Annotated in this window: 67 protein-coding genes and 4 pseudogenes; 42 read left to right on the forward strand and 29 right to left on the reverse strand. The window is 42.1% G+C overall.

The annotated features are described in order from the left end of the window. Nucleotides 1–94 precede the first annotated feature (94 nt). Nucleotides 95–1189, forward strand: a complete 1095-nt coding sequence (locus V7L07_RS04345) for a phosphotransacetylase family protein (RefSeq protein WP_335055410.1) — start codon at nt 95–97, stop codon at nt 1187–1189. Between the two features lie 550 nt (nt 1190–1739). On the opposite strand, the gene V7L07_RS04350 is transcribed toward V7L07_RS04345, so the two are convergent. Beyond that, nucleotides 1740–1895: a hypothetical protein gene (locus V7L07_RS04350; RefSeq protein ID WP_335055412.1), complete on the reverse strand. Its 156-nt coding sequence runs from the start codon at nt 1893–1895 to the stop codon at nt 1740–1742. A gap of 63 nt (nt 1896–1958) precedes the next feature. Between V7L07_RS04350 and V7L07_RS04355 the strand changes: the two are divergent. The 4 genes and pseudogenes from V7L07_RS04355 to V7L07_RS04370 all read left to right on the forward strand — a co-directional run. Further along, nucleotides 1959–2051: pseudogene (locus V7L07_RS04355) on the forward strand (PadR family transcriptional regulator); the annotation flags it as partial. Between the two features lie 84 nt (nt 2052–2135). Next, nucleotides 2136–2639: a hypothetical protein gene (locus tag V7L07_RS04360; protein ID WP_041565591.1), complete on the forward strand. Its 504-nt coding sequence runs from the start codon at nt 2136–2138 to the stop codon at nt 2637–2639. A gap of 87 nt (nt 2640–2726) precedes the next feature. Continuing rightward, nucleotides 2727–3149: pseudogene (locus tag V7L07_RS04365) on the forward strand (MAPEG family protein). Between the two features lie 113 nt (nt 3150–3262). Then, the gene (locus tag V7L07_RS04370) at nt 3263–3754 is read left to right on the forward strand and encodes a YajQ family cyclic di-GMP-binding protein (RefSeq protein ID WP_012411046.1); all 492 of its coding nucleotides are present in this window, start codon (nt 3263–3265) and stop codon (nt 3752–3754) included. 56 nt (nt 3755–3810) lie between these two features. Here V7L07_RS04370 and V7L07_RS04375 read toward each other — a convergent pair whose 3' ends face one another. Further along, the gene (locus tag V7L07_RS04375; RefSeq protein ID WP_335055414.1) at nt 3811–4368 is read right to left on the reverse strand and encodes a glutathione S-transferase family protein; all 558 of its coding nucleotides are present in this window, start codon (nt 4366–4368) and stop codon (nt 3811–3813) included. A gap of 6 nt (nt 4369–4374) precedes the next feature. Then, nucleotides 4375–4839 carry a hypothetical protein gene (locus V7L07_RS04380; RefSeq protein WP_335055416.1) on the reverse strand — a complete coding sequence of 155 codons (465 nt, stop codon included), beginning with the start codon at nt 4837–4839 and terminating at the stop codon, nt 4375–4377. A gap of 417 nt (nt 4840–5256) precedes the next feature. On the opposite strand from V7L07_RS04380, the gene V7L07_RS04385 reads away from it, so the two are divergent. Then, nucleotides 5257–5976 carry a tetratricopeptide repeat protein gene (locus tag V7L07_RS04385; protein ID WP_335055418.1) on the forward strand — a complete coding sequence of 240 codons (720 nt, stop codon included), beginning with the start codon at nt 5257–5259 and terminating at the stop codon, nt 5974–5976. 226 nt (nt 5977–6202) lie between these two features. Here V7L07_RS04385 and V7L07_RS04390 read toward each other — a convergent pair whose 3' ends face one another. Both V7L07_RS04390 and psaM read right to left on the reverse strand, forming a co-directional pair. Continuing rightward, entirely contained in the window at nt 6203–6613 is a 411-nt protein-coding gene (locus V7L07_RS04390; protein WP_335055420.1) for a hypothetical protein, read from the reverse strand. A 496-nt stretch (nt 6614–7109) separates the two neighbouring features. Further along, nucleotides 7110–7208 carry a photosystem I reaction center subunit XII gene (gene psaM, locus V7L07_RS04395; protein WP_334709783.1) on the reverse strand — a complete coding sequence of 33 codons (99 nt, stop codon included), beginning with the start codon at nt 7206–7208 and terminating at the stop codon, nt 7110–7112. A 190-nt stretch (nt 7209–7398) separates the two neighbouring features. Between psaM and V7L07_RS04400 the strand changes: the two genes are divergently transcribed. Continuing rightward, nucleotides 7399–8661 (forward strand): FGGY-family carbohydrate kinase, encoded by a 1263-nt coding sequence (locus tag V7L07_RS04400; protein WP_335055422.1) that lies wholly within the window; start codon nt 7399–7401, stop codon nt 8659–8661. A 162-nt stretch (nt 8662–8823) separates the two neighbouring features. On the opposite strand, the gene V7L07_RS04405 is transcribed toward V7L07_RS04400, so the two are convergent. Both V7L07_RS04405 and V7L07_RS04410 read right to left on the reverse strand, forming a co-directional pair. Continuing rightward, nucleotides 8824–10062, reverse strand: a complete 1239-nt coding sequence (locus V7L07_RS04405) for an McrC family protein (protein ID WP_335055424.1) — start codon at nt 10060–10062, stop codon at nt 8824–8826. Next, a complete protein-coding gene (locus V7L07_RS04410; RefSeq protein WP_335055426.1) occupies nt 10053–11480 on the reverse strand; it encodes an McrB family protein in 1428 nt (475 codons plus the stop codon). Before V7L07_RS04410 ends, V7L07_RS04405 begins: the two co-directional genes overlap by 10 nt. Nucleotides 11481–11822: 342 nt before the next feature. Between V7L07_RS04410 and V7L07_RS04415 the strand changes: the two genes are divergently transcribed. Then, a complete protein-coding gene (locus V7L07_RS04415) occupies nt 11823–12563 on the forward strand; it encodes a dienelactone hydrolase family protein (protein WP_335055428.1) in 741 nt (246 codons plus the stop codon). A gap of 26 nt (nt 12564–12589) precedes the next feature. Here V7L07_RS04415 and V7L07_RS04420 read toward each other — a convergent pair whose 3' ends face one another. Genes V7L07_RS04420 through V7L07_RS04430 form a run of 3 tightly spaced genes read right to left on the reverse strand, consistent with a single transcriptional unit; the run spans nt 12590 to nt 15298 of the window. Continuing rightward, nucleotides 12590–13549, reverse strand: coding sequence for an N-acetylglucosamine kinase (locus V7L07_RS04420; protein WP_335055430.1), 960 nt, complete (start codon nt 13547–13549; stop codon nt 12590–12592). Nucleotides 13550–13563: 14 nt separating this feature from the next. After that, the gene (locus tag V7L07_RS04425) at nt 13564–14829 is read right to left on the reverse strand and encodes an MFS transporter (RefSeq protein ID WP_335055432.1); all 1266 of its coding nucleotides are present in this window, start codon (nt 14827–14829) and stop codon (nt 13564–13566) included. A 46-nt stretch (nt 14830–14875) separates the two neighbouring features. Continuing rightward, on the reverse strand, nt 14876–15298 hold the full coding sequence (locus V7L07_RS04430) for a GxxExxY protein (protein WP_335055434.1): 423 nt from the start codon (nt 15296–15298) through the stop codon (nt 14876–14878). A 57-nt stretch (nt 15299–15355) separates the two neighbouring features. Here V7L07_RS04430 and V7L07_RS04435 point away from each other — a divergent pair, with 57 nt between their 5' ends. Continuing rightward, nucleotides 15356–18340: a valine--tRNA ligase gene (locus V7L07_RS04435; RefSeq protein ID WP_335055436.1), complete on the forward strand. Its 2985-nt coding sequence runs from the start codon at nt 15356–15358 to the stop codon at nt 18338–18340. A 173-nt stretch (nt 18341–18513) separates the two neighbouring features. Then, entirely contained in the window at nt 18514–18948 is a 435-nt protein-coding gene (locus V7L07_RS04440) for a hypothetical protein (RefSeq protein WP_334765813.1), read from the forward strand. Between the two features lie 309 nt (nt 18949–19257). On the opposite strand, the gene V7L07_RS04445 is transcribed toward V7L07_RS04440, so the two are convergent. Together V7L07_RS04445 and V7L07_RS04450 are read right to left on the reverse strand one after the other, a co-directional pair. Next, entirely contained in the window at nt 19258–23991 is a 4734-nt protein-coding gene (locus tag V7L07_RS04445; protein WP_335055441.1) for a beta strand repeat-containing protein, read from the reverse strand. A gap of 65 nt (nt 23992–24056) precedes the next feature. Next, entirely contained in the window at nt 24057–25160 is a 1104-nt protein-coding gene (locus V7L07_RS04450; RefSeq protein ID WP_335055443.1) for a TIGR03032 family protein, read from the reverse strand. An 863-nt stretch (nt 25161–26023) separates the two neighbouring features. Here V7L07_RS04450 and V7L07_RS04455 point away from each other — a divergent pair. Both V7L07_RS04455 and cysC read left to right on the forward strand, forming a co-directional pair. Continuing rightward, the gene (locus V7L07_RS04455; protein ID WP_335055445.1) at nt 26024–26155 is read left to right on the forward strand and encodes a hypothetical protein; all 132 of its coding nucleotides are present in this window, start codon (nt 26024–26026) and stop codon (nt 26153–26155) included. Nucleotides 26156–26290: 135 nt separating this feature from the next. After that, entirely contained in the window at nt 26291–26833 is a 543-nt protein-coding gene (cysC, locus tag V7L07_RS04460; protein WP_335055447.1) for an adenylyl-sulfate kinase, read from the forward strand. A gap of 278 nt (nt 26834–27111) precedes the next feature. Here cysC and V7L07_RS04465 read toward each other — a convergent pair whose 3' ends face one another. Then, nucleotides 27112–29124 carry an ABC1 kinase family protein gene (locus V7L07_RS04465; RefSeq protein WP_335055449.1) on the reverse strand — a complete coding sequence of 671 codons (2013 nt, stop codon included), beginning with the start codon at nt 29122–29124 and terminating at the stop codon, nt 27112–27114. A gap of 268 nt (nt 29125–29392) precedes the next feature. On the opposite strand from V7L07_RS04465, the gene recN reads away from it, so the two are divergent. From recN to V7L07_RS04485, 4 genes are all read left to right on the forward strand, one after another. Then, nucleotides 29393–31141: a DNA repair protein RecN gene (gene recN, locus V7L07_RS04470; RefSeq protein WP_335055451.1), complete on the forward strand. Its 1749-nt coding sequence runs from the start codon at nt 29393–29395 to the stop codon at nt 31139–31141. A 164-nt stretch (nt 31142–31305) separates the two neighbouring features. Then, nucleotides 31306–31446 carry a hypothetical protein gene (locus tag V7L07_RS04475; RefSeq protein WP_335055453.1) on the forward strand — a complete coding sequence of 47 codons (141 nt, stop codon included), beginning with the start codon at nt 31306–31308 and terminating at the stop codon, nt 31444–31446. A gap of 155 nt (nt 31447–31601) precedes the next feature. Continuing rightward, nucleotides 31602–32576, forward strand: a complete 975-nt coding sequence (locus tag V7L07_RS04480) for a DNA polymerase III subunit delta' (RefSeq protein ID WP_335055455.1) — start codon at nt 31602–31604, stop codon at nt 32574–32576. Nucleotides 32577–32737: 161 nt separating this feature from the next. Continuing rightward, nucleotides 32738–33931, forward strand: a complete 1194-nt coding sequence (locus V7L07_RS04485) for a Coenzyme F420 hydrogenase/dehydrogenase, beta subunit C-terminal domain (RefSeq protein ID WP_335055457.1) — start codon at nt 32738–32740, stop codon at nt 33929–33931. An 86-nt stretch (nt 33932–34017) separates the two neighbouring features. On the opposite strand, the gene V7L07_RS04490 is transcribed toward V7L07_RS04485, so the two are convergent. The 4 genes from V7L07_RS04490 to ldpA all read right to left on the reverse strand — a co-directional run bounded on the left by V7L07_RS04490 (nt 34018) and on the right by ldpA (nt 38234). Continuing rightward, nucleotides 34018–34191 (reverse strand): hypothetical protein, encoded by a 174-nt coding sequence (locus V7L07_RS04490; protein WP_335055459.1) that lies wholly within the window; start codon nt 34189–34191, stop codon nt 34018–34020. A gap of 141 nt (nt 34192–34332) precedes the next feature. Then, nucleotides 34333–34941 carry a hypothetical protein gene (locus V7L07_RS04495; RefSeq protein ID WP_335055461.1) on the reverse strand — a complete coding sequence of 203 codons (609 nt, stop codon included), beginning with the start codon at nt 34939–34941 and terminating at the stop codon, nt 34333–34335. A 294-nt stretch (nt 34942–35235) separates the two neighbouring features. Further along, the gene (locus V7L07_RS04500; RefSeq protein ID WP_335055539.1) at nt 35236–36969 is read right to left on the reverse strand and encodes a R3H domain-containing nucleic acid-binding protein; all 1734 of its coding nucleotides are present in this window, start codon (nt 36967–36969) and stop codon (nt 35236–35238) included. A gap of 83 nt (nt 36970–37052) precedes the next feature. After that, nucleotides 37053–38234 carry a circadian clock protein LdpA gene (ldpA, locus tag V7L07_RS04505; RefSeq protein WP_335055463.1) on the reverse strand — a complete coding sequence of 394 codons (1182 nt, stop codon included), beginning with the start codon at nt 38232–38234 and terminating at the stop codon, nt 37053–37055. Nucleotides 38235–38576: 342 nt separating this feature from the next. On the opposite strand from ldpA, the gene V7L07_RS04510 reads away from it, so the two are divergent. The 4 genes from V7L07_RS04510 to V7L07_RS04525 all read left to right on the forward strand — a co-directional run bounded on the left by V7L07_RS04510 (nt 38577) and on the right by V7L07_RS04525 (nt 47062). Beyond that, nucleotides 38577–43328, forward strand: coding sequence for a PAS domain S-box protein (locus V7L07_RS04510; RefSeq protein WP_335055465.1), 4752 nt, complete (start codon nt 38577–38579; stop codon nt 43326–43328). A 2-nt stretch (nt 43329–43330) separates the two neighbouring features. Then, entirely contained in the window at nt 43331–44950 is a 1620-nt protein-coding gene (locus V7L07_RS04515) for a hybrid sensor histidine kinase/response regulator (protein WP_335055467.1), read from the forward strand. Between the two features lie 180 nt (nt 44951–45130). Then, complete coding sequence (locus tag V7L07_RS04520) at nt 45131–45490, forward strand: VOC family protein (protein ID WP_335055541.1); 360 nt, start codon at nt 45131–45133, stop codon at nt 45488–45490. A 264-nt stretch (nt 45491–45754) separates the two neighbouring features. Beyond that, nucleotides 45755–47062, forward strand: coding sequence for a recombinase family protein (locus tag V7L07_RS04525; protein ID WP_335055469.1), 1308 nt, complete (start codon nt 45755–45757; stop codon nt 47060–47062). Nucleotides 47063–47122: 60 nt separating this feature from the next. Here V7L07_RS04525 and V7L07_RS04530 read toward each other — a convergent pair whose 3' ends face one another. Continuing rightward, nucleotides 47123–48283 (reverse strand): hypothetical protein, encoded by a 1161-nt coding sequence (locus V7L07_RS04530; protein ID WP_335055471.1) that lies wholly within the window; start codon nt 48281–48283, stop codon nt 47123–47125. A gap of 896 nt (nt 48284–49179) precedes the next feature. Here V7L07_RS04530 and V7L07_RS04535 point away from each other — a divergent pair. Then, complete coding sequence (locus tag V7L07_RS04535) at nt 49180–50799, forward strand: ArnT family glycosyltransferase (protein ID WP_335055473.1); 1620 nt, start codon at nt 49180–49182, stop codon at nt 50797–50799. 202 nt (nt 50800–51001) lie between these two features. Here the strand turns inward: V7L07_RS04535 and V7L07_RS04540 are convergent. Together V7L07_RS04540 and V7L07_RS04545 are read right to left on the reverse strand one after the other, a co-directional pair. Then, nucleotides 51002–53154 (reverse strand): annotated as a pseudogene (locus tag V7L07_RS04540) (cation-translocating P-type ATPase); the annotation flags it as partial. Nucleotides 53155–53342: 188 nt separating this feature from the next. Further along, nucleotides 53343–53774: a hypothetical protein gene (locus V7L07_RS04545; RefSeq protein WP_335055475.1), complete on the reverse strand. Its 432-nt coding sequence runs from the start codon at nt 53772–53774 to the stop codon at nt 53343–53345. Between the two features lie 291 nt (nt 53775–54065). On the opposite strand from V7L07_RS04545, the gene V7L07_RS04550 reads away from it, so the two are divergent. Together V7L07_RS04550 and V7L07_RS04555 are read left to right on the forward strand one after the other, a co-directional pair. Then, the gene (locus tag V7L07_RS04550) at nt 54066–54491 is read left to right on the forward strand and encodes a universal stress protein (protein WP_335055477.1); all 426 of its coding nucleotides are present in this window, start codon (nt 54066–54068) and stop codon (nt 54489–54491) included. Nucleotides 54492–54779: 288 nt separating this feature from the next. Then, nucleotides 54780–55262: an SRPBCC domain-containing protein gene (locus V7L07_RS04555; RefSeq protein ID WP_335055479.1), complete on the forward strand. Its 483-nt coding sequence runs from the start codon at nt 54780–54782 to the stop codon at nt 55260–55262. Between the two features lie 518 nt (nt 55263–55780). Here V7L07_RS04555 and V7L07_RS04560 read toward each other — a convergent pair. After that, complete coding sequence (locus V7L07_RS04560) at nt 55781–56092, reverse strand: hypothetical protein (protein ID WP_335055481.1); 312 nt, start codon at nt 56090–56092, stop codon at nt 55781–55783. A 104-nt stretch (nt 56093–56196) separates the two neighbouring features. Here V7L07_RS04560 and V7L07_RS04565 point away from each other — a divergent pair. After that, nucleotides 56197–56688, forward strand: a pseudogene (locus tag V7L07_RS04565) (response regulator transcription factor); the annotation flags it as partial. 404 nt (nt 56689–57092) lie between these two features. Here the strand turns inward: V7L07_RS04565 and V7L07_RS04570 are convergent. Beyond that, the gene (locus tag V7L07_RS04570; RefSeq protein WP_335055483.1) at nt 57093–57479 is read right to left on the reverse strand and encodes a hypothetical protein; all 387 of its coding nucleotides are present in this window, start codon (nt 57477–57479) and stop codon (nt 57093–57095) included. A 450-nt stretch (nt 57480–57929) separates the two neighbouring features. Here V7L07_RS04570 and V7L07_RS04575 point away from each other — a divergent pair, with 450 nt between their 5' ends. Beyond that, complete coding sequence (locus V7L07_RS04575; protein ID WP_335055485.1) at nt 57930–59834, forward strand: chloride channel protein; 1905 nt, start codon at nt 57930–57932, stop codon at nt 59832–59834. A 127-nt stretch (nt 59835–59961) separates the two neighbouring features. Here the strand turns inward: V7L07_RS04575 and V7L07_RS04580 are convergent, their stop codons facing one another. Continuing rightward, the gene (locus tag V7L07_RS04580) at nt 59962–60375 is read right to left on the reverse strand and encodes an AbrB family transcriptional regulator (protein WP_179068863.1); all 414 of its coding nucleotides are present in this window, start codon (nt 60373–60375) and stop codon (nt 59962–59964) included. Between the two features lie 456 nt (nt 60376–60831). Between V7L07_RS04580 and V7L07_RS04585 the strand changes: the two genes are divergently transcribed. From V7L07_RS04585 to V7L07_RS04605, 5 genes are all read left to right on the forward strand, one after another. Beyond that, nucleotides 60832–61272, forward strand: a complete 441-nt coding sequence (locus tag V7L07_RS04585; protein WP_292853777.1) for an Rrf2 family transcriptional regulator — start codon at nt 60832–60834, stop codon at nt 61270–61272. 255 nt (nt 61273–61527) lie between these two features. Beyond that, entirely contained in the window at nt 61528–62499 is a 972-nt protein-coding gene (gene cbiB, locus V7L07_RS04590) for an adenosylcobinamide-phosphate synthase CbiB (RefSeq protein ID WP_335055487.1), read from the forward strand. Between the two features lie 149 nt (nt 62500–62648). Continuing rightward, a complete protein-coding gene (gene pyrR / locus V7L07_RS04595) occupies nt 62649–63185 on the forward strand; it encodes a bifunctional pyr operon transcriptional regulator/uracil phosphoribosyltransferase PyrR (protein WP_335055489.1) in 537 nt (178 codons plus the stop codon). 562 nt (nt 63186–63747) lie between these two features. Then, nucleotides 63748–65019 (forward strand): DUF4912 domain-containing protein, encoded by a 1272-nt coding sequence (locus V7L07_RS04600; protein ID WP_335055492.1) that lies wholly within the window; start codon nt 63748–63750, stop codon nt 65017–65019. Between the two features lie 80 nt (nt 65020–65099). Continuing rightward, a complete protein-coding gene (locus V7L07_RS04605; RefSeq protein WP_335055494.1) occupies nt 65100–66026 on the forward strand; it encodes a phosphodiester glycosidase family protein in 927 nt (308 codons plus the stop codon). Between the two features lie 172 nt (nt 66027–66198). On the opposite strand, the gene V7L07_RS04610 is transcribed toward V7L07_RS04605, so the two are convergent. Beyond that, on the reverse strand, nt 66199–66513 hold the full coding sequence (locus tag V7L07_RS04610) for a hypothetical protein (RefSeq protein WP_335055496.1): 315 nt from the start codon (nt 66511–66513) through the stop codon (nt 66199–66201). A 321-nt stretch (nt 66514–66834) separates the two neighbouring features. Here V7L07_RS04610 and V7L07_RS04615 point away from each other — a divergent pair, with 321 nt between their 5' ends. The 6 genes from V7L07_RS04615 (at nt 66835) to V7L07_RS04640 (ending at nt 76806) form a co-directional block, all read left to right on the forward strand. Then, nucleotides 66835–67083, forward strand: coding sequence for a helix-turn-helix domain-containing protein (locus V7L07_RS04615; RefSeq protein WP_335055498.1), 249 nt, complete (start codon nt 66835–66837; stop codon nt 67081–67083). 282 nt (nt 67084–67365) lie between these two features. After that, entirely contained in the window at nt 67366–71664 is a 4299-nt protein-coding gene (locus tag V7L07_RS04620; protein ID WP_335055500.1) for an ATP-binding protein, read from the forward strand. 607 nt (nt 71665–72271) lie between these two features. Beyond that, the gene (locus tag V7L07_RS04625) at nt 72272–74482 is read left to right on the forward strand and encodes an EAL domain-containing protein (RefSeq protein ID WP_335055502.1); all 2211 of its coding nucleotides are present in this window, start codon (nt 72272–72274) and stop codon (nt 74480–74482) included. 89 nt (nt 74483–74571) lie between these two features. Continuing rightward, nucleotides 74572–74748 (forward strand): hypothetical protein, encoded by a 177-nt coding sequence (locus V7L07_RS04630; RefSeq protein ID WP_335055504.1) that lies wholly within the window; start codon nt 74572–74574, stop codon nt 74746–74748. Between the two features lie 3 nt (nt 74749–74751). Further along, on the forward strand, nt 74752–75129 hold the full coding sequence (locus tag V7L07_RS04635; RefSeq protein ID WP_335055506.1) for a hypothetical protein: 378 nt from the start codon (nt 74752–74754) through the stop codon (nt 75127–75129). A 21-nt stretch (nt 75130–75150) separates the two neighbouring features. Next, on the forward strand, nt 75151–76806 hold the full coding sequence (locus V7L07_RS04640) for a mechanosensitive ion channel family protein (RefSeq protein WP_335055508.1): 1656 nt from the start codon (nt 75151–75153) through the stop codon (nt 76804–76806). 307 nt (nt 76807–77113) lie between these two features. Here V7L07_RS04640 and V7L07_RS04645 read toward each other — a convergent pair whose 3' ends face one another. Further along, on the reverse strand, nt 77114–78055 hold the full coding sequence (locus tag V7L07_RS04645; RefSeq protein WP_335055510.1) for an N-acetylmuramoyl-L-alanine amidase: 942 nt from the start codon (nt 78053–78055) through the stop codon (nt 77114–77116). A 481-nt stretch (nt 78056–78536) separates the two neighbouring features. Between V7L07_RS04645 and V7L07_RS04650 the strand changes: the two genes are divergently transcribed. Together V7L07_RS04650 and V7L07_RS04655 are read left to right on the forward strand one after the other, a co-directional pair. Then, a complete protein-coding gene (locus V7L07_RS04650; protein WP_335055512.1) occupies nt 78537–78860 on the forward strand; it encodes a hypothetical protein in 324 nt (107 codons plus the stop codon). A gap of 447 nt (nt 78861–79307) precedes the next feature. Further along, entirely contained in the window at nt 79308–80546 is a 1239-nt protein-coding gene (locus V7L07_RS04655) for an acyl-CoA dehydrogenase family protein (RefSeq protein ID WP_335055514.1), read from the forward strand. A gap of 221 nt (nt 80547–80767) precedes the next feature. Here the strand turns inward: V7L07_RS04655 and V7L07_RS04660 are convergent, their stop codons facing one another. Beyond that, nucleotides 80768–83578, reverse strand: a complete 2811-nt coding sequence (locus V7L07_RS04660) for an ATP-binding protein (protein WP_335055516.1) — start codon at nt 83576–83578, stop codon at nt 80768–80770. A gap of 528 nt (nt 83579–84106) precedes the next feature. Between V7L07_RS04660 and V7L07_RS04665 the strand changes: the two genes are divergently transcribed. After that, complete coding sequence (locus V7L07_RS04665) at nt 84107–86743, forward strand: ATP-binding protein (RefSeq protein WP_335055518.1); 2637 nt, start codon at nt 84107–84109, stop codon at nt 86741–86743. 162 nt (nt 86744–86905) lie between these two features. Here the strand turns inward: V7L07_RS04665 and V7L07_RS04670 are convergent, their stop codons facing one another. Then, nucleotides 86906–87607, reverse strand: a complete 702-nt coding sequence (locus tag V7L07_RS04670; RefSeq protein WP_335055520.1) for a helix-hairpin-helix domain-containing protein — start codon at nt 87605–87607, stop codon at nt 86906–86908. A 24-nt stretch (nt 87608–87631) separates the two neighbouring features. Then, nucleotides 87632–87973, reverse strand: a complete 342-nt coding sequence (locus tag V7L07_RS04675; RefSeq protein WP_335055523.1) for an NINE protein — start codon at nt 87971–87973, stop codon at nt 87632–87634. A 383-nt stretch (nt 87974–88356) separates the two neighbouring features. On the opposite strand from V7L07_RS04675, the gene V7L07_RS04680 reads away from it, so the two are divergent. Further along, the gene (locus V7L07_RS04680) at nt 88357–88488 is read left to right on the forward strand and encodes a hypothetical protein (protein ID WP_335055524.1); all 132 of its coding nucleotides are present in this window, start codon (nt 88357–88359) and stop codon (nt 88486–88488) included. 148 nt (nt 88489–88636) lie between these two features. On the opposite strand, the gene V7L07_RS04685 is transcribed toward V7L07_RS04680, so the two are convergent. Next, nucleotides 88637–89032 (reverse strand): hypothetical protein, encoded by a 396-nt coding sequence (locus V7L07_RS04685; protein WP_335055525.1) that lies wholly within the window; start codon nt 89030–89032, stop codon nt 88637–88639. A 482-nt stretch (nt 89033–89514) separates the two neighbouring features. On the opposite strand from V7L07_RS04685, the gene V7L07_RS04690 reads away from it, so the two are divergent. Together V7L07_RS04690 and V7L07_RS04695 are read left to right on the forward strand one after the other, a co-directional pair. Next, nucleotides 89515–89949, forward strand: a complete 435-nt coding sequence (locus V7L07_RS04690; protein WP_335055527.1) for a hypothetical protein — start codon at nt 89515–89517, stop codon at nt 89947–89949. A 99-nt stretch (nt 89950–90048) separates the two neighbouring features. Continuing rightward, the coding region (locus V7L07_RS04695) for a tetratricopeptide repeat protein (protein WP_335055529.1) at nt 90049–92134 on the forward strand (2086 nt) is incomplete at its 3' end.

Raw genomic sequence — 92134 nt, forward strand, 5'->3', positions numbered from 1 at the left:
TAATTAGTGAGAGCGAGAGGCTTTTGCCAGAAGGAACTAGAATTAGGAAACACCTAGCTGGGTTCTTCTGACTTTTGAAATTAGGAGTGCATGTGTGCCAAAATCCCCTAAATATTTGCTGATTGGATCGACCGAGACTTACAGCGGTAAATCTGCAACTGTTCTGGGTTTGTCTCATCAGCTACAGCAAAAAGGTCTGGATATTACCTACGGTAAACCACTCGGTACGTGTTTTAATTCGTCTAGTGGAACCGTAATTGAAGAAGATGTCCAGTTCATCGCTCTTAGCCTCAATTTGCCGGAAAACCGCGTTGCACCTACAATGCTGGCTTTGGATGAACCAAATGTGCAAAAGCGCTTGCGAGGGGAAGACAAAACCGATTATCAGCAGTCCCTAATACAGCAATATTTACATAAATCTCAAGGAGATTTGGTGTTATTGGAGGGGCCTGGTGATTTATCCGAAGGCAATTTGTTTGACTTGTCTTTACTGCAAATGGCTGAAGTATTGGATGCTGCTGTGCTGTTAGTAACCCGCTATAAATCGTTGCTTTCGGTTGAGTCCCTATTGGCTGCAAAACAGCGTGTAGGCGATCGCTTGATTGGAGTTGTGATCAATGATATCCCTGTCACCCAACTAGAAGCGGTTGACACTCTCGTGCGCCCATTTTTGGAACAGCAGGGGATTCCGGTACTAGCAACGCTGCCAAACAGCGATTTGCTCCGTAGTGTGAGTGTTGGCGAACTAGTCAAGCAGTTAAAGGCTGATGTTCTCTGTCGCAACGATCGCATGGATTTGTTGGTAGAAAGTCTGGCAATTGGAGCGATGAATGTCAATTCAGCTGTGAAATATTTCCGCAAACGTCGGAATATGGCAGTGGTGACAGGAGGCGATCGGGTGGAAATTCAGCAAGCGGCTTTGGAAACTTCTACCCAATGTTTAATTCTCACCGGGCAACTACCACCCCCACCGTTCATTCTCAGTCGCGCTGAAGAACTAGAAATACCCATTTTGTCTGTTGACTTAGATACCCTAACTACTGTCGGAATTGTTGACCGCACTTTTGGTCAAGTCCGTGTCCACGAGCCGATTAAAGTTCAGTATATTCGTCAGTTGATGTCCGAGCATTTTGACATTGACCGCTTGTTATCCAAACTAGGTTTAACTCCCGCAGCGGCATTGTCTTAGATTCATCAACTCAAATTATTAAGAGCATCAATGCTCAGTTATCAGTTAGGAGGCTGTATTGCTAGGATACAGTTGGTTCGCCGTCACCTCCCAAGGGACGGCGTACTGTTTCCTTCCGTCCCATAACTGGGACGTGCTTAGTTGCAGCAGCTAATCCAAAGACAGGCATATTCCCATAAATCGCCTTATACAGCACTTCCAGCTATTATGCAATACAGACCGCTAGGGAATAGAATTCCCTGTCTAATGGTGCAAGTCCTCTAGAAGAGGACTAGAAAAACTTGGGTTAAAGCACTGACAGCTATTATGCAATACAATACAGTTTTTCTTCTTGCCCTTTCCTCTCATAGCTTTCAGCTTTGAGGATGTACCTCATAGCTGCCGGAAGCGCTGTATTTTCCCGGTTCGATTAAATAAGTTTCGTGCCAAATGCCAACACTGCCATCTGACTTTTCACGGCATTTGGAAAACCTCTCTTCTATTTCTCTCTCCTTTTAGGAGAGAGACTTTGAATTTTCCCCCTTCCCGCGACGAGTTGGGGGTTAGGGGGTTAGGTTTTTGGTGGACTTTTCCACATAACCTGAATTGTCAGCACTGCCGCACCAATACCTTGATTAAACGTTTCCCAAGCTTTTAGATGTGCATCAGATGGATTTCTGGCAAAACGCACCAAAAAGCCCATCAAAAAAAATTGTCTACGTACCATAACTTAGAACAACATTACTTTCAGAATCCGCAAGAACTGCCATAATCAGGCAAATTTCAGTATTTAACTCTCCTAAATGGCATTAGTTATGAAACACATTGGCTAGCCTGGTGTAACCAAGTAATGGAGTTACTGAACCAAAGAATCGAAAATTAGTTGCAATGTCTAACTTAAGTTTTCTTCGCATCTACACGCTGTTTGGTAAAATATCTGGGTCGTTTAGTCTGATTATCTCCATCTTTGAGCCAATCAACAGACCTTATTAACCTCGATACATTAGCCCAAGAACTGGCGACAATCCAGCAAACAGGTTCTAAAAGAATTGCCTTGCTAGGTTCTCGTCACGTCCCGATTACGCATCAGAATCTTATTGAAATGATGACTTATGCCCTAGTTTTATCGGGTAATCGAATCATTACTTCTGGTGCTACAGGTACAAATTCTGCGGCCATCAAGGGAGCAACCCGGGCTGATGCAAATTTGTTGACGGTGATTCTACCCCAAAGCCTGGAACGCCAGCCTTTAGAATCGCGCCAGCAACTAGAACAGGTGATGCATCTAGTCGAAAATCCCAGTAATGATAATTTGTCTCTGGCGGAAGCTAGTTATTTGTGCAACAAAGAGATTGTCTCCCGTTGCCAGCAACTAATCTGCTTTGCATTTCACGACAGTCGCACCCTGTTACAAACTTGTCAGGATGCAGAAGAACAAAGAAAAGTGGTGACGCTTTTCTACTTTGATTAGTCATTCGTCATTTGTCTTTTGTCATTTGTATTTGACTCATGACTAATGACTGATGACTGATGACTAATAACCAATGACTAATAAGTAATGATAATTTTTTTGTACTCGATCGCGGCTGCTGCCGTTCTCATTTATGTGCCATTTTTGCTAGTAGCTTATGCCCGTGTGCGTGTTGGGTCTGAAATGTTTTCTACTCCTCACGCCCTGTTTGATAAATTGCCACCTTATGCACAACGAGCTACTTGGGCACATCAGAACACCTTTGAAGCCTTTATGATATTTGCCGCAGCCGCATTGATGGCTTATGTAACTGGTGTAAATTCTTTTACAGCCCAAATAGCTGCGATCGCCTTTGTGGTAGCCCGTTTGCTATACTCGATTTTTTATATTTTGAATATACCCCTTTTGCGTTAGCGTAGCTCCTCTGAAAGAGGCTCGCTGATGTTTGGCATTGGCTCCATCGCCTCTGCCACTCTCATGTTTTTCAGCATCATCCAAGCTACTAGTTAATTGGGGCATGGGGAGTGGAGACTGGGGAAGAGTTTTCCCGATACTCAATACCCAATCCAAAATAGTTCGACTGAGCGAAGTCGAAGTCCAAAATCTAAAATCTAAAATGTTTTATGGCTTCTACTTTTTCCTTTGACATTGTGAGCGACTTTGACCGACAAGAGTTGGTTAACGCTGTCGATCAAGTTATACGAGACATCAAAGGTCGTTACGACCTCAAAGACACTGAAACTACTGTCGAGTTAGTGGAAGAAAGCATTAACGTTAGCACTGACAGTGAGTTTACCTTAGATTCTGTACACACCATTCTGCGAGAAAAAGCCGCCAAGCGTAACCTCTCCCAGAAAATCTTTGATTTTGGCAAGGTTGAATCAGCCAGTGGTAATCGCGTGCGTCAAGAAATCAAACTCAAAAAAGGCATCAGTCAGGAAATCGCCAAACAAATTTCCAAATTGATTCGGGACGAATTCAAAAAGGTACAAGCTTCAATTCAAGGTGATGCTGTGCGGGTTTCTGCCAAATCTAAAGATGACTTGCAAGTTGTCATGCAGCGACTAAAACAAGAAGACTACCCAGTTGCTTTACAATTTACAAATTATCGTTAACAGATTCGTAATTCGTAGTTACGCATTCAATTACGAATTACGAATTACGAATTATTTTAAGCCCGTCCGCCAATACTTCTTTGAAATGCCGGACGCTCAGATAACTGCTTCATATAGTTCAACACGGCTGGGTAGGGGCTGAGGTCTAGCTTCAGTATCATAGGAATATAATTCAGAATAGACCCCACTGCCACATCAGCAACAGTAAACTCATTGCCAAGTAAAAAAGGTTGCTTACCGAAAATTTCATTTAACGGAGTCAATAAGCGGGGCATTTCCCGTTCCCGATTCTCCTCTCCAAAAATTCCTGGAGCAAGGGTAGCATTAGCAAACAACACCCATTGAGAAAGTACAGCGCGTTCCTCTGGTGAAAGTGGAGTTTTACTGTACTTATCAGCAAGATACAACAAAATTGCCCCAGATTCCCAAAGCTGAAAATTTCCATCCACAATGGCTGGAACTTTACCAAATGGGTTAATTGCCAAATATTCAGGCTTGAGGTGTTCACCCGCCTGCATATCAAGCTTGATGAATTCGTAAGGAATTCCTAATTCTTCTAAATACCAGTGAACAATTGATGCTCGACTACGAGCGCCACCGTAAAGTTTTACCATAATTAATTAAAGAACTTTGTGAGTGTGAGAATGCTGTTTAACGTTATCTTCTTTGGTGACAACTCTAGCAGCGTTTAATACCCGCTTGCGCTCAATGGAATACTTGAAATCAGTGTAGTTTGTACCTAAGGGAATCAGAGATTTTGCGGATTCACGACGCTTGTAGGTACGAGCTGCTGCAAATGCTCGTGGCACAAATTCCTCTCCAAACTGAGCCGACTCTGGGAAACCATCTGGCAGCAGTTGTGAATCGCCATCCAGCACAGATCCCAAAGTTGTGGCATGAGCCAGCTTATAGGAGGTAGGAATGCCCTTTAACAATGCTTCTAAAGCCGCAGAAGGTATTGGTTCTATAACTTCGATTTGATAAACTTCTCCATCTTCTTTGACGAAGCAGGTTGCCAAACCGATAACAATGTAATCATCGGTTGCTAAATCAGGGGCATTGGAATAAAAAGTTGTGGTTGTCATCGGGAAATTTCTCAAAAAAATTGAATATGGGGATTATGGGATTAGGGATTGGGGATTGGGTATGGAGAGAGGGGGTAGTGAATTCTTTGCAGTTCCCAGTTCCCAGTCCCCAGTCCCCTCTTTAACGAACAGCTTGTTGGCATTCTACCAATTTGTCGCTCTCACTACTTGACTAGTCTTTGAGATTCACGTCTGCTATTTCTGGAATTCACCTTCGGGATCGAGTATCCATAATTAGGTTTGAGGAGCAATTGTTTATTTAGGGCGTAGATTTCTACTAGTGTGAGTAGTTAAGTTCAGTCTTGAGATGGCTTCCAAGTAACCATAAATACCTTAAGAATAGAGACAGTGGTAAAACCACTAGCAAGTAAAAATTAGACTTTTATTTCAAAAAGCAGGGCTTTAATGTAGGTAAAGATGAATATTCACTCATTTTTAGCTGACGATAACCAGCAAAGTAAGCAATATAAGTATGTTTTAGATACTACAAACAAACTTCAAGACCGGGAGACAAGCGATCGCAGCGAATCAATTTTTGAAGATAGCGATTTACGCTCTTGTGCTTTGAGGTTGGCTCAACAAGGAGATTATACCGAAGCGATCGCACTTTTAACCCAACTAATCTGCCGCCACCCTGAAAATGCCGTTGATTACAACAATCGGGGGCTGATTTATTTTCAAAGTGGCGAAAGGCAAAAAGCGCTTTACGACTATAACACCGCCCTTAAACTCGATCCCCATTTGGCTAGTGCTTATAATAACCGAGCAAATTACTATGCGACTTGTGGAGAATTAGCAGTAGCACTTGCCGACTACGATCAAGCGATTAATTTGAATCCTACCTATGTCCGAGCGCGGATTAACCGAGGCATTACCTGGCGTGATTTGGGGCAATACGAGGAGGCAATTGAGAATTTTGAGGTAGCACTGCTTTTCGGTCAACTAGAAAGTCATATCTGGGCTGAACGCGGCAAGACTTACCATCTTTGGGGCGACTGGAATTGTGCGATCGCAGATTATCGTCGCGCCCTCACTCAACTGCCCTCTCTCGACAGTAGTAAAGATATTACTGGTTATCGCTTGCGTTTACAACTCGAAAATCGGCTCAACGAGTTACTATCTGAATCAGCGTCCTAATTGGTAGATTAATCCTTCTGGGGGATTTAAAATTCAAAATAATTGATTAAATTTTGAATTAGAGTTTAGTGACGCTGTATCGCTAATGACTAATAGATGATAACTACATAGCTATTCAAAAATTAGCTATTAACCATTATTTATTAGCAATAATATAAATTAACACCCGGTTTATACATAGCCAGAATCAAAAGAAACCTAAATAATTCTAAATTCGCTATTTGTATTAGGGTGACGACTCTGTTTGTTCATATTCTTGGCGATCTTGATTCATCAACACCACCTGACGCTGGCTGGGATCAAATCGGTATCCTTGTTGCTGTCTAATACTTTTAGCTTGTTGCGGATCGAAGTTACGGCTAAATTCCACCTGTAAACTATTGACATGCCCTTCCATCTGCTTGACTTCAGTACTGATTTCTCGCAACTTTTCTTGCTGTGACCAATGATAAGGCAAAAGTTGTGCTAACGCAGATGCGGCAACGGCTGTAATGACGAAATTAACTGCTATTTTGGCTGTGCTTTCCAGTGCCATCACCTGGTAAGAACGTTGACGAAGATGCCGCTTTGGTCGAGGATTGACCCGGCGTTTTTGTATCGGTTGTGACGGTGGTCTGGACGGTTGAATTGCGTTCATGATGCTAAAAGATAACCTCGCTTAGTGAAGGGAAGCACTATGAAGAGTGCTGAGTTGTGAGTGCTGAGTGTTGAGTGAGATTTACAACTCAGCACGGGCTAAACGCCCCGCTACCGCTAACAGCACTCAGAGATCAGCACTCCTGAATGCTTGATTTAACGTGAGTTCGATAAACCTCTCCCTGCCTTGAACTAAAGTTCAAGTCTGTCCCTCTCCGAGTCGGAGAGGGACGGTTTTGCATAGTAAAACCTTCTTAGAGGTCTTTTTTACGGCTAATTTAGATGGACACTATTATGATTCGTCGAACTCACGTTGATTTAGCTGTCATATTACTTCATTTTTTTGAAATAGCTACAAGTGTCGCACTAGTTAAAAAATAACCTGGCTTACGTAAGTGCAAGGTTTCTAGGTACTTATGACATAAAGCCATAAAGTCTGGAAATTGCACCCCGTACTGCCAGGATTATTAGCTTTTTAACTGTGTCACATCGGAGCGTTATTTGTAAAGTTCTGTGGCTAATCGCCAAGCAAGAACTCCTGGAATCAGCGCCACAACTAGAGCGATGTAGACTTGAGTATCTGAGAGAGAAGATATCTGAGCAATGTACAGAGTATCTAAGATAGGCATGGCTAAAAACCTCCTAACCTGAATAGATTTTGAACAGTTCGTTTACTACTTTTCCTTGTTTTGCCAAGATTGTGGAATATCTTGTTACAAGATGCAACAAAAGCAGTTATTAGTCAGTAGTCCTTATTTATTTTCCATTAAAAAAATTTATAAAAATATGAATTTATATTTGGGTATCGACTTCGGCACATCTGGCGCGCGCGGCGTGGTGATTGACGAGGAAGCTTCTTGTATTCAAGCTGAGGTGCGATATCCTTTCCAGGACTCACCAGCCGCCGTTACGCCAAAAATTTGGCAAGAGGCTTTGTTTGTGCTGGTGGAACAAATACCTGACCAATTGCGGCGAAAAATTAAAGCGATCGCAATTAATGGTACTTCTTCCACTGTCTTGCTAGTCGATGCTGTTGGCAACCCTGTAGATGCACCACTTTTGTACAACGATGCACGGGGATCATTGGTGCTAGAGCATTTGAGGAGTATCGCACCCCCCAATCATACAGTGTTGAGTGCCACCTCCAGCCTCGCTAAACTTTTGTGGATGAGGCAACAACCCTCTTTTAGTGAAGCTAAATATTTCCTGCATCAAGCAGATTGGCTGGCGTTTCTCTTACATGGACAGTTGGGTATTAGCGATTACCATAATGCTTTAAAGCTGGGTTATGACGTAGAAGAGTTGAAATACCCAGAATGGCTAGAAAATTTGCAAATATCGATTCAGCTACCCAAAGTTTTACCACCTGGTACTCCCATTGGAGAATTGCGCCCTGAAATTGCGGATAAGTTCGGTTTCCGCCGTGATTGTCTGGTGTGTGCTGGTACAACCGATAGTATTGCCGCTTTTCTCGCCAGTGGGGCAAAATTACCTGGTGAAGGCGTGACTTCCCTTGGTTCAACATTGGTACTAAAGTTGTTAAGTCGTACCCGTGTAGAAGATGCCAGATATGGGATTTACAGCCATCGATTGGGTGATTTGTGGCTGACTGGGGGTGCTTCTAATACTGGAGGTGCAGTACTTAAGCAATTTTTCACAAACGCTGAGTTAGAAAGCCTTAGCGGTGAGATTGATGCTTCAATTGCCAGCGAGTTAGATTATTATCCATTGTTGAAGGTAGGCGATCGCTTTCCGATTAACGATCCTAATCTACCCCCACGCTTGGAACCACGCCCAGATAATCCAGTGGAATTTCTGCATGGGTTGTTAGAAAGCATTGCCCGCATAGAAGCGCGAGGGTATGAATTATTACAGACAATGGGAGCAAACAAATTGAGCCGTGTTTATACTGCTGGTGGTGGCGCAGCGAATCATACTTGGACTGCAATTAGAGCGCGTAATTTGCAGATTCCTGTAGTAGCGTCAGTTTATACAGAAGCAGCTTACGGGACAGCGCTGTTGGCGATGGGAGAGAGAAAAAGGGGTTAATCAACAGTGCATCTTTTGGTAGATATCTTTTAAATCAGTATCTATCCCAGTGACAATCGACATATCTCGGACGATACTTGGATGATTAGATACCGGACTATAGATTCCAGGTTCATCATCTGGGCAGCTATTCGGGGATGGGTGCTTCGCAGCAAGCGAATGTCATCTATCCCCTTTACTAATTATTGGTGTGGGTTCTGAAGGGATTAGGAGAAAAAGGTTTTTTAAGAAGGTTTGACCTGCGCGATCGAGATTATCATCTAGGGAAAAGGTGAGGCTGCGGACTTGGATTTGATCACTTTTAATATCTAGTGGCTGTGTCAAGTCTTTGGGGTATATCAAAAAGGCTTGCTTGCATTTTGTTGTGTTGGCGTAGCTGATCATTTGATGAATATCTGTATATCCTGCCAGTTCTGGGGCTTTATACTTTGTATCCAAAACTGCTATTGTTTTGCCAGTAGCAGCATCACACAGTAATATATCTATATTGAAGTGCCTATTTTGACTAATTTCTATTGGATGTTGCTGTTTGAAGAAATAGCTTTGTGGCGTGTTTTTCTTAAGCCATTCTGCAACAAAAAGTTCATATAAATGTGCCATATCGACGAGAAATGGTAGGGTTTTGTAATTTCCCCTCTCATGACTAGGGCTACTATTTTCTAAAAAGAATCGACATAAATTGTGTAATAGTTCATAGTCTGGATTGAGGCGATTGTAATGTCTGGCAATACAATCTTCTGCACTACAAGGTTGCAGCGTTACCAATCCTTGTAGAGCGTGATAAGCTTTTTGTACTTTTGTTGATACTCTTTCTGAACATAAACTGCTACGACCAATGATATAAAGTGTCCATGCTAAGATTTGATTTTCTTTAATATCAGCCGTATGTTCTTCATAATTGCATTTAAGTTTAACATTCCACGGCTTTTGAATTATCTGTTGCACATCTAGCCTTCCCCGCACATAAGAAAGCTGCTGTGTTTTAGGCAAGTAAGTACGATATAATCCTTTGCGGCATCGATCTAAAACTTTATGGGATAATATCTGAGCCAGATTATTATAAAATTCCTCTAGAGATTCACAGTCCATCATCCCTTCGAGAAAGCGAAAACCTTTGAAATTGTAGGCATATTCCAGCATTCCGAAGAGGTTTTGGATAGGCACTTTCGGATTTATTTTTAGATGCAATTCAGGAGTTACAGGAATGTAACCTACCCATCCTTTAGCTTTCAGTTTCCAATGTTCTCTCGTTTTATAGATAGGAAATTCTATATCTACTTGCGTTTTGTATTTTTCATATAACTCGACTGCGGCTGAATCAGGTATTTCATCACGCTGAAATGATTTATTTTCGTATTCTATAAGTTCAATAATTTTTGGTTGTACTGGGTTTATATCCATAGTTTATTTTTTATTTCATCCCAGCGAAACTGATCTACTTTTTCTAGCTGGTTAAAAAAGTATTCTTCTAAATATGGTTCAATTTCCATGCGCCAGATATCTTCTATATCTTCACGGAGGTTGTCTGTTAAAAAGAATGAAATACCAATTTCGTAGTTTTTATCTGCGATCGCCTGATTTAATTGCTGTAAAATCTTAATTAATTCCTCTACTGCGAAACCTGTTTTTAGGTGATAACTTCGCAGTACATCATAATTTGGGAGAAGTTCGATAAATGCAAAGCGGCGACATAGCGCATGATCTATATTGGCAATAGACCTATCTGCTGTATTCATTGTGCCAATAATGCGGACATTTTTTGGGATGCGAAACCTGTTACCGCCAGCTAATGGAATTTCTCTATCTCGGTACTCAAGTAAGTACATTAGTTCGCCAAAAACTTGAGCTAAATTTGCACGGTTTATTTCATCGATAATCAAAACACAAATATCTTTACGAGACTCAGCTTTTTTACAAAATTCTAAAAATCTTCCTGGAACAAGTGGATATGCTAATATTCCATTTTGGCTTTGAGGACGAATGCCTTGAATGAAATCTTCATAAGAGTATGCTGGATGAAATTGCACCAGTTCGGAAAAACCGTCACCACCAGCGATTAAGTGTTGAGCAAGTTTTTCAGCAAGATAGGTTTTTCCTGTTCCAGGTGAACCATATAAAACTGCTTGAAATTTACGATTAATCGTGCGTATCCAGTGTTCTATAACTAGTTGGGAAACTCCAGTATCTTCAGTACATTGGTCTAAGCTATATATAAATTGACTAACAGCAGCTATTGGCTTCTTAGATACTGCTTGTAAAAAGAAGGGAAGATAATATTGAAACCATTTTTTAAATTTATTAATTAGTTCTTCTTGGGAAGAATTTAATATTTCTTTTTGATTAAAATAACAACTATCACCATTATATGCAAAATCAAACGCTTTAACATTTTCCGCAATTATATTTGCTATCATTACAGGATTGTTTTCTCCAATATTTCTTGCTAAAAATTCCCCTGCACTATCTATAAATTTTATTCTTATACTTGTATCTATTAATTCTATATATAATAATGAAAATATATCTAAATACTTATGCAAACTGATTTTATAAGGGGATACTAATATAGTAAAATCTATCTCAATTAATTTATCTGATGTTATTTTATAAAAATTATTGGCAGCAATTTCACATGGGATTTCTTGATGTATAAAGTAACAAAAGTTAATAAAAGGCTGCTTTACTGTGTTTTGAAAATCTTTATATTCTTGAGAATTATAAATATTATTATCCTTACCCTTGTGCTTATTTTTGTATTGTTTAATTACTTCAAAGGGATTACAAGAAAAAATTGTCTTTAAATTTTGATTATTATTCATAAAAAATCCAAATATTAAAAATAAAAGTTTTTACCACTTTATCTCAGTAGTCATTTCATCGTACTGAGTTTGATAAATAAAATGCTAGTGTACAAACACGTAAAGATATGATATGTGGTTGCTTAGTAGTTAAAGGCGGGCAAAATACCCACCCTACAAGATTGAATAATTTATTTGTTAGAAGTCCTTTACTGTAGATGCAGCTTTTACTGGGTGTATTAAGGCGATCGCAACAAACTTTCACTGGGAAAAGAACGCCAAATTGTGGGTTGAAAGTAACCGGATGCTGCGGCGCTATAGTGTAGAAGCTAATGACAGCAAGCGTAACACGGAGACAAAAAAGTGCAAATCACTAAGCGCAATGTTGAATTAAGAGTAGATGGCAGCTTAATGCGTGTTTATGTTGCGGCTCCCAAAGCAGCAGGAAAATACCCTGGTATTATCTTCTACAGTGATATATATCAGTTAGGCGATCCAATGATTCGTCTAGCTAACTACTTAGCAGGATACGGCTATGTAGTAGCAGCACCAGAAATTTTTCACCGAATTGAGCCAGTTGGTTCAGTAATTGAGCCAGACGATCTGGGAAGGATGCGGGGTAATGACGATGCGCGTCGAACCTCCGTAGCTGATTATGATGCCGATTGCCTTGCTGTGATTGAATTTCTGAAAACAGAGAGTGCGGTTTCTCCAGATAAAATAGGCACTCTCGGCTTTTGTATTGGTGGACATTTAGCTTTTCGCGCCGCATTTCAAAGCGAAATTCGGGCTTGCGTTTGCTGTTACCCTACTGGTATTCCCAGTGGTAAACTTGGTAAAGAGGTAGCCGATACAATCCAGAGAGTAAGTGAAATCAAAGGTGAGATGCTAATGGTATTCGGTACTCTTGATCCTCATATACCAGATAGCGATCGCCAAACCATAATAAAAGCAATTGAAAATGCTAACATACCTCATCAAGTTTTCTTGTATGAAGCAGAACATACATTCATGCGCGACGACGGTTATCGTTATGATTCTAGTGCTACCACCGCAGCTTGGTCTGAAATAGTAACTTTTTTGGGGCGCATATTTGCAGATTGAAAACTTATATTATTGCTTTCTTCGCGTCAATTTTGAGTTGTCTGTAACGCTAACAAACCAGCACCATAAGCAGGCTCATACCTCGGAAAAATCACATTTACATTAGGAAACTTCTTAATAAGAGATGCAGAAAATCTCTCATGGATCTTGCATCTACCGCGCCACACACTTCCTGTTGTGACGACTTCTAAAGCTGAGTCAGCACTAAAAATTGCATCAATTACTGTAGATGTAGCTTTTACTAACTCTTTTACAGCATCATCAATTATGATATTCGCTACTATATCACCTGACGCTGCTGCAAAATCTACAACTAGTGCTAAAGCTGCTATCTGTTTAACTCTCCATTCTCCCCGATATATTACTTCTATTAAATCTTCTATATTTTCCAAACCAAGATGCTGTTTGAAAGCCTCTACTAAACTCGTTGACATTTCCCGTCCATCATAAGATTTTAATGCTGCGTTCATACCTGCGATCGCAATTTTATAGGCGCTACCTTCATCTCCTAAAATATACCCCCAGCCGCCGACTCGCTTAGTATCTCCCTGATGATTTCGTCCGAAAACTATCGAACCAGTACCGGCTGCAACCACAATTCCTACAGGCTGACCAATTCCACCAACTAAAGCAATAAAAGCGTCGTTACAAATGACAATATTCGCTGGCTGTAATGCCCAATTGATAAGCATATATTTGTTATTTTGTAACTTTTTTACTAAAACTTTTACTACTTCGATATCTGCGGCACGACCTACACCTGCTAAACCCATACATATCGCATCAATATTCACAGTATTTGTAATTATTGCTGCCTCAATCGCATTGTGAATTGCAGATTGAATAGATTGTAAAGTTGCTTCAATACCTATAGTCTGATAATTAGATGAGCCTGCTTCACCACGACCTAGCACTCGACGCAAATCATCCATCAAGACACAAACAGTCTTGCTACCACCGCCATCTATTCCCAAAACATAACTCATGAACTGTAATAATGTTAATTATTTTGAAGCTTAGGTTCTTCTTTTAAAGGTATAAAAAACAGAGCAATCATCCCAGGAATAGTTAACAAACAAACCAAGATAAAAAATAAAGGATAGCCAAAAGTTTTTTGCAGATAACCGCTAATTAAGCCTGGTAGCATCATCCCTAAAGCCATGATGCCAGTGGAGATAGCAAAATGAGAAGTTTTATATTCGCCCTGACAAATATACATTAAATAAACACTAAAAGCAGTAAATCCAAAACCATAGCCAAATTGCTCCAATGAAACTAAGGGATATACTAATGTTAGTGAAGGTTTAGTGTAAGCCATATATACATAGAATATATCAGGTAAATTCAAAGCCAAAGCCATAGGGAATAAACACTTTTTTAATCCATATTTGGAAATTAACAAACCTCCTAAAATTCCTCCGCAAATTAGGGAGATTACCCCAAATGTTCCGTAGACTAAGCCTACATCTGACGTTGATAGTCCCAAACCACCTACTTCTGGTTTATCCAATAAAAATAAAGAGGCTATTTTCACAAGCATTGCTTCGCCAAATCTGTAGAGTAAGATAAATGCTAAAATATTTATAATTTTATTCTGAGCAAAATATGAGCTAATAATTGACCAAAAGGGTATATTTCCCCTAGCTTGTATTTGTCGTTGATTATCTGATTCGGGTAAGGGTAAAATTAGGCGATGGTAAATAAATAAAATTGCTAAAATTAAAGCTGAGAAGCCAATAGCTATAGTCCAGCTTAAAGGAATATTATTGAGATATACTTCAAGCTGACCTGCTAAGACTACTAATATTCCAGAACCAAAAATGACAGCCATTCGATAAAATAGTGAACGAATGCCGACAAATAAGGCTTGTTGTTCTGGAGATAAAGCCAGCAGATAGAAGCCATCTGTGGCAATGTCATAAGTTGCAGAAATAAATGCTCCTATTGTTAATACTACAAGGGAGATGAAAAAGAAATTTGGCAGTTGTAACGAGAAGGCTATCAAACCCAAACAACCAAACATGGCAAATTGGGTATAAATTATCCATTTACGTTTGGTAGAGTAAATATCAACAATTGGGCCCCAAAACATTTTGATGACCCAAGGTAGATAGAGAAAGCTTGTCCAAAGGGCAATTTGGGTGTTATCGATTCCGAGTTTTTTGTAAAAGATTACGGAAACTGTGTTGATGATAATGTAAGGTATGCCGGAGGTGAAATATAGGGTGGGGATGAATGTCCAAGGGGAGGTTGTTTGGTGTTTCATGGGTTTAGGGGACGAACCGCAGAGGCGCAGAGGGCGCAGAGAGAGATTAAGAGAGGATGATGCGTTTGATGCCGTCTTTGAGGAGGGGGACGTTAAAGTTAATGAGAAGGGCTAAGGGGTAATTAGTCATTTTAAGGTATGAAAGGACTTGAGCTTCGTGGATTGGGGCTAAATTTTGGATAGCTTTTAATTCCACAATTAGACAATTGGCAACCAGAAAATCTAATCTACCCTTGCCTACTTCATGTCCTTTGTAATTTACTGTTACCCCCTTCTCAACCACATGAGGTATCCCACACCTGAAAAATTCTATAATTAGCGCTTCCTTATACACCTCCTCCAAAAATCCAGGCCCCAACACCCTATGCACCTCAATCGCCGCCCCAATCACCTCACCCGTAAGCCGATTCATATCCTCTCCTAACTCTCTTCCCTCCGCGTTCTCTGCGCCTCTGCGGTTCGTTTCCATCAATCCCTCTCCAACCCTATGGCAAAATTTATTAAAGTCCTTCCTTAGTTTTCCCGCATGACCGCAACCATTCCCAATCTCCCCAGTCTCTACGACCCCTTTTCCACTGAAGCCAAGTGGCAAAAATTCTGGGAAGACAACCAAGTTTACAAAGCTGACCCCAACAAAGGCGGCGAACCCTACTGCATCGTCATTCCCCCCCCCAATGTCACCGGTAACTTACACATAGGTCACGCCTTTGAAAGTGCCTTAATTGATACCCTCGTGCGCTACCACCGAATGCAGGGACGCAATACCCTATGGCTACCCGGAACTGACCACGCCAGCATCGCTGTGCATGGTATGCTGGAAAAGCAACTCAAAACAGAGGGTAAGACTCGCTACGAATTAGGGCGCGAGAAATTCCTAGAACGCGCTTGGCAATGGAAGGCGGAGTCTGAGGGAACGATTCTGAATCAGCTACGACGCTTAGGTGTCTCAGTGGACTGGTCACGGGAAAGGTTTACCCTCGATGAGGGTTTATCTAAAGCTGTTGTCGAGGCATTTACTCGCCTTTACGAGGAAGGTTTAATTTATCGTGGTGAATATTTAGTTAACTGGTGTCCCGCTTCTGGGTCGGCTGTGTCTGATGTGGAGGTGGAAAACCAAGAAGTGAATGGAAATCTCTGGCATTTCCGCTATCCCCTTACCGATGGTTCCGGTTTTGTGGAGGTGGCGACAACTCGACCAGAAACAATGCTGGGCGATACGGCTGTAGCAGTTAATCCCAATGACGATCGCTACAAACATCTCATTGGCAAAACTCTAACTCTGCCAATTCTACAACGAGAAATTCCCATCATTGGCGATGAATTCGTTGACCCCACTTTCGGCACAGGTTGCGTAAAGGTAACTCCAGCCCATGACCCGAACGATTTTGACATGGGTAAGCGTCACAATCTGCCGTTAATCAACATTATGAATAAAGACGGTACTCTCAACGCCAATGCTGGGGAGTTTCAAGGACAAGACCGCTTTGTTGCTAGAAAAAATGTGGTTTCTCGCCTAGAAGCAGATGGCTTTTTGGTGAAGATAGAAGATTATAAGCATACCGTTCCCTACAGCGATCGCGGTAAAGTACCTATTGAACCCCTCCTCTCAACTCAATGGTTTGTCAAAATTCGCCCTTTAGCTGACAACACTCTCGAATTCCTCGACCAGCAAACTTCCCCAGAATTTGTCCCCCAACGCTGGACAAAGGTCTATCGTGATTGGCTAGTAAAACTCACTGATTGGTGTATCTCTCGGCAATTATGGTGGGGACACCAAATTCCGGCTTGGTACGCTGTCAGTGAAACGGGTGGGCAAATTACCGATAACACGCCCTTTGTAGTGGCGAAATCGGAAACTGAAGCTTGGGAAAAAGCTAAATCACAATTTGGTGAAAATGTCAATCTAGAACAAGACCCAGATGTGCTAGATACTTGGTTTTCTTCTGGACTCTGGCCGTTTTCAACTTTGGGCTGGCCGGAACAAACTCAGGATTTAGCAACTTACTACCCGACTACTACTTTGGTGACAGGCTTTGACATCATCTTTTTCTGGGTAGCCAGAATGACTATGATGGCTGGGCATCTTACTGGGCAAATGCCTTTCCAAACAGTTTACATCCACGGATTGGTGCTGGATGAAAAAGGTCAGAAGATGTCTAAGACCAAAGGTAATGGCATTGACCCTCTGTTATTAATTGACAAATATGGTACTGATGCCCTGCGGTATACCCTAATTAGAGAAGTGGCTGGTGCGGGTCAAGATATCCGGTTGGAGTACGATCGCAAAAAAGATGAATCGGCATCAGTGGAAGCATCCCGCAACTTTGCAAACAAGTTGTGGAATGCTGCTCGGTTTGTGATGATGAATTTGGATGGACAAACGCCGCAACAATTGGGGAACCCAGTCGCAACCGAATTGAGCGATCGCTGGATCATCTCGCGGTATCATCAAGTTATCAAACAAACCACCAATTACATCGATAATTACGGTTTAGGGGAAGCAGCAAAAGGACTCTACGAATTTATCTGGGGTGATTTCTGCGATCAGTATATTGAACTGGTGAAATCCAGATTGCAAGCAGATGCCGATCCAGTATCGCGGCGGGTAGCACAGCAAACCCTCGGCTACATACTGGAAGGAATTTTAAAACTACTTCATCCCTTCATGCCTCATATTACCGAAGAAATTTGGCAAACTCTCACCCAACAACCAGCAGATTCCCCGCAAACTTTACCGTTACAAATATATCCCCAGATAGATGCAAATTTAATTGATTCAGCCTTAGAAGAACAGTTTGAATTGCTGATTGCTACTATCCGCACAATTCGGAATTTGCGCGCTGAAGCGGATATTAAGCCAGGGGTAAAAGTGACAGCGAATTTGCAAACTGAAAGTGAAAAGGAGCGGGAAATTCTCACTGCTGGACAGGATTATATTAAAGATTTGGCGAAGGTTGAGACTTTAACCATTACTGACAAACAAGAAAACCAAACTGTTGCAGCCAAAAAACCTCAAAGGGGTTTGAAGACAATTGGCTTAATTATTGTGGCCATTGTCTTTGGTAGATTGGGTTTAGCTGCGGGGTATGCGATTGATGACATTCCCATCATCGGAACTTTCTTTGAACTAGTTGGTTTTGGTTACACAGCTTGGTTTGTTAGCCAAAATTTACTAACTGCTCAAGCAAGACTTAGGTTATGGAGCCGATTTTTTCCGCAGAGAGAATTAGAACAATCACAAGAACCAGAAAATGCGATCGCAGGTGTAATTGGTACAATACAAGTGCTAATTCCTCTCAGCGGTGTGGTAGATATTGAAGTTGTGCGTGCCAAGCTAGAAAAAAGCTTGAGCAAAGCTGAAGCTGAAGTTCAATCCCTGAGTACCAGATTAAACAATCCTAGTTTCGTAGATAGAGCTAGGGCTGACGTGGTACAAGGAGCGCGGGAAGCCTTAGCAGAAGCACAAAAACAAGCAGAAATTTTGCGCATACGCCTGAAGGCGTTGCCGTAGCGATCGCCTGCATGACTTAGGATAACTGTAATGGGTAATATGAAGAGTTATTAATTCCCAATTACCCATTACCAATTAACAAAATCCAAATATAAATTCTGGCACTTATTTTTTATTAAATTTTTTTTAATTAATTTTGAATTTTGAATTTTGAATTGGAGCGAAGCGACTTCATGCTGTATCTAGCCCAGGTGCGTAAAAACGATTTTTTAGACCAGCACCAGTTACGCTTGTTGGCGCGTCAAGAAGCTGATAACTTGTGGGCGATAATTCCCGAAGAGGCTTTCATTCTTCTGGGAAAGGGAAAGATCATGAGTGAAAACTTGCTTGTCTTAGTGGAACTTTCCCCTACAGGCGATATTGAAAAAATAGAAGATGCCACGAACTGGGTACTCCATCTGGTACAAAGCTACCTCACCATCGGCATTACCCCGGAATTTTTGCAGCATGAAGCCGAGCGAGCAGAACACTGGCGACAATCCCTGACGTTGCAAAATCAAGACTTAGCGCGGCGTTCCTTGGAATTAGAAGCCAGACGTGAACAAATTCAAGCTTTAGAAGAAAGCCTCAAACGCGAGAAAAACGGTTATACCCAAGAGGAAAGTTAAAGGTTTGCAGTTGTGTTCCTTCCACAACACTTGTAGAGACGGCGATTTATCGCGTCTCAAAAACCCAAAATTGTTGCCAGTAGCCCTTAACCCAAACATATAGAGACGCGAAATTTCGCGTCTCTATATTAATGTGAGTTCGGCTGGTCATATCATCCACCCAAAAGACCTCTCCCTAGTTTTACTACGCAAAACCTATCCCTCTCCGACTCGGAGAGGGACAGACTTGAACTTTAGTTTAAGGCAGGGAGAGGTCTGTCGAACTCACGTTATATTAGGTTGATTCTAGGTTAATTGTCTGAGCTTTCGTTAGGCAATCACAGTAATATTTGCACTACTAAGCAGAGCATTATTCGAGAACTGGGCGATTTGAACTTGTGCAGCTTTACCAATCCCATCTGCATCAAAGAATAGGTTCCCCGTAGTTTGATTGTAGATAAAGCGATCGCCTGTTGTTGTGGCACTAGTACCAAGTCGGAACAAGCTAGGATTGAGCGTAGTATTTTGAGATTGGCCCAGTGCGAATTCTGTACTGGAAATGAAGATAGTATCTTCTCCAACAGTAAAATCAGTGATGATATCATAGCCTCCAGTGCGGCTACTAGCCAGGTTGAAGCTATCTTGCCCAGTTCCACCAGTCAATACGTCTCGACCAATTCCACCAATCAGTAGATCGTTACCTGCACCACCTAACAAGGTATCATTGCCTGAGTTACCATAGAGGGTATCGTTACCATCTCCTCCGCTCAAGGTATTAGCACCACCATTTCCTATCAGGGTGTTATTAAGGCTATTACCAGTACCATTGATTGCCCCGCTTCCAGTCAGGGTCAAGTTCTCTAGGTTATCTCCCAACACCCAACTCACCGAAGAGTTAACTAAATCTGTTCCTGCATTTAAGCCTTCAGTAATAATATCGCTAACGTTATCTACGGTGTAAATGTCATTGCCATCTCCACCAATGAGACTATCAATCCCTGTACCTCCATCTAAGGTATCATCGCCTGCACCACCCAACAATGTGTCATTACCTGAACTACCAAAGAGGCTGTCTTTGCCATCTCCTCCGCTCAAAAAGTTAGCGCCACCATTTCCTATCAGGATGTTATCAAGGCTATTACCAGTACCATTGATTGCCCCGCTTCCAGTCAGGGTCAAATTCTCCAGGTTATCTCCCAACACCCAACTCACCGAAGACTTGACTAAATCTATACCTGCATTTAAGCCTTCAGTAATAATATCGCTAACGTTGTCTACGGTGTAAATGTCATTGCCATCTCCACCAATGAGACTATCAATCCCTACACCTCCATCCAAGGTGTCATCGCCTGCACCGCCTAACAAAGTATCATTGCCTGTACCACCAATTAGGCTATCATTGCCATCTCCTCCGCTCAAAAAGTTAGCGCCAGTATTTCCTATCAGGATGTTATCAAGGCTGTTACCAGTACCATTGATTGCCCCGCTTCCAGTCAGGGTCAAATTCTCCAAGTTATCTGCCAACACAAAAGTCACCGAAGATTTGACTAAATCTATTCCTGCATTGGCAGATTCAGTAATAACATCGTTCGCGTTGTCTACGATGTAAGTGTCATTGCCGTCTCCACCAATGAGACTATCAATCCCTGCACCTCCATCCAAGGTGTCATTGCCGGAACCGCCCAACAAGGTGTCATTGCCGGAACCACCAATTAGGCTATCATTGCCATCTTCTCCGCTCAAGATGTTAGCGCCAGTATTTCCTGTCAGGATGTTCTTAAGGCTGTTACCAGTACCATTGATTGCGGCAGTTCCAGTCAGGGTCAAGTTCTCCAAGTTATCTGCCAACACGAAAGTTACTGAAGACTTAACTAAATCTGTGCCTGCGTTTAAGGCTTCGATAATAGTATCGTTTAGGTTGTCTACGATGTAAGTATCATTACCAAGTCCACCAATGAGACTGTCAGATCCTAAACCTCCATCTAAGGTGTCATTGCCGGAACCCCCCAACAAGGTGTCATTGCCGGAATCACCAAAGAGGTTATCGTTGCCACCTTCTCCACTCAAGCTGTTAGCGCCAGTATTCCCAATTAAGATGTTATTAAGGGTGTTACCAGTACCATTAATTGTGTCGCTTCCAGTCAGGGTTAAGTTTTCCAGGTTATTTCCCAACACCCAACTCACTGAAGACTTGACTAAATCTGTGCCTGCATTGGCGGCTTCAACAATAGTGTCACCAAGGCTGTCCACAACATAAGTGTCATTGCCTTTGCCACCGATAAGACTATCATCTCCTGTACCACCATCCAATAAATCATTCCCATCGCCGCCATTAAGGGTGTCATTATCACCTAATCCTTGGAGGGTGTCATTGCCCTGCAATCCTGAGATGATATCCATATTCACCGTACCAGTCAGGTTATCTGCACCTGAAGTGCCATTAATCGGAGGGGTGATTTGATTAATGGTCAAGTTTACGGTGGCAGTACTGCTGCCACCATGCCCATCATTTATAGTGTAAGTAAAGCTGTCGGAGCCATAATAGTTTTGGGAAGGGGTATAAGTGTAAGTACCGTTGCCATTGTCAATTACGCTTCCTTGACTAGGTTGAGTGAAGCCAGTAATGTTCAATACGTCATTTTCCGCATCTGTATCATTGCTCAACAGAGTAGTAGCGCTAATGATAATAGGTATGTTTTTGTTTGTGGTGATACTATCGTTAACACCAACAGGAGTATCATTCACCGCCGTAATATTAATATTGCGGGTAACGATAGTACTATTAGTACTCCCATCATTAACTACAAAGCTGACGGTGCGAGGTGTAGTAGTGGGATTATCACTACTGTTGGTATAAGTAACAGAACGCAGTACAGTTTGATAATTAGCAACGGTGGCACTGCCAGTTAAGGTTAAAACACCTGTGGTGCTGTTGTAGTTGCCCGTAATCCCATTCTGGCTAGTGAAGGCGAGGGTGTCTTGAGCCGAAATAAAGCCATTGCTAATTCTGATGGTGGCACTGGAGAGGTTAGCGGAGTCTACATCGCTGACTGTGATACCTGAATCGATGATTGTAGTAGCATTCTCGGTGTATGCCAGAGCAGTGTTAGTGGCAGTAACAATGGGCGCATTGTTTACTGCCGTAATATTGATATTACGGGTAACGGTAGTACTATTAGTACTCTCATCATTAACCACAAAGCTGATGGTACGAGGTGTAGTAGTGGGGTTATCACTACTGTTGGTATAAGTAACAGAACGCAGTACAGTTTGATAATTAGCAACGGTGGCACTGCCAGTTAAGGTTAAAACACCTGTGGTGCTGTTATAGCTGCCCGTAATTCCATTCTGGCTAGTGAAGGCGAGGATGTCTTGAGTAGAGGCGAAACCACTGGTAATGCTGACAGTAGCACTGGAGAGGTTAGCTGAGTCTACATCGCTGACTGTGATACCTGAGTCGATGATTGTAGTAGCATTCTCGGTGTATGCCAGAGCAGAGTTGGTAACAGTAGCAATGGGCGCATCATTAACCGCCGTAATATTAATATTGCGGGTAATGACGGTACTATTAGTACTCCCATCATTAACTATAAAGCTGATACTACGAGGTGTAGTACTGGGGTTGTCGCTACTGTTGGTATAAGTAATGGAACGCAGTGCGGCTTGATAATTCGCAACGGTGGAACTGCCAGTTAAGGTTAAAACACCTGTGCTGCTGTTGTAGCTGCCCGTAATCCCATTTTGAGTGTTGAAGGCGAGAGTGTCTTGAGCAGAAATAAAGCCACTGCTAATGCTGACAGTAGCACTAGCTAGGTTAGCGGAGTCTGCATCACTGACGGTGATGCCTGAATCGATGGCTGTAGTGGCATTCTCGATGTACGTCAGAGCAGAGGCAGAACCAGAGGTGACTATCGGGGGAGCCCCATTATTCTTGTATAGCTGGGCATATATCCCATTGTTATCCGTATCCTGGCCAAAGCTTTGCCAGGAAATGACAAAGTTCCCATCAGCAGCGATCGCTACTGATGGGTTATTTTGATTATCGGTGGTGGTGTCATTGACCAGAAATTCGCTCCCTTGAGCCACCCCAGAACTGTTGTAGCGTCGGGCATATATCCCATAGTTATCTCCGTCCTGACTATAGCTTTGCCATGAAATAACAAAATCCCCATTTGCATCCATCGCTACTGTGGGGTTCTTTTGATTGGATATGGTAGTGTTATTGACTTGGAATTCGTTCCCAATAGCCACCCCAGAACTGTTGTAGCGTCGAGCATATATTCCATAACCAGACCCATCCTGACCAAGGCTTTGCCAGGAAATAACAAAGTCCCCACTTGCATCCATCGCTATTGTGGGATTAAGTGGATAATTGCTGGTGGTGGTGGTGTTATTGACTTTAAATTCGCTCCCTTGAGCTACTCCAGCGCTGTTGTAGCGTTGGGCATATATCCCATAGTAATCCTCCCCATTCTGACCATAGCTAGTCCAGGAGATAACAAAGTCCCCATCTGCATCTACCGCTACTGTGGAGCTATTTTGATTACCGCCAGTGGTGCTATTGACTCTAAATTCGCTCCCTTGAGCTACCCCAGCACTGTTGTAGCGTTGGGCATATATCCCATTGCCATCCCCATCCTGACCAGTCCAGGAGATGACAAAATCCCCAACTGCATCTATGGCTATGGTGGAGTTATTTTGAGCGCCACTGGTGGTGCTATTGACTCTGAATTCGCTCCCTTGAGCTACTCCAGCGCTGTTGTAGCGTTGGGCATATATCCCATTGCCATCCCCATCCTGACCAGTCCAGGAGATGACAAAATCCCCATTTGCATCTATGGCTATTGTGGGGTTATTTTGATCGCCGCTAGTGGTGCTATTGACTCTGAATTCGCTCCCTTGAGCTACCCCAGTGCTGTTGTAGCGTTGGGCATATATCCCATTGACATCCCCATCCTGGCCAAAGCTTTGCCAGGAAATAACAAAATTCCCATTTGGATCTATCGCTACTGTGGAATTAGATTGACTATTGTTGATGTAACTATTGACTTTGAATTCAGTCATGAAAAAACCTCTCTTAAAAACTAAAAGTTTGATTTCAACAATTACGCACTGATTAAACAGATTCCCTAGTCATTAGGAATCACCGCACTCGGTCGCAACCAGTAGTTCAACTCTGGTGCTGTAAATGCTTGGCGGATTTCTTTTCGTTCCTGATTCAAAACCATCGGACGCTGTACACCAGCAAGAAACTGCACATCATAAAGTTCTTGACAACCAGTGGTGAACTTCAGCATCCCCACTTGCTGCCCATTTCGTAAATCTACGACTGCTACACCACAAAGTAACCGCTCAAACCGTTGGGTAATAGGCAACCCTCCGAAAATATGCCGTTCCCGAATTTGGCATAGTCCCACTAGGGCGTAATAGCCCACGCAGCACAACCCACGCAGAAATCCAGGCAGCACACAGACTACCTGTTTGTCTCCTGATTCTGGGTGAATACGCCATATTTCCCCTGCACCAGAGTTAAGCAGCCACAAAAATCCGTCATGCCAGATTGGGGAATGGGGCATTGATAATCCATCTACAATAATTTCATTACTCTCCACTTCCACCACGACCCCACCTTTGGCTTTACCTGGTCGCCACCCACCGACGCTATCTGTCGCACCAAGGGCAGTCACATATTTGGGTTTGCCATCCACCATCGCTAGCCCATTCAGGTGGCAACGGTCTTCTGGCACTACTTCAGAAATAAATTTGGGATGCCAGCGCGGTACAAAGCTAAAGTCTGGACTCAAGGTGGAAAGACACGAAAAACGGGTGTTGACAATCCACAGCCCTTCTCTGCCAAATTCCAGGTCGTGAATGTTCAGGTCGCCTGTAAAATATGTCATCCGTGGCAGATAAAGGGCATCATAGCGTCCGGGCTGGTCTTCTAAAAACTCATAAGCTAATGCGGGAGCATTGGCTAGTAAACAGACTTCATGCTGGCTAGCTAGTGCCAAACGTGAACCATGAACTGCTAACCCCATTGGTTTGGAAAATTGGCGTAACAGCATGGTTATCTGTTGACCATTCCAGCCCGCAACTGCCAGTTTTCCAGCTTGGTAGGTGGTGATGGCAACTGAGCCTCCAGCTTGACTCAGCCAGGAAATAAATCCCTGATCGGCATCACACTGAATTAAGTTATTCTCTTCTGGGGCAGTAGTGGTAGAGGTGGCTAACATAAATAAGTTGAATTAAATTTCAAATTTTGTTGGGGAAATTTGGACTTAGTTGAATACAAAAATAGTCAATGGCTTTAGCCTTGTTGAAATTGAACGATAAATCGCTCGCTACGAATCTCTCAGAATTAAGGACAAAGACGACCTGGCGTGCCATCATTGTCAATAAACAAACCTGCACCAGAGACAGAACCCAAAAGAGATCCTCCCTAGATAGCAGGTCATACCACGATAAAGCTGCACTGTATCTAACTTTGCAGACATTTTGAATTTAGTTTTTATAATTTCCTAGCCCTAAATTTGATTTTGTAAACTATTGTTATATTAAAAACTATTTATTCAAATAAAATCTGTATATATACTGAATATATGATTTGCTTAAAACTTTAATATTTTGCAAGCTGGATCAGTAGAATTTCTTTGCATAGAAGCGAATTTTGTCGTTACTTTTAAGAAAGTGCATAGGTGTGTAGCTCATCACAAACATTGCTGTTGAATGTATTAAATATTGAAGTAAAACAAAATGTAGTTACGTAGTTATTCACTTACAATGAGTCAAAGAGTGTTCCATGAAATAAATGATGTTGTGATTGCGAGCCAAGCCATTGATTTCAGGAGTGCTGAGTAACCCCATAGATAAATCTAGGGGATTGAAGTAAGGACGCATTAAATATGCGCCACGCATCTCGAAATAAATATCTATTTCTTTTTCCTTACCTAAAGGCAGGGGCTAGCCTTCGGCAACGCTGCGCGAACAGACCTTTTGTCCTGAGTGCGATTATTACTTTTTTTTACTCAGCACTCGTTACTCAGCACTGTTTCGGTCAACTTAATGTGAAAACAAGCCTAGAAACAGCTTTTAGATATTGTCTCGTTCCCAGTCTCCGACTGGGAATGCGATCTTAAAAGCTCCGCCTCCCTTGCTGGCAGCAGAACCGCCAGGAGCAGCATTTCCCGACTCTGGCTGGAAACGAGGTTTTAAAGGAGTTTCAACTTAAGTTGACACCATCTGTAAAGCAACGCCTGAAATTACTGCTAAAAAAGATTATAAAAATAAAATTGCTATCTGAATCTGAAAAATTACCTAAAAAGCTTTTTTGGGTGTGCCATTTTAAGTATAAAGCGGAGGTAAGATGATACAACAAGATTGTGGTGTGACGGTATGGTTCACTGGTTTGAGTGGTGCAGGTAAAACTACTATCTGTAAATTCGTGGAGAAGGAATTGCGGATACAGGGATACAGAGTTGAAGTTCTGGATGGCGATGCGGTACGTCAAAACCTATGCAAGGGGTTGGGTTTCAGTAAAGAGGATCGAGAGGAGAATATTCGGCGCATTGGCTTTGTAGCTCATCTTCTTACCAGAAATAATGTAATTGTATTGGTTTCGGCAATTTCACCGTACCGCGAAATTCGGGAAGAAGTGCGCCAAAGTATTCCATCTTTTGTTGAAGTTTACGTTAATGCATCATTAGAGGTTTGTGAACAGCGAGATGTAAAAGGGTTATATAAAAAAGCAAGAGCCGGGGAAATTAAGCACTTCACTGGTATAGATGATCCTTATGAAATACCGCTCTATCCTGAAGTCGAATGTCAAACTAACCAAGAAAGTGTTGTTGGAAGTGCAACTAAAGTATTAGAAAAGCTGCAAGAGTTGGGTTATGTAGTTGCTAAATGAAATGATTTATGAATTACAGCAGTTTTCATGTATTTGAACTACATCTGTCGTAAGGGCACAGCATTGCTCATTAGTGTCAACTTAAGCTAAAACCCTTTTCAAATCTCGTTTCTAGCCAGAGTCGGGAAATGCGGCTCCTAGCGGCTCTGCCGCCAGCAAGGGAGGCGGAGCCTCAACGACAGGCATTCCCAGTCGGAGACACAGTATTTCTGTGCCCCTACGGTATGGTCTATTTACCTGAAAATAGCTGTAAAGAAAGTTTTAACTCATAACTTTTACTACGATGCTAATAATTGTCGAATTAATCTAGCTACAGCCTTTTGCGTGAAGCGGTTGGCAATTTGTTGACCTAAACGTTGTACATCTGAATTTACCAATAACTGAGCAATTTGGGATGCTAGTTGAATTGGATCAAAGTCTTGTGTTTCTCGGAGAATACCTAATATACGTTTGATATGCTCTAAGGTTTGTTGTTGCTCAACTGTCGCTGCTGGAGTTTCATTAACTGCTGTCAACCCTACCCGTTCCCGCAACAAAGAGGTAAAGTTATGCAAAACATTTTTACTTAAAGCATCGAGTCCGTTAACAGATTCATCTACTAGTTTGTCACGAATGAAAGCACCGCGTTCAGATGACAGAAATTCTATCCCCTGATTCAGTACTAAGTTAAAGTCGTAGTCTTGACTGTTACGCGCATTTTTTAACAAGTTTTCTAAGCGATTCCAGCGAAATCTGCCATCTTTAAATAGCAAATCTTGCAATGATGCTCTTAATTGCGGTGCTGGATCTGTTAACAGGCGTTTAGAAACGTAGGGATAAGCTTCGCTGAGGACTTTAAAGTTAGGATCTATGAATATTGCAATACCTTCCAGCGTTACGAGGGAACGAATAATTAAGGCGTAGTAGGGTGGTACGCGGAAAGGATATTCGTACATCAAAGCCGATAGTTCATCGGTGATGCTTTTAATATTAAGATCGGCAACACTGGCTCCTTCGGCATCAGCAAAGACTCTCGCAAAAGCTGGGATAATTGGTGTTAAATCGGTTTCTGGTGATAAGAAATCTAATTTAACGTAGTCTTTTGCTAATCCTTCAAAGTCGCGGTTGACAACGTGGACGATCGCTTCAATTAAACCATAACGCTGTGGTGGCTTAATCTCGCTCATCATCCCAAAGTCGAGATAAGCTAGCTTACCATCTGGTGTTGCTAACAAATTACCAGGGTGGGGATCAGCATGAAAAAATCCGTGTTCTAGCAACTGACGCAGAGAACACTGCACTCCCACTTCAATGAGGTAACGAGCATTTATGCCTTGGGCACTAATTTCTGCTGTCTGGGTTAATTTTGTACCGTTAATCCACTCCATCGTCAAGACACGACGATTGGTATATTCCCAGTAAATTTTCGGTACGTATATGTCTTTTATGTGACCGTATAGCTCGAAGAATCGTTCAGCATTTTCACCTTCGTGGATGTAGTCCATCTCTTCAAAAATGCGATCGCCTAATTCATCGAGAATCCCAACTAAGTCACTTCTTACCCGTTTGACCTTTTTCTGCACCCAAGCAGCCAGGTTACGCAAAATATACAAGTCAATGGTGATTCGCTCTCTTAAATCGGGGCGTTGAATTTTAACGGCGACTTCTTCACCAGTTTTTAGCTTACCTTTATAGACTTGACCCAAGGAAGCCGCAGCAATTGGCTGGGCTGAGAGTTCGGCGTAAACATCTTCTGGAGGTGCGCCTAATTCTTCCTTGATAAACTGGTAGGCAATTTCGTTGGGAAAGGGTGGTAATTGGTCTTGTAGCTTAGTTAATTCTTCTAAGAAGACCGGAGGAACTAGATCCGGTCTGGTGGACAAAGCTTGCCCAATTTTGATGTAAGCAGGCCCCAATTGAGTCAGCAATACTCGTAGCTGAGTGGCTCGGCGGCGGTCATTTTTGACGACAATTCCCCGTTTACCATCCGACCACAACCCAAAAGCAAAGGATAGAGTCGGCCCCAACACAGCAAAAATTCGCTGTACAACTTGCAGCGGTCTGTTTTGGTAATGCGCCGCTATGGCCACGGGATCGTAAAGCGTCTCAGGTTCGGCTGTTGTCCTAACCTTTTGGGCACTTAAGAGTCTTGGTGATGTGCGCGACGAGTCTATCTGCGGCACAACCAAGCTTTGTCTACCATTTTTTTCTGGCACTATATCAATAACGTCCAGTTCACCCCGGCGATTGGTGCCGTTGTGACTGTCCTCCTGAATCGGTCGGGAACTAGGGGGAAGTGTCTTAACAATCATGAAAAAGGCCACCAGTCAGAACGATCACATTAAGTATTGTAACAATATGTTGGGGGAATGGGGAATTGGGGATTGGGGATTAGGTATTAAGGTTCAACTAATTTTTTTCTAGCCCCCAGTCCCCAGTCCCCAGTCCCCAGTCGTTTGTTACACTGAAATGGGCATACTAGTCCAATAGTAGTAGGTATTGCTAGTTGCTGAAAGATTATACTTATTGTCCTGTAAATTGGAAGTATCCGGCATCTGCCCTCATGGAGAATTTGGCTTGATGTTGCTCTGCCTACGAATTGAAAACTTTGCCCTAATTGACCAACTGGAATTAGAATTTGGCGCGGGACTAAATGTGTTGACAGGTGAAACCGGCGCGGGAAAATCGATTATCTTGGATGCCATTGATGCTGCTTTGGGCGGTAAAGTCTCTAGTCGAGTCATTCGCACGGGGACAAATCGGGCGATGGTAGAAGCGACTTTTACCTCAAATGCACCCCTAGCAGCTTGGTTGACTGAACAAGAAATAGATTTGCTTGATGAAAATTCCGTAGTCATTAGTCGAGAAATCACGGTGACTGCTAGTAATATCCGTAGTCGATCGCGGGTGAATGGTGTGTTGGTAAATCGGCAGATCATGGGAGGAATGCGCGATCGCTTGGTGGAAATCACAGCCCAAGGTCAAACTGTACAAGTGGGACAATCTGCCCAAGTCCGGGACTGGTTAGATTTATATGGCGGCGACTCCTTGATGCAGCAGCGTCATAAAGTCGCTACGAGTTTCAGTACTTATCAACAGGCGCATTTAGCCCTAGAAAAACGCCGGACATCAGAACGGGAAAGGTTGCAACAGCTAGATTTGCTGGCTTATCAAGTGCAAGAATTGGGAGCAGCTAATCTGGGCGAACCTAATGAATTGGAACAGTTGGGACAAGAACGGGAACGCCTGAATCATGTTGTCGAATTGCAGCAAATGAGTTACAAGGTTTATCAGGCTTTGTATCAAAACGATCATGAAACTCCCGCCGCCGGAGATTTATTGGGAGACAGTGAGGCGATATTAAATGACATGGTGGAATATGATACCCAACTACAACACCTGTTGGAATTGGTGCGAGACGCGCAAGCTGCGGTAATGGAAGTGGGAAGGCAAATTAATGCTTATGGAGACGGATTGGAAGCCGATCCGCAGCGGTTGGAAGAGGTGGAAGAACGGATTCAGGAATTAAAGCAAATTTGCCGCAAATATGGGCCGACACTGACAGAAGCGATCGCATATTACCAACGTATTCAAGGAGAATTAGCCCAACTTAACGATAGCGAACAATCTATCGAAAACTTGGAACAGCAAGAAAAGGCGTGTTTTGAAAAACTCACCCAAGCAACTAATCAGTTAACTCAATTGCGGAGTAAAGCGGCTGCTAATTTAGAGTCACGTTTGATCGCTGAACTCAAGCCCCTAGCGATGGAAAAGGTGAAGTTCTTGGTTGAAATATTACCAGCTTTCCCAACTGCGATGGGAGCAGATAAAATTACCTTTACATTTAGTTCTAACCCTGGAGAACCACTACAACCGTTAACGGAAGTTGCCTCTGGCGGGGAAATGAGTCGCTTTTTACTGGCGCTGAAAGCTTGTTTTTCTCAAGTTGATGTGGCTGGGACAATGGTTTTTGATGAAATTGATGTTGGGGTTTCGGGAAGGGTAGCCCAAGCGATCGCAGAAAAATTACACCAGCTAAGTCAACGCAATCAAGTATTATGTGTTACTCACCAACCTTTAGTTGCGGCAATGGCGGATCGACATTTCCGCGTAGATAAGCAAACTATTAATCAAGGCAAGGGTAAAAAAGCCAACAATATAAATGCTGAACAGCGTACCGTTGTCAGAGTTACTACTTTAGATAATTTAACCACACGCCGGGAAGAACTAGCGCAGTTAGCTGGTGGTAAATCTGCAAGTGACGCGATCGCTTTTGCCGAATCTCTGTTATTGCAAGCTGCTAACCACCGTCGTGGAGAGCATACTTGAGCAAAGAGCTAGGGGAGCAGAGGGATTCCCCAGCAATCAAGGGTTTCAGAACAACTAAATTTATGTATGGAGTTTACCTCCTGACTTGAAAGTGCTGAGTGCTGAGTAATGAGTGCTGAGTAATGAGTAATGAGTAATGAGTAATGAGTAATGAGTAATGAGTAATGAGTAAAAATACCAGTCCCCAGTCCCCAGTCCCCAGTTATTCTTTCATTCAAGGCTGTGAAACTTGTTTCATCGGGGATGCATTTATGGGTGGAGTAGCTGTTTCAAGCTTCCGCTTTGGAAAGGTAGCAGCTATTTAACGCTGTTTTTTTAGTTTTTAAAATTTTAAATAAAAGCTTTGACCGAACATGAAAAGGATACAGAGCAACTAAAATTTATTTATGGGGATTATTAATTTTGAATTTTTAATTTTGAATTCGGAGCGTTCGCCCTTGGCGTCTCGTAGAGAAGCGACGTGACTATTAACCCATTTGCGCCAGTTGTAGCACAACAGCAAGCTATAGAATTACTCACTCAAGCTGTCAAACAAAATCGGGTTCCTCCAGCTTACCTATTTGTGGGGCCAGATGGTGTAGGCAGGAGTTTAGCAGCCAGATGCTTTGTGGAATTGCTATTTTCTAGTGGGATGGAAGTTACTGCGTCTTTACAAAACCGTTTGCGTCAAGGCAATCACCCAGCTTTGTTGTGGGTGCAACCAACGTACCAACACCAAGGACAACGATTAACAGCAGCAGAAGCAGCCGAAAAAGGACTCAAGCGTAAAGCACCACCTATAATTCGACTAGAGCAAATTCGGGGAATTACTGAGTTTTTAGGTCGTCCGCCCTTAGAAGCGCCGAGGAATGTGGTAGTGCTAGAAGAAGCCCAAACAATGGCAGAAGCCGCAGCCAATGCTTTACTTAAAACCTTGGAAGAACCGGGACAGGCGACGTTAATTTTAATTGCACCTACACCTGAGTCTGTATTGCCGACTTTAGTATCACGCTGTCAACGCATTCCTTTTTATCGCTTAGATGCACAGTCTTTGGCTGTTGTACTCACACAAATAGGTCATCAGGAAATTTTGCAAAATCAGGCAGTATTGAGCATAGCAGCTGGTAGTGCGGGAAGTGCGATCGCATCTTATGAGCAATTACAAGCTATTCCTCCTGAGTTACTCGAAGACTTGAAAAAAGCGCCTAAATCTTACCGTAACGCCTTGGAGTTAGCCAAAAAAATTGATAAGGATTTAGATACAGAAGCACAACTGTGGTTAGTTGATTATCTTCAGCAGTTTTACTGGCAGCAGTGGCATCAACCTAGTATCATCAACCAACTAGAACAAGCTCGTAAACATTTACTTGCTTACGCTCAACCACGGCTAGTTTGGGAATGCCTGCTTTTATCTGTGTATCAAAAATCAAATTCCATTTATCCTACTCGGTGCTGAGAGCGAAATAAATTAAGCAAAACTCTGCGTTACTTTGCGTTTACTTTGCGTCCCTCTGCGTTTCAAAATATTACAATGTCTTGTTCATCCTCTAGCGTCAAGTTCATAGCGAGTGAAGGTATTGTAATAAAAGCGATTCCTGGATAAAACAAAAAGTTTATATGACCTCAGTTTCTCCTCACAAAAAAGCCAGAGCCTTAAAATCTACCAGCCGCCGCCCTGCGAAAGAACTGTGTAGCGAGTGCGGACTATGTGATACATACTATATTCATTATGTCAAGGAAGCCTGCGCTTTTATTAATCAGCAAATAGGCGAACTTGAAGAAGAAACGCACACGCGATCGCGCCATCTCGAAAATCCTGATGAACTCTACTTTGGTGTTCACCAAGATATGATAGCGGCACGGAAACAACAACCCATCGAAGGCGCACAATGGACGGGAATTGTGAGCAGCATTGCCATTGAAATGCTCAATCGCGGCTTAGTTGAAGGTGTCGTTTGTGTGCAAAACACCAAAGAAGACCGCTTTCAACCCATGCCCATCATCGCCCGGACTCCAGAAGAAATACTAGCAGCGCGGGTAAATAAACCAACTCTTTCCCCAAACCTTTCCGTATTGGAACAGATAGAAAAATCGGGGATGAAGCGGCTGTTAGTAATTGGTGTTGGTTGCCAAATCCAGGCATTACGAGCCGTAGAAAAACAACTTGGTTTAGAAAAGCTGTATGTTTTGGGTACACCCTGTGTAGATAATGTTAACCGCGCCGGACTGCAAAAATTCCTAGAAACCACCAGCCGCTCGCCTGATACAGTTGTGCATTACGAATTCATGCAAGACTTCCGGGTTCACTTCAAACATGAGGATGGCTCATCTGAAACTGTGCCTTTCTTTGGTTTGAAGACTAACAAACTCAAAGATGTCTTTGCCCCATCCTGTATGAGTTGCTTTGATTACGTCAACTCCCTAGCCGATTTAGTCGTTGGCTACATGGGCGCACCCTTCGGCTGGCAGTGGATTGTAGTGAGAAATGACACTGGTAAAGAAATGCTGGATTTGGTAAAAGACCAGTTAGATACTCAACCAGTGACATCTAAAGGCAACCGCAAGGAAGCTGTACAGCAAAGTATTCCCGCTTACGATAAAGGCGTTACCCTCCCCATGTGGGCAGCAAAACTGATGGGTGTAGTGATCGAAAAAATCGGCCCCAAGGGTCTAGAATATGCGCGGTTTTCCATTGATTCTCACTTTACTCGGAATTATTTGTATGTGAAGCGGAATCATCCAGAGAAATTAGAAGCGCACGTTCCAGAGTTTGCCAAGCGTATTGTGGGGCAATATAAGTTACCAGATTAACAATTCAAAATTCAAAATTAAAGAAATTTCAGACGGGGATTTAGCGAGAAACGCGGTCTTGGGCTTTGCCCAAGTGGAGCGATTTCTCAAGACAAACCCTGACTGAAATGGGTGCTACATGTAGATTGCATTTCAATGACTCTCGCCAAACCAGCCTCAGCGATCGCTTCGGTAATCGCGGCATCATCCTGCATTTTTGGTAAATTCCCAAAGGCAACATTTTCCCGTACAGTAGTCGGAAAAGGAGCGTAATCTTTCATAACTACATCAATCCGCGATCGCAATTCTTCTAAGGGTAGCGATCGTAATTCTTGCCCATTCCAAATAATCTGACCCGCCAGACATCAAATTATCCAAACTTCGACGCGTAAATTAACAGCAATCAGAAGCAAAACCTAACCTTAATTTGACTGTGACCGAATCATCCACACCAAGATACCTAATATTTGCTCTACTGGGGAAATTAAATATTCAGTTAAATCAATAGTTACAGTGCTATCCTCCAACTTGATGAATGTCCATAGGTTGCCACTAGTAACGCTACCGTAGATAGTAGCAATTGGTTTTTCGTATTTGGTATTAAACCTTTGGGCGGCGATCATTTCTGCGATACACTGTCCCAAACCACCTTTAAGATTTTCCTTTTTGGCTTCGACAATCACCACTGCTGGAGCTTCAATAAATAACTGTTCTGGCGAAATGCTAATTAGAAAGTCGCAAAATCCCGCCAGTCCAACTTCTGGTTCAACATTAAATTCTTCTCCCGAAAAAAAACTGATTTGTCTGTTGAGAATTTTTCGGACTTCAAACAATATTGGACTGATAATCAATTCTGATCTAGCTTTCTCAGAACCCATTGCAATTGCTAACTGGATACTTTCTGCTAAAAATTCAGCCAGTAGGGGACTAGGTGAAATTGGTTCTATCGGAGGTAAAAATCGCCCACCTTCTACTAAGGTGAGATTAAAGTCTTGTTTTACTTTTCTTAAAGAAAACTCTCTATAGGACATCAAGTGTCTCCTAGTACTCCATCAAGCCAACAATACTTGGTAACACAGATTTTTAGGAAGCATCCCAAATGTGTAAAAACATATTTTGTCATTGCGTACTCCTTCGGAGAACCCGTAGGGTACGTAATGAAATGGAGCGTTCGCAATGACAATCTGTTATCTTAGTCAATTTGCAAAATTGAGATGCTCCCGATTTTTATTTCTCTCTTTTCCTTCTTCCTTTGCGCTCTTTGCGTCCTTTGCGGTTCGTTTCCCAACCCCTCTTCGCAGTGCGAAGAGGGGCTAGGGGTAAAGTTACGCCGGATAAATCCGCAATCTTCTATTTGGTTCTTCGCCAAAACTATGCGACTTGAGGCGATAATGTTCTACCAACTCATGTTGCATTTTGCGGACTTGGGGAGAACGCGGCAATAACTCCACTGGCTGTCCTTTCGGAATCACAATTTGCTCAACAGCAAGTCTAGCTTCTTCCAAGGCATCCATCTCATCATCGCTACCATTGTGCAAAAATAATTGCAGTTCTAGATCATCGGCCATTTCCGGGTCATCGATGTTCAGCAGCCGCCGCAAACCACGGGTAATTTGGGGAATGGTGCTGGACTTAATCATGTGGATGGGTACATTACGCGCTTTGGCCATTTGGCGTAATTTGGCGTGGTTTTTGACGTGCGATCGCAGTGCTAAAATTGCATCTGCACTATCTATGTCTTTTGTCAATACCACGGGCAAAGTTAGCACGCTAATCACCTGTTCTAGTTGGTGACGGCTAACGCCATAAGGGTAAACGTGCAATGGTAAATCTTCACCATTGGGCCCTGGCTGTCTGGTAGCAGCATCTAAATCAATGCTTTCAGAATAATTGAAGGATTCATCCAGCAAACGGTCAAACTCACTGCGCCCAGTTACCCGCTCTACAGGCAATTGTGGCAGTGCTACCATTTGTCCAGATGAACGCCAGCCATTAGACGGCCGTGCTGGCGGGAAAGATTCTTCCACCGTCCCTAGCTGGGCACCGCGACCATTAACAACAGCTAACTGGCGGGTAACACCAATTTTGCCCTGGTCATCAACAGTTCTCGTTTGTGGGGTAGGTTGACGACCCCGCAACAGATTATCTACGGTGTCAGCAACACTTTCGTGTACTGTCCAGCGTTGGCGTTCCAACATTTCCACAGCAATTTCAAAGGTAGGCGGGGCTTTCCGCTCCAAAACAGTCTTTTGAGAGCCTCGCCGTCTAGCTTCATCGTCTCCCAGCGTCACAGCTTGGATACCCCCAACTAAATCAGCCAGGGTGGGGTTTTTAATCAGATTTTCAATCTGATTTCCGTGGGCAGTACCTACCAACTGTACACCCCGTTCCGCAATGGTACGAGCTGCTAAAGCTTCCAGTTCCGTGCCAATTTCATCAATAACAATGACTTCTGGCATGTGATTCTCCACTGCCTCAATCATCACCTGATGCTGTTGATTTGGATGAGCTACCTGCATCCGCCGAGCGCGACCAATGGCGGGGTGAGCAACATCACCATCCCCAGCGATTTCGTTGGAGGTGTCAATAATTACCACTCGCTTATTTAGATCATCTGCCAAAACACGGGCGATTTCCCGTAAGGCGGTAGTTTTGCCCACGCCTGGACGCCCCAGCATGAGAATCGATTTACCAGTTTCTACCAAATCGCGGATCATGCCAATGGTTCCGAATATCGCCCGACCAACGCGACAGGTTAAGCCAATAATCTTACCCGTGCGGTTGCGGATGGCACTGATCCGATGCAAAGTTTGCTCAATTCCTGCCCGATTATCTCCGCCAAAGATTCCGACTCGTTGAATGCAATCATCTATCTGTTCTTGAGTAACGGGTACTTCGCTCAAATACTCAGCTTGATTAGGAAAGCGAGCCTCTGGGCGACGACCCAAATCCAAGACCACTTCTACTAAACTATCTCGTTTGGGATGACTCTCTAGTACTTGTCGCAGGTCTTGGGGCAAAATGTCTAATAACTTTTGGAGATCGTCTGTAATCGTCATGCTTTCTATGGTGACGTTTTTAGAGATAGCGAGGACGTTTGCGTGCAGGAGTACCCGCCCTGGGTATTTTTCCGAACGAGCAATTAATGCTCCTGCTGTGACTTGATCTGGGAAACGAGAGAATGGGCAAGTTCTACAGCTTGCCAAAGTAATACCTCATCTTCTTCTAGGTGAAGATTCGCCTTCACATTAGTGTTACTTACCTCCTTATTCTCTAACTGTTCGAGAATTGGTGACAGCAGTACACGGGCGTAGCTACCGTAGGCGACCCCGGAAATAGAGTGCTGAGTGCTGAGTGCTGTTAGCGGTAGCGGGGCGTTTAGCCCGTACTGAGTAATACAGTCTTTCTCAGCACTCATAACTCGGAACTCAGCACTGTTTAACAGTCCCATTGCCTTTAACTTAGCAACGGTATAGCTATTTGTGCCGCCTGCTAACTGCACATATCCCGGTAACTTAGCTGCCAAAACTTTTTGCCCTAATTTCACCGTGGCTATTGTGGTGCCATCGCCAATATCACCACTCATAGAACGACCATCGGTTTGCCAAATTAAAGCACTCTTGAATGGGGCAATCAGGTCATAGATAGCTCTTAGGTAGTCAGTCATTCCCTCGCCATCGGGACAACTGATGGCTAGTAACTTTAGTTGATCGGCCCACGGTGAAATTGCTTGCCATAATTGTTCAAATTCTGCCAGCCGCCCGACTTTTGTATGGATTTCTACGGCATCTACTCCCGTTGACATTACCAATGGCGCGATCGCTCCCGGCGTTGACATATATGAACTTGTATAAATTATATCATAAGGACAAATTGGTATACAACGACCACAGCCATAACATTTTTCGGATACTACTCCCGAAAAGTCTTCTTTTGTACTGTTAAATACAATTGCTTGTGCTGGACAAATCCGTTCACATGGTCTAAGACAGTTTGTAGGACACTCAGTAGGATTAAATTCTGCTTTCCGAAAATGGGGGTCTTCTCCATCATTGAGGCTGACCATCAAAAAGGGGGAGTTGCCTTTGTAGTCAAACCCTCGTTTTTGGGCATCTTTAGCCAAAGATTTGGCAACTTGTAGACCTGCTTGCGCTGCGGCAATCACCGCTGGATCAGCTGCAACATCTATGCAGTCAGCGCCCGCCAAAGTATAGGCTAACGTTAAACTTCTGACTGCCGGTAAATGCTGGAAGCTGGCTCCGCAGATCAGCTTGAACCAGTCACCTTGTTTGAGAGATTGTAAAGGGGCGAACAGATCAGTCACACTTCTATTATGCGTTTATGCGAATAAAAATAGTAGTCTGTAATCAAGAAAAAGTCTGGATTTTCTGATTTTGGGGATTTTGGGACTGGGGAAGGTGGGGTCCCCTCTGGGGATAAGGGGTAATGGGGATTGGGGACTGGGGATTGGGGATTGGGTATTAGTTAAGCTGTTGCGCCTGCAAATTGCATCACAAGCATGATTAGGCAAAACCTGTAAATTCTCTCCCTTGCTCCCTGCACTCTGCTCCCCTACCGCCTCAATGTGCAAACTATAATCACAACAGCTTATTAATTATTCTCCTCTGCTCACCAATCCCGCAGTTGGGTTAGGAGGCCAAGATAGATGACAACTGTATTTTTTGTGGAAGACTCTGCTGAAGACAGAGTTGTATATCGACGCTTTCTGGAGCGGGATGAGCAGTACAGCTACGATATTTACGAATTTGAGTCTGGCAAGAAGGCACTGCAAGACTGTCAAGAGAAAACACCAGATGTAATTCTATTAGACTACCGATTGCCAGATATAGATGGGTTGGAATTTCTCAATCAGCTACAACGGCAAACCCAAGGTAGCCAGACATCTGTGATTATGTTAACTGGGCAGGGGGACGAAACGATCGCAGTCCAAGCGATCAAGAGTGGGGCGCAAGATTATCTAGTCAAGGGAAAATTGACCCCTGATAATTTACGTCGAGCGGTTCATGGGGCAATCAAGCATCAGCAGCTAATGCGGCAGCTAAAACAACAACAGGAACAACAAAAGTTAGTAGGAGCGATCGCTCTTGATATTCGCCAATCCTTGAAACTCCAAGATATCCTCGTAACGAGTGTTAAAAAAGTCCGCCAGTTACTAAGTGCTGATCGTGTACTGATATATCAATTTACGCCTCAGATGCAGGGTAGCGTCGTTGCAGAGTCGGTATTACCCCAATGGACACCAATCTTAGGACTGGAGATTGAAGATACCTGTTTTCAGGAAAATCAGGGGGAAGAATATCGCCAGGGGAAAATTTGGGCAGCGACGAACGTCTACGAAGCGGGTTTAAGTGCTTGCCATACTAATCTTTTAGAACAGTTTCAGGTGAAGGCGAATTTGGTTGTCCCCATTTTGTTAGAGAATAAGGGGAGTCCAGCAATTGAACTTTGGGGTCTATTTATCGTGCATCAATGTTCTGCCCCGCGACAATGGCAGACATTTGAGGTGGAATTGCTCAAGCAATTGACGGTGCAACTAGCGATCGCTATCCAACAAGCCCAACTTTACCAAAATCTTCAAACCCTCAATGCCGAGTTAGAAGCAAAAGTACAGGAGCGCACTGCCAAATTGCATCAAAGTGAGCGCCGTTTTTGCGCCATCTTCAATAACACTTTCCAGTTTACAGGACTGCTAACGCCAGATGGCATCTTACTAGAGGCAAATCAGACGGCGCTAAGTTTTGGCGGACTGAAATTGGAAGATGTGATTGATCGCCCTTTTTGGGAGGCACATTGGTGGACGATTTCACCGCAAACTCAAGAAGAATTACAACAAGCGATCGCTCATGCAGCTCAAGGAGAGTTTGTCCGTTATGAAGTTGATGTTCTCGGCGCAAATAACCGAGTAGCAACGATCGATTTTTCCCTGCGTCCGCTTCTAGACGAGACGGGTCAAGTTATTTTGTTGATTCCAGAAGGGCGAGATATCACTAAACAACAAATTGCGCTGCGCGATGTCTACGACGAGCTTCGCTTACGGCAAAAGGCAGAGGAAAAACTCCGACAAAGTGAAGCACTGCTAGCCACTACTCAACAAATCGCCCACGTAGGCAGTTGGGAATTAAATTTAGCAACGAAAAAGCGCTCTTGGTCAATGGAAACCTTTCGCATATCTGGTCTAAATCCCACTCAAAGCGAACCCGACCAAGGAGAATTTCTCCAAATAATTCATCCAGATGATCGCGCCTTAATCAAGGCCCAACTCGAAAAGACGATCGCCCAAATAACCCCTTTCAATCTTGAGTATCGAATTATCCGACCTGATAGTTCAGTGCGCTACGTTGAGTCGAAAGCAGAGATCGCCTATGACGCTCAAGGGCAGCCAGTTAAGCTATTGGGAGCGGTTATAGATATTACAGAACGCAAACAAACTGAGTTAGAAATCATTCGTAGTCGTGACCTCCTAGAAGCTATTTATAATGAATCCGCTGATGCACTTTTTTTGGTAGATGTCGAAACATTACTGATCACTGACTGTAACGATCGAGCAGTGAAGCTATTTGCAGCCTCTAGTAAAGCTGAATTAATTAACATTGAAGGCAACACTCTGCAAAAACAACCGTTTACTTCCGATGAGATTGCCACCTTTATGGAAGAAATTAACCAGCAAGGGTTTTGGAGTCGGGAAGTTGAATACATTACTAAGCAGGGCAAACCCTTTTGGGGAAACATCGCAGCCAAACAAATTAGAGTTGCTGGTACTGTGATGCAATTGGTACGAATCACGGATATTACTGCCCGGAAACATGGTGAAGAAGAACACCAACGGGCAGAAATAGCTCTTCGAGAAAGTGAGGAACGACTACAATTAGCCCTTGAGGCTTCTGGGGATGGTTTGTGGGACTGGAACATTCTCACGGGAGAGGTGTATTACAGCCCGCGCTATCTAGAAATGCTCGGATACAACTTTGATGAACTCCCACACGATTGTAGTACTTGGAAGCGATTAGTTCATCCAGAGGATTTACCTTGGGTTGAGAAAATCTTGGCAGCTCACCTCAAGGACAGTTCAGTATCCTACAAATTTGACTATCGACTTCAAACTAAGTCGGGTGAATACAAATGGATTGCTGACTACGGCAAAGTTGTCATGCGAGATGCACAGGGGAACCCTCTGCGAATGACTGGTACTCATCGGGATATCAGCGATGTTTACGACGAGCTTAACTTACGCAAACAAGCTGAAGCAGCCTTAGCCAAAAGTGAAGAACAACTAAGGCTGGCGTTGGAATTTAACCACATCGGTCTCTGGGATTGGGATGTTGAAACAGGTAAAGTTCTATGGAACGATAATGGTTATCGATTGTTAGGCTTAGAGCCAGAAATATCAGCAGCTAGTTATCAGCTATGGCGCAATTGTGTTCATCCAGAGGATGTTGAGCAAATTGAACAGGCTGTATTAAATGCACTGGCACAACATACCAATTTTCAAGGTGAATATCGAGTGATTTATCCTAATGGCAGGGTTCACTGGGTAACAGGGAAAGGGCGTGGCGTTTACAACGAAGCAGGCGAACCCATACGGATGCTGGGCATAATTATTGATACTAGTGAGCGTAGGCAGGCAGAAGCAGCGCTGCAAGAAAGTGAAGCCAGGTTCCAGGCATTTATGAACAACAGCCCAGTGTTAGCTTGGATAACTGATACCGATGGACGTGTACTTTATCTAAACCAAACATACCTGCGGACATTTAACTTACTACCCGAACAAGTTATTGGGCAATCGATTTTTGATCTTTATCCAGCGGAAATTGCTCGGCAACATTTCGATCACATTCAGATAGTCTCACAGACAAATCAGGTACTTGAGGTAATCGAAGTTGCTCCCCGTCCAGATAGCACCCTTGGAGAGTTCTTGGTATACAAGTTTCCGATTCTGGGATTGTCTGCACAAAAACTAGTGGGTAGAGTGGCGATTGACATCACAGAACGCAAGATTTTGGAGCGAGAACTGGCTCACAAGCAAAAGTTATTGGATACCTTTATCAATAGCGCACCCGTTGGTATATCCATTCTGGATTGGGAACTGCGTTATTCATTCATTAATGAAGCATTAGCAGAAATGAATGGCATTCCCGCAGCGTCCCATATTGGTAAGACACCGTGGGAGATTATCCCTAATTTGACATCCAATTTGGAGCAAGTCTTTCGACATGTCTTGACAACGGGTGAGCCGATTCTGGATTTGGAAATCAGTGGAGAAACCCCAAAACTTCCAGGTGTAATCAGGACTTGGTTAGCTTCTTATTTTCCAATTCAGTCTGAAGCCGATGAACCCATTAGCATGGGCATTGTGGTAGTTGAAATCAGCGATCGCAAACGAGCTGAACAGATGTTAGAGTTGCAAGCAGTCATCACCCGCAACATGGCAGAAGGAATTTGCCTAGTTCGTGCCACAGATGGTGTGTTTGTCTATGCCAATCCTAAATTCGAGCAAATGTTTGGCTATGAACCTGGTGAATTAATCGGTCAGTATGTGTCTATTGTCAACTACGGTGATGAAAATAATACACCTGAAGATGTTAATCAGGCTATTAGAACTGCTATTTGGGAACACGGTGAAGCAACCTATGAAGTCCATAATATTAAAAAAGATGGCACTCCATTCTGGTGTAGCGCTACCGCTTCCATTTTTGAACATCCTGAGTATGGAAGCGTGCTTGTCGCTATCCAACAAGATATCACCGAGCAAAAGCAAGCGGAGGAAAAAATTAAAGCCTCTCTGAAAGAAAAGGAGGTATTACTCAAAGAAATTCATCATCGTGTGAAAAATAATTTAGGAATTGTCAGTAGTTTGCTGCAAATGCAGTGCAGACGTACACAAGATTCTGTAGTGACAGCTATTTTACGCGATAGCCAAAACCGGATTGCTTCCATTGCTCTAGTTCATGAAAAACTTTACCGTTCTGAAGACCTCGCTGATATTGATTTTGCTCAATATATTCCAGATTTAACAACTCATTTATTTGATTCCTATAACGTCAGTTCCAGCAAAATCAAACTAAAAATTCAAGTTGATAATGCTAGCCTCGATATCGAAACCGCTATTCCTTGTGGCTTGATTATTAATGAACTAGTTTCTAATGCTTTGAAATACGCTTTTATTGGTAATCGTGGCGGCGAAATTCAGGTCAAATTTTTTCAAGAATCAGACCGCACTTTGACACTTATCATTAGAGATGATGGTGTTGGTTTACCTGAAAACTTTGATAGCAAGAAAGCTAAAACACTTGGTATAACCCTTGTCCAAGGTTTAGTCAAGCAGCTAAGGGGAAAGCTCGAAATTGACTCTCAGCAAGGAACGCAGTTTAAAATTACTTTTGCAAATAGCCGGATATAAACATGATTGATATCCCATCAGACACCGAGACAAAGGAGAAAATTAGAGTCCTTGTTGTTGAAGATGAGTATATTCTTGCGATAAATTTACAAGAAAGTTTAGAGTCTTTGGGATATGTTGTTTTAGATATAGCTGATTCTGCCGAAGGGGCAATTGCAAAAGCAACAGAATTACGACCAAACTTGGTTTTGATGGATATCAGATTACGGGGTGAAATGGACGGCATCCAGGCCGCAGAGCAAATTTGGCGTGATTTGCAAATTCCAGTTATCTATGTCACAGGTCACTCCGATCAAAGTACTGTGAAACGGGCAACCCTGACATCCCCCTTTGGATATATTCTCAAACCCATCAAGGAACAAGAACTTTACGTTGCCATTCAAACAGCTCTTAATCGTTACGATCGCGAGCAATTTTTGAGTTCTGTGCTTCGAGAAATGGGTGATGGAGTAATTGTAGTTGATACTGAATTAGATGTTAAGTACATTAATCCTGTAGCTGAAGCCCTAACAGGGTGGCGATGGAATGAAGCTAAGGACAAGATGTTAACTGAAGTTATCCAACTTATTGACGAACAAACCCAGCTTTCGGTAAAAAATCCAATTTTTGCAGCCCTCGAACAAGAAACTATTATCCATCTAGCTAGTGGCGTTTTACTCGTTGCCAAAGACGGAACAGTTACACCTGTAGCTGACAGCGCTACTCCCTTGAGAAATAGCAGTGGTGTAATTACAGGAGCCGTATTAGTTTTTCGGGACGATACGCAACGACGACTAACTGAAGAACGCAATCTCGCTGCTGAACGTGCTAGACAACTAGAAATTCAAGTGGCAGAACTTCAACGGCTGAACCAGTTGAAAGAAGATTTTTTGGCAACTACTTCTCATGAAATGCGAACACCATTGTCAAACATCAAAATGACAATCTCCGTGCTAGAAAATATTTTGGAAGGGCTGGGGGTTTTACATTTAAAAGCACTTTCTCCATCTGAATCTGTAGCCCGTTACTTAACTATCCTGCGCGATCAGTGCGAACGAGAGCTAGATTTAGTAGACAATTTGTTGCACATGCGAATGATTGATGCAAATGTCTATCCATTAGAATTAACTTCAATTCAACTCCAAAACTGGCTGCCTCACGTTGCCGAATATTTTCAAGAACGTGCCCAAGCCAGGCAACAGTCTTTTCAAGTTAGTGTTTCTCCAAATCTACCACCTTTAGTTTCAGACTTGGCTAGCCTGACCGAAATTGTCTCAGAGTTACTCAACAATGCTTGTAAATACACTCCGCCTGATGGACAGATTGCAGTGGATGTTCAGGTAATTGACACTGCAAAAAGTCTCATAAATGAGGATGTTGAATCTGGTATGTTAGACGATCTTCAAGTTCCTTACTTTCAAATTACAATTAGCAATTCTGGAGTAATCATCCCCAAACAAGAACAATCTCGAATCTTTGACGCGTTTTACCGAATTCCTCAAAGCGATCGCTGGCAACAGAGTGGCACAGGATTAGGTTTAACATTAGTTAAGAAGTTAGTTGAATATCTCCAAGGTACGATTAAAGTTACCAGTTATCAGGGCTGGACAAGGTTTACAGTTAAGCTACCATTGAGTTTGTAATTGCATTAGTCATTAGTCATTAGTCATTAGTCATTGGGGATTGGGGATTGGGCATTGAAAAGAGGCAGAGGGGCGGAGGAAAATTCTTCTCCCTGCCCCCTGCTCCCCCTACCTCCCTACTCCCTAAAAGAATGCAAACTAAGTCAAAATCTAAATAAACGCGATCGCATCTTACCGACAATGCAGATTAACCAAAGTCTCCATACAGCAATTCTTGTGACTGACTTAGAACGCTCCGAGCAATTTTATGGCAAAGTATTGGGATTATCTAAAATAGATCGTTCCCTAAACTACCCTGGTGCATGGTATCAAGTCGGCGACTACCAACTTCACCTGATAGTTGCAAGTGTTGTCCCCACAGAAAACCCAAACGAAAAATGGGGGCGCAATCCCCACATTGCTTTCTCCGTTACTGACTTAGACACCGCCAAACAGGAATTACTCAATCATAATTATCCCATTCAAGCCAGCGCCTCCGGTCGCCCTGCCCTGTTCACTCAAGATCCCGACGGGAATATTATCGAGTTGAGTCAGCAGTGAGGAGTGGGGATTGGGGACTGGGGATAAGGGGTAATGGGGACTAGGGATTGGGGAGATGAGGAGAATATAGCAATTCTCGTTTGTATGCGATACATTTTGACCTCTCTCCAAACCTCTCTCCTTTTAGGAGAGAGGCTTTGAATCTTACTCCCCTTTCCCTTGAAGGGAAGGGGCTGGGGGTTAGGTCTGTATTCCATTTGAGAACCGCTATAACCATACCCAATCCCCAATGACTAATGACTAATGACTAATGACTAATGACTAATGAAAATCATTGCCTACTCTTACACCGATCCGCTATTAGAATCTTCTCCCGATCAAGCCGATTGGGGATGGGAGGTGGATCGGGTTTACGAAGATTTGGGCAAGCCAGACTCTTCTGGACGATCGCAATTACAACAATTATTCACCGATTGCGAAACTGAACCAGCAGATTATCTCCTGATCCGTCGGTTGGAAGAATTGGGGGATACTGTAGAAGAAATTAGCGATCGCTTAAATCAACTCGAAGTTATGGGAATAGCTGTAATCGCCACCGAACAGCCCTACACTTCCGAAAATTACCCACTGGGCGCTGATTTGCTGAATCTGCTACACGCAATCCAACGTCAGCAACGTAGTCGTCGCATCCGCCAAGGACACGCCCGTAATCGTCTTGAGGTTGCACCACCACCCGGCAAAGTTCCCTACGGCTATCGCAGAGGTAAGGGAAAATATACCATTGACCGCAGTACTTCACCAGTAGTCAAAGATTTTTTTGAACACTTTTTACTCTATGGTTCCCTGCGGGGTTCAGTTCGTTATCTGGCGAAAAAATACGGCAAGAAAATCTCTGTCACCACCGGAAGACGCTGGCTAACTAATCCAGTCTATCGCGGCAATACAGCTTACCAAAATGGTGAAATTATCTCCAATACCCATATTGCGATCGTTTCTAAAGAAGAAGCTGCCCAAGTTGATCGACTTTTACGCCGTAACAGCCGTTTACCATCTCGAACTGCTAGCGCGCCTCGTTCTTTAGCTGGGTTGGTTGTCTGTGGTGAATGTCAGTCACATCTGACAATTACCCGTGTCACCCAACGCAACCAAGATAAAGAGTATCTTTATTTACGTTCTACTAGCTGCCCCCAAACCCCTAAGTGTAAGGCTATTCCTTACCAAGAGGTGTTGCAACATACTATTGAAACAGTTTGCCGTGATTTACCTCTAGCAGTAGCGGGGATGAATTTTCCCCAATTGGATGCAGTCAAGAATAGTTTAGGACAAGCGATCGCTCGTCAGCAAGAAATACTCGCTCAGTTACCCGCTTTAATTGAAACAGGAATTTTAGATGCCGAAACAGCAAAGTTAAGGGCTTACAAACTCCGCACAGAAATATCTGCACTCGAAGCAAAGTTGGCGACTCTCCCCCCGGTTAACTTGCGTTCTGTTGCTCAAGCTGTTTCCATACCACAATTTTGGTTAGATTTGTCGGAAACAGAGCGACGATTTTACTTTCGAGAATTTATCAGGCAAATTGAGATTGTTTTTCAAAATAAAGAATTAAAACTCCAAGTTATTTTTATTTTTTAAGCTAAGACCTGGCGAATTATATATTGCCTTAGTTCTAAGTTGGCACACTGTTGTAAAACACTATTTCTGAGACGGTTGATCCTTCGTATAGGCAGTAGGTTTTGGCCCCGCATTCCGCACATTAATAACTTTATTAAGGATATCAAACCAAAAAGGCGCACCCATTGCAATAGCTAAACCACTGATTAGCCAACCGCATATTAACCTAAAAACTTGCCAACTTCTAATTAATAAAACGTTTCCACTATTCTGCTCAAACTGTTGATTGATGTTTTGCCATCCAATGGGTATAGAAGCATTTACTAATAAGGTTTCAATTTCCTTTCTACCCTCTAAGTCTTTGATATAATCGATTCGTTGAGTTGCACTTTGAGCAATCGTAGAGCGGATAACCGAATCCTGCGACAGCCTATTAACGAGGTGGAATGTATCAGTATTGGTTAATATGGCAATTGATATTCCAATTAAAATAGCAACTCCTTTGGCATTACGCTTATAAACACCACTGGCTCGATCCATAGAGCGATCAAACCATGTTTCAACTTCATTTTTAAACTGATTCATTTCTTCTGTCAAATCGCCAACTTTTATCCTGCTACGTTGAGCGATCGCAGCAAGGCTCTTGATTAAATTATCAGGTACATTATCAGATAAGTCTTCATTAACGAATTTTCTAAAATCTTCGTCAATATCTCCATAAAGTTTTTTAATTGTTTTGTAACTTTCACTTTCTGGATTATTAATGCCTGCTTTAAGTTCTTTGTAAGATGCTAATATGATGTGCAGATTATTTTTAGATTCTTCATTAGTATTTTTCACATAATTAATTAGCTGGGGAATTTTTAAGGTATCTAACAAAGTAATTGCAAATGTTTCAGAAGGAAGATAGGAAGGGCCACTTTGTTTTTCTTCTAGTCTTTTATTGTCAATATTTTTAGCATTGTTCCGCAACTGTTCTACTTTTCTCTTAGCCTGTTGATTAAAGGTATTAATCAAAGGATCGTTATAAATAATCTCTACTAAATTTCTTGCCTTAGTAAAATCTGATTCTTCAGTTTCGCTACCACCTGCTAAAAGTAATTCAATTGAATTTTTTAAATGTTTAGCTCTCCATTGTAAAAAGGTGGCAATCAATTCTTGTATTTCAGAAGCTAGTAAGCTCAAAATCAAGTAAATAAAAACTAAACCTAGAGTAATATCGATAACTACAGGTAAGTTCATGGATCGGCTCCCATAATTTTCTAGCTGCTTATTTTTGTAATTTAAGTACTTTCAGTGAATTGTATAACACAGATGTTAAAATTAAATATTCACTTAATTAAATTTAAAATAGTACAATATTTGCCTATACTTCCTTTGATAAGCGTACTCAACTTTTTTGAATATTAATAAATCTGTGTTTTAGTAACTATATAAATTTTAAATTAGTTACAACCAAAAAGATCCCCGACTTCTTGAAGAAGTCGGGGATCTAGGGCGGCCGCATCATGTCAATAAGGCTAGACCATTCTCAACAGGCTCAAAAATAATCGCATTAAGCCATGCTTATTGACAAAGATTTTAGCGATCGCTTTGAGGTTTGGACAGTGCTTTAAATGATAAATGCTGATTTTTCCGTTGATTCTCAATTTCAGTAGTCACTAAGTATACTTTAGATGCGTTCGCCCTGGTCGGGGATCTGAGCCTCTCAATGTTCAGATGCCAAATAAGATTGGGATAAATGCTTATATATTATTCTGAAGATTATTATCCCATCAGGACATTCTTGAAGATTGTAACAATTATTTCTTGGTTTGCAGAATTTTACCAAAGTATAACTAAATAGATAAAAATTAAACTCAGGGTAAAACAAAAAATAGAATACAAGTTTATCTACGGACTAACAAATAGGTTATAAATAATTTATTGCCTGTATTATTTTTATCATTTATCTGGTGAAATGTTATTTAAATAACCAATATAAATTTTTCAAAAAATAGGGCTAATTATAAAAATTTGAGTTAATCTTGGAAACTAGCAATTGTTAAGAATATACGTTGTTACTGGGTGGCAACATTGGAGATTCGCTAGATGTCTCTATGTAATCAAACCAGCAAGTAAAATGATTACCAGAGAATATGCAAGAAGGAAGCTTTATTTGGAGTCATCTGGAAAAACAGCATCGCACGGTTGGCAAATGGATTGATTGGGTATGGCTAATAGTGTTGCTGTTGGCAGCAGTATTACTGTTTAGCATCAATCTAGGAGGATTGCCGTTGCGAGATTGGGATGAAGGTACTGTGGCTCAGGTTGCTCGTGAAATTTGGCACGCACCAGCAGGTTCAATGCGTTGGCTTTATCCAACACTAGGAGGCGAACCATATCATAACAAGCCGCCTTTGATGCATTTGTTAATTGCTTGGGCTTATTCTCTAGGAGGTGAAAATGAGTGGACAACGCGTCTACCTGGAGCAATTTTAACAGCGACATCTGTACCTTTACTGTATTGCATTGCTCGAGAAATATTTCGTCAGCGTTGGGCAGCGATTTATAGCGCTTTGATTTACCTAACAATGCTACCCGTGGTGCGTCATGGGCGGTTAGCAATGTTAGATGGAGCAATGGTAAGTTTTTTGATGGTGATGATGTTGTGCGTGTTGCGATCGCGCCGGGATTTACGTTATTGTCTTGGTGTTGGTGTTAGTTTCGGGTTGATTTGCCTGACTCAAGGATTGCTAGGCGTATTGCTAGGTGCGATCGCAATCATCTTTCTGTTTTGGGATACGCCACGACTGCTCACCTGTTACTATCTCTGGATCGCAATCTTAATTGGCATTCTACCTGTAGCTGGTTGGTATAGTGCCCAACTAATTCATTATGGTTACACTTTCGCTCAAGTTGGCCTTGCAAACCCCTCACTAGGCCGAGTTGGCTCATTTGTCGAAGCAAATCCTGAACCACCTTGGTACTATGTGATTGAGCTTCTTAAGTATACATGGCCGTGGTTATTATTCTTACCACAAACTATCCGCTTAACCTGGGAAAATCGCAACCTGAGTTGGGCAAAACTAGTAATGGCGTGGAGTGGTGTTTATCTGCTGGTAATTTCCTTCATGATTACCAAAGTTCCCTGGTATCTATTCCCGATTTATCCTAGTTTAGCCTTAGCTTTTGGTATCCAGTTATCAGATACAGAAAACTCGCCTTTACTCTCATCCTATCCCCGTGCTTGGGTTGCTGGTTTGGCAATACTTGCTGTAGTCGCTTCTGCTGGTAGTATTTATTTCAGTTCGGGTACAACACCCACAACAGACTTACAACTGATTTTTGCCGCAGTAGCCGTGACTATGACTTTAGCAGCTATTTTGGCAGAACGAGGCGACGGGCAATTTCTGAAAATTTTGTTCTGGGGAAGTTATGTTTCACTACTACTGTTAATGAAATCTAACTACTGGGTTTGGGAATTATCTGAAGCCTATCCAGTGAAACCAGTCGCCGCGATGATTGTGCGGGCAAATCCAGCTACCAAAAAGATTTACACATCTTTTGCTTACCATCGTCCCTCGCTGGATTACTATAGCGATCGCACCATCATTCCCGCTTCTGTTGGTGAACTGGAATATTATTGGCACTACAACGGACAACCTTACTTTCTACTTCATACATCTGCTTTCAACAATCTTGAACTAGAGTCGATGAAGCTAATTGACCAAGCTGAAGGTTGGAAGTTAGTTACAAAAGATACTGATAGGTTGTAGATGTGGTGCATTGGGCATTGAAAAGAAGCAGAGGTGCAGGGGCAGAGGGGAAAGAGTTTTTCCCTGCTATCTTATCTCTCTCATCTCCTTCATCTCCGCAATCCCCACTCCCCCTACCAAGGACGAACGCAATGACATAGTGATAAATTTTCTCACCCACCTACTTAGCTGTGATAGGGTTCAGCCAGAATACGGATACCGTGATCGGCAGCAAGAAGGCGATCGCTTTTCGCAAGTTGCGGTAAACACTACGTCCTTCCTCCACAGCCGCTTCTATTGAGGCGAGTTATCGTCAGTTAGAAGCATATCCGCCGATTCTTTGGCAACTTCTGCCCCAGCTATGCCCATCGCTACACCAATATCTGCCTGTTTGAGGGCGGGAGCATCGTTGACACCATCTCCAGTCATGGCCACAATTTCACCCTGAGACTGCAACGCTTTCACCAGATGCAATTTTTGTTCTGGGGCAACTCGCGCAAATACCATACCTTGTTTAGCTGCTTGGGCGAATTCTTTTTCATCCATCTGAATTAATTGCCGTCCGGTGAAAACTTGTGCTTCAGTCGAGCAAATTCCCATTTGGCGGGCGATCGCCGCTGCTGTTAGTGCGTGGTCGCCTGTAATCATTTTTACCTGAATCCCGGCAGATTGACAGGCTTTTACTGCGGCGATCGCTTCCTCACGCGGCGGATCGATTATGCCTTGAAGTCCCAGAAACACCAGTCCTCGATCGATATCATTACGATCCAACGATCGCTTAGTGGCAACTTCTTTGCTGGCAAAAGCTAGCACTCGTAACCCTTGGTTTGCCATGCTTGCAACTTCTTGTTCCACTGCGGCAGGATGGAGACGAGCGAGTTGTCCTTGAGCATCGAGCAGGCGATCGCATCGTTGGAGAATTGCCTCTACAGAACCTTTGAGATAAATCACATTCAGCGATCGCTTTGCATCTAATTCATGCAAAGTCGCCATGTATTGGAATTGAGACTCAAAGGGAATGGTGTCTATTCTGGGTAATTGCTCTAGATTCGCTTGCGTCATTCCCGCTTTATTGGCAGCCGCAATCAATGCTCCCTCAGTTGGGGTTCCTACTAAGTTCCACTGTCCGTCTCCCCATTCGATATGAGAATCATTGCACAGCAATCCTGCTTCCAGGGATTCCCAAAGAGCAATATGTCCATCTGCATTGAAATCAACAGGCTGTCCATTCATTAGGATTTCACCGTCTGGGGCATAACCAATACCGCTAACAGTGTAGTGTTGCCCACCTGCATAAATCTTTTGAACCGTCATCTGATTCTCAGTTAACGTCCCCGTTTTGTCAGAGCAAATAACAGTGGTACTTCCCAAAGTTTCCACAGCTGGTAGCTTGCGAATAATCGCCTTACGTCGTGCCATCCGGGAAACTCCGATCGCTAAAGTGACGGTAACGATCGCAGGTAATCCTTCGGGAATCGCGCTGACTACCAGAGCCACAGTCGCTTTGAAAACATCAATCCAAGATTCGCCTTGTCCTAATCCGACTGCAAATGTCAGGGCAGCTAAACCTAAAATGACATACAACAAGCTTTTGCTAAACTTGTCAATATTTCGCGTCAGTGGTGTTTTTAGATTGGTGCTGCTTTCAATTAACTCCGAGATGCGACCGGTTTCAGTGGCATCTGCGATCGCGACGACAATCCCTTCTGCCTGTCCAAAACTGACGAAACTTCCGGCATACACCATATTGCTGCGTTCGGCTAATGGTGTTTCGATAGGCACTGATGCTGTTGCTTTCTCCACCGGAACGGATTCGCCTGTTAAGGCAGACTCATCAACTTGCAACCCACGCACACTTAATAACCGCAAATCAGCAGGTACTTTATCCCCAGATGCCAGCAATACCAAATCACCCAGAACAAGTTCAGTCGAAGCCAGACGGGTTTTTTGACCATCGCGAATTATAGTTGCTTCGGTAGTGACAGCTTTGGATAGAGCAGCGATCGCACCTTCTGCTTTCGCTTCTTGAATGTAGCCAATGATGACATTAATTAGGGTGACACCAAAAATTACTCCCGCATCTAGCCAATCTTGCAGCAGCAGCGTCACCATTCCCGCCGTCAGCAAAATATATAGTAGTGGTTGATTAAATTGCTCTAAAAATCGTAGCCAAGAACTTTTTCCACTTTTAGCAGTCAGTTCATTTGCACCCATCTGCTGGTGTCGTTTGGTAGCTTCTTCATGGCTCAAACCTGCTTCTGGATGGCTGGCTAACGTTTGCACAACCTTTTGTTCGCTCAGAGTATGCCATTCATAGTTGAGTAAATCTTCTGTTGTCTGGGCAAAAGTATTTGTAGCGATCGTATTTGCTGTCATTTTTGTCTCCAAAAAATAATTAGTAATTAACAGATTTAATCTGAATTTCTCTGTTTGAATCTGTATCTTTCTTTTTTCAAATTGGTGTTATTACGAGAATCTTTTGCTAAGTTCATAAATATGCCATTCCCGCACACCCCAGTCACGGAGAATCGATTCTGCTTGCCAGATTTCATCTGTTGTTCCCTCTATTTTTCTTGACAGGTGGTTGGCTCAGAGAGTCTAGCTTGCATTTCGGGAGCAAACCAACCTTGAAATGCGCCATAAACACTGCCAAAAATCGCACTCGCACCACCCGCCAGCAGTGTACCCACCACAGATTCAACCGCTAATGCCGGGCCAAAACCGGGAATAACTAATACGCCAAGTCCGGCTGTTACTGCCAGAAAACCTCCGGTAGTTCCTCCTGTAATTGCGCCTGCTTTAGCACCTTCGATAGGAGTTATGGGATGTTTACCCGCATTAGTATCCTCGTGCAACTTTTCGTCTTCAGAGTCTAAAGTGAACACAGAAATTTTCTGCATGGGAAAGTCAATGGCTCTAAGTTCATCAAGCACCTGTGTTGCAGCCTGACGGGTAGAAATGATGCCGATCGCATTTTTAACTGGACTGAAATTCATCACAACATCTCCTATAAAAATCAGTAAGTTTAAAACGAAGCTTTATTAATCTCCAAATAGTAAAAAACTATAGTTTTATAGTGTGAGTATGAACCGTATTAGTTCGGATATTCATTTTAAGTGTCAGTTGGGTTAGTTTCGTTTCTCTGCTTCTTTCCCAGGATTACTGATGAATGTGAACGAAAAGTGAATAAATCGTTTATTTTACTTAATTTCACTTTTAAATCACATTTGTCCCTCAAGCTAAAAGACAACAAATGTGAATGAAGTAATTGATTATTGGAGCTAGATATGAGCTTTCAGAAGATTTTGGTAGCAGTCGATGATTCACCTGCTACTGCAACAGTGTTTGCAAAAGCGCTAGAGTTAGCCCAAAGAGATGCTGCTCAGTTAATGATTTGTCACAGCATTGAGCTAGCAACTTCTAGTCAACTCACTGTGAATTTAGTAGACCTAGAAATAGAAACACAACAGGCACAAAGTTTACTCCAGTTCTACTATCAGAAAGCGAAAACACAAAGCATTATGGCTGAATCCAGTTATCAAACAGGAGAACCTGGGACTAACATCTGTGATTTAGCCCGGAGTTGGGGAGCAGATTTGATTGTGCTTGGTCGTAGAGGATTTAAAGGATTTGCCGAACTTTTAGCAGGAAGTGTGAGCAATCACGTAGTTCATCACGCTCCATGTTCCGTCCTGGTTGTTCAAGGTCAGTAGTTCCTTCAAAACTGTCTACCAACCACCAGAATTTTGCTGTTCAAATGTGAGTTTTCTACGAATAGTATTTATTATGTTTTACAAGAAACAATCTAGTTTTCTTGTAGTCCACCAAAGAAACTTTGCATGGTTTATTTTATGGTAGGAAACTCAAGTTATTTTCTCCCACTGCTTTATCTAGCTTCACTCGTAATCTTTGGGTAACTCGATTACTAGGACTAGAATACATCGGGTTATTTTTAACAGAAACAACCGTTTTAATTCTGGTTTTTCTATCAACTCATATCCATGAAAATCTACACTGAAATTGAAATTCAGGCATCCGATGAGCAAGTCTGGAACCTACTTACTGATTTTGCCAGTTTTCCACATTGGAATCTGTTTATTCGTCAAATTAGTGGTTTGCCGAGTGAAGGGGCACAGCTAACCGTTCACTTTCAGCCTCCGGGTAGAGATATTGTCACCTTTCGACCTACGGTGATTACGGTAGAACCTAATCGCCAACTGCGCTGGTTATGGCACTTTTTGATACCAGGATTATTTGACGTTGAACATAGCTTTATTATTGAACCGTTAGCAAGCGATGTCTACGACAGGCTACGCGTCCGCTTCATTCAGCAAGAATCTTTCCACGGCTTACTAGTACCTCTGCTAGCCGGTAGATTAAATATCGACGTTCGCCAAGGGTTTGAAGCCATGAACCAAACATTGAAAACCAAGGCAGAACGCATTAATCAAACTACGACTACTTCATTAGATACACAAGTCTAGTCTGAATCCCAGATATGAATGATGAAGAATTTGACAAGGCATAGATTATAATTAATGCCTAAATAGTGTTAATCAGGGATTTGTTTATAAAATTGGGCGCAAATAAGAAACAAAAATAAGCCTTTGTAAACTGAATTTTTATTGTATAAATGATAACTAGTTAAAAATCTATTAAAATCCTGAAATAGCTGTATCAACTTCTGTATTAACAAATTATGGTTATAAATATATCGTTGATTCCAGGGAAAATATACAAAGTCACCACTACTGAAGGTGAACCATTAGGAGATTGGACATATAGTGAACATACTGGTGATACCTGGATTTTCTATTTAGCATCTATACCTGGTATAGCAAAGATAATAGTAGAAAACACATCAATAGAAGGATTGAGATTTAGTTAATCATTACCATAGGTTTTGTAATCTATTCTACTAATTCGAGAATATGGTAATCTACTTCTCAACAAGGAGGGGTAGATGGCTATTTAATCAATTACTAACATAGTGTTTGAGTGATTACGCTTTCCTTCTCTTATTAAGGATTTCCAGTAATTGAGATGCACATTTTTTAGCATTTTCAGGTGTGCTACATTCACTTGCTAATACCCGTTCTGAAATAGCTCCCTCGTGAGTGAACATGGTTAAACGAGTATGGGCTTCCGCGGGCGTTTCTCGATGAACAGTATCACCATCAACCTCGATAATCATTATTAGTCCATCTTTAATAATTACAAAATCTGGTTCAATACGGCGATAATCTTTACCTCCTCGAATAAATACTGGAAGCGGTGCAAAGGAAACACCAAGAGCCTTAAACGCCTGATACAAATATATTTCGGGTTGAGACCGGAATAACAATCCATCACATGACTTATTTGCAATGTTGTCTGAACGTACACGACCTTGATTAGTGATACCTTGCCCCTCTATCGATGCTTTTGCTTTTTCTCTCCATTGAGGCTCACTTGATAGCGTCGGTGATATACAGCGTCGATGGTGTCAAGGATGGTGAAACCGCTCAATGGCTTTTGGCTGAAAAAGAATATGACCTACTAATTTTGGATTGGATGTTACCTCGGATTAGTGGAGTGAGTTTGTGTCAACAGTATCGGGCGGCGGGAAAAACATCTCCCGTATTAATGATTACGGCAAAAGATACCACACCCGATAAAGTCATAGGATTAGATGCCGGAGCTGATGATTACCTCGTTAAACCGATTGATATCGTAGAGTTCATGGCACGGGTGCGGGCATTGAGGAGGCGATCGCCCCTCTGGCAAGGAGACACCCTCTGCTTGGCAGACCTCGAACTTCATCTCGATAGACTAATTTTGGAGCGACAAGGAGCGATCGTATCCCTTTCCAGCCAAGAATTTCAGTTGCTAGAGTACTTCATGCGTCATCCTAAGCAAGTCCTGACTCGTAAACATTCATGTGATGAGCAATGAGGGTAAAGGCTCGACGTTCCAGATAAAGTTACCGCTTATGAGCCTTTCCTAAATCACCTTTAAAAGATGATTCATAATGAAAATCTAAAGCAAACGACCCACTAACAGAGAAAACACTGTTAGCGAACTTAAGTTAAAGTAAGTAATTTTTCAGGTATTTTATTTTTATCTTATAACAGTTCATACTCAACTACTTCTTGTGAGTTAGCAGTCTCGCCTACCCCACAAGATTGGATAATTTATTTGTTGGATATCCTTTAAGTAGACGTAATATAAAACCGTGTCCTATTTTGGGAGAACAAGACACGGTTTTATCGGAGTATTTAGTTATAATATTACAAAAATCAAAGTAGAATTTGATTTATACCAAATTAATCCATTTACTGAGATTTGTTTCCTGGTTCATTAACTTTCTCTGTTGTGGGAAGTATTTGGGGATCGTAACTTATCCTTTCTTGAGTAAGAGCGATCGCACCAAAGAAAATCGCACTTCCTACAGCTAGTGCCACCATCGGGCGCTTGAGCAGGACAAAATCTCTGATAATCCTCGCTAAAGGTCGGCTTTGCCGACGTAGCGCCGAAGAAATCATCATTTGTCTCCAAGTAAACGGATCGCGGACATAATGACCACTTTGGCAAACTACTAGCCGTTCCTGGCAATAGGGACAGCAAAACAAGCCCATGCGGGTTTTAATTGGTTTGGGCGTAGCATTTCTTTGGCAAATTGGGCAAGTAACATAATGATTATCAAAAGTGTGTATATTCATTTACCTCGTCCGCCTAGTCCATTTACTCGCTCTATAACAATAGCTATACTGACTTGGGATCAATGTATGGTCTGAAATCAGGCATAAACCATACATACATTCTATTACTACCAAGGATGGCTCAATGGTCGCAACACGAGTATAGCTAGATTTAAGCAAGGATGACTCCTAGTTAATGTTTACGGGTGAGTCCACCCAGCCGACAGAAACTTTCTTGTCTCTAGAAAGAATAGTGTTGGCGTTGCCCAAACTGAGCATCGCTGACCCTCAAATAATAATTGTCTCCCATTTAACCATTCTCACCACAAAAATTTTGCACAATGACATTTTTAGCTAAAGCTTTGTAAATCAAGCAAATCAAGTCTACTTGTCCGGTTGCTAAATAATGGCTCACAATGAGAAGTAACAGATAAAAATTTAAATTTTTTCTTACATTTACCCCGCCTCTCAATGACTCTCTTGCCTGCCACTCAACTGAGGAAGGTAACGGAACAACCTGCCTTTCCTACACCTTCTACTCCTTTAGCTCACCTAATTAATCGTTTTCAACCATCTCCAGAAACCGTCGTATTATTTTTAGCCGTGCTGATTGGCGGTGGTACTGGTATGGGTGTAGTTACCTTTCACTATTTAATTCAGCTGATTCACCAGCTGATGCTAGAAAATTTAATGGGTCAAATTGGCGTCTGGGGTTCTTGGACTTTAGCCTGCGTTCCCACCCTTGGCGGATTAATTGTTGGCTTGATGCGTTGGCGCACTCAAGACTTTGGTCCTGGACTTTCATCTCTGATTGCCGCCTCTCAAGGAACGGAGATTAGGCGACCACTACGACCAGTTACAAAAATGCTGGCTGCATCTGTTTCTTTGGGGAGTGGCGCTTCTTTGGGGCCAGAGGGGCCGAGTGTCGAAATTGGGGCCAATTTTGGGATGTTGTTCTCTGTGATTCTCAAAGTATCTCAAGAACGACAACGTTTGCTATTAGGTGCTGGTGCGGCGGCTGGACTGGCAGCAGGATTTAATGCTCCCATCGCTGGAGTATTTTTTGCTCTAGAGGTGGTGATGGGAGCGACATCTTTTGCTACTTCTGCTGTCAGTGTGGTGCTACTAGCGGCAGTGGTAGCAGCATTGATTGCCCAAATTGGTTTGGGGACACAACCTGCTTTTGATTTACCTGTTTACCAAGTTCGCAGCCCCTTAGAATTACCCCTTTACCTTGGCTTGGGTTTAGGGGCTAGCCTAGTTTCTCTGGCTTATACTCAATCAATTCGGGGAGCAAAAGCCTGCTTTGCTGGGAAGGTTCCAGGTTTTGCTTTTTTGGGACGAATTCCTGAACCGATTCATCCAATTATTGGCGGTGTGATTATTGGCGCAGTTGCTTTGAAATTTCCGCAAATTCTGGGTGTCGGTTATGAAACTGTAGAAGCAATGCTTCAGGATGTAGAGTTTCCACTCTATCTGTTGGTCGTGCTGTTGGTGGTGAAGCTACTGATGACTGCAATTAGTACAGGTAGTGGTTTCGTCGGCGGTTTATTTGCACCAGCAATGTTTTTAGGTGCTTCTTTTGGATCGGCTTATGCCAAAATTTTGGCTGTGGCATTCCCGGCAATTTGCGATCAAATGGCGGCTCCCCCAGCTTACGCAATGGTGGGAATGGCAGCAGTGTTAGCTGCTAGTGTTAGAGCGCCGTTAACGGCTATTTTAATGCTATTTGAATTAACCCGTGACTATCGCATCGTTTTACCATTGATGGCAGCTGTGGGCTTGAGTGTTTGGCTAGTGGAAAGGATTAAACCAACTTTTAACTCTAACTCTAACTTACAACAAATTGGTCTTTCAGAATTGAAAGATGAACAAGCAGAAATTGTGCAGCAACTTTTGGTAGAAGATGCCATGTACCCCTGTCCAAAAAAGTTACCTGCAACTCTTGGGGTGCTAGATGCAGCTGTGGAGATGACACGCGATCGCGTCCGCAGTGCTTTAGTAATTGATGAAGCAGAGCAATTAGTTGGTATACTCTCTCTAGAAGATATTAACCGTGCCCTCGATCTTTGGCAAACATACCCAAATTCGCTAACTGAAATTCCAGATAATTTATCCAGTCAAACCCTCATAGACATTTGTACTACTGAAATTCTCTATGCCTGGCAAGATGAATTATTATCTGAAGCTTTAGACAGAATGAGTCTTCGAGGTTTGCATCAATTACCAGTGATAGCACGAGACAAACCCGATCTCATTTTGGGTTTACTAGAAAAAGAGCAAATTGCGTTAACCTGTAATTTAGCAGTTACGCGCAAGGCACTTCGCCACTATTTACCAGTCTTACCTACTACAGATATAGTCATTAGTCATTAGTCATTGGTCATTATTTTTCACAAAGGACAAATGGCACTTGACTAATGACTGTTTATAGTCATTGTTTTTCACAAAGGACAAATGACAAAGGACAAATGACAACGGAGTATTGACTAATGACAATTTATTAAGCTGTGGCTTCTATAGCTTCATCATCTTCCCGATCTTCTGGATCTACCTGTCTTAGACGAATGTGCTTTTTGCCTAAAGTGATCAGAAATTCATCTCCTGGTTTCAGATTCATCTGTTTTGTATAAGCTGAACCTATAAGTAAGTTACCATTCGATTGCACACTAATTCTATAGCTAGCACTACGTCCACCACGCCCATTAGCGCTGGGTGTACTGTCCAACTGAATGCCTTCAGCATCAATCAGGGCATTTAAGAACTTCATCATATTGACGCGCTCTATACCATTTTTGGTAACGGTATAGTAGCCGCACTTCTTGGCTTTATCTTCCTTGCTCTCGTTTTCTAGCTCTTTGACTTTTTTGAGCAGTTCTTCACCGAGTAGGGGTTCAATTTTTTTCAGTTTAGGCATCAACTTAGGTCGAAAATGAATGTTTGAAGTGTTTGAATCGATTTTATTTTAGCTGAGGTTGAGCTAATAGGAACATAATCCTTTAGTTTTTTATCTCAACCTAGCCAAGTATATTACACTCAGATGCACAATTGTTATGCTATTACCAAATATTGCCAAGACAATCTATTTTAGAGAATGCTGCCAATGCTGATAACTATATATATAGTTTGTGAATTACTGCTAGACTGTATAAGTTTTAAGTTTTCTAAACTAACGCTCAAAAGGTTGTCTAGTTGCTGAGGATGATAACTGAGTCACAGAATGATAAGCAAAACTGATCCTTAGTCATTAATCATTGGTCATTTGTAACTTTTACTGAGCGTTGCCGTTGACGCAGCTTCTCATAGAGAAGTATTAGTCATTGCCCAATGATTATTGGTTATTTACAAAGGATAAACAACAAAGCTTACCAAAATGAAACTAACTACCAGAGGACACTATAGTGTGAAGGCGTTGCTAGATTTAAGTTTACAGCCAAGATATGGACCTGCATCTGTGAGAGCGATCGCCAAACGCCAAGATATCCCAGCTCCTTATCTTGAAAAACTACTAATAGAAATGCGTCGTGCATCTTTAGTCAAATCAATTCGTGGTAGCATTGGCGGATACCAATTGGCAAGAGAGCCTGCACAAATATCTATAGGACAAATTTTAGAGGCAGTTGGTGAGACTAGCCATTTACCCCATCACACCCCAGCACCTACACAAGCTGAAGATTGGGTAACATTTAGCCTTTGGCAGAGACTCAACCAAAAGCTCAAAGAAGCTCTGTACAGTATTACTTTAGCAGACCTTTATTACGATGCTCGTAGTTGGCAAGCTTCCCTTGGAGAAGAGGCTAGTTTTGTGGTTTAGTCAAGAGTCAGTAGCCAAATGTTGACTACGAATTTTAGATTTTAGATTTTAGATTTTAGATTTTTTGGTTGATACCCTGCCCGTTAATCTGTTTCGCAACGCTTTTGCAGGCGGAACAAATCAAAAATCCTCAATTTCAAATCCGACGCTCAAGAGCCAAGTACCCAGACTTCGTAACCTACGTTAACGTGGTCGGGGTCAATCCAAAATCCAAAATCCAAAATCCAAAATTGGTTGATCCAAGACTTGTGACTTATGACTAATAATATCTATATCTTAATAATTGCTGCATTTTTAGATTATTTAATTGGCGATCCTTGGGATTGGCCTCATCCAGTGCAAGTTATGGGGTGGGTAATTTCTCGCCTGAGCAAATTTTCTCTCCAATTGTGTCAAAATTCTCTAACACAACGCCTAGCTGGAATTGTACTAGGTATTATCTTGATAATTGGTAGCGGGCTTGTTGGCTTTTTGATAATTCAAATTGCCCGATTGGTTCATCCACTGCTGGGAATTGCAGTAAATAGCATTCTTTTGGCTAGTTGTTTTGCTGGCAAAAGTTTGCACGCAGCAGCGGAGGCTGTTTTACAACCTTTAACAACAGGAGATTTGGAGAAGGCTCGGAAAATTTTAAGTAATTATGTTGGCCGAGATACACAAAACCTTTCACAAGCAGAAATTTCGCGAGCCGTTTTAGAAACGGTTGCAGAAAATGCCACTGATGGGGTCATGGCTCCACTTTTTTATGCAATTGTTGGTGTCTTTATACCAGTTGTTGGGCCGACTCCTTTGGCTTTAGCATACAAAGCTAGCAGTACCCTTGATTCAATGGTAGGCTACCGAGAAGCACCTTATACTTATTTGGGATGGTTCTGTGCGCGGTTAGAAGATTGTTTAACTTGGCTACCTTGTCGGTTAACAGTCGTGACTCTGGCATTGTTATCGGGTAAACCGATGTACCTTTGGCGAATTTGTCGTCGGGATGCAGTTAACGATCCTAGTCCCAATTCTGGCTGGAGTGAATGCGCCTATGCTGCTTTTTTGGGTGTGCAAATGGGGGGTACAAATTGGTATCGTGGGATAGCAAAGTACAAACCACTGCTAGGAGATGCTATTTATCCGATTACTATAACTTCTATTCAGAATGCTTTACAGCTAACTCGATATTGTTTTTTGCTATGGTTAGGGATAGCGATCGCTATATTCTTAATGCTCCCAAATCGGTAATGATAAATATAGGGAATAGGGCATAGGGCATTAAGCAATTATATTGAGCCTTGCTGTTGCCGCAGCCTCTCATAGAGAAGTATTAGTTATTCCTCAATCCCCAATCCCCAATCCCCAATCCCCAATCCCCATATCTTCAGTCTGTAGCTATGTCTGCCAAAGTAGTTGAAATTCTCTCATCTGAAGAAATCCGTCGTACCTTAACTCGACTGGCCTCTCAAATTATCGAAAGGACGCGTGATTTGTCTCAACTGGTGCTTATTGGTATTTATACCAGAGGTGTGTTATTAGCTGAATTGCTGGCGCGTCAAATTGAGACACTGGAAGGTGTAGCCGTGTCAGTCGGCGCTTTGGATATTACATTTTATCGAGATGACCTTGACAAAATTGGATTGCGGACTCCAACGAAAAGCGAAATTCCCTTTGACCTTACAGGCAAAACAGTTGTACTCGTGGATGATGTGATTTTCAAAGGACGGACAATTCGTGCTGCTTTGAATGCAGTTAACGATTACGGTAGACCAGAGGTGATTCGTTTAGCCGTATTAGTAGATAGGGGTCATCGAGAATTACCAATTCACCCAGATTTTATTGGCAAGAAGTTGCCTACTGCTAAAGAAGAAATTGTCAAAGTTTACTTACAAAATTTCGATGGACGAGATGCAGTGGAGTTGATTAGTTATTAGGCATTAGGGGTTGGGAGGCGGTACTATAGCGCTTCTGGTTTGGGTTTCGAGTTTTCTGCTCAAAAACTTAGCTGCGATGAATATAGACAGTTTCAAAATTTGATTAGTCGTTAGTCATTGGGCAAATTCCCAATCCCTTTGAGTGGATTGAGGTTTTTGGCTAACCTACAGCTTAATGTCATGAAAAATCTATATTATGGCGATGCTGCAATCTTAGACTCGCCAGTAATGTGATGAAAACATGACATTACGATCCCGGAAGGGCTGATAGATTCGTGAAACAGGCAAAAAACCTACTTCTTACCCCTTGATCCCTAGATATGCTTAGTGGTTAATATTGACTTAACAAACAGAACTCCTCACGATCCCAAAGAAATGCTAATTTTGGCACGATCAGGAATTGCAAGGATGTTACCTCAATTTAAAAACAGATTAAAAAACTTAAAAACTGGGCAAAACCAGGAGTCAGGATAAGAAATTCATCTGGAGTGGATGACATTTTATATAGCATTCTTTAACCAGGGGAAATCATTTACCGCTTAAACTACTGGAGGCCAAATTAATGGCAAAAGAACGCCCGCCACTAGAGGAGATGACCTTACGCCAACTACGCAAAGTTGCTAGCGAATATAGCATCTCTCGCTATAGCCGAATGCGTAAATCACAACTGCTGGCATCAATACAAGAAGTCCAGCGCAGCAAAAATTTACTCAGTCCATCTCGTTCATTGGAGGCACAAGAAACCGTGGAAGCTGCAAAGTTTGAATTAGGTCAGGAAGATCGTACTGGTGGATCTTTGGCTGATGTTGATGAAGGACTGGCAGATTTGCCATCTGGCTATGGTGACAGCCGGATTGTACTCTTACCGCGCGATCCTCAGTGGGCTTACACTTACTGGGATGTTCCCAATGAACACAAAGAGGAACTGCGCCGCCAAGGGGGACAACAACTCGCACTGCGGATTTATGATGTCACCGACATTAATATCGAATACCAAAGTCCCCACAGTATTCAAGAATATCCGGCTGATGAACTAGCTAGAGAATGGTATCTACCAGTTCCAGTTAGCGATCGCGATTATGTGATCGATATTGGCTATCGTGCTGCTGATGGTCGCTGGTTAGTACTAGCTCGTTCATCGAGAGTACACATCCCACCCGTCTATCCTTCTGACTGGATAGAGGATGTCTTCATCACTGTCAACTTTGAAGAAGAAGATTTGCGTGGCAAGACTCAGTACGAACTAGTTCCCCCTGCCAAGAAGGTTGCAGCTACCGCCACCGCCAATGGTAATACTGTTGTGAATAACGGCAACCTGAATAACGGCAACCCCATCTACGACCAAATCTTTGGTTTAGCCGAATCTGCCGAAGCGCTACGGGTTGCTGGTTCTATCTTTGGTTCTCAGCATCAAGTACCAGGTTTAGCGCGTCCCGAACAAGCTCTCAGTTCCTACATTTTCCCCTCTGGTGTTGGTCTGTGGGCGTCTGGCTTAACCGCTTCTGGTGCAGGAATATCAGGTGTTGGCTTCTCGGCTTCTGCTGTACCAGTGCGTCCACGCAAGTTCTGGTTAATTGCCGATGCTGAATTGATTGTCTACGGTGCAACCGAACCTGATGCCACTGTAACCATTGGTGGCCGTCCAATTAAGCTAAACCCAGATGGAACATTCCGTTTCCAGATGTCCTTCCAAGATGGTTTAATTGACTATCCGATTTTGGCTGTAGCTGCTGATGGTGAACAAACCCGATCAATTCAAATGAAGTTTAATCGTGAAACACCATCTCGCAATACTAACACCAAAGAAGAAGCTGTTTTAGAATGGTTTCCTTAAGTTTTGGCTTAGATTAACTCCAGACTGAAATTTTAAATTATTCCCCGCTATAGTAATTCTGTAGCGGTTTTTTGCATTATATGTCTACAAAAAAATTATTTTTGTTATTTATCTTGATAATCGGTGCAAGCTTATTATCAGGTTGTCAAGAAATTGAAGCAAATTCAGTCTCAAAAACATCTAAAATTTGTCCTGGCAAAGATGCCAAGTTCAGTATTGATTTTTTTAAAACCAATAATCAAGGTAAAAAAAATCCCAGAGGTATTAATAATGTGATTATTTTTAATCCCAAATCAGCAGAATTAGATTTCAAAGTTAATCTTGGTCTATCTCATAAACTCTACGCCAAAGATGCTAAGGGTAAATTGCGTAAAGAATATGTAGCAAAGCAGTTTCATGAACTCATCGCTGATGAAAATGCCAAATTAAACGGACAGCTACCCATTGCTGCGATTAATGCTGACTATATAGGTACTGATGATAAACCACAGGGCTTAAATGTTTCTCGTGGCGTAGAGTATTCAGGAGCATTTAAAAATAAGCGTTCTTCCTTTGGCATATCAGGAGGTATACCCAACCAGCGACAGGCTACTATCCAAACAGGCAGAAGAAAAAACGATATTCTCAATTATAATTTAGTGGGTGGTAATGGCAGATTTTATCGTCAGGGTAAATTTAAAGATATTTGTCAAGACTTGGGAGAATTTGCTTGTAAAAATGCTAAAAATCGTTCTCTGGCAGCGATTACTAATCAAGGTTATGTAATTCTATTAGTTAATGATTTGAAAGCTAATTCAGATATTGAGTTATCTCAAGTTAATCAAGAATTACTACCAGATATGTTTGATAATGTCTTAGAAGGTATAGCTAGCAATAACTGTTTAGGTCAGATTCAAGAAGGGATTTTATTTGATGGCGGTATGTCTCCAGGATTGTATTACAACCAGAAAACTTATGTAGAAAACCTTGGGCCGATTGGTTCAGTTTTTTTGATTTACAAAAAATAAAAGTTTTGTACCTATAGGAATCATATTTGATTTCTGAAAAAATCTAAGTATTTGTCGGGTGTGTTGTCGCCAAGCGCCGCACCATCAAAAATCTCAGGTGCGTTAGCCTACGGCATAACACACCCTACAGCTAATTTACATTTCTTCATATACATTGAATTTTTCTCATATTTTAGAATACCGACTCTTTCACTTTTTGCGACCTCTCAAGCTTGTTTGGATTTACCCAACGATTGACAAATTCGTTGTTATGTTTGTATACCTTAATTTGCACTTGCTTGGAACTTAACTTGACTATTTCGGCGGGAATTCTTTGGACATCGCTAGAATCTGCGCGAGGCTTGTAAAGCCAAATAACTTTTTGCCCAACTTCAAAGTAGTTAGAATTGCTAGTCAAAGAAGGCGTACTTTCTGCCCAAGAGGGGAAAGCAACTGCTAAGTTGATCAAAAGTACTAAGACCACTAAACTGATTTGGAAAAGTTTCATGATCATTGCACTTGTCTTAGGTCTGGTGGGGCAATCAATCTGCTGCTCTAGCATTTAAATATTATCCTGTTTATTATTTTTATTAATCGCAAACCAAGTTTGTATTTGTTCAAAGTTCAAATCTCTACTGATTTTAGGATAAAGCGACTTCGCAAATAAAATCAAATATTCTTTTTTCTTGAAACGATAAATTAATTTTATGATAAAATTTGTGATGTTCTAACTTAATCACAATCTCTATCTCAAGAATAATAGACGAAAAAGAACACTCTGTCGTAAAAATTGATAATATCTAGTGCTTTATAAACTTTTTTGAGCTATATGCCTCAGAGTATAAATTTACTTGCGGCAAAGCAACCTAATATTGACAAACTAGTTCATGCCCGACGGCAAGAGTTAAATCTGTCCAAAGAAAGTTTTGCTACTGAGTTTGGTATCACTTCTCAACAATTAATTAATTGGTGGAAAAATGGATATGTAACACCTTCTCTTTTAGCAATACTGCGAATTATGAGCCTACTCAATGAGTCAGGTGAACATAGTCAAATTATTCAGCCAACATACTTATAAGAATAGTTTTGTGAGTTCTGAATGAGAATCTGCCTTGGTAGCTGGGAATATTGATGATATAAAGGTGACAATAAAAATAGTCAAAACAGCAACTTGCCCCAAAAAGACTATTTCAATCCTTTGAAAAGTCACAACAGAGTTAGCATTTAACGCTGTATATACCCTTAGATATCCTCTAAAATGATTGTTTAGAAGCATAAACGTCTAATTTCTAGAGGATTTTCCTAAAAGACGATCGCAAATGTAGCTTGTAACCGACGCATGACCAATCGAGAGGAATTAATGAAGAACGAGTCAACGTCAGCCAGAAACGCCGACGTAAATTTACTTCTCGGCGGGGGTGAAATGGGTGCTAGGATGCGAGAACTGGATTGGTCAAAAACTTCCCTTGGTCCAACACAGCAGTGGCCACAGAGTTTGAAGACTGCCGTGCGGATTATGCTAACTTCCCGTCAAGCCATGTTTGTTTGGTGGGGCGAGAAACTGATTAACCTTTACAATGACGCTTACAAGGCTATTATTGGCGGCAAACATCCAGAAGCACTTGGGCAACCGGCTGCCTACGTGTGGCGGGAAATATGGGATCAGATCGGGCCTAGAGCCGAATCAGCGATGCTGAAGAACGAGGGCACTTACGACGAAGCGCTGCTGCTAATTATGGAGCGCAACGGCTACCCAGAGGAAACCTATTATACTTTTTCATATAGCCCAGTTCCTAATGACCAGGGCGATACAGGTGGGATTATCTGCGCTAACACAGACGACACGCAGCGAATTATCGGTGAGCGTCAGTTGGCACTTTTGCGCGAACTAGCGGCGAGGACGGCAGACGCGCGGACATTCGATGAAGCCTGTACGCTGAGTGCGAGTTGTTTGGAAAGCAACCCTTACGATCTCCCTTTCGCAATGATTTATCTGGTTGATCCAGATAAGCAGGAAGTTTTTTTGGCTGGAACGTGTCGCATCGAGCAAAATCATCTAGCAGTTCCAGAAACAGTAGCTCTCGATGCTGATGCGGTTTGGCCCTTTGCAGAAGTAATCAAAACCCATCGGGCAAAACTGATTTCCGATTTGGAAGTGTCTTTTAGTAGTTTACCTTGTGGTGTTTGGCAGCGATCGCCCCATCAAGCGATCGCAGTCCCCATTGCCCCATCCGGTCAAACGGGAAAAGCTGGTATACTAATTGCTGGTTTGAACCCCTTCCGGCTATTCGACGATAATTATCAAGGATTCATCGATTTAGTTGCGGCTCAAATTGCAGCCAGCATTGCTAACGCCCAAGCTTACGAAGAAGAACGCAAACGCGCTGAAGCCTTGGCAGAAATCGATCGCGCGAAAACCGTCTTTTTTAGTAACGTCAGCCATGAATTCCGTACCCCACTTACCCTGATGTTGGGGCCATTAGAAGACACCTTAACTAATTGTGCCACTCTGCTTCCAGCCAAAGAACTAGAGCAGTTAGAAATGGTGCAACGCAACGGACTCCGGCTGCTGAAACTGGTCAACAGCTTGCTAGACTTCTCGCGCATAGAAGCCGGACGGGTTCAAGCTTCTTATGAACCCACCAATCTTGCCACCTTCACCGCAGAACTAGCTAGTGTATTTCGTTCAGCAGTAGAACGGGCAGGAATGCAGTTATTAGTCAATTGTCCTTCCCTGCCAGAACCAGTATATATAGATCGGGAGATGTGGGAAAAGATTGTTCTTAACCTACTCTCGAATGCCTTTAAGTTCACGATGACTGGAGAAATTGCGGTCAGTTTGCAGTGGTCAAACGACCATATTGAGTTTGCAGTCAAAGATACAGGAATCGGCATCCCAGCAGAAGAAATCCCCCACCTTTTTGAACGATTCCACCGCGTCAAAGGGGCGCAAGGAAGGACTTTTGAAGGATCGGGAATTGGATTGTCACTGGTGCAAGAATTGGTGCAAATGCATGGTGGAAGAGTTGATGTCACTAGTGTTCTAGGTGCAGGCAGTTGCTTTACTGTGTCAATTCCCACAGGATATGCTCATTTGCCTCCAGACCGAATTAGTGCCCCTAGAACTTTAGCTTCAACCGCATTAGGTGCAACCCCATATTTAGAAGAAGCTATGCGTTGGCTACCGGAAGAGGGGAGTGGGGAATGGGGACTAGGGACTGGGGAAAGGAAACTGGGAAAATGGGAAACTGGGCAAGAGTTTTCCCAATCTCCAATCCCCAATCCCCATTACCCCTTATCCCCAGAGGGGGCCCCACCTTTCCCAATCCCCCGAATTCTCCTCGCTGATGACAATGCAGACATGCGCGATTATGTCAAACGGCTATTAAGTCAGCAGTATGAGGTGGAATCAGTGCCAGACGGTTTAGCGGCTTTGGATTCTGCTCGTGAGCGTGTCCCAGACTTGATACTGACAGATGTGATGATGCCTGGATTAGATGGCTTTGGACTGCTGCAAGAATTAAGAGCCGATCCGCAGACGCAAAAAGTTCCCATCATCCTGTTGTCGGCACGGGCGGGGGAAGAGGCACGGGTGGAAGGGTTAGAAGCGGGAGCCGATGATTATTTGATTAAACCCTTCTCTGCTCGTGAATTGTTGGCGCGGGTAGAGGCAGCCCTCAAAATGGCTCGTCTCCGCCAAGAGGCAATGGAACGCGAACAAGGATTGCGAATTGAAGCTGAGGTGGCGAAAGCACACCTAGAGACTGTCCTAGCTGGCATCAAAGATCAGTTTTATGTGTTGGATCGAGAGTGGCGTTATAGCTTTGTCAATGACCAGGTAGCAGCAGTTCTTGGTATCCAAAAGGAAGATTTGCTAGGTAGGATCATTTGGGAAGTTTTTCCAGATGTGGTCAACAGCGAGTTTTATACTCAGATTCATCAAGCGCTTGCACAACAAACTGTTGTTCAGTTTGAATACTTTTATCCTACTTGGCAGCGCTGGTTTGAGAATCGCGTCTACCCCTTTGCAGAAGGAGTAAGCATTTTTACTACAGATATTAGCGATCGCAAACAGGCAGAAAAATCCCTTCGGCAAAGCGAAGAAAAATTCCGCAACATGGCGGACAACGCCCCGTTCATGGTTTGGGTGACAGACACCGATAGCTACTGCACCTATCTCAGTCAAAGTTGGTACGACTTTACAGGTCAAAACGAGGAAACGGGTCTGGGATTTGGCTGGTTAAATGCTGTACATCCAGAGGATAGCAATGACGTTAGGAATATTTTTCTGGAAGCTAGTAGCAGTTATTCGGCTTTTCGTATGGAGTATCGCTTGCGGCGCAAAGACGGCGAATATCGCTCCTGCTTTGATGCCGCTAATCCGTGGTTTGGGGTGGATGGTGAGTTTAAAGGTTATATTGGCTCAGTAATTGACATTACAGAACGCAAAGTTGCAGAAGCCGAACGCGATCGCCTCCTAGAACTTGAGCAAGCTGCTAGAACTGAAGCCGAAAGAGCCAACCGGATTAAAGATGAGTTTCTAGCAGTGCTTTCTCATGAATTGCGATCGCCTCTCAATCCCATTCTTGGTTGGGCGAGACTTTTGCAGACTCGTGAATTTGACACCGCAGCCATGAAGAAAGCGATCGCAACCATCGAGCGGAATGCTAAATTACAAGCTCAACTAATTGAAGATTTGCTCGATGTCTCCCGAATATTACAAGGCAAACTCAACCTCAAGATGTTTCCTGTCAATCTAGTGCTTGTGATTGAGGGGGGATTGGAAACAGTGCGTTTGGCAGCAGAAGCTAAAAATATTCAAATTCAGACAATGTTAGATGCTTCATTCGGGCAAGTTTTAGGTGATTCTAGTCGTTTACAACAAGTTATCTGGAATCTCTTATCGAATGCTGTTAAATTCACTCCTGAAGGAGGGAAAATTGATATTCAACTAGAGCGCGTTGGCACTCAAGCTCAGATTACTGTTAGCGACACAGGTAAAGGAATTAGCCCTGACTTTCTCCCTTATGTGTTTGAATATTTTCGTCAGGCTGATGGCACAACAACCCGAAAATTTGGTGGTTTGGGGTTAGGGTTAGCAATTGTTCGTCATTTAATAGAATTACATGGTGGAACAATTTCAGCCGAAAGTTTAGGTGAAGGGCAAGGAGCGATTTTCCGAGTCAGGCTACCATTAATTAAGAAAGATTTACCCCCAAAACCAGACATAAATATTACTGCATTAAATCCTGCTTCTGCGACTGAAATTCTTGCAGGCATCCAAATCTTAGTTGTGGATGATGACGATGATACCCGTGACTTCCACACATTTGTGCTAGAGCAAGCTGGAGCAAGGGTAATTGCTGTGACATCAGCAAAACAAGCGTTGCAAGTATTGGCAGGGTCAGAACCAGATATGCTGCTCAGTGATATTGGGATGCCAGAGACAGATGGCTATATGCTGATGCAGCAAATTAAAGTATTGCAGGCAAAACAAGCCAGACAAATTCCCGCGATCGCTTTAACTGCTTATGCAGGCGAAATCAACCAGCAACAAGCACTCGCATCAGGCTTTAAAAAGCATCTATCCAAACCCGTCGAACCAGATGAGTTAGTCAAGGCAATTGCAAGCCTAATTGGCAGAAGTTGGAATAACTGAGTGTTTGGTTGCTTTGCATAAACCGCGTAAATGAATGACTATAGGTGAGTCATTTTTAACAATTTAACGTGAATTCTATTGCTCATATAATATCTACCCAATTTGCTCAATCAAACAACCTCTAAGAAGGTTTTACTACGCAAAACCATCCCTCTCCGAGTCGGAGAGGGACAGACTTGAACTAAAGTTCAAGGCAGGGAGAGGTTCGTCGAACTCACGTCAATTTAAAATTCAAAACATTTTCAGACTATTAATTATTTGAGAGTTTTTGTTGTTTACTGAGGCTAAATTGCTTCTTGATGAATATGTATTTACTCTTAATTAATCAAGATAAACATTATTTCGATTATGGCTTACTTATACCTTTAGTTTGTAACTTACATTATTGATCTAACTCATGATTATTTTGCTTGATTACGCAAAACATATCGGCAATTACTTGAGTATGTAGTATAAAATTTGGTAAGTGTTGGTAAGCTACCTACTCAGCTAAATTATTCAGTTTACTTAACTCATCAAATCTTTATGTATTTGAAGGGTAGTTTATCTTTTACAGTAACAATAGTGGGAATAATAAACTAAATTGGATTAAGCAAATTAGTTAGCTATGAGCCAAATATGTCCTATCTCCAAAACCTGCGCTTGTCGCAATGTTGCACGCTGCCGGACTCAGGAGGCAGGTAGGCTCTTTCTCTGGTTCCCTGTTCCACATACCCTGACAAAAGTCACCTCCTACTTAGAGCAGTTTGCCCTTGAGTATGAACTGATGCAAGAGCGGCCAGGTTTGAGTTTGAAGTGTAGAACCGGACAGTCTCTAGAAATTGCCCGTAACCTGGCCAAACTACTTGCACCAAGAGAATTAAAAGAAACACAAGTCCTTTTCATTCGAGGTACTACCCAACCTCAAATCCACGATTTTAGTGACATAGCCTCATTACAACGCTTCATTCAGTTGAACCAATCCGACTGGCTGGTTGAAATGTTAGCAGCAGAACGGTTCACCAGTTACTTCCAACCAATTGTTTCAATTAACGATACATCGCAGATTTTTGGATATGAATCGCTCTTACGGGGACTGGATGAACAAGGCAATTTAGTACTACCGACAGCAATTATAGAGTTAGCAACCGAAGCCGGACTGATACCACAACTCGACCAAGTTGCTCGCCTCAGCACAATCAATCAATTCAGCCGCCATCAAGTGAGTGGGCACATCTTCATCAATTTTTCACCAACGTCACTTTATGACCCAGTTTTTTGCCTACGTAGTACAGTAGAGGCAATTGATACTGCCGGAATTTCGCACGATCGCGTTGTTTTTGAAGTCGTGGAGTCAGATAGTCCTCAAGATTTAGCCCACCTCAAGGCAGTGCTACAATACTACCGGAATGCTGGGTTTTTAGTCGCCCTTGATGACCTTGGTTCTGGCTATTCCAGCCTAAACTTGCTGCATCAGTTACGCCCAGACTTTATCAAGCTGGATATGGAGTTAATTCGAGATGTACATAAAGACCTTTACAAAGCTTCGATTACTGAGAAGCTTCTAGAGATTACTCAAAAATTAAACATCCAAACCGTTGCTGAAGGAATTGAGTGCATTGAGGAATTGAACTGGCTGCGAGAACGAGGTGCAAATCTTGCTCAAGGCTATTTGATTGCTAAACCCAGTGCAGTGCCTATTACTACAACCCCTTACTTTGATCCGATCGCATTAACTATAGCATCGGCAAATTCTCAGGTAGTTGAGCAGGTTCAACACCAAAACGAGTCTGAGCGAATTGTGGCAGCAGTGACGCAGCGCATTCGCCAATCGTTGGAGTTGGACGAGATTTTGCAAACCACAGCAGCCGAAGTGCGACAATTGTTTGAAGTAGACCGAGTGCTAATTTACCAGTTTCAGACAGACTGGAGTGGGTTAGTTGCTGTAGAATCCTTAGCAGAAGGATGTATGTCCATTTTGGGATTTCACGTCATGGATACGTGCTTTAAATCCACACGTGCAGCTTACTTCCAAGAAGGTAACACCAGAGCGATGGAAAACATTGAAACTGCGGGACTATCGCCGTGTCATATTGACCTCCTCCGAAGTCTGCAAATCCGGGCCAATCTTGTGGTGCCAATTTTGCAGCAAGAGCGTTTGTGGGGATTATTGATTGCTCACCAATGCCATAACAGCAGACAATGGCAGCAATCGGAAATTAACTTATTTAACCAGTTAGCTAGTCAAGCTGCGATCGCTATTCAACAATCAGAACTTTACCACCAATTACAACAAGCCAACCAGGAATTACAGCGCCTTGCCTGTTTAGATGGTCTAACTCAGGTGGCAAATCGACGCTGCTTTGATGACACATTAAAGGCAGAGTGGCAACGATTGGCACGAGAACAAGGCGCGCTATCTTTGATTTTGTGTGATGTCGATTACTTTAAGCTCTACAACGATACGCATGGACATCTGGCAGGAGATGATGCACTTAGACAGGTTGCCAAGGCAATCTCTCAGACAGTGAAACACCCCGCAGATTTAGTTGCTCGTTATGGTGGAGAAGAGTTTGCAGTCATTTTGCCGAATACTGATATCGAAAGGGCTATTGCAGTTGCCAAAGATATTCAGACCAATATTAGTGCATTACAAATGCCTCATCCTCATTCTGATGTTAGTGAATTCATCACCCTAAGTCTTGGCGTGGCAACCATCATACCTCATAGCCAATTATCTCCTGAAACCTTAATTGCTGCTGCTGATCAAGGACTCTACCAAGCAAAAGCACAAGGAAGAAATTGTGTGGTGCAGATGGATTGTAAGGATGCTGACTGAATAATTACTAATTCATAATTAAAGGCATAGTACAGCTTGGAAGACCCCCTTTTCCAATACTGCCCGGTTAAGGATTTTTAACTCTTGGATTGCTGATACTCAAAGGAGTCGCTGCGATCGTTGATAGTCTAAATGCTCTCAGCATTAGATACTCCAACCCTGATAACCTTCTGAGATTCTACGATCGCCTCCGACACCTGATACCCTTTTTAAAGCGGTGTTTAGAATTTGTAATTTATGTCTGCATGGCAACATTGGTAATTTAGCAGGTGCAGTTAATTGCCAATATCGCAATTTTTGACCAGCGAATTATCAAAATCATCGGCATCATCTTCATTAGTCGTGTGTTGTTTGAGATTGTTTACTTACTGATTGAAGAGGTGCTGTTCAAAGAACAAAATCTGACTGAGATTCAAAGAAGTAGAAGTCTGACACTCGTTTCTCTGTTGCGTAGTTTTTTACAATACTTAATTTACCTCGGCACTACGGTTTTCATTTTGTATACTGTAGGCATTGATCCAGATCCGATACTTGTCGGTACTGGAATTGCTGGGATAGTTGTGGGTTTAGGGGCACAAACACTAATTAACGATTTTGTCTGCTGCTTCTTATTTAGTAAATCTCAAATTTGCAAAGTAACTTATTAGCAATACTTGAAGTAGACAACAATGAATTATACCCTCATCGCCCAAGCGGCTGAATCTGCATCAAAATCTTCCGTAGTACCACCACCTCAGACTTCACCAACAGACGCGCAAATTAGTTCTTTTTTCTATACATTCGGTGCATCCATAGTTGTTGCCTTTGTACTTTACATATTACTGTTTTATATATTACGCTCATTTTTTCGTCGTGCAGAAAAAGATACAGCCCTGTTTATTTTGGGGATCTTACAAATCCCTGCGATCGCTATTTTTATCATTGTCATTCTAAAACTCTCACTTAGTCAACTAGGATCGGGCAAAATTATTAATTGGATCGATCGAGGACTCACGGCTTTCCTAATTGCTGCTTTTACTTATGGCATAACTTTGTTGTTTACAGAAGCAGGAGTTTACTATTTAAAAGACTACGCCCGGAAAACGGAGGCTGTTTGGGATGACGTATTAATTCCACTACTACAAAATTTTATCCCAGTCATCACTTATATAATTGGAATATCTCTATTTTTCAGCACTCTTGGGATTGATTTAACAGGAATTGGGTTAGCAATAGGCAGTATTACTGTAGTCTTAGGATTGGCAGTAAAAGATATTTTAAGCGATTTTTTTAGTGGTCTAGTTTTATTAGTAGATACACCTTTTAGATTTGGAGATGTCATATCCATGCCAGATGGTTCAATTGCAATTATTAAACACATTGGCATCCGGGTGACAAAACTATATCTAATTAACGAGCATTGCGAAGTATATACACCAAACACAACTTTAGGAGGTCAAAATATAGTCAATCTCAGTCGTCCTACAACTCACTATGCTTATACAATTAAAGTTTCAGTTAGAGTTGACGCTGATGCAGTGGTAGCAACAAAAATTCTGCAACAAATTATTCTCGGTCATCCAGACACATTGGGTAATCTTGATGAAAAACTTGAACATTTAGATAGTTTTGCGGCATTGAGAGAAGCCGAGGGCGATCATCTATCAAAAAAAGAAGCCGGACGGCTGCGTTTATTAGTTGAAAAAGACGTAAACAGCCAACTGCAAAAAGTTGAACAAGCATTTGAAGATTTAGTTAAGGAAATTAAGAAATTAGAAAAAGGTGGATTGAATTCAGAAGAACTGAAAACTCTCCAGAAAAACTATCTAGAAATATTGAACACTATCGGGCTAGTAGTCATCACAGAACATAAAGGAAAACGTCTGCGATCGCACCTAGAAGAACAAGAACAGACTGAGAAAAAAACTTTGATTGGCTTGATTCGCCAATGGTATCAAGCTTGGTTAAAAGATCCTGATTTAGTAATTGAAGATCAACATCTTTTACCAGACGAATGGGAACAAAAAATTGAACTTCTAAAAATTAAACTGAATAAATTATTTCAGAAACTCTCAAATCCTGGAGTAGATGAAACCAGATTAGATGATTACTCTTTAAAATTGGTCGAATGGCTGCATGATAGTTTCAAAGAGTCTAATACTGCTTGGAAAGAACCACAAGTTCAGCTAACTGATATCCAAGGTGCTGCGATGCAATTTTCTGTGCGGTTCTATGTTGATAATATTCAGTTAGAACACTGGCGGCGTGGAAACCGCGTTCAAAATGAGGTGCGTCGAGAGATGGTACGGCGGTTGAGACAAGCTTATATCTATACACTAGGATAGAGGTATTATTCCTGACATTTTTTTGAAAGCTAGTAAAAATTGTGTCGATTCATACAACAAAACAGTAACAATTGTTATAGGCTTAAAAAGCCCTTTACTTTTATACTTTTGGCGAAACTTCACCGCCAAAAAAAACACCAGAGCGATAGGAAATTACTTATGACCAAATGCGATTGATACTTATCAAACGCCAACTTGGTTAAGTTGAACATATACCTGTCAGCAGCATAAGTGACTTCCTACGCCCTGGTTATCTCTTTTAATTATTTTAGGTCAACAGCTTCAGGCGATCGCACAAATAATCAGTCTAACCAATTAATTTTTGCCAGCTAGCAGGCCCAATAATGCCATCGGCATCTAAACCATTTTGCTTTTGAAAGTTCTTCACTATAACCTCTGTCTGTGGGCCATAGACACCATCATTATCAACACCTAAACGATATTGCAAGTATCTGACAACTGCACCACCAGCATGGTTTGGTCTGATAATTCGTTTTGCCAAAATTATATTTATGGCATTCCATGTAGCTGTGTCAGCAATTCCAGTCGGCTGAACTGCGATAATAGTCTGAAATTTTTCTACAGCAGATTTGGTGTTAGCCCCGGTGAAGCCATCCTCTACTAACGCCTTACCATTTTTATCAGTTATTTTGAGTTGATTTAAGGCTTTTTGCAATCTGAGGATAGTCTCATCTACATCATTTTCTTGATCTTGTACGGGCTTAACAGGAACACTTGATACTTTCCCAGTTAAGCCTTTGACGATTGCATTAGCCATTGCTTCAGGATCAAAAAGATTCACATCTTTTTGCGAATCGATGAAGCAACATTCTACAAGAATTGCAGGCATGTCTGTATTTTTCAGGACATACAAGTGGGAACCACTCTTAACCCCACGATTAAAAAATCCTAATTTGACGATTTCATCTAATACAGGTTTAGCGATTTTGTTACCTGTATCACTAGTTGCAAATACTTCTGTGCCGTTAGCTTGCCCGTTAAAGCAGTTAAAATGAATCGCGACGTAAATATCTACTCTACTCGAATTAGCTGTAGAACATCTTTTTGAGAGCGATTCTGTTACTGTACGAGCGCTACTTGGTCTACATACTACGACTTCGTTACCCAAAGCTCTTAACTTGGCTATAACTCTATTACCTACATCTAGAGTTAAATTATCCTCAAATTTAATCCCTCTGGCTCCTGTGTCTGGTGGACAATTGTGCCCGCTATCAATTCCAAATTTCATGATTTTATCCTCAACTTACTTATTTTTACACTAGTCCAAAACTCTTCTAATTATAGAGACAAAGTTTTGTTAATAAATCTGTTGAAGTACTTGTTAGCAATGACTGCATTATTTTAAGCATTACTACGGTGGTAAACAAAATAAGTTTTTGCGCGAACCTGAACAGCAAATTTTACGTCTAAAATCCACTAATTACAAGGTGTATTGTAAGCAAAAACAAAACTATTATAAGTTATCAAAATCGGAAATAACAAGTTAATTTTTGCAATAAATTGAAATGCGGCAATTGCCTCTGTTATTCAGATAATAACGCTTTGTAAAAGTAGAAAGCTATGACAGGTGTACCTAGTACCGCAAGGCAAAAGTCAAAAGAATTGTATTCCAAGCTCTTGCGTCATTTGAAATGGTATGTTTATAGCGGTTCTCGTTTACGTGAGGTACACCCGTAGGGGCACGGCCTACCCATTGGTGTCAACTTAAGGTGAAAACTAGCCTAGTACAAGCTTTTAGATATTGTCTCGTTCCCAGTCGGAGACTGGGAATGTTTGTCGTTGAGGCTGCCGCCTCCCTTAATGGTGGTAGAGCCACCAGGAGCAGCATTTCCAGCCTCCGGCTGGAAACGAGGTTTTATCGGACTTTAAATTTTGTGAAGCTACTAAAGAATTCCATGAATAAACCCTGTCTAGGGTGCGCTTATGCTGCAAGAAATCAAGAACGTAGAAGCTTGCCGCAGGCTACCACCAAGTACACCAAGTACGCCAAGAAATTCAGAGATTTGGCACAGCTTCACAAAGAAACGGTATAATTGCCTCAACATCAAAATCTGAGATTCTTGAAGAAAAGCTTGACTTGCCTTATCTAGCCTTGTAGGATGTTTCCTATCATCTCATTAACTCCCGTAAACCGATAGGCTTGCAGTATTTTGTAAACTATCTTAGCTTTGGGAGTTTCTTCAATGGCTGTTTAATCAACGAAAATAGTATGTAAGTAAAGCATACTTTTGTGTTTATAAACAGAATAAAGGCATATTTAATTATAGGGTTTTGTAGGCTCTTGAGAGTCTTTGCACTTAGTCTCAAGCAGCGATCGCGGATATTTTGAATAACTATTTTGTAACTTTTATCTTCTTGAAACGGAATCAATTATTTGTCGCTTTCAAGTTAAAGACTTTATCAATGCTAGCTGCAAGATTAGCATCGCGCTTGCGTTCTGGTATCGATTTTCAACGCCATATATTTCAGAGAGAAAAACAATGATCAAGATTGAGGAAAAAGTTCTAGACTCCACATTTCAGTTTTCGGCTCCTGTCACCGCGAACTCTCCAGAACTCCAAACCCTTTTCGATTTTATTGCTTTGGGAGCTGCCGAACGCGATCGCGATCGCATCCTTCCTTATGATGTGGTCGAACTGATCCGGCGTTCGGGATTGGGTGCATTGCGAATCCCTGTTGCTGAGGGTGGGGGAGGTAGCAGCGCGCGCGAACTGTTCGAGGTTGCCATTCGGCTGGGAGATGCTGACCCAAACGTTGCTCACATTGTACGGAATCATTTCTCTGTGACAGAGCGGATTTTGCGTTCAGAACGCACTCCTCGGAATCGTCGCTGGCTGAAAGCTGTTGTTGATGGTGCAATCATCGGCCTCGCTTCCACCGAACTGGAGGTGAAGCGAGCTGGTGGCGGCCAAGTTGCGAATACAAAATTAATACCTGACGACGATGGTTATCGTCTGAACGGGACGAAGTATTACAGCACTGGAAGCCTTTATGCAGATTTGATCTTTGTGCGTCTATTAACACCCAATGACACCGTAGCGACGGCGATTTTGCCAACCAAACGCGAGGGGATTGACCTTGTGGACGACTGGGATGGCTTTGGGCAAAGGCTGACTGGTACAGGAACGACTACATTCACAAATGTCCGCGTAGAGGCAGATGAAGTTATTCTTGAGACAGATACAGACAAGGACAACTTGCCGTACAATATCGTTCCCCAATTATTTTTGACTGCAATTAATGCTGGCATTATTCGCAGCGTTCTCCGCGATGCGACGGCACTGATTCACAAACGACCCAGAACCTTTTACCATGCTACAACCGAGCAAGCCGCAGACGACCCGATTTTGCAGCAGACTGTTGGTCAGATTGCCAGTAACGCTTTTGCCGCCGAAGCGATCGTTCTAGCCGCCGCCGAAGTTCTCGATCGCCTTCCGGCTGCTCAAGCTCAGGGTGAAGACTCTGAGACAGCTGTGGCGCTAGCAGCTTCTTTGAGTGCAGCCAAGGCAAAATTAATTGTTGATGAATTAGCGCTAAAATCAGCCACTTTGTTATTTGAGGTTGGCGGCGCTTCTACAACCAAGAAAAGCTCCAACTTTGATCGTCATTGGCGCAATGCACGCACCCTGGCATCTCATAATCCGGGTCACTTCAAGGCTCGTGCGATCGGGAACTACGAGATCAACGGTACACCACTGCCGACGCGAGGATTTTTCTAAAGCTAAGTTTTTAATGCAATACGGTTCGGTTAAAGCAAGAGACGCGATAAATCGCCGTCTCTACAATAATCAGGCTTGTCATCAAAAAACCTTATCCGAACCATATTGAGGGTTTTGTTGCTCATTCTGAAGTGTATTGCTTTACTGGGTACTGGGCAAGAAAATATGAGTAAGATTTTCTTGGGGTTTGAATCCCCAGTCCCCAGTCCCCAATCCCCAGTTCAATTACTTTGCTGATTCAACGGAATTACAATTACAAATTCTGTCCCTTCACCAGGAGCAGAAATACATTGTAATTTTCCCTGATGTTTTTGGGTGATAATTTGGTAACTAATAGATAAACCTAACCCAGTACCTTTACCAATTGGTTTAGTAGTAAAAAATGGTTCAAATAAATGTTTCTGTACCTTTTCTGGAATACCTGTACCATTATCAGCAATGCAAATAACTACCTGATTTTCGCTCGTGAGTTTAGTCTGAATGCGTATCTGGAGAGTCGGGAGCGCTTTTTCTCTTACTCTCCACTCAGTATTTTCTACCGACTCTTGCAAAGCATCGATCGCATTTGCGAGAAGATTCATAAATACTTGATTCAGTTGTCCAGCATAACATTCTACTAATGGCAGGTCGCCGTACTCTTTAATCACCTCAATGGTGAGATGGTTAGATTTAGGTTTGAGGCGATGTTCCAGAATCATTAAGGTATTATCTATACCCTCATGGATATTCACTGCTTTCATCTCTGCTTCGTCTAAGCGGGAAAAGTTTCGCAGAGATAAGACAATTTCGGTAATTCGTTCTGCGCCAACGGTCATCGAAGTTAGCAAGTTGGGCAAGTCTGCAATCAGGAAATTTAAATCAATGGCTTCTGTTTCTTTTTGAATTTCTGTGGCTGGATGAGGATAGTTTTGCTGATATAGTTGCAGCAGTCTCAATAAATCTTGGATATATTGATTTGCATAGCCGATATTGCCAGAGATAAAATTGACTGGGTTGTTGATTTCGTGCGCTACACCTGCGACTAACTGCCCTAAACTGGACATTTTTTCACTATGCACCAGTTGAGATGCTAACTGCTTGGCCTCTTGGCGCAATTGTGCTTCTGAGTATCGCAATACCTGCTCTGCTTGTTTGCGCTGGGTAATGTCGTGAAGAATAACAACGTATTCCTGAAAATCTTGATGAGGTCGGTCTGAGATGGAAACTTCCAGAGTTCTGTTTTTCCCATGACCAAGTAGGGGTTGTTCGCTACGCTTTGTCCACTGGTCTGGATAGTAGACTAATGCGGGTAGCCATTTGTTGAGGTGATTTCCCCGTAACTCAGATGGGTTGACACCAAAGAATGATTTGGTGGCTGGGTTAGCTTGCTGAATAATGCCTTGATCGTCTACGACTAAAATACCATCTTGGGCAACAGTAAACAGGTGTTCAGCAGATTCTCGAGCTTCTGCGATCGCTACCACTTGCGGTAAAGTTGTCCAACAAGCGATCGCTACGCCGACAAATGCCACGCTCATCAGCAACACCACAAATATATTCTCACCCCCCGCAGTTGCCACGTTATTAAGTTTAACGCCAAATAACCAGCCAACTGCCACTGCGCTACATAGTAAAAAAATCAGGATGCTCACCTGAAGAATTACTGAATCTTTAATGATTACCACAGAACGCGTGCGATATCGCTGCATCCACCAACTGGTATGGAAGGGAGCAAAATTCACACGGCGAATTACTGCATCAATTCCTAAGACACCAATGGGAAACAATAACCCAATCAGGAAGTTCAGCCAACCCCAGGCAAATCCGCCCACCAACAGCACTACAATTTCTAAGAGAAAAATGCCTAGAGATATGCGAGGGAACAAAACTTCGGGGCGATCGCGCCCAAGCCAAAGCCCTAGATGCAGTAACATAAAGGAGACAAACCAACCGACGTTACCAACAGCGACGATTCGCGCCACATCTCCCCAAATCAAATAGACTAAGCACAATAGCAGTGTCAATGTCAAAGCTGGGACAAACACACCCCGACGTGAGACAACTGAAAATACTGGTGAGAGATGGTTATCTAAAGACAATTGATACAGAATTCGCGGGCAATTAGAAACCACCGTTGCCGAACCTAAAAGACAAGCAGCTACTAACAAAAAAGAAACACTTAAACCAGCAAATCTTCCCCAAAAGGGCTGGGAAGCCGCTACAAGATTCAGAAAAGCATTATCTTTCAGGTTGGGATTTGTTGCTAACCGCATGACTACCCAAGACCCACCCAAAAAGATGGGTGGCATCATCCAAGCGGCAACGTCTAGAAAGCGTAGTGTCTGAGTGGGTTGGCGGCTATCAGCGACAAAAGAAGAAGCCGTTTCACAACTGTAGGTTGCATAAGTGACAAAAAAGAACCACTTTGCCCAATCTACAAAGCTTAAAGATGACCAATTATTAGGAAAAAACCCAGGACTAAGGGGAGAAAACGCTAACCAAGCCAGACCTTGCACACAGAAGGTTATTAGCAGTCCAAAGGCTGGAATTACAAAAAACAAATGTAAAATACTCAGGGCGCGAGTTCCACTAAACGCCACAATAAAAGGCAACAGTGTAAAACTCAGATCCAAAAATATATCTGGACAGGTAATACCCAGCGCCTCCAAATTTACCTTAATTAAATCTCTAAGTACAATTGTATTAACTGATAAATAAGAAACCCAGTTGAGAAGGTATCCAATTGCTGCATAACGAGCTAGTCCAGGGTAGCGTTGCAGTAGCTTAGTAGTATAGTTGGGTGTTCCTCCAGCCACATTAATAAAATGTATACCCAAGCGTTTTACTTGATAATTGAGTAGCATTCCGAAAATCACCGCAGGTATCCAAACAAAAATAGCTTGGAAACCGAGAGCAGCATGAATTGCTGGAACCAATGCTGTCCAAGAAATATGAGCCGTCAAACCAAAACCCCAACTTTCAACAGCACTCAGGCTTCTAGTTAAGCGAGGGTAAGAAGATTGGCCCAAAGTGGAATGAGCAAAATGGGACATGATTGGTAGTTTTGGGTGGGATACTGTATGTAATTAAGCTTATTAGCTAGAGTTCCCATCTGCTAAGTGGTATTAACAGAAATTTTCTGTATAGAGCGTGTTTTAAAATACTTTGATTCTCTCAGCGTTGCGGCAGTCGTAAGGGCACAGCATTGCTCATCGGTGTCAACTTAACGTGAAATGGGCGGTTAGAAACCGCGTCTACACAAACAAAAGCTACCGATCCTGAGTTTCAAACCCTTAATTTGACTTTATTTAGCAAAAGTAGACACCAATGAGCAATGCTGTCCTCTTAACTTTGCGCTCTTTGCGTGCTTCTCCCAAAGGGAGACGCTGCGCGAATGCGGTTCGTTCTTTTATCCCTCAAATCCTAGTGCAGTTAATTAACGTTTTGTTCTTTTGTCAGAAGTGGTATATTGGCACTTGACCCGACCGAGTACAAACTATGCATAAGCCCACAGGACAGCAAACTCGCGGTGTTGTACTCAGTACTACAAGACAGAAAGAGGGAGCAAGGGGAGTGGGCAGATGACCAAAAATACTGTTTTTTCCCTATTTAAAGGTGTACCTCTAAGCTTCATTCTGGTAGTGCTGTTTCTGCTACAAATCTTGCTAGCTGTGGGATTGACTGCGTATTTATCAATTCACAATGGGCAAAAAGCAGTCAATGAGGTGGCTAGTGAATTGCGTCATGAAGTCGCCAATCGAGTTGAGCAGAATTTACAAACTTATTTGTCAACTCCGCGTCAGGTACTACGCGGTAATCAAAATCTGATTAATATCGGGTTGCTAAAGATAGAAAATCTTGCAACCTGGGAGTCATACTTAGTAGAGCAGTTAAAGACTTTTCCTGATGCCTTGGCTTTAACGGTAAGTAATGAACAACAAGAACACCTAACGGTAGAGAAGCTCAACGATCGCCAATTCTTACTTAAAAAAGCCGGAAAGTCAACTGAGTACGACCTTTACACTTACAAAATTGACTCTCAAGGTCAACGTACTCAGCTACCAGAGGTGATTAAAAACTATGATGCGCGATCGCGTCCTGATTATCAAACAGCTGTTACTGCCAAAAAATTCAGCTTTAGTCAGATTTTTATACCCAGCAGTGAACCAAGACTCTTTATTAGTGCATCTCAACCCATCTATAATTCCCAAGGTCAGTTATTCGGAGTCAACAGCACTCTGATTCGTTTATCAGAAATTGGAGATTTGCTGCAAAATATCAAAGTTGGCAAGTCTGGGCAAATTTTTATTATCGAGCGTTCAGGGCTATTAGTTGCAAGTTCTACAGCCGAAGAACCATTCCGCTTACAAAATGGTAAACCTATTCGGTTGGCAGCTTCCCAAAGTGTGAATTCTTCGACTCAAGCAGCCGCTAAATATTTAACAACTAAATTTAATAACTTTGACCAAATTCAAAGTTTACAGCAACTAGATTTTTCTTTGGATGGCAAACGACAATTTTTAGAAGTTAAACCGTTACAGGGCAAATCAAATCTCAACTGGTTGATTGTGGTAAATGTCCCAGAAGCAGATTTTATGGGACAAATTAATCGCAATACTCAAACTACAATTTTTCTCTGTTTAGGAGCATTAGGATTAGCTACTATACTGGGGATTGTTACCGCCCGTTGGATAACTCAGCCAATTTTGGATTTCAGCACAGCGACAAAAGATTTAAGCGATTTTACTAATGACAAAGACTCAGTAGTGATAGTACAGGGCATTAAAGAAGTAGAAATATTGGGTGAATCTTTTAATGAGATGGCGCAACAGTTACGGAAAAATTTTACTGCGCTGACTATTAAAAATGCAGAGTTAGAACTGCAAATTAAGCAGCAAACTCAAGACTTACAGCAAGAGATTCAAGAACATATTAATAGTGAACAAAAACTGCGCCAACATCATCGGGTACTAGCAGAACTGGCAAATCACAAAGCGCTTTTTGAAGGAAATCTAGAAACAGCATTCAAAGTCATCACCGAAAAAGCCGCCAATGCCTTAGAAGTAGAGCGAGTAAGTGTATGGTTATTCAATGATCAGCGTACCAAACTACAATGTATAAGTCTCTATGAACATAGCAATCAAAAACATTCGGCAGGTTTAGAACGCAACCTTGCAGATTATTTAATTTACTATAAAGCCGTGGTGGCTTTGAGTACCATTGTCATTACCGACACTCGCAGTGATTTACGGGTACAGGAATTATGGGATAAATTACTAGAACCAAATAATATTGTATCCCTAATTGATACCTCTATTTGGGTTGGGGGTAAAATAGTGGGAACAGTATTGTATGAGCAGATTGACACTCCCCGGACATGGGAAATAAGCGAGGAAAATTTTGTTAGCTCAATTGCAGAATTTGTTGCTCTAACTTTAGAAGTATGCGAGCGCAAACAAGCAGAATCCGCTCTACGTGAGGCTGAAGAAGCTGCGGAAATGGCAAATCGTGCTAAAAGCACCTTTTTAGTAAACATCAATCACGATTTGAGAAATCCCTTAAACTCTATTTTGGAAATCACAGAAGCCCTCAAAGATGGAGTGTACGGCCCTGTGAGCGAAGAACAGCAGCAATCTTTAACTATACTTGAATCTAGCGGTAAGAACTTACTAGAATTAATTAGCCAAATCCTTGACTTTACCGATACCGAATCCAGCAAAATAGAACTGCAACTAGCTGCTACTTCAATTCAGGAATTATGTGATTACAGCTTAGATTTTGTCAAACATCTCGCATTCGAGAAAAACATTCAATTGCGGGCACAAGTACCTGAAGAACTCGAACCTATCCAAGTCGATGAACGTCGTATTCGCCAAGTATTTATCAACTTGTTGACTAACGCCATTAAGTTTACTAAAGAAGGAGGCGAAGTTTGGATAGAAGTGCAACCAACTGCTACCAATGAATATATCTTTTTCAGTGTGGTAGATACGGGTATTGGGATGCTTTCTGATGATCTTTTTAAATTATTTCAACCTTTTATGCAGGTTGAAAATGCCTCTACTCGTCGTTCTACGGGCAGTGGTTTAGGTTTAGTGATGGTGCAAAAAATTGTCGAGTTGCATGGTGGAACTGTTCACGCCGAAAGTCAGTTAGGCAAAGGCAGCCGATTTACGGTGAAGCTTCCGTGGAAAAAGGCGGAAAAATGGGAAGTTTAAGAGGATGTTTGAAAAGTATTTGACTGTGATTTTAGGCACTTGTTGATCCCCCCTAACCCCCCTTAAAAAAGGGGGAACCGGAATTAAAGTCCCCCTTTATAAGGGGGATTTAGGGGGATCTAGAACGTTTTGATACCTACAATAAGACTTTTCAAACAACCTTTAAGCTATATGCCGATAAGTAGTTAAGGGTAATCCAGTACGCTGCTTCACATCAATCAACGATTTATACTCACCTCGTCGTTGCCTTTCTGCTACAATTTGTTCTGCGATCGCTCCATCTAATCCACAAGCAATCAATTCTGGAGTTGAATATGTATTTAATCGTTTCCAAGAAAAATCAGCTTCCTTTTTGTGGTTGTAGCTAAAAGTAATTAGCGGTGTAATTCTAGCTACTTGCTTTTCGGGAACTCCGGCTATTTCTATCAACTCTTCTACATGAGTAAAAACATATCCCTCATTCATCAGAGATTCAATATTATTTGCATAGACTATAGGTAGCCCTAAATAGTTAACTAGTTCATTTTTAGAGCATTCATTAATATCTACTTTATCACGAGTACTGGCAACTAGATTTGCTAACTCTTGTTCTTCAGGAATTGGTAAATTCTTCGGATAAGTTTTAACTAAAAAAGATTTTTTCAGGTAGAATGCAATACCAATTTGAGTCATCCAAATTGCCAATGCAAAATTATTTGCCGAAAAAGCAAAAGCTAAAGCAGAGATGCTAATTCCTATGACAATCCAAGTCTTAGTCTTAGATTTGTAACCCCCGTAGGCAATAGCAAATCCCCCCAATGTTGGAATTAATGAGAACCACACCCAAGCCGGAGTTTGTTGAAACCAATATTTAGATTGTGACACAATAAATTGACTGATGATTTGGATTTACAAAAATTTCAGAAGATTTTGCCGCTTTTCTTCATACTCTTCTGCGGTAATTACACCAGAATCAAAAAGATTTTTTAAATCAGCTAACGCACTGGTGGCATCTTTAGCAGATACGGCTCCACTTGTGTTTGTTACACCTTGGTTATATTTTGTATTGAATTCGATATCTGACAAAGTAATTAGTACAAATAACTCAATAAAGGCTATTAATGCCGGGATAAAAGTCCAACAAAACAACAAGTACAAAACACCTGCAACATTTTGTCCTAAATAAAATTTGTGAATTCCCAGACACCCACCAAAAAAGCAAAGCAGAATTGCTGTAGATTTACTCCTCATGTTATTTCCTTCCTTAATTAACTCTAATAAATATCTATTGGCATACAATACAAGTAAAAATTTTGAATCTCCTTAATTACTTATGTGTTTTATTAGTGAATTTCCCTGTCATCAAAGAAATAATGATTATACATAGCTGAGATTCTATTAAGACTAAATATCCTTTAAATAGATAGTTTAATTCTAGGTTGGAATTGAAGTAGAAAATTAGAGAACCAATTACTATATATGGAAATAAACGTAACTGATAAAATTTAAGTTTTAGTCTTTGGTTCTTCAAGTTGCTCATTAGCAGATAAAATTATGTTGAACAATAATTGTTTCTCAACAATTAATTGGTTGCAACAAGTTTGTTTGCTTTAGGGACTTCCAAATAAAAAAATATGCAATTAACTCTTGTGGGGTGGGCGACACGAGAGCCTTATGGACTGGGCGGGCAAGATGCCCACCCCACAATATTGGATAATTTATTTCTTGGAGTTTTCTTAACAGATATTGACCATATACAAAGGTAATTTTATTTAATTTATATCTGTTAAACCTCATGAATTTTACCGAATTTACTTATAGCTACATCAACAAATTTACGTAAACTTCCTGAGGTGAGACGCTAAGGGCGAACAAGCGTCACGAGCATTTTGATTCTGACTTCTGAATTTTTATTCAAGCAGTTTTATTACTCTTAGTAGCTGCTTCCTCTGAAGTTGCTCTCAAGCGTGTTGCTGTGCTTTTACGGATGCGATCGCTTTTGCGAACAGCACCCGCCATTTCATATTCCCGGCTATCTTTACCGTATTTAAAAGCAACTCCAATCAGCATTTTTTCAGTTAGATCGCTTAAATTTTTATCCAATTCGCCCATCTCAGTTCTAGACGAATCAATCACAGCAAGAGCAGTATTATAAGCATCTATTTTGCTCCGGTACTGCTCAATTAGTTCTGTCATATTTTGTAGGTTGCGATCGTCCCCAAAATCCATACTGGGATCAATTGCTTTAAGTCCCGCCGCTCTTAATTCAGCTTTTTCTAAAACGCGATATGTACGTTGCTTCCCAGGCATAAATGTATCCCTTTTATTCTGCTTTAGAGCTAGTTTGCCTTACTAAAGCTGTATTTTAGTTCAGTAAAATCCTCACAAATTAGTATCTGATATAACTGGAGACTCAGTATTTATCACAAAAATTATGTTTTTGTTGATGAAAGACATGTTTTTGTTGATGAAAGACATGTTTTTGTTAATGAAAAAGATGTTTTTGTTAATGAAAGACATGTTCTTGTTGATGAAAAACATGTTTTTGTTGATGAAAGACATGTTTTTGTTAATGAAACAGTTGCACCAAGCGACTAGAAGTCGCGACTACATAGACAAAACTTCCCTACGCGAGTTTCAACAAGCCCTTAATTTTTTATTAGTCCGCGTAGGCGGACTTTGTTTGTATAGCCGTGATTTCTAATCACCAGGGCTAGATACTAAAATTAGGGAATTTAGAACAAAGGCGGTGTATTAATATTTAGATAGCATACACATAGTCAAAGCAAGATATGATACTGGAAACTGCTGCGATCGCAATTGGCACTATAATAGCCACCAAAGCTTTAGAAAAAACAACCGAAAAAGTAACAGAGTCTTTAGTGGATAAGACTGGCAAGTTTCTCGTCACGCTGAAAAAACAGTCTCCCCATACTGTAGTGGCTATAGAGAAAGCACCAGAGCAACCACTAGATTATGGTAAGGCTCTGCTAGAGGTGGAATCTGCGGCTAAAGCTAATCCTGAAGTGGCAGAAGCAATAAAAGAATTGGCAGAAGCAGCGAAAGCCGAACCAAATCCTAAATTTATTCAATCTATACAAGAATTTGCCGATACGCTGAAATCGCAGCCGCAACAGCCAAATAGTATTAACTATCAAAATTTGGCAAATGAGATAAAGAATGTTTTCCAAGGCAATACATTTAACGCCCCAGTCATTTTTAACTGACCAAAGTCGTCTGACGGGGAACGGACAAAGTTAAGCCCCACAAAATCTATTCCTTATCGCGGTTCTGTTAATTTCGTCGGTCGAGAAACAGAACTGACAATGGTGCATGAAGATTTGCAGCGCAGAGACTATGTAGCAATAGCGGGAATGGGTGGCGTGGGCAAAACTGAATTAGCCACCCAATACGCTAGACGATATGAACAAGATTATGGCGGGATTGCCTGGTTTAACAACAGAGAAACCAATCTCGCCGCCGAAGTTTTAGAGTTTTTCCGGTTGCAGTTCAGTTTGGAGATTCCCCAAGAGCTAGGAGGAAGCTTTTTAAGCCTTCAAGAACAAATCGCCTGGTGTTGGTCTAAATATCCTAACTCTAAGTTGCCAATTTTAATCGTCTTCGATGACGTAACTGATTTAAACAACCTCCGCAAAGTTGTTCCCAACAATAACCGCTTCCGAGTTTTAGTTACAACTCGACTGCGGCATTTAGACCCGAATTTTATTCAAGAGATTTCCTTAGATGTTCTCTCGCCCCAAAAAGAACCAGGCAAAGCCTTAGAACTGTTAAAACAACTGTTGGGAGAAAAAGATAGGCGAGTTGAAAACCAACCACAAGCCGCAGCAGCAATATGTAAATGTCTGGAATATTTGCCCTTGGGCATAGAGTTAGTTGGAGGTTATTTGGTACGCGACCCGGACATATCTTTAGATATCATGTTTGGGCGATTGCAAGAACGTAAATTAACAGAAGCAGCTTTACAAGACCGGGAAACTCTCAACTCAACTCAACTGGGAGTCAAAGCCGTATTTACTTTAACTTGGGAAGAACTCGACCCACTGGTGCAACAACTAGGAAAATTTTTGAGTTTATTTTCTCCTGTACAAATTCTTTGGGAATTAGTTATTTGGGTAGCGACAAAAAGTCAAAACATAGAACAAGTAGGAGATTCAAACACCTCTCAAGCTGAAGAAAACAGTCCCACCGGCTCCCCGCTCCCTGCTCCCTTGCCTCTTCTAACTTGGTCGGAAGATGAATTAAACGCAGCTAAAAAGCAACTCTACGGGCGCAACTTGCTGCAACTGGTACAAGAAAGAGAAGGATGTTATAAAATTCATGCCTTAGTGCGGTGGTTTTTGCAAGAGGAGTTAGCAAACTCTGGCGAAACCAAATCGGTTTTAGAAACAACCTTTGTCACCGCCATGATAACCCTTGCCCAAAGCCTTCCCAATTCACCCACTTCTAAAGATATTGAATTCTTCAAAGATGTTATTCTTCATCTTGAAGATATAGGAAAACGTTTAATTGCAGAGATAAAGGAAGCCACAGAAGCACAAACATTTTTCACAGCATCAATGCCTAAAGATCGAGTACTGTGGATATTTGTGGGTATAGGAAGATTTTATGATGGACAAGGATTATATAAATTAACAGAACCTTGGTATGAAGATTGCGTAAATGTTTGCAAAGCTCTGTTTGCTGGCGACCATCCCAATGTGGCTACTAGCTTGAACAATTTAGCAGGACTCTACGAAAGCCAAGGTAGGTACAGCGATGCCGAACCACTATACAGTGATGCTTTGGCAATGAGAAAGCGCCTGTTTGCTGGCGACCATCCCAATGTGGCTAGTAGCTTGAACAATTTAGCAGCACTCTACTATAGCCAAGGGAGGTACAGCGATGCCGAACCACTATACAGTGATGCTTTGGCAATGAGAAAGCGCCTGTTTGCTGGCGACCATCCTGATGTGGCTAGTAGCTTGAACAATTTAGCAGGACTCTACGAAAGCCAAGGTAGGTACAGCGATGCCGAACCACTATACAGTGATGCTTTGGCAATGAGAAAGCGCCTGTTTGCTGGCGACCATCCCAATGTGGCTAGTAGCTTGAACAATTTAGCAGCACTCTACTATAGCCAAGGGAGGTACAGCGATGCCGAACCACTATACAGTGATGCTTTGGCAATGAGAAAGCGCCTGTTTGCTGGCGACCATCCTGATGTGGCTACTAGCTTGAACAATTTAGCTTTACTCTACAAAAGCCAAGGGAGGTACAGCGATGCCGAACTACTATACAGTGATGCTTTGGTAATGACAAAGCGCCTGTTTGCTGGCGACCATCCTGATGTGGCTACTAGCTTGAACAATTTAGCTTTACTCTACAAAAGCCAAGGGAGGTACAGCGATGCCG

Source organism: Nostoc sp. (genome assembly GCF_036916985.1).
Lineage (GTDB): Bacteria > Cyanobacteriota > Cyanobacteriia > Cyanobacteriales > Nostocaceae > Nostoc.

What these genes read in the sequence shown, in the direction of transcription:
- V7L07_RS04350 (WP_335055412.1), bottom strand. Translation starts at nt 1,895, where the DNA reads ATGGTACGTAGACAATTTTTTTTGATGGGCTTTTTGGTGCGTTTTGCC.
- V7L07_RS04370 (WP_012411046.1), top strand. Translation starts at nt 3,263, where the DNA reads ATGGCTTCTACTTTTTCCTTTGACATTGTGAGCGACTTTGACCGACAA.
- V7L07_RS04375 (WP_335055414.1), bottom strand. Translation starts at nt 4,368, where the DNA reads ATGGTAAAACTTTACGGTGGCGCTCGTAGTCGAGCATCAATTGTTCAC.
- V7L07_RS04380 (WP_335055416.1), bottom strand. Translation starts at nt 4,839, where the DNA reads ATGACAACCACAACTTTTTATTCCAATGCCCCTGATTTAGCAACCGAT.
- V7L07_RS04385 (WP_335055418.1), top strand. Translation starts at nt 5,257, where the DNA reads ATGAATATTCACTCATTTTTAGCTGACGATAACCAGCAAAGTAAGCAA.
- V7L07_RS04390 (WP_335055420.1), bottom strand. Translation starts at nt 6,613, where the DNA reads ATGAACGCAATTCAACCGTCCAGACCACCGTCACAACCGATACAAAAA.
- V7L07_RS04400 (WP_335055422.1), top strand. Translation starts at nt 7,399, where the DNA reads ATGAATTTATATTTGGGTATCGACTTCGGCACATCTGGCGCGCGCGGC.
- V7L07_RS04405 (WP_335055424.1), bottom strand. Translation starts at nt 10,062, where the DNA reads ATGGATATAAACCCAGTACAACCAAAAATTATTGAACTTATAGAATAC.
- V7L07_RS04410 (WP_335055426.1), bottom strand. Translation starts at nt 11,480, where the DNA reads ATGAATAATAATCAAAATTTAAAGACAATTTTTTCTTGTAATCCCTTT.
- V7L07_RS04420 (WP_335055430.1), bottom strand. Translation starts at nt 13,549, where the DNA reads ATGAGTTATGTTTTGGGAATAGATGGCGGTGGTAGCAAGACTGTTTGT.
- V7L07_RS04425 (WP_335055432.1), bottom strand. Translation starts at nt 14,829, where the DNA reads ATGAAACACCAAACAACCTCCCCTTGGACATTCATCCCCACCCTATAT.
- V7L07_RS04430 (WP_335055434.1), bottom strand. Translation starts at nt 15,298, where the DNA reads ATGGAAACGAACCGCAGAGGCGCAGAGAACGCGGAGGGAAGAGAGTTA.
- V7L07_RS04435 (WP_335055436.1), top strand. Translation starts at nt 15,356, where the DNA reads ATGACCGCAACCATTCCCAATCTCCCCAGTCTCTACGACCCCTTTTCC.
- V7L07_RS04440 (WP_334765813.1), top strand. Translation starts at nt 18,514, where the DNA reads ATGCTGTATCTAGCCCAGGTGCGTAAAAACGATTTTTTAGACCAGCAC.
- V7L07_RS04445 (WP_335055441.1), bottom strand. Translation starts at nt 23,991, where the DNA reads ATGACTGAATTCAAAGTCAATAGTTACATCAACAATAGTCAATCTAAT.
- V7L07_RS04450 (WP_335055443.1), bottom strand. Translation starts at nt 25,160, where the DNA reads ATGTTAGCCACCTCTACCACTACTGCCCCAGAAGAGAATAACTTAATT.
- cysC (WP_335055447.1), top strand. Translation starts at nt 26,291, where the DNA reads ATGATACAACAAGATTGTGGTGTGACGGTATGGTTCACTGGTTTGAGT.
- V7L07_RS04465 (WP_335055449.1), bottom strand. Translation starts at nt 29,124, where the DNA reads ATGATTGTTAAGACACTTCCCCCTAGTTCCCGACCGATTCAGGAGGAC.
- recN (WP_335055451.1), top strand. Translation starts at nt 29,393, where the DNA reads ATGTTGCTCTGCCTACGAATTGAAAACTTTGCCCTAATTGACCAACTG.
- V7L07_RS04475 (WP_335055453.1), top strand. Translation starts at nt 31,306, where the DNA reads ATGAGTAAAAATACCAGTCCCCAGTCCCCAGTCCCCAGTTATTCTTTC.
- V7L07_RS04485 (WP_335055457.1), top strand. Translation starts at nt 32,738, where the DNA reads ATGACCTCAGTTTCTCCTCACAAAAAAGCCAGAGCCTTAAAATCTACC.
- V7L07_RS04490 (WP_335055459.1), bottom strand. Translation starts at nt 34,191, where the DNA reads ATGAAAGATTACGCTCCTTTTCCGACTACTGTACGGGAAAATGTTGCC.
- V7L07_RS04495 (WP_335055461.1), bottom strand. Translation starts at nt 34,941, where the DNA reads ATGTCCTATAGAGAGTTTTCTTTAAGAAAAGTAAAACAAGACTTTAAT.
- V7L07_RS04500 (WP_335055539.1), bottom strand. Translation starts at nt 36,969, where the DNA reads ATGACGATTACAGACGATCTCCAAAAGTTATTAGACATTTTGCCCCAA.
- V7L07_RS04510 (WP_335055465.1), top strand. Translation starts at nt 38,577, where the DNA reads ATGACAACTGTATTTTTTGTGGAAGACTCTGCTGAAGACAGAGTTGTA.
- V7L07_RS04515 (WP_335055467.1), top strand. Translation starts at nt 43,331, where the DNA reads ATGATTGATATCCCATCAGACACCGAGACAAAGGAGAAAATTAGAGTC.
- V7L07_RS04520 (WP_335055541.1), top strand. Translation starts at nt 45,131, where the DNA reads ATGCAGATTAACCAAAGTCTCCATACAGCAATTCTTGTGACTGACTTA.
- V7L07_RS04525 (WP_335055469.1), top strand. Translation starts at nt 45,755, where the DNA reads ATGAAAATCATTGCCTACTCTTACACCGATCCGCTATTAGAATCTTCT.
- V7L07_RS04530 (WP_335055471.1), bottom strand. Translation starts at nt 48,283, where the DNA reads ATGAACTTACCTGTAGTTATCGATATTACTCTAGGTTTAGTTTTTATT.
- V7L07_RS04535 (WP_335055473.1), top strand. Translation starts at nt 49,180, where the DNA reads ATGCAAGAAGGAAGCTTTATTTGGAGTCATCTGGAAAAACAGCATCGC.
- V7L07_RS04545 (WP_335055475.1), bottom strand. Translation starts at nt 53,774, where the DNA reads ATGAATTTCAGTCCAGTTAAAAATGCGATCGGCATCATTTCTACCCGT.
- V7L07_RS04550 (WP_335055477.1), top strand. Translation starts at nt 54,066, where the DNA reads ATGAGCTTTCAGAAGATTTTGGTAGCAGTCGATGATTCACCTGCTACT.
- V7L07_RS04555 (WP_335055479.1), top strand. Translation starts at nt 54,780, where the DNA reads ATGAAAATCTACACTGAAATTGAAATTCAGGCATCCGATGAGCAAGTC.
- V7L07_RS04570 (WP_335055483.1), bottom strand. Translation starts at nt 57,479, where the DNA reads ATGAATATACACACTTTTGATAATCATTATGTTACTTGCCCAATTTGC.
- V7L07_RS04575 (WP_335055485.1), top strand. Translation starts at nt 57,930, where the DNA reads ATGACTCTCTTGCCTGCCACTCAACTGAGGAAGGTAACGGAACAACCT.
- V7L07_RS04580 (WP_179068863.1), bottom strand. Translation starts at nt 60,375, where the DNA reads ATGCCTAAACTGAAAAAAATTGAACCCCTACTCGGTGAAGAACTGCTC.
- V7L07_RS04585 (WP_292853777.1), top strand. Translation starts at nt 60,832, where the DNA reads ATGAAACTAACTACCAGAGGACACTATAGTGTGAAGGCGTTGCTAGAT.
- cbiB (WP_335055487.1), top strand. Translation starts at nt 61,528, where the DNA reads ATGACTAATAATATCTATATCTTAATAATTGCTGCATTTTTAGATTAT.
- pyrR (WP_335055489.1), top strand. Translation starts at nt 62,649, where the DNA reads ATGTCTGCCAAAGTAGTTGAAATTCTCTCATCTGAAGAAATCCGTCGT.
- V7L07_RS04600 (WP_335055492.1), top strand. Translation starts at nt 63,748, where the DNA reads ATGGCAAAAGAACGCCCGCCACTAGAGGAGATGACCTTACGCCAACTA.
- V7L07_RS04605 (WP_335055494.1), top strand. Translation starts at nt 65,100, where the DNA reads ATGTCTACAAAAAAATTATTTTTGTTATTTATCTTGATAATCGGTGCA.
- V7L07_RS04610 (WP_335055496.1), bottom strand. Translation starts at nt 66,513, where the DNA reads ATGAAACTTTTCCAAATCAGTTTAGTGGTCTTAGTACTTTTGATCAAC.
- V7L07_RS04615 (WP_335055498.1), top strand. Translation starts at nt 66,835, where the DNA reads ATGCCTCAGAGTATAAATTTACTTGCGGCAAAGCAACCTAATATTGAC.
- V7L07_RS04620 (WP_335055500.1), top strand. Translation starts at nt 67,366, where the DNA reads ATGAAGAACGAGTCAACGTCAGCCAGAAACGCCGACGTAAATTTACTT.
- V7L07_RS04625 (WP_335055502.1), top strand. Translation starts at nt 72,272, where the DNA reads ATGAGCCAAATATGTCCTATCTCCAAAACCTGCGCTTGTCGCAATGTT.
- V7L07_RS04640 (WP_335055508.1), top strand. Translation starts at nt 75,151, where the DNA reads ATGAATTATACCCTCATCGCCCAAGCGGCTGAATCTGCATCAAAATCT.
- V7L07_RS04645 (WP_335055510.1), bottom strand. Translation starts at nt 78,055, where the DNA reads ATGAAATTTGGAATTGATAGCGGGCACAATTGTCCACCAGACACAGGA.
- V7L07_RS04655 (WP_335055514.1), top strand. Translation starts at nt 79,308, where the DNA reads ATGATCAAGATTGAGGAAAAAGTTCTAGACTCCACATTTCAGTTTTCG.
- V7L07_RS04660 (WP_335055516.1), bottom strand. Translation starts at nt 83,578, where the DNA reads ATGTCCCATTTTGCTCATTCCACTTTGGGCCAATCTTCTTACCCTCGC.
- V7L07_RS04665 (WP_335055518.1), top strand. Translation starts at nt 84,107, where the DNA reads ATGACCAAAAATACTGTTTTTTCCCTATTTAAAGGTGTACCTCTAAGC.
- V7L07_RS04675 (WP_335055523.1), bottom strand. Translation starts at nt 87,973, where the DNA reads ATGAGGAGTAAATCTACAGCAATTCTGCTTTGCTTTTTTGGTGGGTGT.
- V7L07_RS04680 (WP_335055524.1), top strand. Translation starts at nt 88,357, where the DNA reads ATGCAATTAACTCTTGTGGGGTGGGCGACACGAGAGCCTTATGGACTG.
- V7L07_RS04685 (WP_335055525.1), bottom strand. Translation starts at nt 89,032, where the DNA reads ATGCCTGGGAAGCAACGTACATATCGCGTTTTAGAAAAAGCTGAATTA.
- V7L07_RS04690 (WP_335055527.1), top strand. Translation starts at nt 89,515, where the DNA reads ATGATACTGGAAACTGCTGCGATCGCAATTGGCACTATAATAGCCACC.